The sequence below is a fragment of the Acinetobacter sp. YH18001 genome (assembly GCF_013416975.1).
Taxonomy (GTDB): Bacteria; Pseudomonadota; Gammaproteobacteria; order Pseudomonadales; family Moraxellaceae; genus Acinetobacter; species Acinetobacter pseudolwoffii.
Map to the genome: position 1 here is coordinate 1 of NZ_VPEU01000002.1, position 115343 is coordinate 115343.

The 115343-nt window shown below is 44.0% G+C and carries 125 protein-coding genes, 4 tRNA genes and 4 pseudogenes; 47 read left to right on the forward strand and 86 right to left on the reverse strand.

Annotated features, from left to right (window positions below):
- Positions 1-357: 357 nt before the first annotated feature.
- The 3 genes from FTV48_RS00890 to FTV48_RS00900 are packed head-to-tail and all read right to left on the reverse strand — an operon-like array spanning position 358 to position 3170.
- Positions 358-1434 (reverse strand): DUF6670 family protein, encoded by a 1077-nt coding sequence (locus tag FTV48_RS00890; RefSeq protein WP_005094039.1) that lies wholly within the window; start codon positions 1432-1434, stop codon positions 358-360.
- Positions 1435-1452: 18 nt separating this feature from the next.
- Positions 1453-2274: a CDP-diacylglycerol--serine O-phosphatidyltransferase gene (gene pssA / locus FTV48_RS00895; protein ID WP_005094042.1), complete on the reverse strand. Its 822-nt coding sequence runs from the start codon at positions 2272-2274 to the stop codon at positions 1453-1455.
- 38 nt (positions 2275-2312) lie between these two features.
- Positions 2313-3170: a 23S rRNA (adenine(2030)-N(6))-methyltransferase RlmJ gene (locus FTV48_RS00900; RefSeq protein ID WP_179999133.1), complete on the reverse strand. Its 858-nt coding sequence runs from the start codon at positions 3168-3170 to the stop codon at positions 2313-2315.
- A gap of 118 nt (positions 3171-3288) precedes the next feature.
- Here FTV48_RS00900 and FTV48_RS00905 point away from each other — a divergent pair, with 118 nt between their 5' ends.
- Positions 3289-3891 (forward strand): 2OG-Fe(II) oxygenase, encoded by a 603-nt coding sequence (locus FTV48_RS00905; protein ID WP_100357803.1) that lies wholly within the window; start codon positions 3289-3291, stop codon positions 3889-3891.
- 70 nt (positions 3892-3961) lie between these two features.
- Positions 3962-4489 carry a hypothetical protein gene (locus FTV48_RS00910; RefSeq protein WP_005094048.1) on the forward strand — a complete coding sequence of 176 codons (528 nt, stop codon included), beginning with the start codon at positions 3962-3964 and terminating at the stop codon, positions 4487-4489.
- Between the two features lie 90 nt (positions 4490-4579).
- On the opposite strand, the gene FTV48_RS00915 is transcribed toward FTV48_RS00910, so the two are convergent.
- The 6 genes from FTV48_RS00915 to FTV48_RS00940 all read right to left on the reverse strand — a co-directional run bounded on the left by FTV48_RS00915 (position 4580) and on the right by FTV48_RS00940 (position 9489).
- Positions 4580-4837, reverse strand: a complete 258-nt coding sequence (locus tag FTV48_RS00915) for a DUF2789 family protein (protein WP_005094049.1) — start codon at positions 4835-4837, stop codon at positions 4580-4582.
- A gap of 115 nt (positions 4838-4952) precedes the next feature.
- Positions 4953-5207, reverse strand: a complete 255-nt coding sequence (locus FTV48_RS00920; protein WP_035337452.1) for a DUF2789 family protein — start codon at positions 5205-5207, stop codon at positions 4953-4955.
- Positions 5208-5295: 88 nt separating this feature from the next.
- A complete protein-coding gene (locus FTV48_RS00925) occupies positions 5296-5556 on the reverse strand; it encodes a DUF2789 family protein (RefSeq protein ID WP_005094053.1) in 261 nt (86 codons plus the stop codon).
- Between the two features lie 174 nt (positions 5557-5730).
- Positions 5731-6717, reverse strand: coding sequence for a malate dehydrogenase (locus FTV48_RS00930; protein ID WP_005094055.1), 987 nt, complete (start codon positions 6715-6717; stop codon positions 5731-5733).
- 167 nt (positions 6718-6884) lie between these two features.
- A complete protein-coding gene (locus FTV48_RS00935; RefSeq protein ID WP_005168674.1) occupies positions 6885-7523 on the reverse strand; it encodes a hypothetical protein in 639 nt (212 codons plus the stop codon).
- Between the two features lie 31 nt (positions 7524-7554).
- Entirely contained in the window at positions 7555-9489 is a 1935-nt protein-coding gene (locus FTV48_RS00940) for a lytic transglycosylase domain-containing protein (protein ID WP_179999204.1), read from the reverse strand.
- 334 nt (positions 9490-9823) lie between these two features.
- Between FTV48_RS00940 and miaB the strand changes: the two genes are divergently transcribed.
- Genes miaB through ybeY form a run of 3 tightly spaced genes read left to right on the forward strand, consistent with a single transcriptional unit; the run spans position 9824 to position 12901 of the window.
- Positions 9824-11281, forward strand: coding sequence for a tRNA (N6-isopentenyl adenosine(37)-C2)-methylthiotransferase MiaB (gene miaB, locus FTV48_RS00945; RefSeq protein WP_005094063.1), 1458 nt, complete (start codon positions 9824-9826; stop codon positions 11279-11281).
- 38 nt (positions 11282-11319) lie between these two features.
- Complete coding sequence (locus FTV48_RS00950; RefSeq protein ID WP_005094064.1) at positions 11320-12396, forward strand: PhoH family protein; 1077 nt, start codon at positions 11320-11322, stop codon at positions 12394-12396.
- Positions 12397-12418: 22 nt separating this feature from the next.
- Positions 12419-12901 (forward strand): rRNA maturation RNase YbeY, encoded by a 483-nt coding sequence (gene ybeY / locus FTV48_RS00955; protein WP_005094076.1) that lies wholly within the window; start codon positions 12419-12421, stop codon positions 12899-12901.
- 178 nt (positions 12902-13079) lie between these two features.
- Here ybeY and FTV48_RS00960 read toward each other — a convergent pair whose 3' ends face one another.
- On the reverse strand, positions 13080-13937 hold the full coding sequence (locus tag FTV48_RS00960) for an energy transducer TonB (protein ID WP_005094077.1): 858 nt from the start codon (positions 13935-13937) through the stop codon (positions 13080-13082).
- 261 nt (positions 13938-14198) lie between these two features.
- Here FTV48_RS00960 and FTV48_RS00965 point away from each other — a divergent pair, with 261 nt between their 5' ends.
- The 3 genes from FTV48_RS00965 to FTV48_RS00975 all read left to right on the forward strand — a co-directional run bounded on the left by FTV48_RS00965 (position 14199) and on the right by FTV48_RS00975 (position 16423).
- Entirely contained in the window at positions 14199-14885 is a 687-nt protein-coding gene (locus FTV48_RS00965) for a hypothetical protein (RefSeq protein ID WP_005094079.1), read from the forward strand.
- 190 nt (positions 14886-15075) lie between these two features.
- A complete protein-coding gene (locus FTV48_RS00970; protein WP_370982144.1) occupies positions 15076-15759 on the forward strand; it encodes a DUF3108 domain-containing protein in 684 nt (227 codons plus the stop codon).
- Between the two features lie 88 nt (positions 15760-15847).
- Positions 15848-16423: a xanthine phosphoribosyltransferase gene (locus FTV48_RS00975; protein WP_005094083.1), complete on the forward strand. Its 576-nt coding sequence runs from the start codon at positions 15848-15850 to the stop codon at positions 16421-16423.
- A gap of 310 nt (positions 16424-16733) precedes the next feature.
- Here FTV48_RS00975 and FTV48_RS00980 read toward each other — a convergent pair whose 3' ends face one another.
- From FTV48_RS00980 to FTV48_RS00990, 3 genes are all read right to left on the reverse strand, one after another.
- A complete protein-coding gene (locus FTV48_RS00980) occupies positions 16734-17396 on the reverse strand; it encodes a hypothetical protein (protein ID WP_034608358.1) in 663 nt (220 codons plus the stop codon).
- Between the two features lie 83 nt (positions 17397-17479).
- Complete coding sequence (locus tag FTV48_RS00985) at positions 17480-18685, reverse strand: CsgG/HfaB family protein (protein ID WP_179999135.1); 1206 nt, start codon at positions 18683-18685, stop codon at positions 17480-17482.
- Positions 18679-19056 carry a hypothetical protein gene (locus FTV48_RS00990; RefSeq protein WP_005094089.1) on the reverse strand — a complete coding sequence of 126 codons (378 nt, stop codon included), beginning with the start codon at positions 19054-19056 and terminating at the stop codon, positions 18679-18681. Before FTV48_RS00990 ends, FTV48_RS00985 begins: the two co-directional genes overlap by 7 nt.
- 869 nt (positions 19057-19925) lie before the next feature.
- Between FTV48_RS00990 and FTV48_RS00995 the strand changes: the two genes are divergently transcribed.
- Positions 19926-20366, forward strand: coding sequence for a hypothetical protein (locus tag FTV48_RS00995; protein ID WP_179999137.1), 441 nt, complete (start codon positions 19926-19928; stop codon positions 20364-20366).
- Positions 20367-20419: 53 nt separating this feature from the next.
- Here the strand turns inward: FTV48_RS00995 and wrbA are convergent, their stop codons facing one another.
- Positions 20420-21016 (reverse strand): NAD(P)H:quinone oxidoreductase, encoded by a 597-nt coding sequence (wrbA, locus tag FTV48_RS01000; RefSeq protein WP_074383568.1) that lies wholly within the window; start codon positions 21014-21016, stop codon positions 20420-20422.
- A 114-nt stretch (positions 21017-21130) separates the two neighbouring features.
- Between wrbA and FTV48_RS01005 the strand changes: the two genes are divergently transcribed.
- On the forward strand, positions 21131-22378 hold the full coding sequence (locus tag FTV48_RS01005; protein WP_005168686.1) for a YihY family inner membrane protein: 1248 nt from the start codon (positions 21131-21133) through the stop codon (positions 22376-22378).
- 30 nt (positions 22379-22408) lie between these two features.
- On the opposite strand, the gene yddG is transcribed toward FTV48_RS01005, so the two are convergent.
- The 4 genes and pseudogenes from yddG to FTV48_RS01025 all read right to left on the reverse strand — a co-directional run bounded on the left by yddG (position 22409) and on the right by FTV48_RS01025 (position 25567).
- Complete coding sequence (gene yddG / locus FTV48_RS01010) at positions 22409-23296, reverse strand: aromatic amino acid DMT transporter YddG (protein WP_179999139.1); 888 nt, start codon at positions 23294-23296, stop codon at positions 22409-22411.
- A pseudogene (locus FTV48_RS01015) lies at positions 23293-24230 on the reverse strand (DMT family transporter). Before FTV48_RS01015 ends, yddG begins: the two are co-directional and overlap by 4 nt.
- A gap of 155 nt (positions 24231-24385) precedes the next feature.
- Positions 24386-25027 (reverse strand): fumarylacetoacetate hydrolase family protein, encoded by a 642-nt coding sequence (locus tag FTV48_RS01020; protein ID WP_005094098.1) that lies wholly within the window; start codon positions 25025-25027, stop codon positions 24386-24388.
- A 42-nt stretch (positions 25028-25069) separates the two neighbouring features.
- Positions 25070-25567, reverse strand: coding sequence for a YcxB family protein (locus tag FTV48_RS01025; RefSeq protein ID WP_179999141.1), 498 nt, complete (start codon positions 25565-25567; stop codon positions 25070-25072).
- A gap of 160 nt (positions 25568-25727) precedes the next feature.
- Here FTV48_RS01025 and FTV48_RS01030 point away from each other — a divergent pair, with 160 nt between their 5' ends.
- Complete coding sequence (locus FTV48_RS01030; protein ID WP_159516275.1) at positions 25728-27026, forward strand: SRPBCC family protein; 1299 nt, start codon at positions 25728-25730, stop codon at positions 27024-27026.
- Positions 27027-27131: 105 nt separating this feature from the next.
- On the opposite strand, the gene FTV48_RS01035 is transcribed toward FTV48_RS01030, so the two are convergent.
- The 4 genes from FTV48_RS01035 to FTV48_RS01050 form a co-directional block, all read right to left on the reverse strand.
- Positions 27132-27208, reverse strand: a tRNA-Arg gene (locus tag FTV48_RS01035).
- A 295-nt stretch (positions 27209-27503) separates the two neighbouring features.
- Positions 27504-27580 (reverse strand) — tRNA-Arg (locus FTV48_RS01040).
- A 48-nt stretch (positions 27581-27628) separates the two neighbouring features.
- Positions 27629-27705, reverse strand: a tRNA-Arg gene (locus FTV48_RS01045).
- A 16-nt stretch (positions 27706-27721) separates the two neighbouring features.
- Positions 27722-27811, reverse strand: a tRNA-Ser gene (locus FTV48_RS01050).
- A 263-nt stretch (positions 27812-28074) separates the two neighbouring features.
- On the opposite strand from FTV48_RS01050, the gene rnr reads away from it, so the two are divergent.
- The 6 genes and pseudogenes from rnr (at position 28075) to FTV48_RS01080 (ending at position 34669) form a co-directional block, all read left to right on the forward strand.
- Complete coding sequence (gene rnr / locus FTV48_RS01055) at positions 28075-30522, forward strand: ribonuclease R (RefSeq protein ID WP_074383572.1); 2448 nt, start codon at positions 28075-28077, stop codon at positions 30520-30522.
- 79 nt (positions 30523-30601) lie between these two features.
- The gene (locus FTV48_RS01060; RefSeq protein ID WP_253602676.1) at positions 30602-31072 is read left to right on the forward strand and encodes a hypothetical protein; all 471 of its coding nucleotides are present in this window, start codon (positions 30602-30604) and stop codon (positions 31070-31072) included.
- A 139-nt stretch (positions 31073-31211) separates the two neighbouring features.
- Complete coding sequence (locus FTV48_RS01065) at positions 31212-33266, forward strand: M3 family metallopeptidase (RefSeq protein ID WP_171294114.1); 2055 nt, start codon at positions 31212-31214, stop codon at positions 33264-33266.
- Positions 33267-33306: 40 nt separating this feature from the next.
- Complete coding sequence (locus FTV48_RS01070) at positions 33307-33516, forward strand: YheV family putative zinc ribbon protein (protein WP_171063315.1); 210 nt, start codon at positions 33307-33309, stop codon at positions 33514-33516.
- Positions 33517-33534: 18 nt separating this feature from the next.
- Positions 33535-33969: a hypothetical protein gene (locus FTV48_RS01075; protein WP_159138624.1), complete on the forward strand. Its 435-nt coding sequence runs from the start codon at positions 33535-33537 to the stop codon at positions 33967-33969.
- A gap of 53 nt (positions 33970-34022) precedes the next feature.
- A pseudogene (locus FTV48_RS01080) lies at positions 34023-34669 on the forward strand (DMT family transporter).
- Between the two features lie 59 nt (positions 34670-34728).
- Here FTV48_RS01080 and FTV48_RS01085 read toward each other — a convergent pair.
- The 5 genes from FTV48_RS01085 to FTV48_RS01105 all read right to left on the reverse strand — a co-directional run bounded on the left by FTV48_RS01085 (position 34729) and on the right by FTV48_RS01105 (position 40062).
- Positions 34729-37011 carry a TRAP transporter large permease subunit gene (locus FTV48_RS01085; RefSeq protein WP_179999143.1) on the reverse strand — a complete coding sequence of 761 codons (2283 nt, stop codon included), beginning with the start codon at positions 37009-37011 and terminating at the stop codon, positions 34729-34731.
- 197 nt (positions 37012-37208) lie between these two features.
- Positions 37209-37781: a rhombosortase gene (gene rrtA / locus FTV48_RS01090; RefSeq protein ID WP_005094122.1), complete on the reverse strand. Its 573-nt coding sequence runs from the start codon at positions 37779-37781 to the stop codon at positions 37209-37211.
- Between the two features lie 67 nt (positions 37782-37848).
- Positions 37849-38889: a hypothetical protein gene (locus FTV48_RS01095; protein ID WP_005094123.1), complete on the reverse strand. Its 1041-nt coding sequence runs from the start codon at positions 38887-38889 to the stop codon at positions 37849-37851.
- Between the two features lie 536 nt (positions 38890-39425).
- A complete protein-coding gene (locus tag FTV48_RS01100) occupies positions 39426-39812 on the reverse strand; it encodes a hypothetical protein (RefSeq protein WP_179999145.1) in 387 nt (128 codons plus the stop codon).
- Complete coding sequence (locus tag FTV48_RS01105) at positions 39805-40062, reverse strand: succinate dehydrogenase assembly factor 2 (protein WP_005094125.1); 258 nt, start codon at positions 40060-40062, stop codon at positions 39805-39807. The genes FTV48_RS01100 and FTV48_RS01105 overlap by 8 nt, the downstream gene beginning before the upstream one ends.
- 183 nt (positions 40063-40245) lie before the next feature.
- Here FTV48_RS01105 and FTV48_RS01110 point away from each other — a divergent pair, with 183 nt between their 5' ends.
- On the forward strand, positions 40246-41418 hold the full coding sequence (locus tag FTV48_RS01110; RefSeq protein WP_179999147.1) for an acyl-CoA dehydrogenase family protein: 1173 nt from the start codon (positions 40246-40248) through the stop codon (positions 41416-41418).
- Positions 41419-41478: 60 nt separating this feature from the next.
- Here the strand turns inward: FTV48_RS01110 and FTV48_RS01115 are convergent, their stop codons facing one another.
- From FTV48_RS01115 to FTV48_RS01260, 30 genes are all read right to left on the reverse strand, one after another.
- Positions 41479-42969: an NAD(P)/FAD-dependent oxidoreductase gene (locus FTV48_RS01115; protein WP_179999149.1), complete on the reverse strand. Its 1491-nt coding sequence runs from the start codon at positions 42967-42969 to the stop codon at positions 41479-41481.
- Between the two features lie 215 nt (positions 42970-43184).
- Positions 43185-43550, reverse strand: coding sequence for a 50S ribosomal protein L17 (gene rplQ / locus FTV48_RS01120; protein WP_004281488.1), 366 nt, complete (start codon positions 43548-43550; stop codon positions 43185-43187).
- Positions 43551-43568: 18 nt separating this feature from the next.
- Positions 43569-44576 carry a DNA-directed RNA polymerase subunit alpha gene (locus FTV48_RS01125; protein WP_005094131.1) on the reverse strand — a complete coding sequence of 336 codons (1008 nt, stop codon included), beginning with the start codon at positions 44574-44576 and terminating at the stop codon, positions 43569-43571.
- A 16-nt stretch (positions 44577-44592) separates the two neighbouring features.
- Positions 44593-45219, reverse strand: a complete 627-nt coding sequence (gene rpsD, locus FTV48_RS01130) for a 30S ribosomal protein S4 (protein WP_005094132.1) — start codon at positions 45217-45219, stop codon at positions 44593-44595.
- 12 nt (positions 45220-45231) lie between these two features.
- The gene (rpsK, locus tag FTV48_RS01135; protein ID WP_004281491.1) at positions 45232-45618 is read right to left on the reverse strand and encodes a 30S ribosomal protein S11; all 387 of its coding nucleotides are present in this window, start codon (positions 45616-45618) and stop codon (positions 45232-45234) included.
- 19 nt (positions 45619-45637) lie between these two features.
- Positions 45638-45994 carry a 30S ribosomal protein S13 gene (gene rpsM / locus FTV48_RS01140; protein WP_004281492.1) on the reverse strand — a complete coding sequence of 119 codons (357 nt, stop codon included), beginning with the start codon at positions 45992-45994 and terminating at the stop codon, positions 45638-45640.
- Positions 45995-46099: 105 nt separating this feature from the next.
- Positions 46100-46216 carry a 50S ribosomal protein L36 gene (gene rpmJ, locus FTV48_RS01145; protein WP_000867907.1) on the reverse strand — a complete coding sequence of 39 codons (117 nt, stop codon included), beginning with the start codon at positions 46214-46216 and terminating at the stop codon, positions 46100-46102.
- Positions 46217-46235: 19 nt separating this feature from the next.
- Entirely contained in the window at positions 46236-47555 is a 1320-nt protein-coding gene (gene secY / locus FTV48_RS01150; RefSeq protein WP_171063316.1) for a preprotein translocase subunit SecY, read from the reverse strand.
- Between the two features lie 45 nt (positions 47556-47600).
- Entirely contained in the window at positions 47601-48041 is a 441-nt protein-coding gene (gene rplO, locus FTV48_RS01155; protein WP_005094137.1) for a 50S ribosomal protein L15, read from the reverse strand.
- A 3-nt stretch (positions 48042-48044) separates the two neighbouring features.
- Positions 48045-48221, reverse strand: a complete 177-nt coding sequence (gene rpmD / locus FTV48_RS01160) for a 50S ribosomal protein L30 (protein ID WP_005094139.1) — start codon at positions 48219-48221, stop codon at positions 48045-48047.
- 6 nt (positions 48222-48227) lie between these two features.
- Entirely contained in the window at positions 48228-48725 is a 498-nt protein-coding gene (gene rpsE, locus FTV48_RS01165; RefSeq protein ID WP_004281496.1) for a 30S ribosomal protein S5, read from the reverse strand.
- Positions 48726-48727: 2 nt separating this feature from the next.
- Entirely contained in the window at positions 48728-49078 is a 351-nt protein-coding gene (gene rplR, locus FTV48_RS01170) for a 50S ribosomal protein L18 (protein ID WP_004281497.1), read from the reverse strand.
- Between the two features lie 14 nt (positions 49079-49092).
- Positions 49093-49626: a 50S ribosomal protein L6 gene (gene rplF / locus FTV48_RS01175; RefSeq protein ID WP_005094142.1), complete on the reverse strand. Its 534-nt coding sequence runs from the start codon at positions 49624-49626 to the stop codon at positions 49093-49095.
- 13 nt (positions 49627-49639) lie between these two features.
- The gene (gene rpsH, locus FTV48_RS01180; RefSeq protein WP_005094144.1) at positions 49640-50035 is read right to left on the reverse strand and encodes a 30S ribosomal protein S8; all 396 of its coding nucleotides are present in this window, start codon (positions 50033-50035) and stop codon (positions 49640-49642) included.
- A gap of 12 nt (positions 50036-50047) precedes the next feature.
- Positions 50048-50353 carry a 30S ribosomal protein S14 gene (rpsN, locus tag FTV48_RS01185; RefSeq protein WP_004732275.1) on the reverse strand — a complete coding sequence of 102 codons (306 nt, stop codon included), beginning with the start codon at positions 50351-50353 and terminating at the stop codon, positions 50048-50050.
- Positions 50354-50362: 9 nt separating this feature from the next.
- Positions 50363-50899 (reverse strand): 50S ribosomal protein L5, encoded by a 537-nt coding sequence (gene rplE, locus FTV48_RS01190; protein WP_005094146.1) that lies wholly within the window; start codon positions 50897-50899, stop codon positions 50363-50365.
- 16 nt (positions 50900-50915) lie between these two features.
- A complete protein-coding gene (rplX, locus tag FTV48_RS01195) occupies positions 50916-51233 on the reverse strand; it encodes a 50S ribosomal protein L24 (protein ID WP_004281502.1) in 318 nt (105 codons plus the stop codon).
- A 9-nt stretch (positions 51234-51242) separates the two neighbouring features.
- A complete protein-coding gene (gene rplN, locus FTV48_RS01200) occupies positions 51243-51611 on the reverse strand; it encodes a 50S ribosomal protein L14 (RefSeq protein ID WP_005094147.1) in 369 nt (122 codons plus the stop codon).
- 91 nt (positions 51612-51702) lie between these two features.
- Positions 51703-51960, reverse strand: a complete 258-nt coding sequence (rpsQ, locus tag FTV48_RS01205; RefSeq protein ID WP_004281504.1) for a 30S ribosomal protein S17 — start codon at positions 51958-51960, stop codon at positions 51703-51705.
- Positions 51957-52154: a 50S ribosomal protein L29 gene (rpmC, locus tag FTV48_RS01210; protein ID WP_004281505.1), complete on the reverse strand. Its 198-nt coding sequence runs from the start codon at positions 52152-52154 to the stop codon at positions 51957-51959. The genes rpsQ and rpmC overlap by 4 nt, the downstream gene beginning before the upstream one ends.
- Positions 52154-52567, reverse strand: coding sequence for a 50S ribosomal protein L16 (gene rplP, locus FTV48_RS01215; RefSeq protein ID WP_004281506.1), 414 nt, complete (start codon positions 52565-52567; stop codon positions 52154-52156). Before rplP ends, rpmC begins: the two co-directional genes overlap by 1 nt.
- A 3-nt stretch (positions 52568-52570) precedes the next feature.
- Positions 52571-53323, reverse strand: a complete 753-nt coding sequence (gene rpsC, locus FTV48_RS01220; protein ID WP_004281507.1) for a 30S ribosomal protein S3 — start codon at positions 53321-53323, stop codon at positions 52571-52573.
- A 1-nt stretch (position 53324) separates the two neighbouring features.
- Entirely contained in the window at positions 53325-53654 is a 330-nt protein-coding gene (rplV, locus tag FTV48_RS01225; protein WP_001982638.1) for a 50S ribosomal protein L22, read from the reverse strand.
- An 11-nt stretch (positions 53655-53665) separates the two neighbouring features.
- Positions 53666-53941 (reverse strand): 30S ribosomal protein S19, encoded by a 276-nt coding sequence (gene rpsS, locus FTV48_RS01230; RefSeq protein WP_004281508.1) that lies wholly within the window; start codon positions 53939-53941, stop codon positions 53666-53668.
- Between the two features lie 19 nt (positions 53942-53960).
- Entirely contained in the window at positions 53961-54785 is an 825-nt protein-coding gene (rplB, locus tag FTV48_RS01235) for a 50S ribosomal protein L2 (protein ID WP_005094148.1), read from the reverse strand.
- Between the two features lie 11 nt (positions 54786-54796).
- Positions 54797-55117 (reverse strand): 50S ribosomal protein L23, encoded by a 321-nt coding sequence (gene rplW / locus FTV48_RS01240; protein WP_005094149.1) that lies wholly within the window; start codon positions 55115-55117, stop codon positions 54797-54799.
- A complete protein-coding gene (rplD, locus tag FTV48_RS01245; RefSeq protein WP_005094150.1) occupies positions 55114-55716 on the reverse strand; it encodes a 50S ribosomal protein L4 in 603 nt (200 codons plus the stop codon). Before rplD ends, rplW begins: the two co-directional genes overlap by 4 nt.
- Positions 55717-55727: 11 nt before the next feature.
- Entirely contained in the window at positions 55728-56366 is a 639-nt protein-coding gene (gene rplC / locus FTV48_RS01250; protein ID WP_005094152.1) for a 50S ribosomal protein L3, read from the reverse strand.
- 60 nt (positions 56367-56426) lie between these two features.
- The gene (rpsJ, locus tag FTV48_RS01255) at positions 56427-56738 is read right to left on the reverse strand and encodes a 30S ribosomal protein S10 (protein WP_000070912.1); all 312 of its coding nucleotides are present in this window, start codon (positions 56736-56738) and stop codon (positions 56427-56429) included.
- Between the two features lie 246 nt (positions 56739-56984).
- Complete coding sequence (locus FTV48_RS01260) at positions 56985-57746, reverse strand: type 1 glutamine amidotransferase (protein ID WP_100357820.1); 762 nt, start codon at positions 57744-57746, stop codon at positions 56985-56987.
- Between the two features lie 161 nt (positions 57747-57907).
- Here FTV48_RS01260 and FTV48_RS01265 point away from each other — a divergent pair, with 161 nt between their 5' ends.
- The 6 genes and pseudogenes from FTV48_RS01265 (at position 57908) to FTV48_RS01285 (ending at position 63131) form a co-directional block, all read left to right on the forward strand.
- Entirely contained in the window at positions 57908-59110 is a 1203-nt protein-coding gene (locus FTV48_RS01265; RefSeq protein ID WP_179999151.1) for a PLP-dependent transferase, read from the forward strand.
- Positions 59111-59256: 146 nt separating this feature from the next.
- Positions 59257-59374, forward strand: a pseudogene (locus FTV48_RS15160) (helicase HerA-like domain-containing protein); the annotation flags it as partial.
- A gap of 319 nt (positions 59375-59693) precedes the next feature.
- A complete protein-coding gene (hmpA, locus tag FTV48_RS01270; RefSeq protein WP_074383583.1) occupies positions 59694-60905 on the forward strand; it encodes an NO-inducible flavohemoprotein in 1212 nt (403 codons plus the stop codon).
- Positions 60906-60994: 89 nt separating this feature from the next.
- Complete coding sequence (locus tag FTV48_RS01275; protein ID WP_005094159.1) at positions 60995-61447, forward strand: Rrf2 family transcriptional regulator; 453 nt, start codon at positions 60995-60997, stop codon at positions 61445-61447.
- An 88-nt stretch (positions 61448-61535) separates the two neighbouring features.
- Positions 61536-62480 (forward strand): ribosome biogenesis GTP-binding protein YihA/YsxC, encoded by a 945-nt coding sequence (gene yihA / locus FTV48_RS01280; RefSeq protein WP_005168732.1) that lies wholly within the window; start codon positions 61536-61538, stop codon positions 62478-62480.
- A gap of 231 nt (positions 62481-62711) precedes the next feature.
- Positions 62712-63131 carry a VOC family protein gene (locus tag FTV48_RS01285; RefSeq protein ID WP_005168733.1) on the forward strand — a complete coding sequence of 140 codons (420 nt, stop codon included), beginning with the start codon at positions 62712-62714 and terminating at the stop codon, positions 63129-63131.
- On the opposite strand, the gene FTV48_RS01290 is transcribed toward FTV48_RS01285, so the two are convergent.
- A complete protein-coding gene (locus FTV48_RS01290) occupies positions 63128-64366 on the reverse strand; it encodes a dicarboxylate/amino acid:cation symporter (protein ID WP_034608350.1) in 1239 nt (412 codons plus the stop codon). The two genes, FTV48_RS01285 and FTV48_RS01290, sit on opposite strands and share 4 nt — an antisense overlap.
- 176 nt (positions 64367-64542) lie before the next feature.
- Positions 64543-65415 carry an acyl-CoA thioesterase II gene (locus tag FTV48_RS01295; RefSeq protein WP_005094170.1) on the reverse strand — a complete coding sequence of 291 codons (873 nt, stop codon included), beginning with the start codon at positions 65413-65415 and terminating at the stop codon, positions 64543-64545.
- A gap of 285 nt (positions 65416-65700) precedes the next feature.
- On the opposite strand from FTV48_RS01295, the gene plsB reads away from it, so the two are divergent.
- Positions 65701-68268, forward strand: a complete 2568-nt coding sequence (gene plsB, locus FTV48_RS01300; RefSeq protein WP_179999153.1) for a glycerol-3-phosphate 1-O-acyltransferase PlsB — start codon at positions 65701-65703, stop codon at positions 68266-68268.
- Between the two features lie 139 nt (positions 68269-68407).
- On the opposite strand, the gene FTV48_RS01305 is transcribed toward plsB, so the two are convergent.
- Positions 68408-69223, reverse strand: a complete 816-nt coding sequence (locus FTV48_RS01305) for an NAD-dependent epimerase/dehydratase family protein (RefSeq protein ID WP_179999155.1) — start codon at positions 69221-69223, stop codon at positions 68408-68410.
- Between the two features lie 33 nt (positions 69224-69256).
- On the opposite strand from FTV48_RS01305, the gene recG reads away from it, so the two are divergent.
- Positions 69257-71302: an ATP-dependent DNA helicase RecG gene (recG, locus tag FTV48_RS01310; protein ID WP_179999157.1), complete on the forward strand. Its 2046-nt coding sequence runs from the start codon at positions 69257-69259 to the stop codon at positions 71300-71302.
- Positions 71289-71924, forward strand: coding sequence for a ComF family protein (locus tag FTV48_RS01315; protein ID WP_100357825.1), 636 nt, complete (start codon positions 71289-71291; stop codon positions 71922-71924). Before recG ends, FTV48_RS01315 begins: the two co-directional genes overlap by 14 nt.
- A 3-nt stretch (positions 71925-71927) precedes the next feature.
- On the opposite strand, the gene FTV48_RS01320 is transcribed toward FTV48_RS01315, so the two are convergent.
- Both FTV48_RS01320 and FTV48_RS01325 read right to left on the reverse strand, forming a co-directional pair.
- Positions 71928-72329: an NUDIX domain-containing protein gene (locus FTV48_RS01320; RefSeq protein ID WP_005094183.1), complete on the reverse strand. Its 402-nt coding sequence runs from the start codon at positions 72327-72329 to the stop codon at positions 71928-71930.
- Between the two features lie 31 nt (positions 72330-72360).
- Positions 72361-72951, reverse strand: coding sequence for a TIGR00730 family Rossman fold protein (locus FTV48_RS01325; protein ID WP_005094184.1), 591 nt, complete (start codon positions 72949-72951; stop codon positions 72361-72363).
- A gap of 152 nt (positions 72952-73103) precedes the next feature.
- Between FTV48_RS01325 and FTV48_RS01330 the strand changes: the two genes are divergently transcribed.
- The gene (locus FTV48_RS01330; RefSeq protein WP_005168743.1) at positions 73104-74117 is read left to right on the forward strand and encodes a CorA family divalent cation transporter; all 1014 of its coding nucleotides are present in this window, start codon (positions 73104-73106) and stop codon (positions 74115-74117) included.
- A 325-nt stretch (positions 74118-74442) separates the two neighbouring features.
- Here the strand turns inward: FTV48_RS01330 and FTV48_RS01335 are convergent, their stop codons facing one another.
- The 8 genes from FTV48_RS01335 to dxs all read right to left on the reverse strand — a co-directional run bounded on the left by FTV48_RS01335 (position 74443) and on the right by dxs (position 83372).
- A complete protein-coding gene (locus FTV48_RS01335; RefSeq protein ID WP_005168745.1) occupies positions 74443-74733 on the reverse strand; it encodes an STAS domain-containing protein in 291 nt (96 codons plus the stop codon).
- A 15-nt stretch (positions 74734-74748) separates the two neighbouring features.
- Positions 74749-75381, reverse strand: a complete 633-nt coding sequence (locus FTV48_RS01340) for a phospholipid-binding protein MlaC (RefSeq protein WP_005094187.1) — start codon at positions 75379-75381, stop codon at positions 74749-74751.
- An 18-nt stretch (positions 75382-75399) separates the two neighbouring features.
- Entirely contained in the window at positions 75400-76077 is a 678-nt protein-coding gene (locus tag FTV48_RS01345) for an outer membrane lipid asymmetry maintenance protein MlaD (RefSeq protein WP_005094188.1), read from the reverse strand.
- Positions 76077-76856, reverse strand: a complete 780-nt coding sequence (gene mlaE / locus FTV48_RS01350; RefSeq protein WP_100355139.1) for a lipid asymmetry maintenance ABC transporter permease subunit MlaE — start codon at positions 76854-76856, stop codon at positions 76077-76079. Before mlaE ends, FTV48_RS01345 begins: the two co-directional genes overlap by 1 nt.
- Complete coding sequence (locus tag FTV48_RS01355) at positions 76853-77671, reverse strand: ABC transporter ATP-binding protein (RefSeq protein WP_179999158.1); 819 nt, start codon at positions 77669-77671, stop codon at positions 76853-76855. Before FTV48_RS01355 ends, mlaE begins: the two co-directional genes overlap by 4 nt.
- 405 nt (positions 77672-78076) lie before the next feature.
- Positions 78077-79966, reverse strand: a complete 1890-nt coding sequence (locus tag FTV48_RS01360; RefSeq protein WP_179999160.1) for a DEAD/DEAH box helicase — start codon at positions 79964-79966, stop codon at positions 78077-78079.
- 550 nt (positions 79967-80516) lie between these two features.
- A complete protein-coding gene (locus tag FTV48_RS01365; RefSeq protein ID WP_034608351.1) occupies positions 80517-81347 on the reverse strand; it encodes an inositol monophosphatase family protein in 831 nt (276 codons plus the stop codon).
- A gap of 114 nt (positions 81348-81461) precedes the next feature.
- Positions 81462-83372: a 1-deoxy-D-xylulose-5-phosphate synthase gene (dxs, locus tag FTV48_RS01370; RefSeq protein WP_100355141.1), complete on the reverse strand. Its 1911-nt coding sequence runs from the start codon at positions 83370-83372 to the stop codon at positions 81462-81464.
- Positions 83373-83681: 309 nt separating this feature from the next.
- Between dxs and ribA the strand changes: the two genes are divergently transcribed.
- Positions 83682-84284, forward strand: coding sequence for a GTP cyclohydrolase II (gene ribA, locus FTV48_RS01375; protein ID WP_005094196.1), 603 nt, complete (start codon positions 83682-83684; stop codon positions 84282-84284).
- A gap of 150 nt (positions 84285-84434) precedes the next feature.
- Here ribA and hemN read toward each other — a convergent pair whose 3' ends face one another.
- Complete coding sequence (gene hemN, locus FTV48_RS01380; RefSeq protein WP_179999162.1) at positions 84435-85808, reverse strand: oxygen-independent coproporphyrinogen III oxidase; 1374 nt, start codon at positions 85806-85808, stop codon at positions 84435-84437.
- Positions 85809-86045: 237 nt separating this feature from the next.
- Between hemN and hemF the strand changes: the two genes are divergently transcribed.
- The 5 genes from hemF to FTV48_RS01405 all read left to right on the forward strand — a co-directional run bounded on the left by hemF (position 86046) and on the right by FTV48_RS01405 (position 91005).
- Complete coding sequence (gene hemF, locus FTV48_RS01385) at positions 86046-87002, forward strand: oxygen-dependent coproporphyrinogen oxidase (RefSeq protein ID WP_179999164.1); 957 nt, start codon at positions 86046-86048, stop codon at positions 87000-87002.
- A 134-nt stretch (positions 87003-87136) separates the two neighbouring features.
- Positions 87137-87343, forward strand: coding sequence for a hypothetical protein (locus FTV48_RS01390; protein WP_005094202.1), 207 nt, complete (start codon positions 87137-87139; stop codon positions 87341-87343).
- A gap of 98 nt (positions 87344-87441) precedes the next feature.
- Positions 87442-88230, forward strand: a complete 789-nt coding sequence (aroE, locus tag FTV48_RS01395; RefSeq protein ID WP_179999166.1) for a shikimate dehydrogenase — start codon at positions 87442-87444, stop codon at positions 88228-88230.
- Positions 88231-88626: 396 nt separating this feature from the next.
- Positions 88627-90450: an acyl-CoA dehydrogenase C-terminal domain-containing protein gene (locus tag FTV48_RS01400; protein ID WP_005168756.1), complete on the forward strand. Its 1824-nt coding sequence runs from the start codon at positions 88627-88629 to the stop codon at positions 90448-90450.
- A 345-nt stretch (positions 90451-90795) separates the two neighbouring features.
- Positions 90796-91005 carry a cold-shock protein gene (locus FTV48_RS01405; RefSeq protein WP_004281542.1) on the forward strand — a complete coding sequence of 70 codons (210 nt, stop codon included), beginning with the start codon at positions 90796-90798 and terminating at the stop codon, positions 91003-91005.
- A gap of 221 nt (positions 91006-91226) precedes the next feature.
- Here the strand turns inward: FTV48_RS01405 and hemW are convergent, their stop codons facing one another.
- Positions 91227-92381 carry a radical SAM family heme chaperone HemW gene (gene hemW / locus FTV48_RS01410; RefSeq protein WP_179999168.1) on the reverse strand — a complete coding sequence of 385 codons (1155 nt, stop codon included), beginning with the start codon at positions 92379-92381 and terminating at the stop codon, positions 91227-91229.
- Positions 92382-92507: 126 nt separating this feature from the next.
- Between hemW and FTV48_RS01415 the strand changes: the two genes are divergently transcribed.
- Together FTV48_RS01415 and FTV48_RS01420 are read left to right on the forward strand one after the other, a co-directional pair.
- Complete coding sequence (locus tag FTV48_RS01415; protein WP_005094208.1) at positions 92508-92966, forward strand: DMT family transporter; 459 nt, start codon at positions 92508-92510, stop codon at positions 92964-92966.
- Positions 92967-93006: 40 nt separating this feature from the next.
- Complete coding sequence (locus tag FTV48_RS01420; protein ID WP_005094210.1) at positions 93007-94383, forward strand: MATE family efflux transporter; 1377 nt, start codon at positions 93007-93009, stop codon at positions 94381-94383.
- Here the strand turns inward: FTV48_RS01420 and FTV48_RS15165 are convergent.
- Complete coding sequence (locus tag FTV48_RS15165; protein ID WP_005094217.1) at positions 94372-94512, reverse strand: hypothetical protein; 141 nt, start codon at positions 94510-94512, stop codon at positions 94372-94374. The two genes, FTV48_RS01420 and FTV48_RS15165, sit on opposite strands and share 12 nt — an antisense overlap.
- Positions 94513-94901: 389 nt before the next feature.
- Between FTV48_RS15165 and FTV48_RS01430 the strand changes: the two genes are divergently transcribed.
- Positions 94902-96200 (forward strand): AarF/ABC1/UbiB kinase family protein, encoded by a 1299-nt coding sequence (locus FTV48_RS01430; protein WP_005094220.1) that lies wholly within the window; start codon positions 94902-94904, stop codon positions 96198-96200.
- A 97-nt stretch (positions 96201-96297) separates the two neighbouring features.
- The gene (locus FTV48_RS01435) at positions 96298-96549 is read left to right on the forward strand and encodes a type B 50S ribosomal protein L31 (RefSeq protein ID WP_005094222.1); all 252 of its coding nucleotides are present in this window, start codon (positions 96298-96300) and stop codon (positions 96547-96549) included.
- A gap of 87 nt (positions 96550-96636) precedes the next feature.
- Here FTV48_RS01435 and crcB read toward each other — a convergent pair whose 3' ends face one another.
- The gene (gene crcB, locus FTV48_RS01440; RefSeq protein ID WP_004281556.1) at positions 96637-97017 is read right to left on the reverse strand and encodes a fluoride efflux transporter CrcB; all 381 of its coding nucleotides are present in this window, start codon (positions 97015-97017) and stop codon (positions 96637-96639) included.
- A 175-nt stretch (positions 97018-97192) separates the two neighbouring features.
- On the opposite strand from crcB, the gene FTV48_RS01445 reads away from it, so the two are divergent.
- Positions 97193-97525, forward strand: a complete 333-nt coding sequence (locus tag FTV48_RS01445; protein ID WP_179999170.1) for a HopJ type III effector protein — start codon at positions 97193-97195, stop codon at positions 97523-97525.
- 75 nt (positions 97526-97600) lie between these two features.
- Here FTV48_RS01445 and FTV48_RS01450 read toward each other — a convergent pair whose 3' ends face one another.
- Positions 97601-98164, reverse strand: a complete 564-nt coding sequence (locus FTV48_RS01450; RefSeq protein WP_100355218.1) for a hypothetical protein — start codon at positions 98162-98164, stop codon at positions 97601-97603.
- 191 nt (positions 98165-98355) lie between these two features.
- On the opposite strand from FTV48_RS01450, the gene FTV48_RS01455 reads away from it, so the two are divergent.
- Positions 98356-98985 (forward strand): class I SAM-dependent methyltransferase, encoded by a 630-nt coding sequence (locus FTV48_RS01455; protein ID WP_005168776.1) that lies wholly within the window; start codon positions 98356-98358, stop codon positions 98983-98985.
- Between the two features lie 18 nt (positions 98986-99003).
- Here the strand turns inward: FTV48_RS01455 and FTV48_RS01460 are convergent, their stop codons facing one another.
- Together FTV48_RS01460 and FTV48_RS01465 are read right to left on the reverse strand one after the other, a co-directional pair.
- Entirely contained in the window at positions 99004-99582 is a 579-nt protein-coding gene (locus FTV48_RS01460; RefSeq protein ID WP_005094228.1) for a hypothetical protein, read from the reverse strand.
- Between the two features lie 27 nt (positions 99583-99609).
- On the reverse strand, positions 99610-100077 hold the full coding sequence (locus FTV48_RS01465) for a Holliday junction resolvase-like protein (protein ID WP_179999172.1): 468 nt from the start codon (positions 100075-100077) through the stop codon (positions 99610-99612).
- A gap of 124 nt (positions 100078-100201) precedes the next feature.
- On the opposite strand from FTV48_RS01465, the gene FTV48_RS01470 reads away from it, so the two are divergent.
- The 4 genes from FTV48_RS01470 to FTV48_RS01485 all read left to right on the forward strand — a co-directional run bounded on the left by FTV48_RS01470 (position 100202) and on the right by FTV48_RS01485 (position 103375).
- Positions 100202-100846 carry a ParA family protein gene (locus tag FTV48_RS01470; protein ID WP_005094230.1) on the forward strand — a complete coding sequence of 215 codons (645 nt, stop codon included), beginning with the start codon at positions 100202-100204 and terminating at the stop codon, positions 100844-100846.
- Positions 100847-100974: 128 nt separating this feature from the next.
- The gene (locus FTV48_RS01475) at positions 100975-102105 is read left to right on the forward strand and encodes an AI-2E family transporter (protein WP_370982120.1); all 1131 of its coding nucleotides are present in this window, start codon (positions 100975-100977) and stop codon (positions 102103-102105) included.
- Between the two features lie 122 nt (positions 102106-102227).
- Positions 102228-102770 (forward strand): superoxide dismutase family protein, encoded by a 543-nt coding sequence (gene sodC / locus FTV48_RS01480; protein ID WP_005168781.1) that lies wholly within the window; start codon positions 102228-102230, stop codon positions 102768-102770.
- Between the two features lie 302 nt (positions 102771-103072).
- Complete coding sequence (locus FTV48_RS01485; protein ID WP_179999174.1) at positions 103073-103375, forward strand: DUF3817 domain-containing protein; 303 nt, start codon at positions 103073-103075, stop codon at positions 103373-103375.
- Between the two features lie 74 nt (positions 103376-103449).
- On the opposite strand, the gene FTV48_RS01490 is transcribed toward FTV48_RS01485, so the two are convergent.
- The 5 genes and pseudogenes from FTV48_RS01490 to FTV48_RS01510 form a co-directional block, all read right to left on the reverse strand.
- On the reverse strand, positions 103450-104679 hold the full coding sequence (locus tag FTV48_RS01490) for an MFS transporter (RefSeq protein ID WP_179999176.1): 1230 nt from the start codon (positions 104677-104679) through the stop codon (positions 103450-103452).
- A 172-nt stretch (positions 104680-104851) separates the two neighbouring features.
- Positions 104852-105436, reverse strand: coding sequence for a hypothetical protein (locus FTV48_RS01495; RefSeq protein ID WP_100535197.1), 585 nt, complete (start codon positions 105434-105436; stop codon positions 104852-104854).
- An 82-nt stretch (positions 105437-105518) separates the two neighbouring features.
- On the reverse strand, positions 105519-105896 hold the full coding sequence (locus tag FTV48_RS01500) for a hypothetical protein (protein ID WP_100358170.1): 378 nt from the start codon (positions 105894-105896) through the stop codon (positions 105519-105521).
- A 103-nt stretch (positions 105897-105999) separates the two neighbouring features.
- A pseudogene (locus FTV48_RS01505) lies at positions 106000-106335 on the reverse strand (RNA-guided endonuclease TnpB family protein); the annotation flags it as partial.
- A 171-nt stretch (positions 106336-106506) separates the two neighbouring features.
- Positions 106507-107916, reverse strand: coding sequence for an FAD-binding oxidoreductase (locus FTV48_RS01510; protein WP_179999178.1), 1410 nt, complete (start codon positions 107914-107916; stop codon positions 106507-106509).
- 354 nt (positions 107917-108270) lie between these two features.
- On the opposite strand from FTV48_RS01510, the gene serA reads away from it, so the two are divergent.
- Together serA and FTV48_RS01520 are read left to right on the forward strand one after the other, a co-directional pair.
- Positions 108271-109503, forward strand: coding sequence for a phosphoglycerate dehydrogenase (serA, locus tag FTV48_RS01515; RefSeq protein WP_005094251.1), 1233 nt, complete (start codon positions 108271-108273; stop codon positions 109501-109503).
- Positions 109504-109618: 115 nt separating this feature from the next.
- The gene (locus tag FTV48_RS01520) at positions 109619-110485 is read left to right on the forward strand and encodes an EamA family transporter (RefSeq protein ID WP_005168793.1); all 867 of its coding nucleotides are present in this window, start codon (positions 109619-109621) and stop codon (positions 110483-110485) included.
- A gap of 55 nt (positions 110486-110540) precedes the next feature.
- On the opposite strand, the gene FTV48_RS01525 is transcribed toward FTV48_RS01520, so the two are convergent.
- Complete coding sequence (locus tag FTV48_RS01525; RefSeq protein ID WP_179999180.1) at positions 110541-111689, reverse strand: hypothetical protein; 1149 nt, start codon at positions 111687-111689, stop codon at positions 110541-110543.
- Positions 111690-111999: 310 nt separating this feature from the next.
- Here FTV48_RS01525 and FTV48_RS01530 point away from each other — a divergent pair, with 310 nt between their 5' ends.
- Positions 112000-112878 carry a DMT family transporter gene (locus FTV48_RS01530; protein ID WP_034608362.1) on the forward strand — a complete coding sequence of 293 codons (879 nt, stop codon included), beginning with the start codon at positions 112000-112002 and terminating at the stop codon, positions 112876-112878.
- A 148-nt stretch (positions 112879-113026) separates the two neighbouring features.
- On the opposite strand, the gene FTV48_RS01535 is transcribed toward FTV48_RS01530, so the two are convergent.
- The 3 genes from FTV48_RS01535 to truB form a co-directional block, all read right to left on the reverse strand.
- Positions 113027-113494 (reverse strand): hemerythrin domain-containing protein, encoded by a 468-nt coding sequence (locus FTV48_RS01535; RefSeq protein WP_005168802.1) that lies wholly within the window; start codon positions 113492-113494, stop codon positions 113027-113029.
- Between the two features lie 126 nt (positions 113495-113620).
- Positions 113621-114388 carry a TSUP family transporter gene (locus FTV48_RS01540; RefSeq protein WP_179999182.1) on the reverse strand — a complete coding sequence of 256 codons (768 nt, stop codon included), beginning with the start codon at positions 114386-114388 and terminating at the stop codon, positions 113621-113623.
- A gap of 14 nt (positions 114389-114402) precedes the next feature.
- Positions 114403-115308 (reverse strand): tRNA pseudouridine(55) synthase TruB, encoded by a 906-nt coding sequence (gene truB, locus FTV48_RS01545; RefSeq protein WP_100355151.1) that lies wholly within the window; start codon positions 115306-115308, stop codon positions 114403-114405.
- Positions 115309-115343 lie beyond the last annotated feature (35 nt).

The window sequence follows — 115343 nt, forward strand, 5'->3', positions numbered from 1 at the left end:
TCTACCATCAATCAATGAAAATAATTTCGATCGATCAACCAGTAAAAATCCACACAAGTTGTTCTTCATAAGCTCTTAATGATCTTCTTGCTGATTCGTCACCAGCAAGCTAGGTCGGCTATATTACACTGAATTTCTAAAGTGTCAATCCGTAATTCAAATTAATTTAAACTTAACCAACAAAACCTAAGCTTAACACCTCGTGCTAAGTTACTGTTTTATCAGAAGTTTTAATCTTCATCACTGCCGATGGATGTGCATTCTACAGGATTTCACACCCAACACAACCCCTATTTCTAAATAATTCAGCAAAAAACTAACGACTGTTTATTTATTCTACAAAAAATGCAGGTTTTTCTATTTTTTGAGCATTAAAGGTACAGAATTTGATAAATGAGTTAAAAGTTTGTCGGTTTTATCTTGTTCTTGAAAGCGTAAAGGACGGCAATCAATGTATTCACAGTAGCCACCTTCCCCATTTTCGTTCTCTTCATTTATTTTGACCTGATAACTAAAACTTCCAACATAGCCCGCGGCCAAACCAAATTTGAAATCACCGCGACTTTGCCCTTGTACCCAAATACAGGTGCCATCTTTAGCTTCGTAACACCATTCAAATTCACGTGGCAAATACATATTTTGCCCATTCGGCGTGGTGACGCGCGGATAGACACGATGGACTTTAAAATACACTTTTTGGTCAAACATCTGAGTCTGCATCTTGTTTAAATCACGCAAATACATCCGAGACTGAACAATACTATTCACCCCATCCCGAATTTGCGCCAACAGTAGCTGCCGGTTTTCACTCAGGTTAATAATTTGATAAGTCAGGAAGGCCAAAGGCAGATAAGGGAAATTGAAACTTCGTGCATATTCAAAACTTCCGAGGCTATCAATATTATATGTCTGTTGTTTATATTTTAATGTGCCCTGGCAATAGCAGAGCAAAGACCAGTGCTCGGCAAGTGAAAACCTCACCTGGCTAAAGTGGGAAATAAGCTGAGTGGTATGAATGCTTAAATCGAAACTGAGTTCCGAGTCAAAACGCTGCAAACGAAAATGAGGAAAGGCCCCACTCAGTTGCTCCCGATCTAAAAACTGAAATAAGCCAGCATCAAAGTTACAGTCCTGCTGTACTGAATAACGATGCAGTTGGCCGACCATATGCGAACTGGTGCTGCAAATCACTGTGGCGGTATCCAGTGCGTTGGTTTGAATTGCACTGGGATTGGCCAGCATCGGTGCATTCGGCTGCCCGATAATGCTGAGAAAATTTAGATAGTGCAGCGGTGCCGGAAGTCCAGGAATCATCAAACCTTGATGAATAATCTTATATTTTGAGTTGGGGCCATGATAGGCAGGATAATGCGAAACAGTTGGAGTCTGATTCAGCTGTTTCGAACGATCTAAAAAATCTTGAAGAAACCGCATCTCAGACTCCTTATATTTTTATAATCTACTCGATCTTTTTGCCATAAAGGTGGTCACAAAACCAGACAAGGCATAGAGAATAGAAATTACCAGAATGCCGACAGGAATATTATAAGTCATCGCAGCAAAGACAAATACGGCAATTGGTAATACAAAAAACGGAACGCGTTTACGCTCTACAGTCTTAAATGAATAATATTTGATATTAGAAATCATCAACAAGCCCACCGCAATAATGACAACGGCGTTAATGATCTGAATGGATGCTTCACGAATATCGAAAATTTCAGGAAAATCTAAACCGACCCAGACCAGCGAAACAATCATGAGAGCCGCCAATGGACTGGCCACACCAATAAAATAACGCTTGTCTACCACGCCAATCTGTACGTTAAAGCGGGCCAGACGAAAAGCAGCACAGGCGGTATAGACAAAACAGGCGGCCAGACCAATCCGGCCTAAATCACTCAAACCCCAGCTATACATCAAGATCGCGGGAGCCACACCAAAAGCCAGCATATCGGAAAGCGAATCAAACTGTTCACCAAACGGACTTTGCGCACCAATCGCACGCGCCACACGCCCATCCAAACCATCCAGCAAAGCCGCAATAAAAATTGCATAGATCGCTTGCTGGAAATTGCCATTCATACTGGCAATAATGGAGTAGAAACCTGCTAACAACGCAGCGGTTGTAATCAGGTTAGGCCATAGATAGATGCCTCGACGCTTAACTTTCTGCCCTTCCTGGGTATGTTCCTCTTCTTCCACCTCAAAGGTGATGCCATCAAAAGGCAAGTCTTTTGAAGAGTCGCGTTCCGGTTTGCTTATATTTGTCATTCTTGTCGATCCTAGCTATGACCTGTGCTTTGAAAAAATTATTCGCCGACTAACCAGCGAACTGCAGCGTGACCACCATTTTCACTCATGCGAAGATGTGGGAATAACCATTGTAGTGCTTCATCTGCATCTTCAGAGAATTTCCAAGGCGGATTAATCACCAGCAAACCACAACCATTCAAGCCGACTGGGGTGTCATCCGGCCATACACAAACTTCACACACCAGTTGACGGCGGATGCCGGTCTTGAACATTTTTTTCTCGAAGCGTTCAATCATGGCACGGTCTTTAATTGGATACCAAACAGCAAATACACCTGTCGGCCATTTCTTATAAGCGGCAACCAGCAATTCTACCAATTGTGGAAAATCTTTACGCTCAAGCTCATAAGGTGGATCGATCATCACCAGACCACGTTTTTCTTTCGGCGGAATCACCCCCAAAAGACCTTCATAAGCATCACGCTCATGCAAGCCGGCACGCTTGTCAAAAATATTATGACGAAGTTGCTGAAACACATCACGCTGCATTTCAAAAATGGTCGCTTTATCAATCTCGCGCATGCCTTCCAGGGCAAACCAAGGTGAACCAGGATAAGCACCCTTACCAAAGTTTTCACGCATTTTTTCGACAATTTTCAAATATTGTTGTACGCCTTCAGGTGCGTTACGCTTGATCGAATCATCCAGTTTAACAAGACGATGAATACCGTTTAAGAACTCACCTGATTTTTGCGCTTCAGCAGTCGATAAATCATATTTACCCGCACCACCATGTGTATCTACATAGCGATAAGGTTTGTCTTTTGCATTCAGTCGAGTCAACAACTGAAGCAATAAAACGTGCTTCATGACATCGGCAAAGTTGCCTGCGTGGTAAGAGTGACGGTAATTCATGTTTCATTAATTCCTAATATCAACAGCTATTTTAACATGAAAAATAGTTTCGTTCAGGCACGATTCTTACACTAAAATAGCGAACCTGTTTTGCCACACTATCGAGAATTGAAAAAAAATGGAAGCTGTTATCATCCCAGGGGATTGGAATGTTGATCAAATCTTAGATGATTTAGATCAACATGGCTTTAGTATTGTTGACGATGCTTATTCTAGCGAATATCAACATGCGGTAAGTCAGGAATGCTTAAGCCACTTAAACGAATTTCGTAATGCAGCCATTCAAAATGGCGTCGTCAGCAACATCCGTAGTGATCATATTCTTTGGTTACGACCTGAATTTCAAATTTCCCACCTACACACCCAAACCCTGCAACAGTTTTCTCAAGCTTTAAACCGTGCGTTTTATTTAGGCATTAAAGAAATCGAAGCACATTTTGCCTGCTATCACGCTGGCGAGTTTTATGCGCTGCATCGTGACAATCCTCAAGCTAAAAATGGCCGAATGATTTCCAGTGTGTATTATCTGCATGAACAATGGCAGGCAGATTGGGGGGGTGAATTGCGCCTGCAAGATAAAAATGGCCAGTGGCATATTATTCAGCCACAGCCGAACCGGATTGTACTGTTCCAGAGTGATTTGTTACATGAAGTTTTAATTTCCAAACAGCAACGTCTATCCATTACGGCCTGGTTAAGAAGCGATACAGCCTTAATCTAATGCTCGCTCATGCTTTAAATTTATTTTTTTAACCTCATATAGCCATTATTGAGAAATGAGGATTGCGTTGATGCGATTAACAACCAAGCAGATTATTGAGCGACTGGGTGAAACTGACCAATTGTACTTAAAAGGCAATACGCCAGAATTAACGCTTGAACGTGCTGATCTTCGTTTACAGCTGGTGACTTTAAGTGAGCTGCGTCAGGAACAGCGACATTTCCTGCAAGAAGCGATTGTCTTACTTGAACAAGGCCGGGTGGAATTTGAAGAAATGCCGCTGCGCATGTATATCAATTTATCCTTGCATCTGGCCAAGGCTTATATGATGTTTTTTGAACTGACCAAAGAGCAGCATTTTGCCCTGATTACCCAGCAAATTCTTAAGCCGATGGCCAGTTATGAACATGGCGATATTTATTTCTTTCTGGCTTATGCCAGTGCTAGTAAAAATGAGCCGGCCCTGACACGTCACTGGTTAGGTAAATACACCAAAACGGCTGAATGTGAACTGGAGTTGTTGCAGCAGCATCATGCCTTTAGTGATTATCGTCAGCAGGAATGGTTTATCAAAATATTAAAAAGTAAAATGCATTAAGCTTAACAGCGTCAAAGAAAACGCCTCATTTGAGGCGTTTTCTTTTGAGCATCACTTTCATTTTTTAAGTAATACCAAGATATAACACAGTTAAGCAGGCTGACGTCTGTAGGCATCCATGTGTAATTGCTGGTTCAGCTCATCCACCCAGATTGCCCAATCATCATCCTGTACCAGATGACTAATCAATAATGAACGCTGGGATTTATTCCAGAATGGTGCCTCGTGCAAGGACAAGCCTGCTGGAAGTTGATGAGTCCGGATATACAACTCAATGGCAGCAGCGCTATTGGCCAGACCGAGTTGAGAAAATAACATTTCTAAGGATGGTTGGTTCTTCATGAGCATGTCGCCCTCCTTATATCAGATAAATTGTAATTATTTATAGATCCAACTTATAAGATAAGACAAAAAAAACCTAGTCATTTGACTAGGTTTGTTGTTTCTTTTTGTAGACTATAATTTAAACACCTTGCTTGTCACTTTCGACATGTAACAGCTGGTTCAGTTTATCAATAATCACAATCCATTCATCATCTTGATGCCAGTGCTCGCGTAAGAATGCACTTTGGCCCTCACTCCAGAATTCGGCATCCGGTAAAGCGACTTCAGATGGCAACTGATGGGTATGGGTGAATTCATTAATTGCGGCTTCATCAGCAGGCAAACCCAATTGTTCAAATAATAATTCTAAAGTTGGCTGTTGTTCGAACATGATCCACTTGCTCCTGTTATATGCTCTAAACTAAAAATAAGACCTTTACCATCCCTAAAATAAGAACTGGCATAAATCCTTAAATACTCATTTATAAATCACATGATCCAGAACCTTGGGCTTCGCTATGTAATTGTTCATTCAGGACATCAACTAAAATTGCCCATTCATCATCTTTTTTCCACTGACCAATCAGGAAATCATGCTGGGATTTCGACCAGAACGGCGCCTTGTGCAAAGGCACGTCCATACCAATTTGATGGGTCTTGATAAACTCATCAATCGCCTCGGGACTCGAGTCCAATCCAAGTTGCTGAAAAAACATTTCTAACGTTGGGTGTTGATCAAACATCTTCTTCACCTCGCCTTTTATTGGATTATTTATGTTTTTTAGCTTAGTCCAAGCCTAAGCAAGATTCAGTTGCTGCTGCATCACAGCATGTTATTTTTTGTTCATCAAAAAAATAGAGAGATAAAAAAAGCACCCCGAATGGAGTGCTCTTTCAACTTAATCTAAACGATCAAATTATTTAAGCATGTCAGCAATCGCTGCGCGCTCTTCTTCAAGTTCGTTCAATGTAACATTGATACGCTCACGGCTGAACTCGTCGATTTCTAGACCTTGAACGATTTTGTATTCACCGTTCTCAGTCGTTACAGGGAAACCGAACATAACGCCTTCAGGAATACCGTAAGAACCGTCAGAAGGAATACCCATGGTTACCCATTCGCCATTTGTGCCAAGAGCCCAATCGCGCATATGATCGATTGCAGCGTTTGCAGCAGAAGCAGCAGAAGACAAACCACGCGCTTCAATGATGGCAGCGCCACGCTTACCAACAGTCGGAAGGAATGTGTTTGCATTCCAATCTTGGTCGTTAATCATGTCTTTAACGCTTTCGCCATTAATTGTAGCGAAACGGTAGTCAGCATACATTGTTGGAGAGTGGTTGCCCCAAACTGTAAGATTTTTGATGTCTTTAACCGCTTTACCGGTTTTAGCAGCAATTTGAGATGCAGCACGGTTGTGGTCAAGACGTAACATTGCAGTGAAGTTTTTCGCTGGAAGATCTGAAGCAGATTTCATCGCGATGTAAGCATTCGTGTTCGCAGGGTTACCTACAACAAGAACTTTAACGTCACGGCTCGCAACTTCGTTAAGTGCCTGGCCTTGACCGATAAAGATTTCGCCGTTCACTTTAAGCAGATCAGCACGTTCCATACCTGGACCACGTGGACGTGAACCAACTAATAGCGCGTAGTCAGCATCTTTGAATGCAACTTTAGGATCATCAGTACCGATCATGTCTTCTAGTAGCGGGAATGCACAATCTTGAAGCTCCATCATTACGCCTTTTAGCGCTTGCTGAGCTTTCTCAAAAGGAACTTCGAGCAATTGCAAAATCACTGGTTGATCTTTACCTAGCATTTCGCCGCTTGCGATACGGAATAATAGGCTGTAACCAATTTGACCTGCAGCGCCAGTAACGGCAACACGAACTGCTTGCTTCATCTAATTATCTCCAATTGAGGATATTCAACGCGATTAAATAGTTAGTATTTAATCTAATAATCGTAAACGCGAAAGATTGTACTCCAATCCTTTGCCGGATGCATATAAAAGAGGACGGATTTCATCTAAAGTCTGATAGGAAATATAAATTAAACCGGCAAAAAAGCTCAGTATGTTCCTTTTATTGTGACAGTTTTTGGGCATGTATTAATAATGTTGGCAGGACAGGATTTATAATTGCCATTTTTGTGATAACAGACTTTGATCGAGGTCAACACGCTGCTAGCTTGAGTAAGCTGGCAATTAAATCTCAAAGCATTGGCGGGTAATTGCGGATTAATTCTCACAAATTTCACACGCAGCGCATCGACTGATATGGTGATATTTTCCTGTTCAGTCAGCTCTGCCGGCACTTTAAGCCGGTCTGCATAATTGATAATCGTCCGGAAATATTGGCTGGCATTCATTGGAACACAGCCGCCGATGTTGCGCCACAAAATGGTCCGGGTATTTTCATCCGGCATAATTCTGGCCACCACCTTGGACTGAAGTGGTGAAAGTTTCGCAGAGCTATTGGTTGTACAGTTTTCTGACGTAGCCTGAGGATATAAGCCGGAAATATTCAAGGAATAGCCTTCCAGACATTTTCGTTTCTTTGCATATTCAGGGTACAGGCTACATAAAGCCGGCACCATTTCTACATCCATGACATAGTCTGTCGGCATGGCGAATGCTGCCGGACTGCTGCCCAAAAATACAAGCGCTGCCCATTTCCCCCAAACTCGACGATCCTTCATTATTTTCATGAATAAATCACCATCCCCAATAATTTTAATTTTATTGTGTATTACGTAATGGTATCAGTTGCATACGCTTACCCACGGACTGTGCACCCTGTCCTAACAAGAGACCGTAATGTGTGGCATTGGTCATGACATGTTTCACATAATCTCGGGTTTCAAGTAAAGGAATACTTTCAGTATATTGATCTGCTGCCATGCCCTGAAATTCTGGCTGCCAACGGCGGGCACGGTTTGGTCCGGCATTATAGCCTGCGGTTGCCAAGACTGGGCTGTCGCTGAGCTGACGCTGAATGGTCGATAAATAAAAGGTGCCATAACGGATATTGGTATTCATATCGGTCAAAGCTGCCGGATTATAAGCCTCACCCATTTGACGCGCCACCAGCTTGGCAGTATCTGGCATGATTTGCATCAGGCCACCGGCACCCACATGTGAACGTGCCACGGTATTGAAACGGCTTTCCTGACGCATCAAGCCATAAGCCCAAGCCGGATCGATCCCGGCATTGCGGCTATGACTGACCACGTAATTCTGGTGCGGCATTGGATAACGATAATTGTAGTTATGTTTGTTCACGGTGCGGTCAGCTGCATAAATGGCCCGATCATGCCAACCCATGTCCATGGCACGCTTTGCTGCGGCCAGCAACAGCTCATCATCTTTCTTCAGATAGGCCTGACGCACTGCCCAGTTCCATTCACGGTTAATGTAGTTATTCGGTGCACTGATATTGCGTAGCGTGAACGCACGACGGAAATGAATATCCTGATTCAAACGTTGCATGGCCTGATTCGATGGCTGAATTGGATTGGGTGTGCTCGCAGTCAGCTGTCCCAACTTGTCGCGTGCCAGAAGATTGTGATAATCATCCCCGGCGGCCAATGTACGATAAATACTCTCTGCAGTTTTCTTTGAACTACGATCTGCACGCTGCTCACTGGCACGGGCCAGCCAATATTGCCAGCGATCTTCCTGTTTCTGATTGACGCTCATGGCATCAATCGCACGGATTAGGCTTTCCCACGCACTAAAACGGATGGCCTGACGCGCATAAATCTCAGCTTCTTCCGGACTAAATGGCAGACCATAACTGGCATCAAAGGCATTTAACACTTCCCGGTTAAAGTTGTTCTTCATGACTGTGGTTCCACCGACATACCCCACAGCTCGGTATAAGGCACGTTGTACTTGTACCGGTGTGCCTTCAGCAGTCCGTTTCACAATGGATAACGCCGAGTCCAGATCACTATCTGCCAGACGTCCCAGTGCATAAATCAGATAAGCATGTTCTGCCGCACTGTTTTTCGGTGCAGACCATAAATAATTGGTTGGATTGGCCTGAATCGAATTGAGTTGTGCTAAAGACAGATTCAGACCGATTCCTTGCGCAGTGGCAATAGCCTGACCTGACTGGCCGGCACGCAATTGTACCCAAAGTCGCTGTTGGCGGTCTTCTGCCGTCATTAAAGGGCTAGAAAGCATCATTCGACCAAGTCCAGTACAAGAATCCGGTTGGCTATTGGTGGTTAGCCAGACCTCTTTAAACTCGGCATAAACCAGCTCATCACCGGCTTTGGCACGAACTTGTGCTACGGCACAGGCTTCAGCTGGATCGGCATTGGTTACATAAGGCAATACCGGTTGAGCCGTGGTGAAATCTGCCATTTTGACTTTTTCTTCGACATAGTCCGCTGCCAGCTTTTCAGCCATCGCAGATTGCGGGTAGCGCTGAGCAAAACTGACAATTTGGCTGGCAGGTTGCAAGGCAAGATTCTGGTTTAAAATCCAGTATTCCGGATAATAGCCTAAAGCATCATTCTGCATGGACAGGCGATATTGTTGTAATAATTCAGTATTACCTGCATTGGCCGCACGTAAGGCATCGTTAAATTGCTCTTCAGCTGCATATGTACTTGCTGAACAGATACACGCCACACTTAACGTAATTAATTTATAATATTTATACATATTTTCAGTGTGTTTCAACATCCCTTTGCCTTCTCTCATCGATTCTGTGCCTAGCCTATGTTGCTTATCATAAGAGCTTTGTTGAAATATTATAAGCAACTGTATTGTTCAGTTATGTAACCTTATGATTAAGCAATATTAATCTACAGACAATTTTTACCCATAAATCAATATTTTTCCACGTTTAATTTAAGCTATAAGTTTAAGCGACTTTCCTGCTAAAATATGCGCCTTCCCATATTTCAGTCCGTGAATTGAATTGTTATTCACCTGTTTGATGCGTCAATCAGGCTGTTCGTTCACTCTTTCAACGTATTACCTTGTAGGAGCCTACATGACGGTTCAAACCTTCATTCCGAATGGTGCCCCAGCTGCCTCAGAAAACACTGTTACCCAGCCAGCGCACACCCCTGTCCATGAGATTGCAGTAAAAAAACTGTATATCGAAACGCAAGGGTGTCAGATGAATGAGTACGACAGTCACCGTATGGCAGACCTGTTAGGCGATTCTCATGGCTATGTGCTGACCAACGATCCTAAAGATGCCGATATTCTGCTGATGAATACCTGCTCGATCCGTGAAAAAGCCCAAGAAAAAGTGTTTTCCGAGCTGGGTCGCTGGCGCAAACTGAAAGACAAGAATCCGGATCTGATTATCGGGGTTGGCGGCTGTGTGGCGTCTCAGGAAGGCGACAACATCCAGAAACGTGCCAATTATGTCGACATGATTTTTGGCCCGCAAACCCTGCACCGCTTGCCACAAATGCTGGATCAGCATTTTGACCAGATCGAAAAACCGAAAAAAGAAAAAATCAAACTGGTAGATATCTCCTTCCCGGATATCGAAAAATTCGACTTTCTGCCTGAACCGCGTGTTGAGGGCTATAAAGCCTTTGTTTCGATCATGGAAGGCTGTTCAAAATATTGTTCGTTCTGCGTGGTGCCTTATACCCGTGGTGAAGAAGTGTCTCGCCCACTGGATGATGTATTGGCTGAAATTGCGGGTCTGGCAGAAAAAGGCGTGCGTGAAATTTCCCTGCTGGGTCAAAACGTCAATGGCTATCGTGGTGAAACCTTTGAAGGCAATATCTGTACTTTTGCCGATCTGTTGCGTTTAGTCGCGGATATTCCGGGCATTGGCCGGATTCGTTATACCACTTCGCATCCACTCGAATTTAATGATGACCTGATCCAGTGTTATCGTGACCTGCCACAAATGGTTTCGCATCTGCATTTGCCGGTACAAAGTGGCTCGAATGATGTGCTTCAGGCCATGAAACGTAATCATACCATCGATGTCTATATCGAGAAAATTAAAAAGTTACGCTCAGTTCGTCCCGATATGCATTTATCTTCAGACTTTATCATTGGCTTCCCGGGTGAAACTGATGAGAACTTTGCAGAGACCTATCAATTTATTAAAGATCTGGATTTCGATCATTCTTATAGTTTTATCTATTCAAAACGTCCGGGTACGCCTGCGGCAGAACTGGAAGATACCATTCCGGAAGATGTCAAAAAAGAACGTCTGGCCAAAGTTCAGCAATGGATTAAACGCTCGAGTATTGACAAAACGGATGCCATGCTCGGTAGCATCCAGCGGGTACTGATCGAGAAAGTCTCTGATAAAGATCCGAATATTCTGGTGGGTACGGCGGACAACACCCGTTATGTCAACTTTATTGGTGATCCTGCCTGGGTAGGTCGCTTTGCCGAGATCGAAGTGACCGAAATTAAAACTTTGAATTTAGTTTATGGTGAACTCTTGAATCTTGAGCCTGACGTGGCGTAATGTAGAGCATATAACGTACACTTCATAAGGAATACTCTTTGACTGCAGCGATTCGACGTACAGTAGCTTTTCCTGGGATTTCAATGGACCGTATCCAAGCGATGTTAGGTGCTTATAACGGTCATTTGAAGCAAATTGAACAACGTTTAGATGTCAAAATCTCCCATCGCGGAGAGAGTTTTATTGTGGATGGTGGAATCGATGCCGTTGAAAGAGCCGAAATGCTCTTGCAACGTCTACACGAAGAATCTGAACAGAGCCAGCAGATCAGCGCAGATACCCTGCACCTAATGATTCAGGGCAGTCAGACTGACCGTGAACTCCAGCAAGATCTAGAAGACCAAGAACATACCGGCCTGGACAATGTCTGGTTACAAACCCGTAAAGGCCGGATCAATCCGCGTGGTGCCAACCAGAAACGTTATGTACAGCGTATTCTGCAAAGTGATATTTCTTTTGGTATAGGTCCTGCCGGAACCGGTAAAACCTATCTGGCTGTCGCTGCTGCTGTGGACATGCTGGAACGCAATGAAATCCAGCGCATTCTACTGGTGCGTCCTGCGGTCGAGGCCGGTGAAAAACTGGGTTTCTTGCCAGGGGATTTAAGCCAGAAAATCGATCCTTATTTGCGTCCATTGTATGATGCTTTGTATGAAATGCTCGGCTTTGAAAAAGTGGCCAAGCTGATTGAACGTCAAGTGATTGAGGTGGCGCCACTCGCTTATATGCGTGGCCGTACCTTGAATCATTCTTTCGTCATTCTGGATGAGGCACAGAACACCACCCCAGAACAGATGAAAATGTTCCTGACCCGTTTAGGTTTTGGTTCACGAGCGGTCATTACTGGTGACGTGACGCAGGTGGATTTACCGCGCGGCCAACAGTCTGGTCTTTCACATGCCCTGCGTGTGATTGATAAAATCCCTGAAATTCATATCACCCGTTTTCATTCGCGTGATGTGGTTCGTCATCAACTGGTACAGAAAATTGTTGAAGCCTATGAAGGCTGGGACAGTGATCAGCAGCGTTTAAGTGCAGAAGCACGTGCCGAACGTAAAGCACGTCAGGACGCCTTGATCGCTGAAAATAATGCTGCCGCAGATGCACAGCATTAAGCTTTCAATTTAAGGATTTGTGTTGAAACTTAGTCTTTCCTTACAGCAGGATTTTCAGTCACCTGAACTGGTACTAAAACGTGCCTCTATTAAAAAAGTAGTCGAAACCACTTTAGGTCATATCGGTACGCAAAGTAATTGCGAAATCGGAATTGCCTGTGTCGATCATGATGAAAGTCATAAACTGAATCTGGAATATCGCGGCAAAGACAAATCGACCAATGTCCTGTCTTTTCCGAGCGATCTTCCAGATGAAATGGCGCAATTTCTGGATGCCTTTCCCATTGGCGATCTGGTGATCTGTATTCCTGTGGTACTTGCTGAAGCGCTTGAGCAGCAAAAAGCGCCGTTGACGCATTTCACCCATATGCTGGTGCATGGCACCTTGCATTTAATGGGTTATGATCATGAAACATCAGATGAAGATGCGGAAGAAATGGAAGGCATTGAAATTGAAATTCTGGCCAAGCTGGGTTTTGAAAATCCTTATCTGGAACGAGATTAAGATTTAAAAGAAAATGAAGGAAGCGAGCTGAGGCTCGCTTTTTTAATGCTTTATATTCGCTCTTCCTCTAGGAGATGAGAATCCTCAGAATATATTCTGAGTTCGCAAGGGAGAGGTTCTAATACCTGTTAAAACCCCTCTCTAACTCTCTCCCAAAGGGAGAGAGAACTAGAATGAATTAACGTACTTCAAACTCTGCTTCAGCCGGATCAAAACGCCAGGTTCGGATAATCCGCAATTCAGAAATTTCCTTCATTTTGGCATCAAACGCACCAAATGGCGCCGCTTTACGTACAGAAGATTTCGCAGCCTCATCCAGCATGGCATGTCCTGAACTGTCAATTAATCGGATGGCACGAATCCCTCCATTCTGATTCAGGATCACCATCAGACGAACTTCACCTGCCAGATTCTGCTGCTTGGCAGCTTCCGGATAATACTGATTGCCATAAAACTCTACTTTCTGACGGAACTTTTCCAGATAGGCTGCGGAGACATCCTGCTTGGATTGAATACCATCCACAGTTTTAATTTTTTGCTGACGACTAAAATTTTGCTGACGCTGTAAATATTGCGCTTCCAGACTGGCCACCATGGCTGCTTTGGCCTGAAACTGGCTTTGTAACTGCTCCTGCATTTTTTTACGCTGATTTTCTTCTGCCTGTTTTTGCCAGCTCAAGGTGGTCATCAGCACTTTTTCTTCAAAACTGAGTTCCTGTTTCTGTTGCAGCAGATCCGGACTTTCTTGTTGTTCTTCCCCTGCCTTCTGCTCTAACAAAGGAGATGGCATATCACTCGACATCCGATGCGCTTCTCGAAACTTGCCAGACCCTTGCTGGTCTGTCTGGGCCAGAAAATCAGCGTGTTCAATTTTTTCATCTGTTTGTCGCAAGCTGACTGCAATTTCTTTAGTGCTGGTCTCCCGATCTTGCGGCATACCAAATTCCAGTGTCAATACGATCAAATGCAGAATGCCTGCGGTGAGCACGGCACTGCTAAACACTGGATCTTTCCACCAGGTTCTGACCAGAGGCATTAATATCATTGTTTATCACATTACCCAAACTCAGTCCTGAGTTCAGTTCCCCAAAAAAGTATTTTAAAGATTAAAAACAAACAAATTGGGCATTTCTATTTTAAAAATGCCAAATCCATCAAATCTTCAACGTTACATAACTAAAACTATAAAAATGGTGCTATTTATTTTGCTAAACTTCAAGCTTGAATACTTGTATTTTTCATACAATTCGACAAGATACACTTCGAGTCAAAAATAAAGTTGCTAGGATGCTTCAATATGCAAACGCTAATTTCCAATATTTCCAACCGAATCCGCCAAGTGTATCAGAGGGCGGAAGGATTTATTGAGGATGAGCGTGAATTCCCTTTATCGCAAGTCTTCTTAAATGCAACTTTTCAACGCTTTGTCACCGACAATGTCGATGCACTGAAAGACTTACACGCAGACCTGCATGAAGACTGGCTGCGTCTCTACGCGACACTAGACTATAAAGGCCTGAATATCACTTTGTCGGTAGACTTGAAGCTGGTTCAGATGGAACTGAATAAGACCACCCAGCTGATTGTATTCGAGCAAATCAGTGATACACAGCTTATTGACGCCAAATATCCAAATCTGTTGTATAAGCTTGGGGTGCGTTTTGCCCTGTTCTTCTATCAACGCATCTTGAACAAAGATCCATTGGGCATGATTCTGGAAAAACTTGGCGTTATTAAAGTCATTGATGACTTGCTGTATCTGGACTTGAACCGCTGGTTAGGCAAAAACCGTTCGATTATTGATACTCTAGGAAAAGTTCATGTGAATCATGCAGTGCTTCGCGAAGCTGAACTGGTGGTGATTGGTAATGTGAATCTGGCAGCCCTGTTTAGGAAACTTTCTCAAGACAGAGAGGAAAATTGGGATGAAGACGAAATGGACGATAACCTGGTGACCCCGATCAAACAGAAAGATCCGTCTTGAATACTATTCAATCTCGTTTTTTGAACTTTTGTTGAAAAAAACTACATGAAAGATACATTTTTGCTAGAAATATCCCTTAAATTTCCATATTTTGCCTAAAGAATAAAAGCTACAACAAGTAAGATATTTTGCCCGTTTAACCAATATAGGAAAATGACTAATGGTGAAGACTGTATTTAAGACTTTAGCGATGACCACAGGTCTAAGCGGTGCAATACTGTTGACTGGTATTTCTAGCCAGGCTTTTGCCATGACGCCTTTCCAAGCCAATTATCAATTTAGCTATAATGGCAAGAATATGGGTTCTGCCACCCGTACTCTGAGTAAATCCGGCAATAACTGGACTTACGTCTTTGCTGCAAAAGCCGGTGGTATTGCTTCAGCAACTGAAACCAGCCGTTTCACCTTTAATAACGGCAAGATTGGCTCCAGCAGTTTCAGTCGTAGCAGTAAAATCCTGGTACATAACAACACCATGAGTATTAACTTTAATCCTTCCAGCAAAACCATCAATACCAGAAAAGATGATGAAAAGCGTTCTTTTGCCTGGAGAGCCGATGTTCTGGATGAACTGAATGCGGAATTACAAATTCGTGAAGATCTAAAAAATGGTGGCTTAAAATCGAATTATTATCTTGCTGATGCTAAAGAGGTCGAAGGCCGTAAGTTTGTTCGACAAGGTTCAGAAACGGTCAGTACCAAATATGGTTCTTTTAATACCATCAAGGTGGTGATGAAGCATAGCAAGCCGGGTCGTGAAACCATCTTCTGGCTGGCACCGAAACTTGACTATCTGCCAGTCAAAGTTTCGCATGTAGACAAGAAAACCTCTTATGGTTTGCTATTAACTGACTATAAAGGTGCAAGCAACTAAGATTTTGGCGAATTTCACTTGATTTTTTCCGGGTGCTTTTTACAATACGCTTTTGCTTGAAAAAGCACCTGCTCTTGAGGATTCTCCCGTGCATGCACTAGAACAGAAAATCTTGGCCGAAGGCATCGTTCTCTCTGAAGAAGTTTTGAAAGTGGATTCTTTCTTAAACCACCAGATTGACCCAGTCATGATGCAATTAATTGGTCAAGAATTTGCGCGTCTGTTTAAGGATGCTGGTATCACCAAAATTATTACGATTGAAGCATCAGGTATTGCACCTGCAGTGATGGCAGGTTTAGAACTTGGTGTACCTGTCATCTTTGCACGTAAATACCAGTCTTTGACCCTGAAAGATGATTTATACCGCTCTAAAGTGTTTTCATTTACCAAACAGACTGAAAGCACCATCGCGATTTCAAATAAACACATCAGCTCAACCGACAAGGTTTTAGTGATTGATGACTTCCTGGCGAATGGTCAGGCGGCGCTGGGTCTGGCCGATCTGATTCATCAGGCAAACGCAGAAGTGGTCGGTATTGGTATTGTGATTGAAAAATCATTCCAGCCTGGTCGCGACTTGCTGCTTGAAAAAGGCTACCGTGTGGAGTCACTGGCACGCGTAAAATCTTTGGCAAATGGCACAGTTGAATTTGTTCGCGACTAAGCTCGACAATCAATTTTAAAAGAGCGCTTATGCGCTCTTTTTTATTTTGTCTATCTGATGAAATAAATTAAAAATATTCAAAGCTCGACTCTAGTTCAATCTAATGTGTTATTCATGATTCCTGACTTGATCCTAGATAAATGGCTTACTTTTAAATTCGAAGTGATTAAACCTCTAAAATAGATCGTGTCATAAAATAAATAATTTTTCTATCCGATGAATAAACAACCAGTTATAGCAATTTTATTATAAGATAAAGAGGTCTAACTATCTGCAAATAATTAGACCTCTGTTCACCTTGAACAAGAGTTTATTTAACCGTCACAGTAATACTGCCGCTATTTACAGCACCGATAGCGGTAGTTGTGATGCTATTGTTAATAGCAGTTTGAGTTCCTTCTGCAATCGCATTGACAGAGGCATCAATGGTACCCGCATTATAGGCAATGTTCGCGACACTATAATTGCTTAAAGTTTCATTGATCTGCTCACTATAGTTGGTAGACAGTGATGAACTTACAACTTCCGAGAGATCTGAACTATCCGCAACCTCGGATAACTCTTCTAAGGTTTCAGAATTATTCGTTGCACTGGTGACTTGACTGAAATCATAGTCATATGTTTCATCTGATACGTCTGATATCACCTGATTGAAGCTGCCTTGCTCAATCGTGATACTACCTGTGTTCGCTGCACCAATTGCAGTAGTTTCAATTGTCCCTTCAATTGAACTAATCGCATCTGGTACTTCTCTTACTGCTCCTGCAAGTGCTTCTAAATCAACGCTTGCATCAACATCACCTGTATTCACTGCCAGATTCAGCGCAGAACCATTTTCAACCTGCTGAGAAATAGAATCCAGAGTAGCTTGTAAACCGGTATCTACTTCCACATTGGTTTCTTGAGCATATGCCATCCCCGCACTAGACAGAAAGGCGACGGATAATGCGACTGTTTTGATCGTGTTTTTCATCATTGTTCTTCCTACTGTTATTTTGAAGTACCTCTCGCTAAGTACTTCTTCTGACAATGGGAGCGAGCCCATTTTCAAATCTTTTAATCACGTTGAATATTTGACCAGTAATTCTCCACTACCTCTGGATTGGCATCCCATAAACTGGATGACTTCTCCTCAGCTTGTTCTTTGTTGGCTTGTTCTTGAACATCTTTTTTGTCATTTATTTTGCTTGTCGGAGATGGGCGCTTAGTCTTACTAATATATTTAATCAGTTCCTGTTTGCTCATTTCAGGCTCGGCTTCAGGATTCTGAATCACCTCAGATTCTTTCTGCTTAGGCGGCTTGGTATCTTTGCTGGGTGAATTGGTCGACTTGTTTTTTTCATTGGATGAATCTGCCTGACGTGAGGCCGATTCCTGAACAGGGTTGCTGGAATCGGTACTGATTTGTTGCTGATTTTTCTTATATTTATGCAAGGCAACAGAACTGCGAGTAAGATCTAAGCGACCAAATTCAGGTGGAATTTCCGCACGGCAACTTGCAAACACTGCCGGTGGCACGACCTGACTGAGTAATTCAAAAGTGGCCAGGTTCAACATTTGGCGTAAGGCAAAATTAGTCGCCTCTCGTTCTCCCTTGCCAATTTGAATATTTAACAGTGTACGACCCGCGAACCTGCCTGCACTAAGACCATAATCCTGTGCAGCAATCTGCTTTTGCAAAGAAACATTACCCACCACTTTACTACTGCGGGTATCGGTCAGAGATAAATCCAAACCGACCATAATACGGGTTTGACTGTAATTTGGGCCAACTCCGGCAATTTGCATGTCAAAACCCCCACCCGGAATAAAATCCAGACTGTTAATACTGCCGGTGACATAATAATCGGAGGCCTGAATTTGCCTTGGATCACGAATCCCCCACTTGGCTTCACTTTCGATAATCCGGGGATCACGTCGGTTCATTAAACTGACGCCCGCCTGAAACAAGGCAGACTGCACCATATCTCCCGCACCCTGGGTCACCATTTTGCCACTTCCGCCATTGGTGACTACGTCTTTACCGGTTTGATCCAGAATCGCGCCAACAGAAAAACTCACATCACTACGCAGTTGCCCTTTGAGGCAGGAGAGCGCCATATCAAAAGGGGTAAAAATATCGGTAATGGGTGGTCCTTGCACCAGACTAACTGCTTTCTTGTTTGAGGGAGCTAAACCTGTACAACCTGTTAGAAACGAGCTAAAAAAAACAGGAATACTCAGAGAAAATATATATTTTCGGGTTAAGGAGAAACTCAGCATAGCGACTCTCCTGATTGAGTACTTAAATTAGGACAGCGCTGAGCGTTTTGATTGGTATTTGAATTGACAGGTGCTTCATTGAGTAATTCACTCGAAATATCGATGTTGTTGTCTGAACCTTCGACATTGATATTGTTGGTGGGTGTATTTACGGTACCTATAGAGGTGGTTGAGGTACTGTAAATAGTGGTTCTACCTAATCCAGAATAATAATCGGACTCCTTGAGCTCGATCAGATTGGCTTGAACTAGATTTTCATTGGAGCGGGCACTTGATGATTTCCAACGCTGCGTCCACTCATCAGATGTGGCATAAGCATTGTTTAAAAAACAAAAACATAATAAACCCAGATTGATGACTAATATTCTCATAATCTTAATATCCTCTGATCTAAGATATTTATTTAATTCTTGGGTTGAGTAAGATTAAATTTATCTGAAAAATATTAAATCACATAAAAAAATGAAAAGTAGAATCCAGCATTATTCACATATTTATTTATATTGATTAAAAAACCCATATATTTGTTTTTATTTATAATAATTATTTTTGTTATATTTTGTGATTTGTAAGAAATCATTATATCGAAAATATATGAATATAATAATCATCTAAAAAACTTGATTAAAATAATATATTTTTTATCTTGTCAATAATAAATAAATTATCTAATCACGACCCAAATTATTATTTATTTTAATTTTAAAAATCTGTAAATTTTTATTTTATTAGAACTTCTCATTAATAATAATAAATATCACACTTTATTAAAAATACAATTAATCAATGAGAATGAAAACCACTTATAAAAAAATGCCGATTTTAAGCTGTTTTTTTGATAAAAAATGCCAAATAGCTTTAATGAATCCTTTCTGTTTGCAAGCTTTTGAGAGCAGCCAGCAAACCGTCAGCTGCTTTGAATATAAAGAAATGGCCAATCAGGCCTGTGTATAGATAGAGTACTGAGGAAGAAAAACCTCCAAAATCTTATAGTGTCCTGCATGATCGAAATAATTCAAAAATGACTCACGCAGATAAAAATAAATATATTTACAGCTGAAATACAATGTTTGAGCGTTAATTCAACTAGAATCAGGAAGGTAGGAAATGCTCCTGACCTCAGGATTCAGCATGTATATATGCTGTTGCAGCATATTATGAAGAGCTGCTGATCTAGAGAAAATTGCATCTCCTCCATAAACTTAAAACAAGTGAATACCAATCCTTGATGGAAAAACCTATGCAATGTCCTAAATGTGGTTCCACTGACATCGAACAGCGTGATCACGAACAGAATTTAAAGAAAATTGGTGGCATTCTCATGAGCTCGGCAGGTGCTACTGCGGGTACAGTCGGTGGTGCTGCTTCTGGCGCATCCGTTGGCGCAGCGATTGGTACTGTTGCTGGCCCCTTAGGTGTAATTTTAGGTGGGACAGTGGGTACTTTTGTCGGGGCAATCAGTGTTGGCATTACCGGTGGCGTAATAGGGAATTTCCTCGGCAAAAAAGCCGGGATTTCCGTCGACCGTAATTTATTCTTGGATTATCAATGTTTAAAATGCAAACATAGATTTATTCAAAAAGATCAAAAAGATCAAAAAGATCAAAAAGATCAAAAAGATCAAAAAGATCAAAAAGATCAAAAAGATCAAAAAGATCAAAAAGATCAAAAAGAAGATTAATATCATGAAGGAAATGAAGTGAGTGAGTTCTTCATTTCCTTGTGAGTTAATGCTTAAGACTGATTGAGTTTTAAAGCCACTTCAGCCAGTCGTTTGCCCTGTACTTCGCACAAAACTTTTTCATCTGGGCTTAAACCCTGATCATGCCGTGGGCCACTGACATGACTGGCACCGTACGGCGTACCGCCAGTCTTGGTATTGGACAAGGCAGCTGTAGCATTACTGAGCCCCATAATCATCATACCGTGGTGGAATAATGGTGGCAGCATAGTCAACAAGGTACTTTCCTGTCCGCCATGCATGGAGCCCGATGCGGTAAAGACACAAGCCGGCTTACCATGCAACGCGCCATTCAGCCATAGACTGGTGGTCTGATCCCAAAAGTATTTCATTTCTGAGGCCATATTGCCAAAACGGGTCGGTGAACCTAAGGCCAAGCCAGAACACTGGGCCAAATCCTCTAAACTGCAATAAATATCCCCTTCTGCCGGGATACTCGGCTCGGCTATGGTTACGACGCTAGAAATATTCGGGACAGTCCGAATTTTTACCGCCATTCCTGCCGATTCAACGCCATTGGCTATCAGATGTGCCATTTCTTTCGTTGAGCCATATTTACTGTAATATAAAACAAGAATATAAGGTTGCATGAGGCTTCTTATTCATTACTTAAAAAAATAAAACTATACGATATTCTGTAACTTTTTTGGTTAAGCTAATGGATGAAAATTCATGATGATTAAAAAAATTGAGATTGGATGCACATGATTGTTGAGTATTTAAAAAAGTTACCCTTTTATGAGAAACACTGGTTTCAGTTTATTTTATTCGTACTTCGACGCTTTGAAGCAGACCGTTGTCGTGAGCAAGCCGGTTCTCTGACCTATACTACGCTTTTCGCAGTCGTGCCGATGTTGACGGTTTTCTTGGTCATTATTTCATCGATTAAAGCCTTAGAGCCTGCACGACAACAATTGCAACAGCTGATCTACAGTAACTTTCTACCCAAAACCACGATTGCCTTTGATAAAGCGCTGAATGCCTTTACCGATAAATCCAGTAATTTAACCGTGATTGGTATCCTGTTTTTATTCATTACGACCGTATTGATGCTCACCAGTATCGAAACGGCCTTTAACCGAATTTGGCGAGTGACTCAGACCCGAGGTGGAATTATCGGGTTTATGCGCTACTGGACTATCATTTCGCTGGGACCGATTTTACTGGGTAGTGCCTTCGTCATTTCATCAACCGTGGCTTCCATGAGTGTCCTCAGCAATAACTTTGCCGGGTATGAACTTAATGGTGCTTTTGTCCTCTGGGCCATTTCCTTTTCTCTGACCGTACTCGGATTTTTCATTCTCAACTGGACCATCCCCAATCGCAGTGTGCCACTCAAGTCTGCATTTATTGCCGGCCTGTTTAGTGCAGTGGTGTTTGAGCTGCTTAAAAACCTGTTCGGTTTTGTGATGTCAAACTTTACCAGTTATGAGATTGTCTATGGTGCATTCGCCGCTGTGCCGATCTTTCTACTGTGGATTTATTTATCCTGGAATATTGTCTTACTCGGCGTTGAGATCAGTTATGCCCTGACGGCCTTTGAATCTGGTCAGGATCATAAACGTCACCCAATCATCATGCTGCTGGATCTATTAGAGCTGTTTCATAAAAAGCAAAAAACTGGTGAGAGCATTAGTGAAGCAGAAGCATTAGATGCTTTGGGTCGTGATGAAATTGGTCGCTGGCCAAACTATGTGAGCATGTTTGAAAAACAAAATCTGATCAAACGTACCGATGACAATGAATATGTCTTGGTACGTGATCTGGATCAGGTGAGTTTTTGGGACTTTTATCTGCAACTTCCTTATCCATTGCCACGTAAGCATCACTTCACCGAGGCACATACCGAGGAAATCTGGATGCAGAAATTCTCGCCTAAGCTACAGGAAACCGATCAATATCTGGAAGAAAAGCTGAGTTTTCCACTTTCCGAATTGTTCCGGAATAAATAATCCTAAATCCTCTCGCTTGAGAGGATTTTTTTAAGTTGTTTGCGTAGACTTCCAGCAGACGATCGCACCTGCGGTCACCAAAGCAGTACCAATCCAAAAACTCAGCTCGGGTCGAATATCCAGAATCAGCATCGACATAACTGAAGACAGAATTGGCATAAAATAGGTGGCCAAAATCAGTACCTTGATATTGCCGTACTGCATGCTCTGATTCCAGTTACTATAAGCAATCCCGATCAGACTGCCTACTATGGCGATTTCCAGCCAGAGCTTCAATGAAGGCATCCTGAAAGGCTCATCCAAGCCCAGATGTAAGCCCCATAACGCAATGACGGCGACCACAAAAAAAATCGGTACGCCGTTTTGTCCACGACCATATTTTCTGGTCAGAATGCAATAACATGGCCATAACAAGGCACCGATAAAAGCAAAGCCATAAGCCCAAGGATTTTCAGCTAAAACCTGCATAAGTTTCGATAGATTGGTAATTTCAGGATTGACCACCAACATCAGACCGACTACAGCAAGCAAAAATCCTGGAATGACCCAAAGACGCGCCTGCAATTGCCGGGCAAATATCGAAAAGACAATCATCAAGGGTGGCCAGAGATAATTAATCATCGCAATCAGCATCACCTGTTCACGGTGATCCGACCAGGCAACTGCAACAAGAAATAGAATTTCATAAGCAACGAACAAAGCCCCACACCCCAATAGATAGCGCTTCGACATTTGCCTGATTTTAGGAAATCCAATCAATGCCAGAATCGCCAGACTACTAAAACTGTAAATCAGGGCAATCCCCTGCACCGGACTGGTAGATTCGGTAATCAATTTGACCACAGCCACCAGACTGGCCCAGATCAGAATGGAAGACAGGCCAATCCAGGTGGCCAGTTTCATCGACCAGACGTTCATGTTTGCTCTTGAGGATTGTTCGTTGTATTCGGTTTTTTCAGCCATCCCTGCAAGCTCACCAGAATCACGCCCAGCATGGCCATACAGGTTCCAACAATAAAATTCAGTTCGATCTGTTCATCCAGAATCAGTACCCCAAACAGCATGCCAAATACAGGCGTTAAAAAAGAAAATACGCCCAAACGTGAAGCCAGATAATGTTTCAGCATCCAGAACCAGATCAAATAACTGGCAAAGGAAATCAGCACGGTATGAAAGATCAGACTGGAAATAGACAGGGTCGTCCATTGAATGGTTGCTTGCCCACTAAAAAAGGCCAAGGGTAGCAATAATATGCCGCCCATCAATAATTGATAGAATAAGGTCTGGGTGGCAGGTGCTTCAGCCAGTCGGCTCAGACGTACACTGACAGTGGTGGCTGCCCAGAATATACCTCCGAGTAAGGCCAGAAAATCTCCCCACAAAGCATCGGTTTGTAAAGTAGAGCTTGTCTGTGGTCTGAGTAAAAAACTGACCACAATCCCGCTAAATGCCACGAAGATACCGCCCCATTGCACACGCGACAAACGCTCTGCCGGCAATTTCCAGTGCAGACCCAATGCGACAAAAATCGGCGCAGTATAAAGCAAAACAATGGTATGCGAAGCTGAGGTATAGCGTAGTGCTTCCCCAATCAGATAAAACTCGGTTGCGAACAGTATTCCGACCAGCAATCCTGCAGGCAAATAGCGGGTGCTCAAAAGCTGACGGCGCACGCTCTGCTGAATCAGGGGATACACCATGATCGCAGACAAGGCTGAACGCAAGGCAATTTGCATCAAGACTGAAATATCACTGGCCGCCCATTTCAGCACGACCTGTTGTAGCCCCACAACATACATAATACAAACATGATGGCAGATGCTTTGGCATCTAGCGCCTGACGTTGCTTCACCCCTACTCCTGTGACCGCTTTAAAGTGCCCACTATAATCTTCTCTGCGGTAAAACAATACTTTTCTATTATTTTGCCAGCGCTGTAAATATTTTAAAACTCGATAAAAAAGGACTGCGTTCGCAGTCCTTTCAATCAAAAAATAAACCGTTCAGCTTATTTAACCCAAGTCGTCCAGATATAATCCTGAGACTGGCCTTTCAGGATCATTTTTAACTGATCGCCTGCATGCAATGCCGCCACACCTGCGGGTGTACCCGTCATCACCACATCACCTTCTTCTAAAGTGAATACCTGGCTAATATCTGCCAGTAAAGTCGCGATATCAAAAATCAATAAAGCGGTATCGCCTTTTTGACGCAGTTCTTCATTCACCTCCAAAGTGTAATGCACATCTTGCCAGTCCGCGACCACATCATTCACAGGAATCCAGTCTGACAACAGACACGAACCATCAAAGGCTTTGGCACGTTCCCAAGGCTGGCCTTTTTTCTTGAGTTCATCCTGCAAGTCACGCAGGGTCAAGTCCAGACCTAAAGTCACCGCACCCACCGCTTGCAGTGCTTTTACAGGATCATTTTCTTTGCTTAAAGTCCGGTCAATACGCAAACTGAGTTCACATTCATAGTGGCAGTTGCCCCACTCCGGATTCCATTCAATCCCTGCATCAAGCGAGCCTAAGGCACTCGGTGGCTTAATAAATAAGACCGGACGATCAGGGATCGCATTTCCGAGTTCTTTGGCATGATCGGCATAACTGCGACCAACGCAGACAATTTTGGATGGGCGTGTACTCATGATCAAAACTTTCCTTTATTTGTCTTTATATCGATCTCTGGATTATTTTTTAAATGTATTCTCAAAAATGTTTTGCTCAGTCGCATCTTTAAAGGCACGTTTTGGCACAATGATGACGGTACGGTTTTTCAGTTCTAGCATATAGGTCAGTTTGCCGGCAGCAAAATTCTGCACCTCACTATACGCTACCAGCTTGCTACGCTCATTATTAAAAATCTCCGCATAGTCCTGATACAGATCAAGGCCTTGTTCACTCTTACCAAACTGATATTTGACGAACTGGCGTTTAAACATCATCGGCAGAAACCAGTAACGCATGATGCCTTGCAGGATCAGGAAGAATGCCCCCAAAGCCACGTAATAGCGTCCTACCCCGTCAAAGCCCATCGAAAAGCCCCAAAGGATAATCCCGATACTGACCAGAGGCGTCAGAAAACGTGAAATCTGCTTTTTGCCAAAAGTCGCCAAGGCAAAACCATCCTGAGATTCTTCTAAAGTCAGAAAATAACGGGTCGATAAAGTCGGTGCTGACTCAGTCATAGCATCACATCAAAAAAATAAAATCTTGCCCAATACTATAGCAAAATATGCACAATGCTTATGGCCTGACGCATCAATTACATAACTTTGCTTTGGAAAAACGTGTATTTAGTTTTAAATAAACAGCAATTAAAACAAAAAATATGCAACAGGATGTTGAATGAAAGGATTCAAGCAATGTATTGCAATCGGTATCTGTTCGGGTCTGTCTACTCTATCACTGGCCAAGATCATTCCCTGGGATGCAGAATTACCCAGTAGCCTGAGTGCTTATCCGGGCAATGCCCAACAATTGGCAGAATTAACAGGCGAAAGGATTCTGATTTATGCGCATCCGGTGACTAAAACCCAGCTTCCTACCTTAAACAGTAAGGCCACCAGCAAGGTACAATTTTATAGTGCCGCCGTGGTTTTGCCTATGGCTGAAACACAGGTCGAGAAATTGCTACAGCATTATCCGGATTATGTTGGCCTGTTTCCGACTTTAAAGTCAGCCAAAATTCTAGAACAGCAAGGTTCGATTCAGCAGGTCAAATATCAGGTGCATATCCCCACACCAATTCCGATATTGAACTTCAAAGAAACCGTGGTGATGCAGCATCATCTGGGCAATAACAGCATCAGCACTTTAATTATTGATGCACCCATTCCTTATGGCGCGGGAAAACTGGAATGGTTCGCGCTTGATCCGCACAGAACTCTGGTGACAGTGACCCAGTGGGGCGACCTGAACCAGCCTAAAGGTTTTCTATTCAGTAAAATTCTCAATGCCCTGCCTGAAGCCAAACTTGGCATTCCTCCCGGTACCAACGCATTTCTACTCGAAGCACTGCAACAGCGTTTTAAAACCAGTCATGCCACAACACTCACCGCCCCGACTCCACAACTGAAATTTAATTCACAACAGCTACAGAAGATTGCCCAGCTTAGTCAAAAATCCGGCCAACCAGTCAGTTTTATTTTGCCCAGCTATCAGATTAAAGAAGGAAAAGCGTCAGAAAATTTGAGATTTAGCAGCACCTATCAATACTTTCCGCATTCGGTAGACAAGCTACGACCGTGGTTGGCTGCACAAGCCAGTCAACAGCTTTTCCCGCGCCAGATCAAGAAAGTCGAACTTAACCCGATCAATACCCAAAGTGTAGATGCCAACTATAAAGTTTCAGTGGGCTTAGGCGTGATTCAGATTCCATTTAACTTCAAGATGCGTTTTTACCAGCCCGATCCCTTGCAGAATCAGTTCAATGCCAATGGTGGCGACTTAAAGTTTGTCAAAGGCAGCATGAAGCTATTGCCGCAATCACAAGGTAATCTGTTCCAAATCACCAGCAGCATGAAGATTCATGATCAAGCACCGTTTTTATTAAGGGCCATGCGCAGTCTGCCCTATCACGATGTATTACCTGCGGTGGGTGGCAATACCGTCTATGCACTCAAGGTACAGCAAAAATTAAGATAATCAACGAATCGGTAGTTATTGGTTTTTTATATGAAAAAGCGTTAAATATCACAGACGTAAAAAAACCGCATCAATGTGCGGTTTTTTCAGAATTCTTATCAAGATTGGTGCGCTCAGAGAGATTCGAACTCCCGACCCCTTAGTTCGTAGCCAAGTGCTCTATCCAGCTGAGCTATGAGCGCGACGTCTTGATGGGGTGCATTATACGGCTTTTTTAAGGCTTGTTAAGTGTTTTTTAATAAAAGCACAACTGAATGTATAGTAATTAAACGATACAGCAGTATTTACAGTTTTCTGTGAGAATTTCTGCACATTTAGAGCTAAAAACAATTAATACCATCCGGACTTTGACGCTGCATTCAATGTGGCGACAAGCTCCATTTCATCCTGATGAAAAGTACACAGCAAATACCGAGAAAGATGTTCCCAAATTTCAGGCACAAAAAAACCGCTATGAAAGCGGTTGATTGTTCAAGTTGGTGCGCTCAGAGAGATTCGAACTCCCGACCCCTTAGTTCGTAGCCAAGTGCTCTATCCAGCTGAGCTATGAGCGCGTAACTTGTGTGCCTAGGTTGGCAATACGTTTTTCTGCTTAACTTACTTGGTGCGCTCAGAGAGATTCGAACTCCCGACCCCTTAGTTCGTAGCCAAGTGCTCTATCCAGCTGAGCTATGAGCGCGCGACATAAGTAAGCGTGGCGGTGAGAGAGGGATTCGAACCCTCGATACAGTTACCCGTATGCGTCCTTAGCAGGGACGTGGTTTCAGCCACTCACCCATCTCACCGTAACGTGCGGCCATAATACAAATTTCGGCATGGCACTGCAAGCGCAGCATCGAAAAAAAGTGCATATTTTTGCTCGTTTAAATACTTTTTAAGCAATTCAACGATTTTTCGTACATTTTCCTGCTCAAAAAACCGAATAAATTTCCAGTTATCTAAAATGAACAGAAAATTGAAAACTTAAATGGATTATTGCAATCATTTACGTGCAGTCTGCGCACACATGTTTTATGCTAAACCTATCTCCTAAGATAAATTTAAAGACATGATGAAAAACTGGGTCGATCCTGAAGCAAAAGCTGAAGCCGAACGTTATGACAACCCTATCCCAAGCCGTACGCTAATTTTAGAAACCATAGAAAAAAATAATGCCCAGTCTCATGCCGACCTGGTAGAACATTTCGAAATCGCAGATCAAAAAAGTATTGATGCTCTCAGCCATCGTTTAATTGCGATGGTGCGTGACGGGCAATTGATGAAAGATGGTTATAAATTCCAGATTGCCGTCGAGCAGCCTGAATCCGAAGCGACGGTTTATATCAATTCCCGCGGGATGGGAACTGCCAACATTTCTGGCCAGGACGATCTCTTACTGGCTGAGCGTGAACTACGGCTGGTCTTTAATGGCGACCGTGTCAAAGTACGTCAAACTTCAGTAGACCGTAAAGGTAAAGCCTGGGGTTATGTGACTGAAGTTGTGCAGCACCGCGTTAAGCAGATCATTGGTAAAGTTTCCCTATATGAAGGTGAATACTTTGTTCAACCTGCCAGCCCAAATGCGCATCAGCCCATTACTCTTGAAAAAGAACTGATTGAACATGCGCAAGTCAATCTGGGTGATTCGATTCGCGTGGCGATTGATACTTATCCGACCCGTGAAGAATTTGCGACCGGTCATATTGTCCAGTCCATGGCAGATAAAGCCGATACCGAAATCATCATTCCACAAACCATTTTAGAATATGGTTTGCCCTATGAATTCCCGGAAGAAGTGATTCAGGATGCAGAAAGCTTTAAAGAACCAACAGAGAAAGACCGTGAAGGTCGTGTGGATCTGCGTGATTTAGCTTTGGTCACTATTGATGGTGAAGATGCACGTGACTTTGATGATGCAGTATATGCTGAAAAACGTCCGGGCGGTGGCTATCGCGTGGTCGTAGCGATTGCCGATGTCAGTCATTATGTACGTACAGGCAAACCGCTGGACGATGAAGCTCAGGAACGCGGAACTTCTGTCTACTTCCCGCACTTTGTTTTACCAATGCTGCCTGAAGCCTTGTCGAATGGCTTGTGTTCTTTAAATCCGGCTGTTGATCGTCTCTGTATGGTCTGTGATTTAAAACTGTCACGTGCCGGTCGTGTTACCGGTTTTGAGTTCTATCCATCCGTGATGCACTCTAAAGCACGTTTGACTTATGATCAGGTTGCCCAATATCTGGAAGGCGACAGTCAGGCCATTACCGAAGATCGCGAAGTTCGCAAGTCGATCAACACCCTGTTCCAACTCTATCAGGTTCTGAAAGGCTTACGTGCTGAACGTCATGCCATGGAATTTGAAACCGTTGAAACGTATATGACTTTTGATGAGCTGGGCGGAATTAAAGAGATTTTGCCGCGTAGCCGTAATGATGCGCATAAGCTGATTGAAGAATGTATGTTGCTGGCCAACGTGGCAGCCGCAGAATATGCATTGAAAAATGAAATTCCGATGTTGTACCGCGTACATGAGCCACCTGAGTTCTCGCGTATTCAAAAAGTCCGTGATTTCGTCAAGCTGCTTGGTTTGAAATTCCCGGAGCAACCGACCCAAGCAGATTATCAGGCGGTGATTGAAGCGACCAAAGACCGCATAGATGCACCAAGCATTCATGCGGTGTTATTACGCTCCATGATGCAGGCTTATTACGGCCCTAACAATGCGGGGCACTACGGTCTGGCTTATGAGGCGTACACACATTTCACTTCGCCAATTCGACGTTATCCAGACCTGTTATTGCATCGTGCCATTAAAGCGCATTTAAATAAAAAGCCATCTCCGCTTTCAGGTGGAGCTTTAGATGAAGCAGGAACACATTTCTCTGCCACTGAACGCCGTGCCGATGAAGCCTCTCGCTCGGTGACGACCTGGTTGAAATGTCATTATATGCAGCAGCATCTGGGCGAAGAATTTGTTGGCATCATTAGTGCGACAGCAGAGTTTGGCCTGTTTGTGACGCTAAAAGACCTGTATGTGGATGGTATGGTGCATGTCAGCCAGTTGGGCGATGACTTCTTTGTCTTTGATCAAGTCAGCCAGAATCTGGTCGGCCAGAATCGTGGTCAGGTCTTTGGTCTGGGCGATGAAGTCAAGATCAAGGTGGCTGGCGTCAATCTGGAAGAGCGCAAGATCGACTTTGAACTGGTACAGCAACTCAGTCATGCCGGCCGTGCGATCCGTGCTCGTGCGCCGCGCGTGAGCGAGAAAAAACCGGCAGTACGTCCAGCAGCAACAGAAGAGGTTTTTAGCAAGAATGAGCGCGAGTCTAAATCCAGCCTGAATGCCGATGGAGAACAGCCCATACGACGCAAAAAAGCCAAAGGAAAACCCAGCTCTTACAACAGCAAGTCTGTTAAAAAATCTGCAGCAAAGCCTGAAGCAAAGGCTAAAGATAAAGTAAAGAAAAAGACCAAGATCAAAAAGAAAAAGTCGAATGCAAAAGCCAAGACTGAATAATTTTTGACAGTATAAAAAGAGCGCTACGGCGCTCTTTTTTATTTATAATCAAAATATTAAAATAGGAAAAATTATAAGAATGAATACCATAACTATTTTTACTTTGATCATTTCTTTAATGGCTTTGCTTGTGACTTATGCCGTATTTAAATCTGATCAGCAACCACAAATTATAGTTTTTGCTCTTCCGTATTACGGTAAGCAATCTTTCATTCAACTACAGATAAAGAATATAGGAAAATCCATTGCCTATAATGTACAAATATCGAGTGATCAACCCATTCCTAAACGGGCCTTCGGAATTAAAAAATTAAATGCTTCAAAAGATTATTTTGATAGCGGTATTTTCAAACATGGAGTCAAAGTATTTCCACCCAATCAGAGCTATATATACGATTGGGGACAATACGGCGGCCTCAGAGAGGCTTTAGATAATAATCCTATCACCATGAAAGTCACGTATTGGTATCAGCACCCTTTAAACTTATGGAAAACTCAAATCACTGATATTTCCATCATCGATATAAATGAACTAGAAGCCTTACCCTGATCTGATGGTGGATTTATTGAACAGCTTCAAAATATTAATAAAGAATTGAAAATATTAAATACAAAGCTAGAGAAAAAACTTTAACTACCTTGATTTCCCCCACCAAAGGCCCTACATCTAGACTGAATATAGAAAATTAATTTGGCAGACCGACATGACTTTAGAAAAGGCAACTTTGCCTGTTCCACAATTTGATCAGATTACCCTGGCCGATCTCAAAGAAAAAATTGAAACAACCATTCAAGCCGGACAAAAGTTTTTAAATGAACTGACTGACACGCCAGACTCGGTTCAGGCCCAACTTGAGATTCTGGAACAGGTCGATACCCTCGAAAATAATATGAGTGAATCCTGGGGCGTGTTATCGCATCTGAATGCCGTGATGAACAATGCCGAAACCCGTGACGTCTATCAAGCCTTATTACCGGGTCTGAGCGAATACTATACACAACTAGGTCAACATACGGCGCTGTATCAAACTTATCAGCATGTTCATGATGCATCAATTTTTAATGAATTACCTGCAGCCCAGCAAAGTGCCATCAAACTGGCCTTACGTGACTTCAAACTGTCTGGTGTGGCCTTAGAAGGCGAAGCGAAGAAACGTTATGCGGAAATTTCTGCACGTCTCTCACAACTGTCTTCGGACTTCTCCAACCATGTGCTGGATGCAACTCAGGCTTATTTCAGACCATTAGCTGAAGATGAGTTAGCGGGTCTCTCTGAAAGTAATATTGAGCTGTTAAAACAATATGGCCAGCAACGCGAGCTGGATCAGCCGGTCGCTACGCTAGATTTCCCGTCTTATCTGGCAATCATGACCCATGCGGAACATCGTGAACTGCGTGAAGAGCTGTATAAAGCCTATACCACGCGCGCTTCAGATCAGTCCGAGCAGACTGAATTTGACAATACCGCCTTAATTGAAGAAATCCTCAGCTTACGTCAGGAAATGGCCAAGCTGCTCGGCTTCAACAATTATGCAGAATTGTCTCTGGCCAGCAAAATGGCGCCAAGTGTAGAGGCAGTAGATGAATTCTTGCGTGATCTGGCAGAGCATGCCCGTGCGCCGGCAACCAAGGAAATTGCAGAACTAAAAGCCATTGCCGCTGAAGATGGTATTGATGAACTGAAACCTTGGGACAGCAGCTATTATTCAGAGAAGCTGAAAATGCAGCAGTTTAACCTGTCACAGGAGGCGCTGAAACCTTATTTCCCTGCACCAAAAATCCTGCAGGGCCTGTTCAGTATTGTCAATCGCCTGTATGACATTCAGGTGATTGAACGTGAAGCGCCGGTTTGGCATCCAGAGGCGCGTTATTTCGAACTGGAAGATCAAGGTCAGGTGATTGGCGGTTTCTATTTTGACCTGTATGCACGCCAAGGCAAACGTGGTGGTGCCTGGATGAGCGGTTTCCGTTCGCGCATGCAGACCCGTGATGGCCTGCAAAAACCGATCTGCTATATGGTGGGTAACTTTACTCCACCTGTTGGCAACCGACCTGCACTGCTCACGCATGATGAAGTGATTACCCTGTTCCATGAATTTGGTCACGGCCTGCATCATATGCTGACTGAAGTGGACAATATCGCAGTGGCAGGTACGCATGGCGTGGCTTGGGATGCCGTGGAGCTGCCAAGCCAGTTTATGGAATTCTGGGCTTGGGATCAGGACAGTCTGAATCTGCTCAGTGAACATATTGAAACCAAGGAATCTTTGCCGGCCGACCTGCTCAAAGCCCTGCTCGATGCACGTTTCTTCCAATCCGGCATGCAAACCCTGCGTCAGCTTGAATTTGCCTTGTTTGACTTGAGTATTCATCGTGCCAATCCGGCTTCAAATGCGGAACAGGTTCAGGCCACACTGAATGAAATTCGTGAAAAATATGCAGTTCTGCCCACCACTGACTATAATCGTTTCCAGCACAGCTTTAGTCATATCTTTGCCGGTGGTTATGCAGCGGGATATTATTCCTATAAATGGGCCGAAGTTTTGGCCAGTGATGCCTTCGACCGTTTCGAAAATGAAGGGATTTTTAATACCACCACTGGAAAACAGTTTCGGGAAAATATCCTCGCAGTTGGCGGAAAAGATCAAGCACTTGACGCATTTATCAATTTCCGCGGACGCGAGCCAAAAATAGATGCATTGCTACGTCATCAAGGTTGGACGAACCGCTCTAAAAACGCTTAAACTAGCTTTTTAAGTTGATCACAAGGTGAGTATGATGACCATTAAACGTCGTTTCATTGCAGGCGCAAAATGTCCAAAATGTCAGGCGTTAGATCGTGTCGTCATGCTGACCTCTGGTGAAGATGAGTGGATTGAATGTATCGAGTGTGGTTATGAAGAAAATCGTCCCACACATGTTGACCAACCAGAAACACCAGCTGTTCCAGATGAAATTGGCGTGATTCAGTTTAAACCTCGTTCAGCAAAATAAAAAATCAAGGTTCAAGCTATGTCAGTAGAACAAAGAAATAACCCCAAACTTTTAATGGGGATTATGGGGGCTTTAGTTACTGTCGTTGTATTGGTGCTGCTCTATCAATGGTTGAATGCACCCTCGAAGGAGACACAACGCATGCAACAGGAGGAAATCGCAGCTGTTCCGGCAACCACATCTACAGCGACAACTGAAGAAGATACAGATGCAAGCAATGCGACTGAGGCACTCGAGACCAAAGCATTAATCAGCGGCAGCCTGTTAAAAGCGCCAGTGCCGGAAAATGCTACTTTGGCCAATGAAGAGATGGCCAAATTAGCCGATATTCAAGTTCAGCTCAATGAGCAAAAAGCCACGCTAGATGCGCAGCACAGCGATGCTGACCAGCTCATTCAATTGAAAGAGGAACAGATCAAGCTACTCGAAGCACAACTGGCTCAAGGCCAATAATCTTGATGCATTTTGGCTAGAAGATCTGCAGATCTTCTAGCCAAATTGGCTCCCTGTCTACCACAGCCACCTCACCACTATTCAAAGCCATTATTTTACTGACCTGCTCTGCTTTTTTATTTTCAGTGATGGGCGTATGTATCCGTTATGCCTCACAAACGGTTGATCATGCTACTGTGGTTTTCTTCCGTAATGTGGTCGGGCTGTTTATTTTCCTGCCTTTCATTTTTAACCAAGGTCGCGGATTTTTTAACACTGAAAAACTGTGGATGCGCACCTGGCGTGCGGTGGTCGGTCTGATTACCATGTATGGCTTTTGTTACAGTTCGAGCGCTGACCAAAACCGAATCTCCAGAAAAAATCGTATTTTATTTCTGTTTGATTGGCAGCCTGATTTCAGTGATTCCGATGTTTTGGGTGTGGCGGCCCTATACTCTGACAGAACTTCAGCTATCTGATTACTGCCGGCATTCTAACCAATTTCAGTCAGTTATTGATGTCAAATGCTTACAAACTGGCGTCGGCAGGACAAATTGGCCCGGTGAATTATGTGGCGATTTTCTTTGCCGGCATATGGGGTTTTCTGTTCTGGCAGGAGGTTCCTGATCTATATAGCCTGATCGGATTAGGGTTGATTTTCTGCGCGATTCTGCTGTGTAGCCCAATCCTGCAAAAGCGCCTGAATTCATCTAAAATCTGAGCCAAGAATTCAGATTAAATTAAAAAAGTACCCGTAGGTGCTTTTTTAGTGTCTATCTTTTATGGATACCAACCGAACAGCTTAAAGACATAAGGCACATAGGCGATGATCAGCATTGCAGGCAGCAGCACAATCACCGGTAAAATCCAGCGTTCATAACGGTAGTAAAAAGACAGATGGCGTACTTCTGCATCCGCTTCAGCCACTTCGGCATTGCCAATGGATTGTCTGGCCAACAGATGGTTCAGTGCCACCGGTGGCGTCACATAGCCCAGTTCAAAGCCAATCAGGGTGATCATCCAGAAATGCACCGGATGAATGCCGTATTGATAAGCCACTGGAGCAACAGTCGCCGAGATCAGAATCACCGCACCAAACGGATCCATAATCATTCCGACAAAAATCATCAAGCCGACAATCAGGGAAATGACCAGAATAGTACTGCTGATATCGGTTGGAAACGCTTCCATAATTTCCATACGTTCCAGCAAGCCACCGACACTCACAGAAAGTGCCATCAGGATCACCAGCGCACCAATATGCCCCACGGTTTCACTGGTGGAGATATGCATTGACTTCCAGAAACCCACCTTGCGCAGGATTTCTGTAGCATTTGAACGCTTTACACCATGATCAACAGCCAATTCTTTATCTCGCTGCCCCGCATGCTCTGCTTCACGATATTCTACATTGGCCACGCTAGCAGCTGTCGCCAGTTCAGGGGTATTTCTCGAATGTAAGGTCGCATTCAAAGTCTCATCCCAATGACCGACCGGTGGCAACGGTGCCGGTTCATGACGTAATTTATCATATAAGACAATCATCAGCAGAATGACCGGCATCATCACAGGGGCGGTAAATTCATTCAGGTCTGTCGACAAAGCATATTTGTAGAATAGCCAGATCAGAATAAAAATCACGATATAAGGAATAATCGCAAGGAAGGCACGACCTGATTGAGGAGCTGCGATGGTTGGTGCGGCAATCCGGAATTTATTTTCTGCAAAGAATAAAGAAATTACCAGGAATAAAGTCGAGCTGAGCAGGAAGACATAAATCCCATAGTGATAGAGCAAATCAGTAGTTACTTCTTTATTCAGTGATGCTACCACGACGATCAGCAAGCATGGACGTAAGACCACACCCAGTGAACCGGACATTGCAGTGGCGGCCAGTGCAAACTGACGGCGTCCACCTGCATTCCAGACTTCCTTATAAATGATCGCACCTGCGGCAATCACGAAAATCCCTGATGCACCGGTATAGGCAGTCGGTAAGGCAGCGGCCAGCAGAATTAACCAGGTCAAGGTTTCAGGGGCCAGATTCCATGGACGCAGAATATTCAGGAACATATCCACGACCCGGGTCTGTTTCAGCAACATACCGGCCCAGATAAACAAGGCCAGATTCAGGAAAATACTGGAAAACTCGACCAGTTGCCCCAGATAAATCCCCTGTCCCATTGGATAATCCATAAAGAAAGTGAAATTTATTCCTGTAATAATGGCCATATAGGCATACAGTGGCACACTCAAAAAGGCCAGACCAAAACTACCGCCCTCACGCGTTGGTTTTGGTTGTTTAACCACCTGATATAAACTGATCAAGGTTAAGCTGCTAAACAGAATCATCCACAGCCAGTAGATGTATTTCATCTCGCCCATCGGTACGCCCGAGTTCAGCACAGACTGGTATTGACTGTAGGATGAGAATGCCAGAAAAGCATTACCCAGCAGCATGGCGACCGAATAGACTTTAAAATCGATACGTGTACTTGGACTACGCAGACCAATATGATGGGTTTTTAGGGTAGCACTGATCGCAGCGAATACCACCATGATGACCAAGAGCAAGGCCCGGTTCTCAGTGCCAAACTTGAATATTCCAAAGAAAGACGTTTCAAAGGCCCGATAAGCCCGAATACTCGGTTGTGCTTCGACATGTTGAATGGCTTTATCGTAGAACAGATAAGATTCTTCACAAACCTGCTGTGCCTGTAATACCGCAGCCCGGACATCCGCTTGCGAGCGCACGCCGAAGAAATCAGCATATTCATCGGCTGCATCGGCTTTCATCTGCTGCTGAACACGCTGATCGACATTGATATTGCGTTCACATTGTGGACGTGTCGGTTCAGCACGTAAAAATGAATATTGCATCCCGGTTGCCGGATCGCCATAGAGACGCTCCCCCATGCGCAGCAACTGGCCGTGAATCATTTCTCCAGTACCAATAATCAGTGTAAGCAAAAGCAAGACCAGCACCACGAAGGTCGAGATCCACTCTGTCCAGATATAACGCAACAGACCTAATCCTGATCTGTTTTGATCATCATTTTGCATGTATATTCCTATTTTTATTTTAGCGGCCTGTGTTTGTTCTAGGACGCTGATCTTCCCTTCTGTCCCCGAAAATTCCTTTTCAAAGGTCAGGATTTTTATTCTATGTTTTGACTCTGCATCAAAATCAGCACAATAAAAATGACAATTTATATTTTCTTTTTGTTTTTTCTGCCAAGTGCTTTATTCATTGCTTCACTTTAGCTATCCCGAAAATAGTTGCTGACAATATAGGCCAGCGCCAACATCACTCCCCAAATTACCCCGAGCAAATGTGCTTCGACCAAGACCGGACTGCCAATCAGCTGTGCAGTCCCGACATTGCCAATGGTATTTTCCCAGACCAGTTTGCCAAAGATCAAAAATAACACCAGTGCAGCAAAACTGCGTTCCCGCTTATACAGCAAATGTACACAGGCAACGGCAACATAGGCACCATGCAGCACACCCGACAAGCCAGCGTAGGCTTCAATATTGGGTAAGAAAAAATAAAAACTTAAACTGATCAAAGGTGGCAAGATCAGTAAAATGGCAGAAAAGTGCCATAGAATAGCGCGTGGAAAAATAAAAGGCAGACAGATAAAAGCGAGAATATTCAGGAAATAATGGGTCCACCCCACATGTACCCAATGTGCCGTCCACAGTCGCCAAAACTCACTGAGCAAACTCTCTTGCCAGTAGATGAAACTATCCTTGAAAATTTGCAGACATGCACAGAGAGAGACAAAAGCCGCTAGAAAAATAATTTTTCGTCGAACATGTTGATCTAGCATCAGCTTATGCTTCTCCCTAACCATCTAGTTTAATTTCATCCTTAAAATTCTATGCAGGCTATCTGGGTTACAGGTCTGCACTGAACAGGTCATCGAGTTCCGAAGAGCTGTCTGATTCATCCCAGAAACGTTGCATGCCATCATCGGCGCTGCGCACACCAGTATTTTCTGTCCAGTAACGATCTGAAATTCCACCGACCATAATCGCTGCCATACTGTCGATCAGCTTGAACTGTGGATTTACCGGCTTTTCCTCGGTACGGGCCTGCGCAAAGGTTTTTAAAGCATCGCGGATTTTGGCATCGTCACCACTGGCCTGTGCTGCTACAGCATATAAAGCATGCGATAAACGTACACCTTTTTGCTCACCAATTTGTGTAGATTGTTTTAATGTTTGGTAAGGATCAGGTTTACCATCGCTTGCACCTGGTAATAAAGTCCAGATCACAGCACGCGTAGCATTCGGTGCTCCCCAGAATTTGGCATTATCCAGACAGGTCATACCACGTTCGACCACAGCAGCGATATCTTTGGGTACATGCACTGCGCCGCCGGAATTAATATCATTGGTCATGGCTTGTAAACCGCTGAGCATGCCCAGCAGATAAACCGTTTGCTCCATATCGCTGTTCATGCGCGGGCATTCTTCACCCAAGGCTTTTTGATATTTTTTTTCATAACGGCTCTGGAACAATTGATAACCGGTATATTGACGCTGTGCCGCTAGAGCCGCCCAGCGCTTCTGCTCAATTCGCGCATCTTGGGCTTCCGCTACCTGGTTGGATTTTGAAGCACGCAAATAGCGTAACTCAGCTTCCAGCGCCTTTTGCTCGGCACAAATGCCGGCAGCCGAATACATCAATACGGCTACTCGCGTCGGATCCGCTCCCATTTCTTTGGTTGCCATGATGGCCGGAGTTAGAGAATTGCCTGAATTACAGACCATCTCGGCATCATCCATGGCTAAAATTGGCGGGACAATATGGTTTTCGGTAAAACCCAGTGCGACATTGGCACCGGTTTTAATGACATGGGAACACCCCGTTAATACTGTTGTTGTTATTGCAATGGTCGCCATACCTTGGCATATTTTACGGACGCCTGACATTTTCCTGTCCTCTATAATTGTGATTATGTCCATCTTTCTGTTAAAGATATCAGAAGCATTTTGTGAATAAAAGAGTATTTACTCTAATCCGGACCAGACACTGTGCCATCAAACTGGCCGACTGCAATTGACTTGATCTGTTGAATTCCCAAATTTTGGGCAAAAAAAAGTAGCATTGCGACGGTTCAGCACATGCTACTTATTAACTGTACAAACAGAGAGCCGGTAATAACTCTGCTTGATTAAGATGAAAATTTATCCTTCAGCACCATCGCGAATTGTCCAACCACCAAAGCTGAAACAATCACTACGATCAAAAACATCCACACTGGAGATTCTATTGAATTCTCCCGTATTTGCTGTTGGTGCGTTCAATGTACAGGCTAAAAATAAAACATAGGCGGGAAATTGTCATACAATTTATCTTACTGATAAGTCATTATTATTTTCTGTCTGACAATGAAAGCGTATTAATGATCTAAGTATCTGTTTTATTGAAACTTCAATCAAGTGATTAAAATAGCGTTGTCTGACAACTAGATAAGTTTGGTCAGAACTTTCAGGGATTTCCATTGTTTTAGCGGCAATTGGTCACACCAGATCAATAAAGGCTGAGCCTTGGCGTGCTGAAAATACACCACAATATAAGCTTGATGATCAATCACATGACTAACACATACCCGACAGGTGGGCCGAGATTTGGCCGTCAATGACCATTCACGTCCATCCAGATATTCAAACTGTTCAATCTGGGGCGTCTTGCGATAAAACAGCTGATAAATCACCAGTCCCATCGCAGCAGACAGCAGCCAAATTGTAATTGGCAGTAGCTGATACAGCAGATACATCAACAGTGCAAAAATAAAAAGCTGAAAAGCCAGTGCACAATAACTGCGTTTCAGCTTGAAACAGCGATTATCCATGAACGTAAAATTTAAGCTTCTTGATCAAATCTTTTAATTCAGGACGCGGCGGCTCAGAGACTTCCATAAACCAGTCCAGCAGATCTGGATCTTCCTGATCGACCAACTCAGCAAACATCTGCTTTTCAAATGGATCAGCAGTTAAGTAGTAGTTTTTTACGTAGGGATCAAAATACACATCCAGCTCTTTTAGGCCACGACGCGCGCGATAAATCACTTTGCGCTCTTCTAAGGTGATGTCATCAGTCATCGAATTTCCCCAATTCGTTATAAACCGGAATAGTTTACCTGAAGCCATCGCTGAATTTCGAGGGATTTCATACAAATGACCAAAAGCATCAGCATATTTAAGTTATTTGAACATTCCGCTCATTGTTGCTGATCTATGCTTGACCTACTTTAAAGCAAACAGATCAGAATAAGGAATAACAAGATGCAATCTGCAGCCATTCGCCCGCTTGCCCCGATGCTGCCCCGCCAGCTTTTTACTGCCGAACATGAAGCATTTCGTCAAACCGTACGCAAGTTTTATGAAAAGGAAGTTATTCCGCATAGCGAGCGCTATGAAAAGCAACAGCATGTGGATCGAGAGCTCTGGACTAAAGCGGGTGAACTGGGACTACTCTGCGCCACCATGCCAGAGCAATATGGCGGCTCTGGGGTAGACCGGCTGTATAGCATGATTCTGATTGAAGAACAGGCTTATGCTGGTGATTCAGCCACCGGTTTTTCCCTGCATTCGGATATCGTCGCCAATTATCTGCTGAACTTTGGTAATGAAGCCCAAATGCAGCAATGGCTACCGAAAATGGCATCTGGAGAAGTAGTTACCGCCATTGCCATGACCGAACCGGGAACCGGCTCAGACTTACAGGCAGTACGTACCTCTGCGGTACTGGATGGCGATGACTATGTGATTAATGGATCCAAGATCTTTATTACCAATGGCTATCTCTGTGATATGGCGATTGTGGTCTGCAAGACCGGTCATAGTGACAAAGGCTCGGCCAATCTCTCATTGATTATGGTCGAAGCCGACCGGGCCGGATTTAGCAAAGCTAAACCGCTGAATAAAATCGGCATGAAAGGCCAGGATACTTGCGAGCTGTTCTTTGACGATGTACGCGTACCACAAGAAAACTTGCTCGGTCTGGAAGGCATGGGCTTTATGATGTTGATGAAAGAACTGGCCTGGGAACGCCTGATTGTGGCAATTATGTGTCAGGCTGGCGCTGAAGCTGCTTTCGCACATACAGTGAAATACACCAAGGAACGTCAGGCCTTTGGCAAGAGTATTAGCCATTTTCAGAATACCCGCTTTAAACTGGCAGAAATGCGTACCGAAATCGAGTTTTGTCGCGCTTATCTGGATCGCTGCATGGAGCTGCAACTCAAGCAAGAACTAGGCATCGATGCCGCTGCTGCGGCCAAATACAAGATTTCAGAAATGTGTAGCAAGGTGGTAGATGAATGCCTGCAATTGCATGGTGGTTATGGCTATATGCTGGAGTATCCAATTGCCCGGGCCTATATCGACAACCGCGCCAACCGGATTTATGCTGGTACCAACGAAATCATGAAAGAACTGATTGCACGTTCACTTTAAACTGGACGCATAAAAAAGGAGTCACTCAGGACTCCTTTTTCTTTAGTTCGATATCCGACTTTAAGAGACCAGACGCGGTTTATGTTTGAGAGCCTTGCTGTTTTTTTTAAATTTCAGCACCCTATCTTCAAACGAAGCTTGTTTGAGTTCCTTACGATCTGCCAGATAATTGTTGCTGACTTTCCACGGTGCATGTTTACCTTGTTTTGGCATCACATCTGCGGCACGGGCAATATAGCCCGAACTGAGACTACCCATCACAGTATCCTCTAGCAATTCAGTCTGATCACCCTGAGCGATGACTTCAGCATAGCCCTGCTGATCCATATAGTTCAGCAAACGGCAAATGTACTCAGCGGCAATATCCACTTTTAAAGTCCAAGAGGCATTGATATAACCAATAATTAGCGCCATATTCGGCACATCACTAACCATGATGCCTCTATACAGCATATGTTGTGAGGTATCGACAGGTTGACCATCAATCGTCGCCTGAATTCCACCAAGAATCTGGATATTTAAGCCTGTGGCTGAAACGATAATATCTGCCTCCAGATGTTGACCCGATTTCAGCTGAATGCCGGTTTCAGTCAAGCTTTCGATCTGATCGGTTACAACTGATGCCTGCCCTTCACGTAAAATTTTAAACAGATCACCATCCGGCACCACGCATAGGCGCTGATCCCACGGCTCATAATTCGGGGTAAAGTGTTTCATATCCACTTTACCTTTGAGCTGAAACTGCACGGATTTAAGTAACAGCGTTTTTAACAGTTTTGGCTGTTTTTGTGCCAGGGCATAAATTCCGCGCTGCATCCCAATATTCCGGGCACGGGTAATTTTATAGGCCATATCTTCTGGTAGATACTGCCGCATCTTTGCATAAATCATATCAATAGAGGGCACTGAAGCGATATAGGTCGGAGAACGCTGTAACATGGTCACATGCCCGGCGCCGCCTTTGACCATCGCTGGAACTAAAGTAATCGCGGTGGCACCACTACCAATGATCACCACTTTTTTGCCCTGATAATCTAAATTTTCCGGCCAATGCTGCGGATGAATGAATTGACCTTTAAAAGCCTCCTGATTTGGAAACTCGGGCTGAAAACCTTGGTCATAGTTGTAATAACCGGTACAACTCAGTACGAAATTCGCAATCCAGATCTGCTTCTTGCCGTGTTCATCCTCAATCTCTACTGACCATTTGCAGGCCATAGAATCATAGTTGGCGGTTAACACACGGTGTTGATAATGAATTTTCGATTCCAGATTAAATTCATCTACTACTTCGGCCAGATAACCCTTAATCGAAGCGCCATCGGCAAGTACACTGGCTTTTTTCCAAGGTTTAAAATTAAAACCAAAGGTCGACATATCCGAATCAGAACGAATTCCCGGATATTTAAATAAATCCCAGGTTCCGCCAATGCTGGCACGTCGCTCAATAATTTCAAATGAGCGCTGCGGACAATGTTTAGAAAGATGCGCTGCCAGACCAATTCCCGAGATCCCCGCACCCACAATTAAAATATCGATTTGCTTTTCCATATTGTTCTTTTACCTAAGCGATACTATCTGTTTTTATTAAATCACAAAATTGACAATACACAATGTCAAGTTTGATAAAAAGCCATTATTTTTTTATCTTTTCAGGCCAGATTAGTTCTGCATGATGCAAATACCTGAAAATAAATTTCAGACATTAAAAAAGGCCGGTTTATTCAACCGACCTTTTCGAACAACTTGCGTTATTCTTCACGAAATTAGTTAACTTCGCGATCTACTAGCTCAACGTAAGCCATCGGTGCAGCATCACCTGCACGGAAGCCCGCTTTAAGAACACGTAGATAACCGCCGTTACGCTCTTTGTAACGAGGGCCAAGAACGGTAAATAATTTACCAACAGTTGCTGCTGAACGAGTACGAGCAAACGCCAAACGACGGTTTGCTACTGTATCGTTTTTAGCTAAAGTGATTAAAGGCTCAGCTACACGACGTAACTCTTTCGCTTTAGGCACAGTTGTTTTGATCAACTCGTGCTCGAACAAAGAGTTAGCCATGTTTTGGAACATCGCTTTACGATGGCTGCTTGTACGGCCTAATTTCACACCACTATTACGATGACGCATGGTGATAGTCCTACTTAATTAACGGCTACGATAGGCGAAACGATCGTCCATACGGAGACTAGCCGGTGGCCAGTTCTCTAAACGCATGCCGAGTTGTAAGCCTTTAGAAGCCAGAACATCTTTGATCTCAGTAAGCGATTTTTTACCCAAGTTAGGAGTTTTAAGCAACTCAACTTCAGTACGCTGTACAAGATCACCAATGTAGTAAATGTTTTCTGCTTTCAAACAGTTAGCAGAACGAACAGTTAGCTCTAGATCATCTACTGGGCGAAGCAAGATTGGGTCAACTTCTTCACGCGGCTCTTGAGCCACAGGTGCTTGATCTTTCTGAAGGTCAACAAAGATTGCAATTTGTTGTTGCAAGATTGTTGCCGCTTTGCGGATTGCTTCTTCAGGATCTACAGTACCATTGGTTTCAAGATCAATGACCAATTTGTCAAGGTCAGTACGTTGTTCTACACGAGCGTTTTCCACTGTATAAGACACACGTTTGATTGGGCTATAAGAAGCATCTAACTGCAAGCGACCCACTGGGCGAGTTTCGCCTTCTGGGAAGCGTGAATCAGAAGTCTCGTAGCCACGACCTTGAGCAACTTTCAGACGCATTTTCAATGAGCCTGAGGCACTTAAAGTACCGATCAAATGTTCAGGGTTAACCACTTCAACATTATGAGGTAAACGAAGGTCAGCCGCAGTTACGTCGCCTGCACCTTGTTTCTCTAATGTTAAGTATGCTTCATTTTGATCGAACAGCTTAATCGACAATCCTTTTAGGTTCAGCAAGAGCTCGACGATGTCCTGCTGCAAGCCTTCCAAAGTACTGTACTCGTGCTCGACCCCTTCAATCTCAACTTCTACCACAGCTGCGCCAGGTAGAGAAGAAAGAAGGATGCGACGTAAAGCATTACCCAGAGTATGACCAAAGCCACGCTCTAAAGGTTCTAGAATAACTTTTGCCGAGGTCCCGCTTGCCGCTTCGACCTTGATCGCTTGCGGAGTTAGAAACTCATTTGCAGTACGCGTCATATTGCTTCCTCAAGGATTATTTAGAATACAATTCTACAATCAAGCTTTCGTTGATTTCAGCAGGTAAATCAGAACGATCCGGTGCAGCTTTGAACGTACCTTCTAATTTAGAATGGTCGATTTCCATCCAAGAAGGCATGCCACGTTGAGTTGCTAATTCAATTGCGTTTTTGATACGTAATTGTTGTTTAGCGCCTTCGTGAACTGCGATCACATCACCCGCTTTAACTTGGATAGACGCAATGTTAACACGACGGCCATTCAAAGTGATGCTGCGGTGAGATACTAACTGACGAGCTTCTGCGCGAGTAGAACCGAAACCCATACGATAAACAACGTTATCAAGACGGCTTTCAAGTAGCTTCAACAAGTTTTCACCAGTTGCGCCTTTAACACGAGCAGCTTCTTTGTAGTAGTTACTAAATTGACGCTCTAAAACACCGTACATACGACGTACTTTTTGTTTTTCACGTAATTGTAGTGAGTACTCAGACTGTTTACCGCCACGAGCTCCACCATGTTGGCCAGGAGCTTTAGCGTGTTTTTTAGTTTTTACATCAAACGGTTTAACGCCTGATTTAAGTTGCAGGTCTGTCCCTTCGCGGCGAGAGAGTTTGCATTTTGGACCAATATAACGAGCCATGAATGTTTCTCCTTACACGCGACGTTTTTTAGGTGGACGGCAACCGTTGTGCGGGATTGGCGTCACATCGGTAATGCTGTTAATTTTATAACCCACTGCACCTAAAGCACGAACCGCAGATTCACGACCAGGACCAGGACCTTTTACAAGGACGTCCAAGTTTTTCAAACCGTAGTCTAAAGCAGCTTTACCAGCAACTTCAGCAGCTACCTGAGCAGCGAACGGAGTTGATTTACGTGATCCACGGAAGCCTTGTCCACCTGAAGTGGCCCAAGCCAGTGCATTACCTTGACGATCGGTAATAGTCACAATGGTGTTATTAAAAGAAGCGTGAATGTGTGCGACACCTTCAGAGACGGTACGAGTGACCTTCTTGCGTGCGCGAGTATCTTTAGCCATCTTTTAGCTTCCAGAAATCTTATTTCTTAATAGGTTTGCGCGGACCTTTACGGGTACGAGCGTTAGTTTTGGTGCGTTGACCGCGGACAGGCAAGCTGCGACGATGACGAAGACCGCGGTAGCAGCCTAAATCCATTAAACGTTTAATGTTCATGGAAATTTCGCGACGTAAATCACCTTCGGTCGGAACCTTAGCAACTTCTGCACGAATCGCATCAAGCTGAGCGTCATCTAATTCACGGATCTTAGTAGTTGGAGCAATACCAGCAGCAGCTAAGATAGCTTTTGAAGTATGGCGACCAATACCAAAGATATACGTTAGAGAGATAACAGCGTGCTTGTTATCCGGAATGTTTACACCGGCAATACGAGCCATTCAATTTTCTCCAAAAAGGCAGTAGATAATCAACCGCCCCACAAAAATCTTGAGGGGCGGATAATAACCTAATTCGCCTACAGAAATCAACAGGTCTTAATCAGATTAACCTTGACGCTGCTTATGACGAGGTTCTGCGCTACAAATTACGCGGATAACCCCATTACGACGGATAACTTTACAGCTACCACAAATTTTCTTAACAGAAGCTTGTACTTTCATGATGAAACCTCAAGTGCGCTTATCCCTTAGGATGAGCTGTCGTTTTTCTCATTAACGTTTGATTATCATACTGGTGCGAGGTGAGGTGTGACTGCAGCTGAGCCATAAAGTCCATCACTACTACCACAACAATCAGCAAAGAAGTACCACCCAAATAGAATGGAATACCAAATGAACTTTGCAACACCATCGGCATCAAACAAATGACGGTGATGTAAATCGCGCCAATAAATGTCAAACGACTGAGAATATGATCTAAGTAACGAGCAGTTTGCTCACCTGGACGTATACCAGGCACATAAGCTCCGCTGCGTTTCAAGTTCTCTGACACTTCTTTAGGACTAAATACCAGTGCTGTATAGAAGTAACAGAAAAAGATAATTAACGCACCAAAGAGCACCAAATACAACGGCTGACCAGGCGACAATACCAATGCTACATCTTGCAGGCTACGCTGAATAAATCCGGCATTCGGATCTGCACTACCCACCCATTGGCCTAAGCTCGCAGGGAACAACAGCAATGAGCTGGCAAAAATTGCCGGAATCACACCCGCCATATTAATTTTCAATGGCAAATGTGTCTGCTGTGCAGTAAATACACGACGACCTTGTTGTTTTTGAGCATAGTTGACCGGAATACGACGCTGCGCTTTCTCGATAAACACGATGGCTGCCAAAACACCCAGAGACAACAGACCAAAAATTACCAAGCCAATCAGGCTGGTCTGGCCATTATCTACAGATGACAAAGATTGCATAATTAAATTAGGCAATCCGGCAACAATACCCGCGAAGATGATCATGGAAATACCATTCCCCACCCCACGTTCGGTAATCTGCTCACCCAACCACATCAAGAACATGGTTCCCGCAACCAATGAGGTTACTGCAGGAATATAAAAAGCCAAACCAGTATTCAGGGTAATCCCCTGACTGATCAAGCCTGCACACATCCCGATCGCTTGTACAAGCGCCAGAAATAATGTGCCTTGTCGTGTGTATTGATTTATTTTACGTTTGCCTTGCTCGCCTTCTTTTTTCAAAGCTTCCAGCGAAGGAACCACTGTCGACATCAGCTGCACGATAATCGATGCAGAAATGTAGGGCATGATCCCAAGAGCAAGAATAGACATTCGTTCTAATGCACCACCGGAAAACATGTTAAACAAACCAAGGATAGTACCTTGGTTTGCATTAAACAGGTTTTCTAGGGCCGCATTATTGATGCCCGGTACTGGAATATGCGCTCCTAGCCGAAACACCAACAACGCACCAATGAGAAACATCATTCGACGAATAATTTCACGGTATTTCACATGAAATGGTTGGCCTTTCATCATGTTGACATGACCTGAAGAACTAGGAGTCATAGACACTGGGGATTACTCCTCGACTTTGCCGCCAGCAGCTTCAACAGCAGCTTTAGCGCCTTTAGTCAATGCAACACCTTGAACAGTGAATGCACGAGTAATTTCACCAGAAAGTACGATACGAGCACGGATCATGTCTTTACGTACAACGTTCGCCGCTTTTAAAGTTTCTAGAGACACGATGTCGCCTTCAACTTTAGCAAGCTCAGATAAACGTACTTCAGCAGTTTTCAAAGCCAATTGGCTAGTGAAGCCGAATTTAGGCAAACGACGATAAAGTGCTGTTTGACCGCCTTCGAAACCTGGACGAGTACCACCGCTCTTACGTGAGTTTTGACCCTTGACACCACGGCCACCGGTCTTACCAACGCCAGAACCGATACCACGGCCTACACGAAGGTTGTCACGTTTAGCACCTTCTGCAGGTGCAATTGTATTTAAACGCAGAGTCATGGCTTATTCCTCTACACTAACCATATAGTAGACTTGGTTGATCATACCACGGTTAGAAGGCGTATCTTGCACTTCTACAGTATGACCAATACGACGCAGACCTAAACCTTGCAGGCTCAGCTTATGATTTTTCAAGCGGTGCGATGCAGATTTAGTCTGGGTAACTTTAATCGTTTTCATGATTGATTACCCTTGAATTTGTTCTACTGAAAGACCACGTTTCGCAGCAACCTTCTCAGGAGTAGTCATATCACGCAAACCGTTGAAAGTTGCGTTAACTACGTTAGCAGCGTTAGTAGAACCACGACATTTAGTCAAAACGTTACGTACACCTACAGCTTCTAAAACTGCACGCATAGCGCCACCAGCAATTACGCCTGTACCTTCAGAGGCAGGCTGCATGAATACGCGACTAGCGCCATGACGTGCATGAATTGGGTGCTGTAACGTACCATCAACAAGGTCAACAGTAATCATGTTGCGACGAGCAGCTTCAAGTGCTTTAGAGATAGCAGCTGGAACTTCACGTGCTTTACCACGACCAAAACCTACGCGACCATTACCATCACCCACAACAGTTAATGCTGTGAAAGAGAAGATACGACCACCCTTAACAACTTTGGCTACACGATCAACGGCAACCAGCTTTTCAACAAGACCTTCGTTTTGTTCAACTTTAGCCATGATTAGAACTCCAAGCCGTTTTCACGAGCAGCATCAGCCAAGGCTTTGATACGACCATGATATTTAAAACCAGAACGGTCAAATGCAACTTTAGTAACACCAGCTGCTTTAGCGCGTTCTGCGATTAAAGCACCTACTTTTTGAGCTGCTTCAACGTTACCAGTTGTACCTGCACGTAGAGTAGCGTCTAAAGTAGAAGCTTGCGCTAATACTTTGCCACCATCTGCAGAGATAACTTGAGCATAGATGTGACGCGGAGTGCGGTTTACACACAAACGAGTCGCACCCAATGCACGGATGTGCAAGCGTGTGCTTTTCGCACGACGCAAACGGGATTGTTTCTTTTCGTTCATAAGAACCTCGCGCCTTATTTCTTCTTAGCTTCTTTACGAAGTACAACTTCGTCAGAATAACGAACACCTTTGCCTTTATACGGCTCTGGTGGACGGTAACCACGGATATCTGCAGCAACCTGACCTAAAGCTGCTTTGTCAGCAGATTTAAGTACGATTTCAGTTGCAGTTGGAGTTTCAGCAGTTACACCTGCAGGAAGTGCATAATCGATCGGGTGAGAGAAACCAAGGTTAAGATGAACAACATCACCTTTAACCGCAGCTTTATAACCAACACCGATAAGCTGTAACTTACGTTCGAAACCTTCGCTAACACCTTTTACAAGGTTGTTAAGCACAGCGCGAGCAGTACCAGCTTGCATCCAAGCGTCTTTCGACTCTTGTACTGGAGCAATAGCCAGAGTACCGTCTTCCTGTTTAAGCTCGACCAGCGCATGCAGGTTGAAAGACAATGTACCTTTAGTGCCTTTCACTTCGACCTGCCGGCCGTTCTGAGTAACTGTTACACCATTCGGTACAGTTACTGGGGCTTTAGCCACACGAGACATGAGGAATCACCTATTAAGAAACAAAAGCAATAACTTCACCACCAACGCCTGCAGCACGTGCAGCGCGATCAGTCATGATGCCTTTGCTTGTAGAAACAATTGCAATACCTAAACCTTGCTTAACGCTTGGAAGTGCATCTTTACCGCGATACTGACGTAGACCTGGACGGCTTACGCGTTTCACAGTGTCAATCACTGGCTTGCCTTCAAAATATTTTAACGTAATTGTTAAAGTTGGTTTGCCTTCAGCTTCCGCAACTTCTACGTTAGAAATGTAACCTTCTTGTTGAAGTAAGTTAGCAATTGCAACTTTCAACTTAGAATTAGGCATAGAAACAGTTTGTTTCTTCGCCATTTGTGCGTTACGAACACGTGTTAGCATGTCGGCAACGGTATCTTGCATACTCATTTATAGTGCTCCTTACCAGCTTGCCTTAACAACGCCAGGTACATCACCTTGCATTACTGTTTCACGTAATTTGTTACGGCTTAAGCCGAACTTACGGAAATAGCCATGCGGACGACCAGTTAAACCACAACGGTTACGTAGACGTACTGGAGATGCATTACGTGGTAATGCTTGCAATTTCATCATCGCTTCGAAACGTTCTTCGTCTGATGCATTTACGTTTGCAATAACAGCTTTTAATTCAGCACGTTTTGCAGCGTATTTAGCAACAGTAGCTTCGCGTTTCAATTCGCGATTAATCATACCTTTCTTAGCCATATCGACCTCTTATTTGAACGGGAAGCCGAATGCACGCATAAGCGCACGGCCTTCGTCATCGGTGCGAGCAGTCGTAGTAATGGTAATGTCCATACCACGAATACGATCAATCTTGTCAAAATCGATTTCAGGGAACATGATCTGTTCCTTAAGACCCATTGAGTAGTTACCACGACCGTCGAATGATTTCGCAGAGAAACCACGGAAGTCACGGATACGAGGGATCGCAATCGAGATCAAACGGTCTAAGAATTCGTACATACGTTCGCCGCGTAAAGTAACTTTACAACCGATCGGCCAACCATCACGGATTTTAAAACCAGCGATTGATTTACGAGCTAACGTAAGTACTGGTTTTTGACCAGCGATAGCTTGCATATCTGAAAGAGCACCATCAAGGAGTTTTTTGTCAGCAGCAGCTGCGCCAACACCCATGTTGATCGTGATTTTAGTGATGCGAGGAATTTCCATCACATTTTTAACGCCTAAAGTCTCTAATAACTGAGCTTTAAGTTCGTCATTGTAACGTGTTTTAAGTCTGGCCATGGCCTATATCAACCTATTACTTCGCTACCGCCACTGATTCACCATTTGATTTGAATACGCGAGTTTTCACGCCATCAATCACTTGGTAACCAACACGGTCAGCCTTTTGGGTTGTAGCATTAAAAACTGCCACGTTTGAAATATGAAGCGAAGCTTCCTGAGTTACAACGCTACCTTCAGCGCCTGTAGCACGGTTCGGCTTTTGGTGCTTCTTCACCAAGTTAAGGCCTTCAACCTTAACACGGTCATTAGAAACAGACAGAACAGTACCCTGTTTGCCTTTTTCTTTACCTGCGATCACAATTACTTGATCGCCTTTTTTAATCTTAGCCATGATCGCCTCTTATAGAACTTCAGGAGCCAATGAAATAATTTTCATGAACTGTTCAGTACGAAGTTCACGAGTCACTGGTCCGAAAATACGAGTTGCAATCGGCGCTTTGTTGGTGTTCAAAATAACAGCAGCGTTATCGTCGAAACGAATCACTGAACCGTCTGCACGACGGATACCGAATTTTGTACGAACCACAACTGCATTCATCACGTCACCTTTTTTAACACGTGCGCGTGGAATTGCTTCTTTTACAGTAACTTTAATAATGTCGCCAACAGAAGCATAACGACGATGCGAGCCACCAAGTACTTTAATACATTGTACGCGGCGTGCACCACTGTTGTCTGCTACGTCGAGCATAGTTTCGGTCTGAATCATTGCCCTACTCCAAAACCGAGCAACACCGGTCGAAATTTCGAAAGGCTCAAAGAGTACTCGAAATTGACCGATGATGCAACAAGAACGTTAATTACTCAGCAGCTGCTTCAACAACTTCAACTAGAGTCCAAGACTTAGTTTTAGAAATTGGGCGGCTTTCTTTAATGGTTACAACATCACCAGCTTTCGCTGTGTTGTTCTCATCATGAGCATGTAATTTTGTTGAACGGCGGATTAATTTGCCATACAACGGGTGTTGAACTTGGCGTTCAATAAGAACAACGATAGATTTATCCATCTTGTCGCTTACAACTTTGCCAGTTAACGTGCGGACTGTTTTATCACTCATTGTCCGTTCCCCTGTTTTTCGGTAAGGAGGGTCTTAATACGAGCAATCGTCTGACGAGTAAGTGCAACTTCATGCGATTTACCCAATTGACCAGTTGCTTTCGCCATACGAAGACGGAATTGGTTAAGCTGTTGCTCATCAAGCAAAGCTGTCAACTCTTCTACCGACTTTTCACGTAGATCTTTAGTTTTCATTACATTACCGTCCGAGTCACGATAGCGGTTTTAAACGGAAGCTTAGCTGCTGCAAGCGTAAACGCTTCACGAGCCAATTCTTCGTTAACACCATCAATTTCGTACAAGACTTTACCTGGTTTGATTTGGCAAACCCAATATTCCACAGAACCTTTACCTTTACCCATACGCACTTCAAGCGGCTTAGAAGTAATCGGTTTGTCCGGGAATACACGGATAAAGATCTTACCACCACGCTTAATACGACGGCTAATTGTACGACGCGCTGCTTCAATTTGACGCGCAGTCATTTGACCACGTTCAACTGATTTAAGTGCAATAGTACCGAAAGATACTGTGCTACCGCGGTGTGCTAGACCAGTGTTACGGCCTTTCTGCACTTTACGGAATTTAGTACGCTTAGGTTGCAACATGGATTATTCTCCTTTTTCAGCAGAACGATCATTGCGACGACCACGACGCTCTTGACCTTCACCACGACCACGACCGCGTTTAGCTGGACGTTCTTCTGCTGGAGCTGGGTTCATGACTTGTTTCATGCCGCCCAAAATCTCACCACGGAAGATCCAAACTTTAACACCAATCGTACCGTAAGTAGTCTCAGCACGCATAGTCGCATAGTCGATATCTGCACGAAGCGTATGTAGAGGTACACGACCTTCACGATACCACTCAGTACGAGCAATCTCAGCACCACCTAAACGGCCTGAAACTTCTACTTTGATACCTTTAGCACCAGCACGCATTGTGTTTTGTACCGCACGCTTCATAGCACGACGGAACATTACACGTTTTTCCAATTGAGAAGCGATTGCTTCAGCAACTAGACGCGCGTCTAAGTCTGGACGATCAATTTCATTGATACTTACTTGCGCAGGAACACCCATGATAGATGTTAATTCGCGTTGTAGTTTCTCAATATCTTCGCCTTTTTTACCGATTACGATACCAGGACGCGCAGTGCTAATAGTTACTTTAGCAGCGCCTGTAGGACGTTCGATAAGAATGTTGCTGATCATCGCGTTTTTAAGTTTTTTGATTAAAAACTCACGAACTTGAAGATCTTTAAGCAAGTATTCAGCGTATTGTTTCGGATTCGCATACCAGTTAGCGTTATGACGTTTCACAACACCTAGGCGGATACCGATTGGATGAACCTTCTGACCCATATCAAACCCCTACCTTAACGGTGATGTGACAAGTACGCTTAGTAATACGATCTGCACGGCCTTTAGCACGTGGCATAATACGTTTCAGGCTCATGCCTTCATCAACGTAGATCGTAGAAACTTTAAGGTCGTCTACATCTAAACTGTTATTGTGTTCAGCGTTTGCAATCGCAGATTCCAACGCTTTCTTAACTAGAACTGCAGCTTTTTTGTTGCTGAAGTTAAGGATGTTAAGCGCGTGCGCAACAGATTTGCCGCGGATAAGATCTGCAACCAAACGAGCTTTTTGTGCCGAGATAGCGGCACCGCGTAATTTAGCAGTTACTTCCATCATAGCACCCATTAACGTTTAGATTTCTTGTCAACACCGTGACCGCGATAGGTACGAGTTGGTGCAAATTCACCAAGCTTGTGACCAACCATGTGTTCAGAAACGATCACAGGAACGTGGTTACGGCCATTGTGTACAGAAATTGTTAAACCAACAAAATCCGGTAGGATCATCGAACGACGCGACCAAGTTTTGATCGGCTTACGGTTATTAGCCGCGATAGCCGCTTCAACCTTAGCGAACAAGTGCGCATCGACGAATGGGCCTTTTTTCAGAGAACGAGGCATTGTCAGATTCCTTTACTTGTTACTTAACGCGACGGTCGCGAATGATCATCTTAGTCGTACGCTTATTGGTACGTGTCTTGTACCCTTTAGCTTTTTGACCCCATGGGCTTACAGGTTGAATACCTTTGTTACGCCCTTCACCACCACCGTGCGGATGGTCAACCGGGTTCATTGCCATACCACGAACGGTAGGACGAACACCACGCCAGCGCGATGCACCAGCTTTACCAAGCGAACGAAGGTTGCTTTCCGAGTTAGATACTTCACCTAACACAGCGCGACATTCAACGTGAATTTTACGCATCTCGCCTGAACGTAGACGAACGATAGCGTAAGAACCGTCACGACCCAACAGCTGAACTGAAGTACCAGCTGAACGAGCAATCTGCGCGCCTTTACCGATTTTAAGTTCGATGTTGTGAAGAGTAGAACCGATTGGCATGTTGCGAAGCGGCAAGCAGTTACCTGGACGAATTGGAGCATCGTTACCAGACTGTACTTTATCGCCAGCGCGAAGGCCTTTAGGAGCGATGATATAACGACGTTCACCATCAGCATACAATACAAGTGCAATGTGTGCAGTACGGTTAGGATCGTATTCGATACGCTCTACAGTTGCAGGAATACCATCTTTGTTACGCTTAAAGTCAACTAGACGGTAGTGCTGCTTATGACCGCCACCAACGTGACGAGTCGTGATGTGACCGTTGTTGTTACGGCCGCCAGTACGTTTTTTAGCTTCAACCAACGGAGAGTACGGTGCGCCTTTGTGAAGGTGATCATGAACCACTTTCTCTACAAAGCGACGTCCTGGAGACGTTGGCTTACATTTTTGAATAGGCATAATTCTCGTCCTTATTCCGCTGTGCTTTCAGCGGTATCGCCCAAGTCAGCCATTTCAACATCTTGGCCAGCTTTCAGGGTGACGTATGCTTTTTTAACATCAGAACGACGTCCTAATGTTTTACCAAAGCGTTTAGACTTACCTTTAGTGATAGTCGTGTTAACTTTAACAACTTCTACACCAAAGAGTTGTTCCACTGCTTTTTTGATTTCAAGCTTGTTTGCATTGATAGCAACTTTAAACACTTGAACACCAGCAGTTTCACCTAAAACTTGTGCTTTTTCTGAGAATACAGGTCCTTGCAGGACTTGATAGATACGTTCGTTGTTCATCCGAGTTCTACCTCAATTTTCTTAGCAGCAGCTACAGACATAACAACTTTGTCGAACGCAATCAAGCTAACAGGATCGATTGCAGCAGCATCAACCACATCTACGTGTGGAATATTGCGTGCAGCAAGATACAAGTTCTCATCAACAGCATCGGTAACGATCAATGCACGAGTTGCATTCAAGTCGTTAAGCTTTGCAAGCAATTCTTTAGTTTTTGGAGCTGCAACAGCAAACTCATCAACTAAAATTAGGCGATCTTGACGAACAAGTTCAGCCATGATGCATTGCATAGCACCGCGGTACATTTTACGGTTTACTTTTTGAGACCAGTCTTGTGGACGAGCAGCAAAAGTTTTACCACCGCCAACCCAGATTGGGCTACGAATAGAACCAGCACGAGCACGGCCAGTACCTTTTTGACGGAATGGCTTGCGGCCACCGCCAGAAACGTCTGCACGTGATTTCTGAGCTTTTGAACCTTGACGGCCACCAGCTAAATAAGCTGTAACCACTTGGTGAACAAGAGCTTCATTAAATTCACGACCGAACGCAACTTCTGATAATTCAACAGCAGAGCCGGAAACAGTATTTAAATTCACGTTATTTCCCCTCAGGCCTTGATCGTAGGACGAACGATTACGTCGCCACCAGTAGCACCAGGAACCGCGCCTTTAACAACAAGAACTGAACGTTCTGTGTCGATAGCAACGATCTCAAGACCCTGTGTAGTTACGCGTTCAGCACCTAAATGGCCAGCCATTTTTTTGCCTTTGAATACGCGACCAGGAGTCTGGTTTTGACCAGTAGAACCTAAAACACGGTGAGAAAGCGAGTTACCGTGAGTTGCATCTTGCGTACGGAAATTCCAACGCTTAACACCACCTTGGAAACCTTTACCTTTAGATTGACCAGTTACGTCAACAACTTGACCAACCTGGAACAATTCAACGGTAAGCGTACCACCAACTTCACGACCTTCAAGATCAGCTTCTGTAGCGCGGAATTCTTGAACTAGACGACCAGCTGCAACACCTGCTTTCGCAAAGTGGCCTTTCTGAGCGTTAGTTACGCGAGATTCGCGACGTTCACCAGTAGTGATTTGAATCGCTTGATAACCATCAGTTTCAAGCGTTTTGATTTGAGTGATGCGGTTAGGATCAACCTCAATCACTGTAACAGGCACAGAAACACCAGCATCTGTAAAGATACGTGTCATACCGCACTTGCGACCGACTAAACCAATAGCCATGTGCATAAACCTCTAAAAAAGCGGCCTAATTAACTTAGAGTGTTAATTAACCCGAAAGCCTTAACCCAATGCGATCTGAACATCAACACCAGCTGCAAGATCTAACTTCATCAATGCATCTACAGTTTTGTCTGTAGGTTGAACGATGTCGATCAAACGCTTGTAAGTACGGATTTCGTACTGGTCACGCGCGTCTTTGTTTACGTGTGGTGATGTTAAAACGTTAAAACGTTCAATGCGTGTTGGCATTGGAATTGGACCACACACTTGTGCTCCAGTACGTTTTGCGGTTTCTACGATTTCTTGAGCAGATTGATCAATCAGGCGATGATCAAAAGACTTAAGACGGATACGAATTCTCTGGTTAGACATACCAGTAAACTCCAAGCCAAATATATAAAGAATCACTCCTGACGCATCTCACCCCACTTTAATACGGGTAAGTGTCAAGAGCAGTGAAATATCACTAAGGTCGTGATCGATGCCACGACTGTAACGATAGTTAACTACTTTATTCGCAGTTAACCCCCTTCCTATCGAAGGGTCGCTTATTATAGCCATTGTTTAATGCATAAGCAAATCCCTTTTATGGTTTTATCCAAGTTTTCAATTTACCCCCTAAAACAAGAGTTTATTTTCTGAATGCGGGGCAGTTTTCGCCAAGACATATTCTATAGCTCGATTTAATATCTGATTTCCTTCAACAAACTTATTTTTATGGGTCTTTTTTAATTCAGAGAGATCCTGAACATATTTTCCTGAAAATTGTGCAAGCTGCTCCTCATCTTCCAAAAATAAAGACAGGATTTCTGGAGTACTCTCTGGATGAAACTGAAAACCGAGCACATTTTTACCCAACTGGTACATCTGATTACGACAGGCTTGGTTTTCTGCCAGATGCACTGCCCCTTTGGGTATTTCAAAGCTTTCACTATGCCATTGCAGAATATTGAACTGTTCGGGTAAGCTAAAACATTCTTGCGGTAGATTGGCTACCTTGTGTACCGTGGCCCAGCCCAATTCCTGCTCAGGATTACGACTGACGCCCGCCCCCAATGCATTGGCAATCAATTGTCCACCCAGGCATAAACCGATTGCCGGTTTGCCATGTGACAGATAACGACGCAACCAGCGTTTCTCTATCTTTAACCAGGGGAAATTCGCCTCATCATTGACACTCATGGTTCCGCCCATGATGATCAGTAAATCGACGTCCTCAACCCTTGGCAAAGCCTCAATCTCTAAAGGACGATCCAACGGTAAAGCAAAAAACTCAGTCGCACTAATGTACGCCTGATACTGCTTTAAAAACTCATGACAACTACCATAGCCTTCACCAGCAATATGCTGAAAATAATGCACTTTTAAATGCGACTTCATGCTCCTCAACCTATTTTTTAGCTAGATAGTTTTAGGTTTTGCAAAAATGAAGCCAACTTTTTTCAAGGACCAATTTTTTTAACAATTCACAACCGAACTGGCAGTGAGTCACAGATTCTCTTAAGCTAAGGTAATATTTGATTACATTTAAGGGCATTCACGTGAAAAAAAACGCTCAAACCACCCTGATTCATGCACCACGAAAAGCCCCTCAATCCATTTCTACGGTTCAACCTCCCCTGTTTCGTGCATCGACCATTATTTTTGAGAATACTGATGCGCTATTTAATCGCCACTGGACCGATGCTTATGACTATAGCTACGGCACCCACGGCACACCCACGACATTCACCTTAGGCGATAACATCGCGCAAATTGAAGGGGGTGAATACTGCCTACTTGCGCCGAGCGGTTTATCCGCCATTAACCTGGTGAATTCTTGTTTCTTGAGCCAAGGTGATGAAGTCTGGGTTGCCGATAACATCTATGGCCCAAACATGGAACATCTGCGCAATCTGGAAACGCGTTATGGCATTGCGGTCAAAGTGTATAACCCGCTTGAGGTCGAAACCTTTACACCAAGTGAAAAAGCAAAACTGCTTTGGCTGGAAGCGGCCGGTTCAGTCACACTGGAGTTTCCAGATCTGGTCGGTTTAATCAAAAAAGCCCAGGCACATCATATTTTGACGGCGCTGGATAATACCTGGGGCGCAGGTCTGGCTTTTAATGCTTTTGATTTTGGCGAAGAGCATTTAAGTGTCGATATCACGGTTCATGCCCTGACCAAATATCCAAGCGGTGGTGGCGACATCTTGATGGGCTCAGTTGTTACACGAGATAAAACCCTGCATCACAAACTGTTCCGTACCCATGCCATTCAGGGCATTAGTGTTTCTGGTGATGATGTGGCGCAGGTACAACGCAGTCTGGCTTCGATGCAACTGCGTTATCAGCATCAGTCCGAAAGCGCACTGACTTTAATGAAGTGGCTCAAACAGCAAACTGAGCTTGTTCAAGTTTTACATCCAGCCAATCCAGATTGCGCTGGACATCAATACTGGAAAGATATTTGTAAGACAGGTCAAAGTGCCGGCCTGGTTAGCGTGATTTTTGATCATTCTTATAAGCTGCAAGATATTCGCAATTTCTGTGACAGCTTAAACCTGTTTAAGCTCGGCTTTAGCTGGGGTGGTCCTGTTAGCCTGGTCATGCTCTATAACTTAAAAGACATGCGTGTACTGAAACATTCACATTTAAAAGATGGCTTTTTGGTTCGTTTTTGTATCGGACTGGAACATCCGCAAGATTTGATTCAAGATATCCAGTACGCCCTAGAACACATGAAAAAGCCTAAAAATGAATAATAAACAATAGGAAAAGTTATGTGAGCACCCCTTGGTATTGCTAAAAAACCACAAATACCATGCAAGACATTGTTTTATGTTCACAGCTTGCCAGTCGGCATGGTCTGCTTGTCGGTTTAACTGAAACTAAAAAAACAGTCACTCTTATTTATGAACAGAGTGTCGATCGGAATAGTGCTTTTGAAATGCTGCAAAACCCAAGTGGCCGAACCTCAAAAAAATGCCAAACAAGCAGAATTTGCAAAACAGCAAGCCAAGGAACAGTGACCTCTAACCGGTGAGCAACAAAAGGAATTAGAACACGCGACTTAGGCAACCTAAAAAGTTCATAAAAGATACTGATCGATTTATCAAACTGCGCACGCAGGCTCGGAGATGATACCGGAGAGAATTGTCCGCGAGTTTCATGACTGCTTTTTCAGTGAAAATAGCACGATTTATTCCTATCAAGATTTTTAAAATTATGGGATATTCAGATATCCCATAATTTTTTTATGGTTTTATTAAAAAATGTATTTACAAGGCATGCTATAAGATGTATTTTAAATACATCTTATAAATAAACAGCCATGAGAGATCAAACATGACTCCGCAGCAAATTGACCTTGTAAAAGCAACAGTGCCTGTACTCCGCGAAAATGGTGTGGCACTCACGGGCTATTTTTATAACCGCATGTTAGGCAACAACCCTGCCCTTAAAGAAACGTTTAATATGGGTCACCAACGCAGTGGTGCACAGGCGCAAGCCCTTGCCGGCGCTGTATTGGCCTATGCCGAAAATATTGAAGACCCATCTGTACTTTTACCTGTGGTTGAGCTGATCGCGCATAAACACGTGAGCTTAAACATTCAAGCACCAGACTATAATATTGTGGGTGAAAACCTGCTGCATTCTATTAGTGAAGTATTAAGCATCCCGATGGAAGATCCTTTAATTGATGCTTGGGCTACAGCTTATGGTCAATTGGCTGACTTGTTCATCAGCACTGAAAAAACGATCTATGAGCAGCATCAGCAAACCAAAGGTAGCTGGTTAGGCTGGCGCAATTTCAAAATTGCCCAAAAAGTAGTGGAAAGTGACGAGATTACTTCAATCTATCTACAACCGGTCGATGGTGGCGATTTACCGAAATATGAAGCCGGTCAATATATTTCAGTTCGTGTATTCGTAGAAGAACTTGGCTTAAAACAGCCGCGTCAATATACGCTTTCAACCAGCCCTCAAGCAGACTATTTGCGTATTTCAGTTAAACGTGAACCGGGCAATGGCACAGATCAAGTTGCAGGTTGGGTGTCTAACACTCTACATGGTTTGCCGGAAGGTTCAGAAATTGAAGTATCTGCACCAACAGGTAACTTCTACCTGATCGATCCAGCTAAACGTAATGTGTTTATCAGTGGTGGTGTTGGCCTGACGCCAATGATCGCGATGCTGAACCAGCTGGTGACTCTGGATATGCCACAACCTGTGACCTTTATCCATGCTTGCCGTAGCAAACAGGTTCATGCGATGCACCAGCATATTCATGACCTGAAAGCAAAATATCCGCGCTTAAGCACCCTTACTGCTTATGAATTTCCACATCAAGCTGACAAACTGGGTGAGGATTATGATGTAGCAGGTCGTCTGGATCTGAGTTCAGTTGATGCAGCGCTGTTACCAGTCAATGCCGATTACTACCTTTGCGGCCCAATGCCATTTATGGCAGAACAGCAAAAAGCACTCGTTGCCCGCGGTATTCCTGCTGAAAATATTCATAGTGAAGCATTTGGTACAGGTGGGGTTCACCACTAAGCCCTCGCTTCAAGCTGAATAGGTGGGGCTAGTCTGGTTATGCTAGACTAGCCTTTATCTATTTAATTCTTAAAGATATTAGTGCGATCATGCAATTAAACAAATTTACCGACTATGCTTTGCGTATTTTAATGTACATCTCCCAGCCGCGAGATACGCCGTATACGATTGCGGAAATTGCGCGAGATTTGTATGTGTCACAAAATCATTTAATGAAGATTGTGCATTTCATGTCGAAACAAGACTGGATTATTGCCACACGCGGTAAAGGCGGCGGCATCCGCTTAAATCCTACTACACTAAATCTAAAACTCGGTGAGATCGTGCTTAGCTTGCAGGGTGAAAATCATGTGATTGTCGAATGTAATACCCCACCCTGCGTACTGCGTAGCAATTGTGGTTTAAAAGGTATTCTCGACCATGCGCTGGAACAGTTTTACCAAAGCCTGAACCAATATACGCTGGCCGATGTGCTCACCCCATCTAACCAATCTCATTTTAGTACTGTTTCTCCAATCGGTTTAATTAACCTGATGGATTAAGTTGCAATAGCATTGCAAAGCAAAGTTCGCTTGCCTGTGCGACTTCCTTTATAATGTTTCTTTGTAGATCATTTATTGAAGTTGAGTTATGCACCACAGCAGAGGAAAATCCAAAAACAGTAAGACAGCCCATGCACCCAAGCAAAAGATCAGCTACGAGAAAAAAGTTGATTCTGCTATTACTGAATATTCTGTGCGCTCACTCAACTGGCTACGCAAAGCCGAATTTTTAATGAGTGCACCAAAACTCAGTCTTTGTGTAGAAGATACAGGCTATGAAATTGCTTTTGCCGGTCGCTCCAATGCCGGTAAATCCAGTGCGATTAATGCCCTGACCAACCAGAAACAGTTGGCACGTGCATCAAAAAGACCCGGCCGCACCCAGATGATTAACTTTTTTAGCTTGGGTAATCCAGATCAGCGTCTGGTCGATTTACCAGGCTATGGCTATGCTGCCGTACCAGAGGCGATGAAAATTGTTTGGCAAAAAGAACTGGAAAATTATCTGATTCATCGCAAAAGCTTACAGGGCTTGGTGCTGTTGATGGATATTCGTCATCCGCTACAACACTTTGATGTGATGATGCTGGAATGGGCTTATTCACGTCATTTGTTTGTGCATGTTCTTTTAACCAAATCAGATAAGCTGAATCGTGGCCCTGCCTCTAAAGCGCTTCAGGAAGTCAAAGCTGCATTGAAAAAAATGAAACTGGACTTCTCGATTCAATTGTTCTCCTCCATGAACAAAGAGGGACTTGAAGAACTGGCCAGCGTCATGGGCGGCCGTCTGAATTTCACTTTAGATCAATCAACTCAATTTGATTTGGACAGTATTCCGGAAGTATCGGCTCATGATCTAAATCAATTCGATGAACCAGTTGAACTCGACTCTGGGTCTGATGCAACTGCTATTGGTGAGGTTTCACCGCATGACTTAAATGAAGCTGAAGAACCGCTTGAATTACTTGAGCAGGATCAGTCAGAACTTAAAGCAGCAGATGAGCTGAACCAGAATAAACGCTCAGCTGAATAATCAAATGACAAAATATTTGATTGATTGATTTAAATTAAAAACCTCCGTTATGTCGCATAACGGAGGTTTTTTTCTAGGCTGATTTTCGCTATGCCAAGCTGGCCAAGTGATAGCAGCGCCGGATTGATCAGATTTACCTGTTTTTACATGAAGACTGCATTGTTTACTTAGTGATTAAATCCTGATTCATATTAGAATAAATCTTGATCAGCCTTAGATCAGGCACCCATTATGAAACCATCTATCTCTGTGATTACGCTGGCTGTTCAGGACATAGAACAGTCATTGCAATTTTATTGTGAGGGTTTAGGCTTTAAAAGCGACGGAATTATGGGGCAGGAATTTGAATATGGTGCGGTGGCGTTTATTCAACTGCAATCCGGTCTTAAGCTTGCCTTATGGCCGCAGCGCAGCCTTCAGCAAGATACCGGTCTTGAATTGAGTCCGATCTGCCCAACCCAAATGGCGCTGGGACATAATGTCTATAGTCCATTAGAGGTTGACCAGATCATGGTACTGGCTGAACGTGCGGGCGCTAAAATTATCAAAGCTGCACACACCACCTTTTATGGCGGATATGCTGGTTATTTTCAGGATCCCAATGGTCATCTCTGGGAAATTGTCTGGAATCCGGACTTAGATAAAGATTAAACCGGCGCTTCAGGTTCACGGGTATGCCGGTCTACCACCACACTGATCATCATATCGCCCTGCACATTTACCACGGTACGTACCGTATCCAGTAAACGGTCGATCGGCAATAAAATCGCAATCGCCTCGGCAGGCAATCCCACAGATTGCAACACCATAATCATGGTGACCATGCCAGCGCTTGGAATCCCAGGTGCGCCTAAGGATGCAATCATTGCCGTGGCACAGACCACCAGCTGTTGCCCTAAACTCAGATCCAGCCCCATTAAATTGGCAATAAACAAGGCGGCGGCTGCCTCATAAAGAGCTGTGCCATCCATATTCAGCTGTGTTCCCAGTGGAATCACAAAACCTGCCGTATGCGGACGTACGCCCAGATTTTCCTGCGCACATTTCATTGACAGTGGCATGGTGGCCGAACTGGAACTGGTGGCAAATGCGGTAATTAAAGCAGCGCGTGTGCCTTTAAAGAACGTGATCGGATCCATCTTGCCAAAAATCCACAGCAATAAAGGCAATACCACGATGCCATGAAAAATGGTGGTTCCAGTGACCACGGCCGCAAATTCAGCCAGACGACTGAGTACCGAAATATCCTCAGTCGCGATCAGCTTGGCCAATAAAGCAAAAATACCGAAAGGTGCCAGTTTCATCACCCAGCCAATCATCAACATCATGATTTCAAAAAACTGGTGACTCAACTTGCGCACGGTACGGAATTTATCTCCGCCTGCGACCAGTGCCACACCGACAAACAAGGCAAAGACCACCACCGCCAGGACATTGCCATCTGAAAATGCCTTAAACGGATTGATCAGGGTATTTTGGATAAAATTGGTAAAGAAAGAAGATGGCGTTAAGGTGTCCGGAGTCTGATGCTGCGCCATGGCATCCTGGAACATCAGTACATCGACACCCTTGCCGACATCAAACAGATGTGCACAGGCCAGACCTAAAATGAGTGCCAAAGTCGTTGTGGTCACACAGCACATCAGGGTGATTTTCCAGGTGCGATTCAGTTGTCCGCCTGCCTGTAGATTAGATACCCCGACCACAATCGACGTAAAAATTAGCGGAACCAACAGCATTTTTAATAAGCCGATAAAAACACTGCTGACGATGCCGATGCCGTATAAACTGACATCAAAAAATGAGGTCTGCGGAAATATTGTGAGTAAAAATCCAAACAGCACCCCCAATACGGCGGCAATTAAAATTTGCGTATTTAAGCTCATCTTTTCATGCATTTTAATATAAATCTTAAGCGGCACTATGCCATGCCGATTCTACAGAATCGAGTAATATTTTATAAACGCGTGCCTAGAACAAGATCTCAAATAATGATTGTTCTGCGGATTAAAAACAAAAAAACCGAATCTGGGATTCGGCTTTTTGAGCAAAAATATAAAAATTATTGGGTTTCGATTTCACGTAAGCGGATCAGCCCTTCCTGCGTGGTACTACAGACCAGTTCGCCATTCTGCCACATCCGTCCAAAATTCAGACCACGCGAACTGGCACTCTGGGTGGCATCCATGTCATATAGCATCCATTCATCGGCACGAAATGGCTTATGGAAGTACATGGCATGGTCAATACTGGCACATTGCAGGCTTGGCGAAATATAGCTCAGACCATGTGGACGCAGTGCCGTGGTCATCAAGGTAAAGTCTGAATAGAAAGCGGCAATGGCCTGATGCAAAGAAATCTGATCCACTTCTGCAGCAATTCGGTCATGCGTGCGGATATAGTGCGCATAAGACGGCGCTTCCGGTTGCGGCTGAAACGGATTTTGCGGATTGATCGGGCGAATCTCGACATGACGATCACGGGTGAAAGACGCACGGACATTTTCCGGAATAAACTCAATCATTTGTTTGATCAGTTCTGCTTCATTTTTCAGGCTTTCTGCTGGCGGATATTCCGGCTCTGAAATCTGGTAATTGAGACCTTCTTCCTGATGCGCAAAAGACACCATACACATAAAAATAGTGCGACCATGCTGAATCGCACGTACTTGACGGCTGACAAAGCTCTTGCCGTCACGGATACGATCCACTTCATAAATAATCGGTGCATTGACATCTCCACCAAACAGAAAATAGGCATGTAACGAGTGTGCCGGACGGTCTGTGGTATAAGACGCAGCGCGGAGTGCCTGCCCTAAAACCTGCCCACCAAACACGCGCTTGCCCACCAGATTACGGCTGATTCCCCGAAAAATGTTTTCTTCTAACTTTTCCAAGCTGAGCAGCTCGACCAGTTCCTGTGTTAAGGCATTCATAAGCAACCTACGTAATATTGGAGATATCCCAAAAATGGAAAAACAGATCTAAATAATTAATCTGGAATATTCTGCCACAAAATCAGACCGAAACTCTAAAGATTGCATGACTGTTCTGTCATACTGATGTCATAAGTGACTAGGAAAAGCATCTGCTTTCACGCTAAAATTAGAGCACTTCTGTTGAAGTTGTTAAAAAAAGATATATGGTTTCGCTTTGGAAACCCGCAAAAATAAACCCCCTCAGAAGTCCTGTGGTTTTGGTCAGTAAAATTAGGAGCAGCTATGTCCAAGAATGGCTTTGGTCAAATGTATCGCAAGCTTTCAAGTAAGCTACTTGATCTTGTGGTTACCCCTCATGTTCTTGGGGAAGTACCAAGTGAAGTGACAGCACCTGAACCTGATCAGACTGCAACAGAATCGCGAAAGCTGGTCTGCTACGTTTTACAGAACCATTCGCGTAGTAATGCGCTGGTCGTCGATGCAGAAACCCGCCGTTTAAAGTTGCCAGCTGCGCTCGATCCAATGCAACTGGGCAATAGTAAGGAAAAAGCTTCGCTGCTGTTTTTACAGCATCATGATGAAAATAACCTGCTCAGCTCACCGCCGCATGCGTTTCCGCCGCGCCTGTTACGCCTGATTGAAATCCTGGAACAACATCCTGAACTAGATGTGGAATTGGTACCAGTCACGGTGCTTTGGGGACGTGAACCTGAAAAAGAAGATTCCTGGTTCAAACTGCTATTTACCGATACCTGGTCTACGCCAAGCCGGGTCAAGCAACTGGTCAATATCGGTCTGCATGGCCGTCAGTCTTATTTAGAGTTTCACGAACCCCAGTCTTTACGTGCCATGATTGAGCATGCCAAAGAAACGCATCCAAATTCAGCGCCAGCGACTTATATTGTTAGCACTTTAAATGATTATCTGGATGGGCAGCGCGAAGTGATTCTCGGGCCGGATCTGTCCGATCGCCGTAACGTCATGCACGGCCTCATCAAATCGCCAGATGTACAGGCTGCGATTCGCAATGACAGTATTCGCAGTAAAATCTCGATGCTGGAGTCTGAACGTCGTGCCATTGGTTATCTGAACGAAATTGTTTCCGATTATTCTCATTCGACTGTACGCTTTGCCGATAAAGCCCTGACCCGCTTATGGACGCAGCTCTATGACGGCGTGGAAGTGCATAATTTCAGTACCGTGCGTGAACTGGCCAAAGATTATGAGATTGTCTATACCCCATGTCACCGCAGTCACATCGACTATTTATTATTGTCTTATGTGATCTATCGTCGTGGCTTGATGGTGCCGTATATCGCTGCGGGCGATAACCTGAATATGCCTTTTGTGGGTCAGATTTTACGTGGTGGCGGTGCGTTCTTTATCCGCCGTACTTTCCGTGGCAATGCGCTCTATACCACAGTCTTTAAAGAATATTTATATAGCGTTCTGTCACGCAATACCCCACTGGAATACTTTATCGAAGGTGGTCGTTCACGTACTGGTCGTTTGCTACCACCTAAAACTGGGATGCTGGCGATGACCGTACATGGTCATTTACGCGGCAAGGCCAAACCAATTGTCTTTGTACCGACCTATATTGGTTATGAACGCCTGATGGAAGGCGGCACTTATGTCGGTGAGATGAGCGGCAAGCCGAAAGAAGCCGAATCTATTTTTGGTATTGTCAAAACCCTGCGCAAAATTGAACGCATTTTCGGTAAAGTGCATCTGAATTTTGGTGAGCCGGTATTTCTGGATGACATCCTGAAACAGCATGGCGCAGAAAATATTAAAATTGAAAAGAACGATGATCCAATTCCACAAGCAGTTTCTGATGCAGTAAACAGCTCTGCGCAAGCGATTCTGGAAAATATCAACCGTGCAGTGGTGATCAATCCGGTATCGCTATTATCATTGATCCTGTTGGCCACGCCAAAACATACGCTGGATGAAGAAATCTGTATCAAGCAGCTTGATACTTATCGTACCCTGCTGGCGGCATTACCTTATGATGAACGGATGGAAGTTACACCGCTTTCAGGCAAAGAAATTATTGCCTATGCAATGAAGCTGAAACTGATCAAGCGGGTAAAACATGTGCTGGGCGATATCATTGCCATTGAAGATAATCAGGCAGTTTTGCTGACTTATTTCCGTAACAATATCGTGCATTCCTTTGTGCTTCCGTCATTGATTGCAGCACTGGCTGAACACAATGGAACGATTCGCCGTGATGATGTCGTCAACATCAGCAGCACCCTGTACCCATTCCTAAAAGCAGAGCTGTTTTTAAAATGGCGTGAAGATGAGATTCAGGATCAAGTCAATGCGCATATTGATAACTTGATTTCTGCCAAACTGATCACGCAAGATGGTGAAAATCTGCTTGCTCCGGCACCCAATACTGAAGTCCATCATCAGCTCGAAGTTCTGGCTGCACCAGTGACTCAAAGTCTGGAACGTTATTACATGACTTTGGCACTGATTACCCAGCGTGGTTCAGGCAATATTTCGACCCGTCAGGTTGAAGAATTGAGCTATCTAGTTGGTCAGCGTTTATCAGTTCTATACGAATTCAATTCGCCTGAATTCTTCGACAAAGCCCTGTTTCAGAGCTTTATTAAAGTCTTAACCCAAAAAGGTTATCTGTGTACCAATGACGACAATGCCATTGTTTTTGATGAGCAGCTGACCAACGTAGCGCAATATGCAGATCTGGTACTGGATGAAGTGAAATTACAGATGCTGCATCACATCACCGCCTTTACCGATGAAGAACTCAAAGAAGCACTTGATGCAGTTGCGGCTGAACAAGCCAAGAAACGTGCCAAGCGCAAAAAGAAGTAAAGCTTTTATTCTCTCTCCTTTCAGGAGATGGGAAGCACTGCTTCATAAGGGGGATGAGGGGGAATTTAAAATCCTTCCCCTTCTCCCCAGCTCTCTCCTACAAGGAACGGGAATTTAATCCTCCCTTTTTAAAGGGAGGTTAGGAGGGATTACTTTTCCTCATTAGTTCCAAATAATCCTCAAAACAATCTGTACGCTTTAATTCAAATCCTGTTTTTTGCATCCGAGTGGCATAGAGCTTTTTACCGGTGACCTGCTCGCTCTCGAGCTTAAGTACAGGCAGCCCCATCTGCTGCTGAAACCATTGCAAGACTTCATGTAAAAGCTGTGGCTGGTTATTGCTCACAATATAAGAAGACTCAGGATGTTCCACGTGAATCATCTGTGACAAGAAATGTGATAAATCTTCGATATGAATCCGGTTTGACCAGTGCAGATTTGGATAGCTGGTCATAGATACTGCCATTTTTTGTAAGCGCTCTACCGATGTTCCATAAATTCCACTTGGGCGAATAATTGTACATTGCTCAGGATAAGCCGCTAAATAGGCCTGCTCCATCCGATACAGGATTTTTCCTTGCACATCGTTGGGCTGTAGAGGCGTTTCATCATTGATATTTTCTCCAGCATTTTGCCCATAGACCCGTGTCGATGACACCACCACAATCCGCTGCACTGGATGCTGTTTCAAGGCAGTCACAATCGGCTGAACTGAATCCAGATAGGTGTACTGATAGCCTTCAACCGTACTTTGTTTTGGACTAAGCAATACATAGACCCAATCAATCGGTGTGACTGTCGTTAAATTCGGTTTATGCACATCTTGAATCAGATGAGTTGCAAAGGAATCTGTTTTGGGACTTGAGCTAATTGTGCTAATTTGATGACCTTGCTCAAATAGTTGTTTAGCAACACGCCGGGATGTTTTACCATAACCGATAAATAGAATATGCATTGAGCACCGAATCACGAATCTGGTTGAGGGGACATGGCTGCAGTCCATCAGTTACAAGGCGTTGGCAATGCCGCCGCTGCATTACTTGAAAAATTAAATATCTTCAATACTGATGATTTGCTTTTTCATCTACCACGTGACTATGAAGACCGTAGCACGATCATTCCCATGAATCAATTGAGCGTGGGGCGTAGCTATTTGCTCGAAGGTATCGTCAAAGGCGTGGATTTCCCGCCGGGTAAACGCAAGTCCATGGCTGTATTACTGGATGATGACTGCGGTAAAGTCACTTTGCGTTTTTATCATATTTATAAAGGCATCACCGATCGCTGCAAGCTCGGTCACCGTTTAAGAATTTTTGGTGAAGTCCGGGTCGGTGCGCGCGGTCTGGAAATGTATCATCCCGAGCTGCAAGTCATTACTGAAGATACCCCGCTACCGCAAACCCAACTTACCGCGATTTATCCTGCCACTGAAGGTCTGACCCAGCCAAAAATACGCGATTATATTCAGCAGGCTTTGGCTCAGTATAGCGATCATCTGCCTGAACTGCTGCCAGCAAAATTTAGCAATGGTTATGCGTTAAAACAGGCACTGGAATATATCCATCATCCGCCAGTCAATGCCAATATGCTGCAACTGGCACAAGGTTCGCATCCCGCACAGCAACGCCTGATCTTTGAAGAACTGGTGGCGCATCAGATCAGTTTATTGACCCGGCGTGCCTTTATTCAGCAGGTTGAAGCCCCTTCATTTGCACCGAGTAAAACCTATGCCAAACAGCTTCTGGCCAGTCTGGCTTTTGAAATGACCGGTGCGCAAAAACGTGTATCCAAAGAAATCGCACAAGATTTAAAAGCCAATAAACCGATGTTACGTCTGGTACAAGGCGATGTCGGTGCCGGCAAAACATTGGTGGCCGGTGTCGCAGCCTGTCATGCCCTGGAAGAAAGCTGGCAAGTGGCGTTGATGGCCCCTACCGAAATTCTGGCCGAGCAGCATTATCTCAACTTTAAACGCTGGTTTGAGCCACTAGGTCTTAATATCGCTTGGCTGTCCGGCAAGCAAAAAGGCAAAGCCCGCGCCGCAGCGGAACAGCTGATTCGGAACGGGAGCGCCCATCTGGTGATTGGCACCCACGCCCTGTTTCAGGAGAATGTCGAGTTTGCCAAACTCGGTCTGGTGATTATTGATGAGCAACACCGCTTTGGAGTCGATCAACGTCTTGCACTCAGAAATAAAGGTCTGGATGGCATGTCCCCGCATCAGCTGGTGATGACCGCAACCCCGATTCCCCGCACCTTGGCCATGTCGGCTTATGGTGATCTGGATACCTCGGTGATTGACGAGCTGCCACCGGGTCGTACCCCGATTCAAACGGTGACCATTCCACTGGATCGGCGTGAACAAGTTCTGCAACGTATTGCGACGAATTGCGCTGAAGGCAAACAGGCCTATTGGGTCTGTACCTTGGTGGAGCAATCCGAAACTTTAGATGCCCAGGCCGCGGAAGCCACTTTTGCCGAAATTCGGGAACGCTTTCCTGCGCTGAATATCGGTCTGGTACATGGCAAAATGAAAGCCGATGAAAAACAGGCGGTGATGCAGCAATTTAAGAATAATGAATTACAGCTACTCATTGCCACCACCGTAATTGAGGTCGGGGTCGATGTACCCAACGCTTCCATTATGGTGATTGAAAATGCCGAACGTTTAGGCCTGTCACAGCTACATCAGCTACGTGGTCGGGTTGGCCGTGGTGCCAAAGCCAGTTTCTGCGCCCTGCTATACAAGCATCCACTATCGCAAAACGGTCAGGAACGCTTAAGAATCATGCGTGAAACCAATGATGGTTTTATGATTGCCGAGAAAGATCTGGAATTGCGTGGGCCGGGTGAATTACTGGGGACTAAACAAACCGGCGATATGAATTTCCGCGTGGCCAAACTTGAACGCGATGATCACCTGCTCAATCAGGCACATTATGTGGCGCAGCAAATTTTAAAAGATTATCCAGATCAGGCTGAGGCGTTATTACAACGCTGGCTACCGGAAGCACCGCGTTATGCCTATGTTTAAATTACTGGCACAGGGAATCTCCAAGCTGAATACGCTTCAGCCCTGCCAGTTGTGTCAGACTGATTATCAGAGCATTTATTCAGTCTGTCAGGATTGCTGGCAGCAGTTGCCGTGGATACATCAAACCATTCAGCGTCAGGAAATGCAGTTTCAGATTGCCTGCGATTATGCCTACCCAATGGATCGGTTGATTCAGCTGTTTAAATATGAACAGAAGCTGCATCTGCAAAATTTACTGGCCGGTACGCTGTTGAGTTTAGAGCTACCCAAAGTCAGTGCAATAGTCCCGATGCCGATCTCGACTGAACGCCTGGCCGAACGCGGTTATAATCAATCTCTGGTGCTGGCCAAGCATGTGGCGAAAAAATTGAATGTTCCCATCTGGCAACCTGTTAGCCGGCTGAAACAGCATTCACAAAAAGGCTTAAGCCGTCTGGAAAGAATCGAAGATATCCAGTCGCAATTTCAGATCAGTACACCGTCTAATATTCGTTACCGACGCGTGCTGATTATTGATGATGTGGTGACAACCGGCAGTTCGATTCGGGCACTGAGCCAAACACTTGAACAATTGGGTTGTCAAAAAATTTATGCAGCCTGTCTGGCAGGCGCGCAAATCTAAAATTTAAGCTTGGGCGAGCAAATGTGACTTCACCCACGGAATCACAATTTCAGTCGTTAAGGGCGCCAGCAAGACCTCTTTTTCATCCAGATCAACCCATTTCATTTCAGCGATTTCTGCTTCAATTTTAGGTGCTTGATCGAGCCTTACCCAATAGACATAACTCACCAGTTGATGATCAGGTTCATTGGCAGTCTGGGTTTCAAAACGGCCAATGAATTGCTGAATCTGGGCTTGTGTGCCAATTTCTTCCTGAATTTCACGCAACATGGTGGCTTCCGGGGTTTCATTTGGCTCCAGCTTGCCACCGACCTGCATAAAGCAGGATGTTCCTTGCTTGCGAACCACCAGCAGTTGCTGCGCTTCATTTAAAATAATGGCTGCAGCCACCGTAATCACTTTCATTTATTTTCTACAATTGCGTATTCTAGATAACTTATTTTACAAGGTCGGTCTGATCAACCATACCCCATTTGGCTTCAGGCGGCTGATAACTTTCGAATTGGCGCAAAATATCGTCCAGATCATCACTGATAATCAAAGCCTCAGTGAAACGTGATTTAGTAAAACCCTTCTCCGTGGTCATACGGATGAATTTAATCAGGTCATCATAAAAACCATCGGTATTGAGAAAAGCACAAGGCTTCTGATGAATCCCCAATTGTGCCCAAGTCCATTGTTCAGAAATCTCTTCCAGTGTTCCTGCACCACCGGGAATGGCAATAAATCCCTGAGCCAGTTCCGACATCCGGGTTTTACGCTCATGCATATTATCCACCACATACAGCTCGGTAATATGTGGATGTGCCAGCTCACGATTGACCAGCTGCCTTGGAATTACGCCTATCACCTTACCGCCCGCCGCCAATGCGCTATCAGCCACAATACCCATTAAGCCAGAACGACCTCCTCCATAAACCAGCGTTTGCTGTCGTGCCGCCAGAGTCTGACCGACTTTTTCGGCAACCTGCGTATAAAGAGGATCCGAGCCAAGCGCTGAACCACAAAAAATTGCGATAGAATTCATCATTTCATCCTCTAATTGACGCCATATTGTACGAAATCGCGGCAAGCACGCTTTTTACCAAAATAACTGCTTAATATCAGTGTTTTTATTCAATTCCTTGTCTAAAATACACCCATTCCAATTCACATACTGCGCCCGGGAGAAAAGACAGCATGCTTGAAGCCTTTTACGCCACAGAGCGCGGTAGCTTAGAAGATATCACGATTAATGGTGATTTCGACCTGCATCCAGATTTAGTCTGGCTTGATCTGATTGCGCCTTCACAGGAAGAGCAGCAATGGATTCTAGATGCCTACGAGCAAAACTTACCGACCTTAAAATCGCTGGAAGATATTTCCTCGAGTGCCCGATTTTACCGTGATGATGACGGTATTTTGCATATCAGCACCTATTTTTTAACCAAGAATAAAAACTATCAAGTCGAAAACGAACACGAAGATGAATCCAGCATGCTGGCAACAGTACAAACTGTTGCATTCATTCTGCACAAGGATCGTCTGTTTACTTTGCGTGGTGAAAAACTGGTGGCTTTTCGCGCCTTTCGTGCCCGCGCGCGCCGCAATGATTATGAAATCGATTATAAAGATCCGACCTGGATTTTATTGGGCTTACTCGAAGCCAAGCTGGATGAGCTGGCCGATATTCTGGAAGATGTGCATAAAGATTTAGAGAAATATTCAACTGAAGTGTTGAATAACCGCCATCGTGAACAGATTCTGGATCTGGATGACATGATTACCCGCTTGGCGCAACTTGAAGATATGTTGGGTAAAGCGCAACTGTGTTTAATCGATTTACGCCGCGTCCTGACCTTCCTGTCGCGTCCACGCGCCTTGGGCAGTCATATTTATGATGCGGATATTCGAGAACTGAGTGAAGATGTGCGCTCGCTGGTCGAGCATGATGCTTTCTTGTTCCAGAAAGTACGTTTCCTGCTCGATACCACGTCCGGATTCATTAACACTGAGCAGAACGATACCATTCGTCGATTCTCGATTCTGCCGAGTATGCTTGCGCCACCAATGCTGATTGCCAGTATTTACGGTATGAACACCGAAGTGCTGCCCTTTGCACAAGGCACCATGAGTTTCATCATGGTCAGTATTATTTTAATTGGCTTCCTGATTGGCCCATTGATTTACTTTAGATGGAAGAAGTGGATCTAGAATCCCTCCTAACCTCCCTTTTGAAAAGGGAGAGATGTTTCCTGTCAGGGAGAGGTTTTTTTATTAGATATCCCTTTCTAAGTCTCACTTGCTCTTTAATTAAAGTGAAGCGCAAGAAATGCCTGTATTTAATTCATATTTATTTAATCCCTCTTCAACTTCTCTTTAAAAAGTGAAGAAAATGGTTAGGGAGGATTTTTACACCCCTCTCTCTAACTCTCTCCCTGAGGCAGAGAGGACGTGCAATCCATATTTAGATCTATTTGATTTGAATGATTTCTTAAAATTTGATCACAATAAAAAAGCACCTTTCGGTGCTTTTCTTTTACTGAACGATGTTTAAATCATCCTGCAAATGGCTGGCCTGAATGATATTCATCATTTTAGCAGGAACAGCTTTAAACTGTAGCCCTTGAGCCTGAGGAGTCTGGCGCAGCCAGCGCACCAACACTGCCAAAGCCAAAGTACTGCCACTTTCAAGCTCAGCCAGATTAACCACAAGTGGAAACTTGCTTTGTGACTGGATCACACGCAGACCATTTAAGTAATAGTCCTGTGCATTGTCATAGTCAATCTTGCCTGAAACCTGTAGTTCCTGATCATTGAATGTAATCACGGCTCACCTGTTTGATTATTTCTTGTCGATTGCAGCTTCTGCATCCGGTTTAAAGTTGGCAATGGCTTTATCAATATTACCGCCATTACGTTTTACCGTCGCAGCAAACTGGTTACGGAACTGCAAACCTAGGTCAATACCCGATACGTTGATGTTGCGGATTTTCCATTGTGAACCCTTGTCCACTAGCTGGAATGCTACTGGAATTTTCTCGCCTTTGTTATTAAAGTCGATGGTCACAACAGGGTTTTTGCTGTTGCTGGCCTTGTAAGGACGCACGCTATAAGTCTGATTACTGAACTTGGCAAAGGCAGAACCATAGTTTTCAATTAAGGTTTCACGGAAATTCTTTTCAAACTGCGCACGCTGTGCCGCCGTACTATATTGGTTCGTGGCATACGTGCCCATCACAATACGTGTGAAAGACTGAGAATCAATATACGGATCCAGATTCTGGCGCACAATGCTTTTGACCAAAGCTGGATTTGATTGCAGTTTTGCATTGTCAGCTTTGAGGCGCTCAATTAAACCATCTGCTACTTTTTTAATAAAAGCAGGTGGTGCTTCAGACGGTGCAGCAAACACTGTACCAGCAACCATTGTTGAAAGAATGCTTACTGCAAGCGTTTGTTTTACTAAAGTCTTCACTGAATTCTCCTCAATCTATTATTCAACAAATGCAGGTTCTGCATCTGTTGTTTCTGAAACTGTCGTCTGTTCCGATGTAGTTTCTTGACTATCTGACGATTTGCCGGCACCACCGGTAATAAATTTCGTCACCAAATCTTCAATTTCCATGGTGCCTTGGGTATTGGCAATCTGATCGCCGCGTTGCAAATAGCTCAGGCCACCACCTGGAATAATTTTCAGGTACTTTTCACCCAATAAGCCATTGGTCGCTACCATAATATAAGCATCTTCATCAATATTGGTGATGGATTTCATGTTAGCTAACAGTTGTTTTTCCATGTCTTTTTGTTGCGCAGGTGTCGCTGCTTCATAGTCCGAGCTGTAGCGTAACTCGTCCAGAGCTTCCTCCTGAACTTGCTTTAATTGTTCAGCATTAAACGAGGTCAATGAGCCATCTAAAGTCATATGTACGGTTGCCAGACGCGTTACAGGATCCAGGGTAATCTCATCGACCTGTCCCACTTTCACCCCGCTTAAAGCGACTTTGGCACGTGGCTTGATGCCATTCACATTTTCAAAAGTTGCCGTCATTTTATAGCTGTCGGAAATATTGCTGCCGACCAGACCACTGACACGCATCGCTAAAAAGAATAAGGCAATACCAAATAAAATAACAAAAACACCAACGGCCAGCTCACTAGTACGTGATTTCATTAAACACCTCCGAACATGACCGCAGTCAACACAAAATCAAAGCCTAAAACGCACAGTGAAGAATAGACGACTGTACGCGTTGTAGAAGTTGCAATACCTTCCGATGTTGGTACACAGGCATAGCCTTGATATACCGCAATCCAGGTACACATTAATGCGAATACAAAACTTTTAATAATAGTGCCATTCAAGACATCTTTATAGAATTGCACGCTGCTTTCCATGCCGCTCCAATAAGCGCCTTCATCAGCCCCCAAAAAGTCTACACCGACCATTTTGCCGCCCATAATTCCGACTGCGGCAAAGATCACCGAAAGCATGGGCAAGCTGAAAATCCCCGCCCAGAGACGTGGCGAAATCACCCGTTTTAAGGGATCCACCCCGATCATTTCCATACTGGACAATTGTTCAGTGGCTTTCATCAGACCAATTTCTGCGGTCAAAGCCGAACCGGCACGTCCTGCAAACAGCAAAGCCGCGACCACAGGTGCTAATTCACGCAGCAAGGTCAACGCCACCGCTGTACCAAGCATGGATTCACTGCCAAAGGTCGACAGAATACTGAACATCTGCAAGCCAAGCACGGCACCAATAAACAGACCAGAAACCACAATAATCAGCAGGGACAATACCCCGACCCGATACATCTGATAAATAAATAGTCTTAGCCCAAGCCAGGTCGGCATGGAAAATAAGATCTGCAACAGCATCAGGGTTGCGACCCCAATCCCCTGTACACGTTCAATAACGCGTCTACCTAATGCGGCAATTGCATTCATGAACGTACCTCATCACTTAAATAAGCCCGATGACTAAACTGATAATCGACTGGACCTTCCACCGAACCCGTCAGGAATTGCTGCACAAAAGTTGAAGGATGCACTTTTAGCTCTGCCGGTGTCCCCTCGCCCTGGATCTTGCCTTCTGCCACGATATAAATGTAATCAGCAATGGATAAGGTTTCTGTCACATCATGCGAGACAATAATCGTGGTCAGATCCAGTGCTTCACGCAATGAACGGATCAGGCGAGTCAATACCCCCATCACAATCGGATCTTGTCCGGCAAAGGGTTCATCGTACATGATCAGTTCAGGGTCCAGCGCAATCGCCCGGGCCAAAGCCACACGTCGGTTCATACCACCAGACAGTTCCGATGGCATCATTTGCTCTGCACCGCGCAAGCCGACGGATTCCAGTTTCAATGCCACGATTTCCTTAATTAGATGTTCTGGCAGTTTGGTATGGGCCCGAATTGGAAACGCGACATTTTCATACACGCTCATATCGGTAAACAAAGCACCGCTCTGAAATAGCATACCCATCCGTGCACGTGCTGAAAAAAGTTCGGAACGTGACATCGAGGCAATATCTTTGCCATCCAATAAGACCTGACCATGCTCAGGCGTCAGCTGCCCACCGATCAATCTTAATAAGGTAGTTTTACCAGTTCCGGATGGCCCCATAATGGCGGTAATCTGCCCACGACGAATATTTAAACTCACGTCGTCATAAATCACGCGCTCGCCTCGTTTGAAGCTCAAATGCTTGACTTCAATCAAAGACTGAGTATCTCGCGCTGTTTGATTTTTCATAGCTGAGTTTATTCCTACATTTTTTCAGCATGCATACTATAAAGGAACGAAGTTCAAAATGTTAGCAGTTGAAAAAGGTGGGTGAATATCATAAAAAGATGACAATAATTGATTATTTCGTGTTTTTTATAATAAAAATATGTACTTAGGCTTAAAATGACTAGATTAATTAATTAAAAACACTGTATAAATAATAGATAATATTACATAAAATCAAAGTCAATGCGATATATGGCATATGCACCTCTATCAATTGAGATCGAGCGGCTAAACTTTTCATATTAATAATTATCATAACCCTGACAAAATATGAATTAGTAGACATTTTACGTTAAAAAGCAAAAAACTCAATGCATAAAAAAACCGGTATTTCTACCGGTTTTTTATCTTCATCTAGCGACTCTATTAGTCGTTAAATTTACGACGTGGACGATCTTCACCACCGAACGAACGTTCACCACGTGGTTTGTCATCAAAGTTGCGACGTACTGGACGATCACCGAAATCACGTTTTGGACGGTCATCACCGAATGAACGCGCTGGACGATCACCGAAACCACCTTCACGACGTGGAGCAGGACGATCACCAAAATCACGTTTTGGACGATCACCATAACCGCCTTCACGAGCTGGCTTGTAATCTACACGGTTGCCACGGTTGTCATCATTAGAGCGAGGACGGTCACCAAAACCACCTTCACGACGTGGAGCTGGACGATCACCGAAGTCACGCTTTGGACGGTCATCAAACGAACGTTGTGGACGATCACCGAAACCGCCTTCACGACGTGGAGCTGGACGATCACCAAAATCACGCTTTGGACGGTCATCAAACGAACGTTGTGGACGATCACCGAAACCGCCTTCACGACGTGGAGCTGGACGATCACCGAAGTCACGACGTGGACGATCTTCGCCACCGAACGCTGGACGTTCGCCACGAGGTTTGTCATCGAAGCTACGACGTGGACGATCATCACCGCCTTCACGACGTTTGAAGTTGCTTTCGCCTTCAAAACGGCTACGACCACCGCCATCACGACCACGACCACCGCCGAAACCGCCACGACCACGACCACCGCCATCACGACCACGACCGCCGCCATCACGACTACCGCGTGCAGGAGGTGGAGATGGCTCAAGACCTTCAATTTCAGATACGTTCAGACGCGCATCAAGGAAGTCTTCCAAAGCACGGATTTTACCGCGTTCACGGTAAGTCGCTAAAGTAATTGCTTTACCAGTACGACCCGCACGACCTGTACGACCAATACGGTGTACATAGTCTTCGTTCTTCATTGGAAGACCGAAGTTGATGACGTGTGAAATTGTTGGTACGTCAAGACCACGCGCTGCAACGTCAGTTGCAACCAGAATCTTCGCACGACCTTCACGGATGCTGCGTAAACGACGGTTACGAACAGTTTGTGGCATAGCACCGTGAAGCGCTACAACTGATAGACCTGCTTCAGCAAGTTCTTCAGCCAACATATCTGTGTCTTCTTGAGTTGACGCAAATACAACTGCTTGATCAACGTCTTCTTCGCTCAACCAGTGAGTAAGAAGTTTTTTCTTGTGCTCGAAACCGTCAGTCCAATGCAAAGTCTGAGTAATATCAGTATTTGTAGAGTGACCAGTTTCAATCGAAATACGCAGTGGATCATTCATCATGCGTTCTGCAAGTGTAATGATACGTGGTGCAAACGTCGCAGAGAACATTAGAGTTTGTTTACGGTTTGCAGCCAACTCACCAATTGCTTCTAAGTCTTCAGAGAAACCGAGGTCAAGCATACGGTCAGCTTCATCGACGATTAACGCATCAACTTTATCAAGTTTGATTTGACGGCGATTCACCAAGTCAAGTAGACGACCTGGAGTTGCAACAACAACTTGCGCGCCTTTTAACTGTTGAATTTGCTTACCGAAAGGCATACCGCCCATGATTGCAGCAATACGAACACCTTTCATGTGACGTACAAATGCAATTGCGTCTTGACATACCTGTTGTGCCAATTCACGAGTCGGTGAAATCACCAGAATATTCGGTTGAGTAACCGCTTTCATACGGTCTTTAAATGGTACTAATGTATCTTGGCTTGCCAACGCATTTAAGGTAGGAAGCAAGAAAGCAGCAGTTTTACCAGAACCTGTTTGGCTTGACACAAGAAGGTCTTTACCTTCAAGTGCAGCTGGAATCGCTTGTTCTTGTACAGGAGTTGGAGTAGTAAAGCCTAAAGCATCGAGAGCCTGGGTTAGAGATTCGTCGAGGGAAAAATCAGCAAAAGTTTTGCTCATAGAGAGTATTCACCCTGAAGTGGGTGCTCCATTTAATAAATAACAATTATGGACATCGGCAAAAAGCGGCACAGCAAATAATGCTGAAATATTAGGATTCAGCAGCGATCCGAGTAACGACGATGTGGATATAACGCACGCATGATTACGGCCGCAAACCTGAAGGAATCGCTTAAGCGATTGGGGCGCGAAGGATATGTCCTCTCTATGGACAGCACGCGCATACAATGATTAGAAGATAGTGTTCAGGTAAAGAACAGAAATTAAGTGCGTGGCGAAATTATAGCAGAATAATCAACAATGTCATTAAGTTTTAAAACTAATTTGCTCTGTTTATAATTTATATATTAATTTCATACACTTAAATATGAATAAAAAAATGTAACAACCGGTATAAAAAGGCAGTTTTCGCCAATTCACTTGATATTTCCAATATTCATATCATGTGAGAAATATACTCTACCTCCCTTCTTAACTATTTTACTGCTCTAAAAAAGGCATCCCGAAGGATGCCTTTTCTGAAAATTAGATATATTTCATCTAAACCCGATTATTTTGCTGCTTCACCCCAAGCAGGAACAACTGCTTGCATTAAAGGTTTAAGCATTTTCATTGAACAAGCCAAAACTTGACCATTTTCCATAGAGTCGCTACCACCACGTGCATCAACTACAGTACCGCCTGCTTCTTTCACGATCAATTCGCCCGCTGCGATATCCCAAGGTTTTAAACCAAGTTCGAAGTAAGCATCAAAACGGCCTGCAGCAACATAGGCTAAATCCAATGCCGCAGAACCTGAACGACGATATTGCGCGCCAGCTTCAGTCACGTTTAACAAACTTTGAAAATGGTTCTTGGCATAAGATACAACTTCGCCATTACGTTTAGCACGGTAAGCGTGACCAACAGCCATAAAGGTATTTTCCAGACTGTCTTTGACATTCACACGAATACGACGCTGGTTCATCATGGCACCACGACCACGACTGGCAGAGAATAGCTCATCTTTCACCGGGTCATAAATCACCCCGTGTTGAGTAATGCCTTTGTGCTGAACTGCGATAGAGATACAGAAATGCGGGAAACCGTTAATGAAGTTTAAAGTACCATCCAGTGGATCGATCACCCAACACCAATCGGCGTCGTGACCATTACCTTCCTGATAGCCAAACTCTTCACCAAGGAAACTGTGATTTTTATAGCTTTTACGTAGGGTATCGATGGTCAACTGCTCCAAATAACGATCTACACGCGTTACTGGACCATCAATTCCTTTTTCTTCGACTTGTAGATCGAGTTTATGACGATTCTGATGCGCTTTTAAAAGCTCTTGACCAACTAACTGAGCCGCACGCGCAGCCATCACCACCATAGGTTCCATTGAACACCCACTACAAATTTAAAGAAACTGATAAAGAATAATGCATAAAAGCCCCGATATCTTAGCAAATATCAGGGCTTTTTTGGAGAAAATGTGTCTAAAATTTTTAAGAACTTATGACAAAACGCTTTGCCCCAAGGCTGACCAGGCTTGATTCATTGATTTTTCAATACCTTGCGCATCCAATCCGGCCTGCTGCAACATTTGTGCATGCGTGGCCTGAGCCATAAACGTGTCGTCTAAACCAAGATTCAGCAGCGGTTTCACAATCTGTGCTTCTGCCAGATATTCATTCACAGCACTACCCGCACCGCCCATCACGGCATGTTCTTCTACTGTCACAAACAGACTGGTGCTTGATGCCAGATCATCCAGCATTTGCGTATCAAGAGGTTTGATAAAACGCATGTTCACAACACGCACACCAATCTCATGTTTCACTGCAAAGGCTTCAGCGGCGTCGACTGCGGCCTGTACCCGGCTGCCAAAAGCCAGCACAGAAATATATTCGTCACACTGCGCATTAAAGCTGGCGACAATTTCCGCCTGACCGATTGGAATTTCAAGCATCTTTTGCTGGATATCCACCCCTAAGCCATTACCACGTGGATAACGCACAGCTGCCGGCCCAGGATATAAATAAGCGGTATGCAGCATTTGACGACATTCATTTTCGTCTTTTGGTGCCATGATCACGATATTCGGGATCGTCCGCATATAGGCATAGTCATAGGCACCGGCATGGGTCGGGCCATCTTCACCAACCAGACCAGCACGATCAATACCGAAGGTCACATCCAGATTTTGTAAGGCCACATCGTGTACCAGCTGGTCATAACCACGTTGCAGGAAGGTCGAATAAATTGCCACGACCGGCTTTAAGCCTTCACAGGCCATGCCCGCAGCCAGCGTCACGGCATGCTGCTCTGCAATCGCGACATCGAAAAAACGTTCCGGATATTCTTTGGCAAACTGCACCATACCTGAGCCTTCGCACATGGCCGGTGTAATCGCGAGCAAGCGCGAGTCCTGTGCTGCTTCATCGCAGAGCCACTGTCCAAATACATCCGAATATTTCGGTGCAGTCTTGGCAGCGGTAATGGCATTAAGCTTGCTAATCGCGTGATATTTGATTTGATCCGATTCGGCCGGCGCAAAGCCCTTGCCCTTTTTAGTATAGATATGAATCAGACGTGGGCCTGTACGCTTTTTCAGCGCTTTAAATACATGCACCAGTTGTTTGACATCATGACCGTCATAAGGGCCGAAATAGTCAAAGCCGATGGCTTTAAACAGGTTATCTGCGGCATCAGTCGCGGCACAGTGCAAGCGTGAGTTATACAGCCACTCCGGATGCGGCTGTACGTAAGCTTCACCTTCCTCGGTAATATTAACGAATTCACCGCGCTCCCAAATGGCAGCCAGATGTTTGGCAAAACCACCGGTACTGCAAGAAATCGACATGTCATTGTCGTTCAGCACCACCATCAGATCGGCATTGTGCGCAACGGCATCGTTCAAGGCTTCAAAGGCCATACCCGCCGTCATGGCGCCATCGCCAATAATCGATACCACTTCACATGGCTTGTTCTGGTAGCGACGTGCCAAGGCCATGCCCAGACCAGCAGAAATCGCCGTCGAAGAATGCCCTACCCCAAAGGTATCAAATTCAGATTCTTCACGTGCCGGAAAGGCTGCCAGACCATCTTTGGCCCGGATAGTAGTGAGCTGTTCACGACGACCGGTCAGTGCCTTATGCGGATAGGCCTGATGCCCCACATCCCAGATCAGACGGTCATGTGGAGTATTGAAGCAATAGTGCAGAGCCACCGTAAGTTCAATAACACCGAGGTTGGCACCAAAATGTCCACCACTTTGCCCGGCAGCATACAAAATGAATTGACGTAACTCATCTGCCACTTGTACTAGCTGGCTTTGCTCGAGTAAACGTAGTTGCTCAGGATGATTGATCGTATCCAGCAACGGTGTTACAGGGCGTTGAGTAGGGATTTCTGTATACAGCATATTATGGCAAAGCCTTCTAAAGCCTGGCAAATCTAAAGCTAGGTCAATGGGGAGTACCCGATCATATAGCTGAATTGTAGCAGCTTCAATTCAGCTACGCTTCTAGCGATGCAATATTAAACAATGATCTCATCGGGGTGAAAAAATCGCAGGCTACGATTATCCTGAATAATCTTACTATTTATCAACTATTATCGTCTGCTTTCTACAAAAAAGAAAATCTAATACAGAATTTCGACTTTGCAATTCTACCAATGTTCAATCATTACGCTATACTTTAGCCACTTTCAGGATTTAACGGGTTCAGCTGTGCCAATCGAATTTGTCGCAACGTCAAGATTACCTACCGCTCACGGTGAATTTAAAATTACTGTATTTCAAGACCCTAAGACTGGCGAAGAACATGTCGCTCTTTCCAAAGGACTTGAAGAAGTTTCTGACGAGCCAGTCGTGGTTCGTGTACATTCTGAATGTTTAACCGGTGATGCCTTTGCTTCACTGAAATGTGACTGTGGCCCGCAATTGCAGGCGACTTTAAAGCTGATCAATGAGTTAGGTCGCGGGGCGATTCTGTATTTGCGTCAGGAAGGACGCGGTATTGGCCTGACCAACAAGATTCGTGCCTATGCCCTGCAAGATCAGGGACATGATACGGTCGATGCCAATTTAATGCTGAACCTGCCGGCTGATGCACGTCAATATGACATGTGCAGCATTATGCTGGATCATTTGCAGGTCAAAGCGGTACGTCTGGTGACCAACAATCCTTTAAAAATTGAAGCTTTAAAAGCCCAAGGGATTAATGTGGTCGATCGGGTGCCCCTCACCGTCGGCTTAAATCCGTTTAATGAGCAATATCTCAAAACCAAACATGAACGTATGGCGCATCTTTATCAGAAGGATGATTTTTAAATCCTCCCCTTAATAAATCCCTCCAAACCTCCCTTTCTTGCGCTTCGACTTAAAGCAATGCTTAAGTCTTGCTCAGGGAGGCTTTTCCTTCTTTCAAAAAAAGGAGAAAACTCCCTCCTTTCTTAAAGGAGGGTTGGGATGGATTAAGTGTTAAATCGTCATCGAAAAAATCCGGTTCTCCGGCATGCGTCGCTTTAAACGTAAATCAAAAGCCATACAAATATTACGTACAAATGGTTTCCCTTTCTCCAAAATCGTGACTGATGAGTCTGTCATTTGAATCAAACCATCCTGTGCCATTTCTTTAAGCTGTTCCACCACCTGATCGATTTCAGGGAAAAATAGCTCGGGTTTTTCCCATGAGGTACTAAAGCTGCACATCAAATTCAGAATATGCTGACGAATAATCAAATCTTCCTGATTTAAGACATGTCCTTTAAATACCGGAATTTCATTGCGAGCTAAACAGGCATAATATTCTTCAATAGTTTTCACATTCTGGGCAAAGCTGTACCAGCTATCACTGATCGAAGAAATTCCTAAACCGATCATCACTTGAGTTTTAGAGGCGGTGTATCCCATAAAATTGCGGTGTAATGTTCCAGCTTGAAAGGACTGGTACATGCCATCTGTATCTAAAGCAAAATGATCCATGCCAATTTCATGATAACCATGCGCCAGCAGTTTCTTTTTAGCCGCTTCATAACATTCACGTTTGATCGCATCTTTGGGTACATCGGCATCTTTAAAACCGCGCTGGCCATTGCCTTTAATCCAGGGCACATGTGCATAGCTATATAAAGCCAAACGATCCGGCAGAAGTGAATTGGTTTGCTCAATGGTATTTAAGACATCGCCCAGATGCTGAAAAGGCAGGCCAAACACCAAGTCATGCGAAATCGACTCATAGCCAATTTCACGCGCCCATTCGGTTACCTGTTTGACATGTTCATAGGGCTGAATCCGGTGAATGGCTTTTTGCACGGTTTCATTATAATCCTGCACCCCATAACTGACCCGGCGAAAGCCCAGATCATACAAGCCTTGTAAATGCTCACGCGTGGTATTGTTCGGATGCCCTTCAAAACTGAATTCATGCACAGGCGCTATGTCTGCTTTGGCCAAAATACCTTGAATCAGTTGAGTCAAATGCTCAACAGAAAAGAAAGTCGGTGTTCCCCCGCCTAAATGAATTTCTTTAATGACCGGCTTATCTTTCAGCAACTCACAATACAAATCCCATTCTTTCAGCACTGCCTGAATATAGGGCTGTTCCATTTCATGTTTTTTCGTGACTCGCTTATGACACCCGCAAAAAGTGCACAGGCTTTCGCAAAATGGCAGATGGATATACAGGCTGATGCCTTCACTTTGATTGGATTCAGTAAAGGATTTTTTCAGCGTTTGCTTCCATTGTTCCAGTGAGAAATTCTGCTCTTCCCAATATGGAACGGTCGGGTAACTGGTATAGCGGGGACCGGGAACATTATATTTTTGAATCAGGGAATTGACCTGTACCGACATGACACCCACCTATTACCATCGAGAAATGCCCAAACCCATGAGCGCTTGCAAGTTATTGTGCTGAGCTTGAAAAAAGAATTCAACCTAGCCATTTGGTCGGATTTAATGCCCCATTCTGTCCATCAATACTCAAATTTAAAGCCTGGTTCAATCCACTACATTGCTAAATAGACCTTAATCTTTGAGTGATTTTATGCTTTGATGTAGCTAGTTTTTTTATTTTCCTACGAGGCTCTGATGCAGCATCCTACATCTGCGGATATTCAACGCGTTCGTGAATTTCTCCTCGACTTGCAAGCACGGATTTGTGCAGCACTGGAACAACAGGAGCGTGCTGGCGGCGGTACAGCCGAATTTATCATTGATGACTGGGAACGTCCGGAAGGTGGTGGTGGCCGTTCGCGTGTCTTGCAAAATGGTACCGTGATTGAGAAAGGCGGGGTGATGTTCTCCCATATCAATATTTCCAAACTGCCCGCTTCAGCCACTGAACGCCATCCCAATATTGCCGGTGCCAAGGCGCAAGCGATGGGTGTATCGCTGGTCATCCATCCGAAAAACCCGAATGTACCAACCTCACACGCCAACGTGCGTTTATTTGTTGCAGAAAAAGAAGGGCAAGATCCAATCTGGTGGTTTGGTGGCGGTTTCGACCTGACGCCGTTCTATCCAAATGATGAAGATGTCCTTTCGTGGCATCAGACGGCGCATGATCTGTGTGCGCCATTTGGTGAAGAGATTTATCCTGAACATAAACAATGGTGTGATGATTATTTCTATTTAAAACATCGTGATGAACAGCGTGGTGTCGGCGGGTTATTCTTTGATGATCTGAATCAGTGGGATTTTGATACCTGTTTCCAGTATATACAGGCCGTAGGCAATGGTTACCTAGAGGCGATTCTGCCAATTTTCCAGCGTAATCAGAATAAACCTTATACCGAAGCACAACGCGAGTTCCAGTTATATCGTCGTGGCCGTTATGTCGAATACAATCTGGTTTATGACCGCGGTACGCTATTTGGTTTGCAGACTGGCGGACGGATTGAATCAATCTTGGTGAGCTTGCCTCCGCTGACCGGCTGGTCCTATCGTCCTGAATGGGATGAAGGCTCGCCGGAAAAGCGTTTGACCAATTACTATCTGAAACCCCATGACTGGCTCACAGAATTAAAATCAACTGCAATGAAATGATACAAACAGCCCTCAAATAGAGGGCTGTTTTAATCCATTATTCCTCTATACTGCTGCAGAGTAATCCCTGATTTGGTCGCGGCATCCTATCGCTACATCGATCACAATCTATTAGATGTCTAGTGAGAATAACAATGCATCATCTTCAATTAAATCTTCCTGTTTTTGCCTTTTGGCTTTTTCTGGCTCTCGCCATCAGTGCGATGAGTACCGCCGTTTTGAGTCATAATCTGCTTCTGGATGGCGCGGCTATTCTGGTGAGTATCCTGACTGTGGTCGGAGCTGTGCTTAGTATGGCGCTGGTATTTGCAGAACATATTATGGACATCTGCAGTTCCTAAACCGCATTTCCTGACCCCTTATTTAAAACAGCGCAGGCTTTAGTCCCTGCGCTTTTTCACGTATATTGATGACCATTTCAGCACATGGACATTGTGAAATGAGCAAACAATTTGCCGTGATTGGTAATCCGATTGAACAGTCACGCTCTCCAGAATTGCATCACGCTTTTGCAGCAAAAACCGGAATTGATCTAAATTACAGCAAACGTCTGGCTCCTCTGGATGGCTTTGAGGCCAATATTCAGGAGTTTTTTGCCCATGGCGGAATCGGGATGAATGTCACCGTGCCATTTAAAGAGCAGGCTTTTGCCCAATGTCAGGTACTCAGTGAGCGAGCCAAAATTGCCAAGGCGGTGAATACCCTGTGGATGAAAAATGGTATTTTGCATGGCGATAATACTGATGGTCAAGGTCTGGTCGATGCGATTCGTGCACTCAACTGGCCGCTGGAAAATACCAACATCCTGATTATCGGTGCAGGCGGCGCAACCCGTGGCGTGATCTATCCTCTCGCCCAGGCAGGCGCAAAAAAAATTGTGATTGCCAATCGCACCTTGGCACGCGCTGAACAACTGGTTGCGGATCTGCAGAATGCTGTAGCGCAGCTCGAATTACAGGCTATTTCACTAGAACATCTTGCCGGTGAGTTTGATCTGGTGATCAATGCCACTTCAGCCAGCCTCAGCGGTGATGCTTTGCTGCTTCCAGAAGCCTTACAGTTTAACTATGCCTATGAAATGGCCTATGGCAAACCTTCCTCCTTCCTTGATCAGGCCAAAGCACGTGCTGTGCCAACATCTGAAGGCTTTGGCATGCTGGTCGGTCAGGCACTGGAATCTTTTTCTATCTGGAATGGCATCAAACCAGATTTAAAAGATTTTCTATAAATATCCAGTTATTTTGACCAGAGAATTCGGGTTGTAACAACAACCCGAATTGATCTTAACTCCATTATTAAAGACTAAAAATTCAGCTACTGGATTTAATGACATTTTTAACTTGAATTTTTTATTGATAACAATTGAGTACAATTCATACAAAAGTAGCACTAGACAATCTGGTGTTCAATTCATTAAAGTCCAATCAGATAAGAAGTTTTCAACCTTTCTGTACGCTGACAGCCAGAAGATGAAATCATCCGATTTTATTGGTTGGCTCTAAGACTCGATTCGCTTTTCTGACATTTTTATTTGCTTGCCTTATCAATGTTTTTTTATCTCAAATATGAATAATCAAAGAATCGATACAGATAATCCAAAACTATTTTAATCAGGATTAAACGCATGCCAGCATATAAAGCCCCTTTACACGACATTCGCTTCCTCATGAATGAAGTGCTCGATTACCCTGCGCACTACCAGAATTTGTCGAATGGTGAATATGCCGATACCGACACGGTAGACATGATCTTGGAAGGTGCAGCAGATTTCTGTGAAAATGTACTTTCACCTCTGAATGAAAGCGGTGATGCTGAAGGCTGTCATTTTGAAAATGGCGAAGTGAAAACGCCTAAGGGCTTTAAAGACGCTTATGATCAGTTCGTCCAAGGTGGCTGGCAAGGTCTGTCTTATCCTGAAGAGTTTGGTGGTCAAAACCTGCCAATGTCTTTAAACCTGATCAAATCGGAAATGATGGGAACTGCAAACTGGTCATTCCAGATGTATCCGGGTTTAAGCGTGGGCTGTATCAATACCATTATCCAGTACGGCACCGATGAGCAGAAGAATACCTATCTGCCGCATCTGGTTGCGGGTACTTGGGCTGGCACCATGTGTCTGACTGAGCCGCAATGTGGTACTGACTTGGGTCAGGTTAAAACCAAAGCCGAGCCGCAAGAAGATGGCACGTATGCCATTTCAGGAACCAAAATCTTTATTTCCGCAGGCGAGCACGATCTCACTGAAAATATCGTACATATCGTGCTGGCGCGCCTTCCGGATGCACCGCAAGGTACTAAAGGCATTTCACTGTTTATCGTACCGAAATTTATTGCTGCTGCCGATGGTGGCATCGGTGAGCGCAATCCAGTCAATTGCGGTTCGATTGAACATAAAATGGGGATTCGCGCCTCAGCAACAGCCGTGCTGAATTTCGACAAGGCCACGGGTTACTTGATTGGTGAACCGAATAAAGGCTTGCATGCCATGTTCACCTTCATGAACACTGCGCGTATTGGCACTGCGATTCAAGGCATCTGTCATGCGGAGTTATCCTTCCAAGGTGCTCTGCCGTATGCCAAAGAACGTATGTCGATGCGTGCCCTGTCTGGCAAAAAAGATCCGGAAAAAGTGGCGGATGCCATCATTCATCATGCCGATGTACGCCGTATGCTGTTGACGCAAAAAGCCATTGCCGAAGGTGGCCGTGCCATGATTTATCATGCTGCGCAAATTGCCGACAACATGAATGATGCTTTATTGCGTGGCGATACCGCTGCCTTTGAACAGCATGATGATCACTTAGGTTTCTATACCCCGATTCTAAAAGGCTTCCTGACTGAAATGGGCTATGAAGCATCGAATCACGGTATGCAAGTCTTTGGTGGTCATGGCTATATCAAAGAATGGGGCATGGAACAGATCGTGCGTGACTCACGTATTTCTACCCTTTACGAAGGAACGACAGGTGTACAGGCACTCGATCTGATCGGTCGTAAAGTACTGTTAACCTCGAAAGGCAAAGTGATTCGTGATTATACCGCTGAAATCCTGAAATTTTGTGGTCAGCATGCGCGTAATAAATATATGCGCCGCTTTGCTTGGGATCTCACCAAGCTATGTGCCCAGTGGAATGCATTAACTGTTCGAATCATGCTGGCAGCCCGTAAAGACCGCGACATCGTCTCTTCTGCTTCAGTCGATTTCCTGATGTTCTCGGGCTATGTGATGATGGCATACTTCTGGGCGCAGCAAGCCGCAGTTGCCTCAGCCAAACTGGCTTCTGGCGATGGCGCAGAAGTACCTGAGTTCTATAAAGCAAAAATCAAAACCGCTGATTTCTATTTCGAACGTATTCTGCCTCGTACCCAAGGTCATGCTGAAGCGATGGTGAATCCATCCAAAACTATGACCGCACTGGCACCAGAGCACTTTAGTTTTGATTACTAAGCTGTAAATTGAATTACAAAGAGCGCTTCGGCGCTCTTTTTATTGAGAGCTACCCTTTTAAACCCTAAAAACACTGGCCTGAATACAAAATATACAGGTTTAATTTTATATTTTTCAATAGCCTAATAAATTAGATAAATAAAACGCTTGTATATCTCAAAATAAGCGGTATGATAATCCCAACTAGAAAAATTCTTGTTTTGGTTAGTTTCTTTTAAGTATCGCAGTTTTAGTCATAAACCTTCGTATTACAGATCAAAAAGCTCCATCCTTTTTATTTTTCAAAGTTACAGTTAGTCATCTGAAATTTTGGCTATAAATTCATACGATTCAATAGGTTACATTATGTCTAATACAGTTAACGGTACAGTAAAATGGTTCAACGAAACTAAAGGTTTCGGTTTCATTCAACAAGAATCAGGTCCAGACGTTTTTGCTCATTTCAGCGAAATCACTGGTTCAGGTTTCAAAACTTTAGTTGAAGGCCAAAAGGTTTCTTTCAGCGTAGCTCAAGGTCAAAAAGGCCCTACAGCTGTAAATATCGTTGCTCTATAATTTAGAAGCAAGATATTGAAAAAAAGCACTTTTAGAGTGCTTTTTTTGTGCTTGTAATTTCTCTTATTCAGCTCTAGCTTTTAAAGCTTATTTGTTTGATCTAAAAACCGGTGTGCTCTATGCCAAGCTAAAAATTCCTGATCTGGTAAAATCTGCACAATAAAAAACCCTCATATAGATTTATGAAGGTCTTTGAAAAATGTTCAGAAAATAAAAATCAGTTAAAGAAATTCTTCCAGTACCGAATTTAAGAAGATATGCCCCTGCTCGGTACATGCAAGCCGGTTTTGGTCATCGATCATTAATTTTCTTTTACGTAAAGAGCTTAATAAATCTTGTAAAGTATCCAAACTTTGACCAGTACGCTCGATATAAAATTTAGCCTCTACGCCCTGATTTAAGCGTAGCGCATTCATCATAAACTCAAATAGCATCTCTTCAGCTTCAATACGCTTAAACTGCAAATGTTCAGCAGGTACTTTGGCTAAGTAATCCTTAGGTAAGCGGGTTTTCTGGAAACGATATACGCCATCAGGTTGAGTCACTTTGCCATGTGCACCCGCACCAATCGCCAGATAATCGCCGAATTGCCAATAATTCAGGTTATGCGCTGAAGGTAATTCTTTACGCCAGGCAGAAACTTCATAATTGATAAAGCCTTGAGCTTTGAGGTAAATTTCGCCCTGCTCCTGAATATCTTCAAGTACATCATCTACCGGTAGAATAGGTTGGGTACGGAAAAATACCGTATTCGGTTCAATCGTCAGCTGATACCAGGAAATATGTGTCGCGCCATTTTCTACCGCAAGTTTTAAATCATGTAAGGCCTGATCTAAAGTCTGCTCAGGCAAGCCATGCATTAAATCGACATTAATTCGTTGAAAGCCTGCTTCACGCGCCAATCCAATCGCAGAAATCGCATCTTCATTGCTGTGAATCCGACCCAAACGTTTAAGATGGTCAGTATTAAAACTCTGCACCCCAATCGACAAACGGTTAATGCCAGCCTGCAAATAACCTGCAAATGGGTCATGCTCTACCGTACCAGGATTAGCTTCCAGCGTAATTTCACAGCCTTCTGCAAAGGGAATAATGGCTTGCAACTGATCAAATAGCCATTGATAACCTTGAGCAGAAATCAGCGACGGCGTACCGCCACCAATAAATACAGTATGAATCTGACGGCCTTGGGCAAAATCGACCTGCGTTTTAAAATCCTCAACCAAGGCATGTAAATATTCCTGTTCTAGTTCCAGTGATAATTCACCATCAGGAACAGCATGCGAATTAAAGTCACAATACGGACATTTGCGCACGCACCATGGCATATGAATATATAAAGACAATGGGATAACAGCAGGATTCAATTCAGCCAAAGAACTACTCAAAAACGACTACAAGATATAGCTGAATTTTAACATGACTCGGCAGCAACACTGCTAAAATTAAAATGATCACCGGGTTATATCTAAAAACTCAAATAGAATTAGATAGTTAAAATTATGAAAATATCTTCTCAACTGATTATTTTACTTCCTTTAGTCTTTGCAATTGGTGTTTTGCTGACGCTTCAAACCGCAATTAACACGCAACTGAAAGAATATTTATATTCTCCTATGCAAGCTGCATTTTTTTCCTTTTTGATTGGTACAATAGTGCTCGCTGTGATTGTACTTTTTCAGTCCAATCCCAAACCCGGTGTACAGGAATTAATGAATGTTCCCTGGTATTTATGGCTTGGGGGCATTGTGGGTGTCTACGCGATTAGCATGAGCATTTATGCAGCACCCAAACTTGGCTTTCTGGTGCTTAGCGGCCTGATTATTTTTGGTCAGATGGCCATGTCGATGCTGGTCGATCATCTGGGTTTATTGGGCAACGAAAAAATGCCGATTAACTGGCAACGTCTTTTAGGCGGCGGAGTAATTTTTATTGGTGTGCTTCTCACTTTACAACGCTAAACCCCTCTATTTAAGCACATGATCACGATGAGTAATTTTTGTGTCGAATGTTACACCGGTTACGACCTTTGGTTTTGAATTAAAAAAACTGTTTCATCTGATGTTACCTATTCTGGTGACCCAATTTTCCCAGGCAGGTTTGGGCCTGATTGATACCATTATGGCAGGTCATCTGTCTGCGACCGATCTTGCAGCAATTGCAGTCGGGGTGGGTCTGTGGATTCCGGTGATGCTGCTGTTTAGCGGCATCATGATTGCCACGACACCCTTGGTGGCTGAAGCGAATGGCGCACGTACCCCTGAAAAAATTGCCACCATTGCCCGTCAGTCACTTTGGGTGGCTCTGATTCTGGGGATTATTGCTGGCCTGATTTTGCAGCTGTTGCCAGCGACTTTACCAATCTTAGGTGTACCGGAAAGCTTGCAGCCTAAAGCCGGTTTATTCCTGCATGCAATTGGTTTTGGTATGCCGGCAGTGACTATGTATGCCGCTTTACGTGGCTATTCAGAAGCGATTGGTCATCCACGTCCGGTGACCGTCATCAGCCTATTGGCACTGGTGTTGCTGGTTCCACTGAACTATGTATTTATGTATGGAATTGGCCCTGTTCCAGCCTTGGGTAGTGCCGGCTGTGGTTTTGCTACGGCAATTTTACAGTGGTTAATGGTCATTACTCTGGCACTGTATATTTTTAAGAATAAAGCCTATCAACGCACCCAGCCGTTTACTCATTGGGAAAAAATCAACCCGGAATGGATGAAACGCATCTTGCAGCTTGGTCTGCCGATCGGACTGGCGATTTTCTTTGAGGTCAGTATTTTTAGTACTGCGGCGATCGTGCTCAGCCCTTTGGGAGAAACCATTGTTGCTGCGCATCAGATTGCCATTTCAGTGACCTCACAGCTGTTTATGATTCCAATGTCACTGGCGATTGCCCTGACCATTCGGGTCGGCACCTATTATGGCGAACAGAACTGGCAGGCAATGCGTAAAGTGCAATATCTCGGCCTGATCACGGCCACTATTCTGGCAATCCTGACCATGATTTTGCTTTGGGTGTTCCGTAATGAAATCGTGGCGCTCTACACCTCGGATATGATCGTGACCCAAATCGCGGTCTATCTGATTCTGTTTGCGATTGCTTATCAACTGATGGATGGCTGGCAGATCAGTGCAGCAGGTTGTCTGCGTGGGATGCAGGACACCAAAGGCCCTATGTGGATCACCATGCTGGCTTACTGGGTGATTGCCTTCCCGGTCGGGGTGTATCTGTCCCGCTTTACCGACATGGGCGCAGCCGGTGTCTGGGTTGGCCTGATTGTGGGTCTGAGTGTGGCCTGTGTACTTTTATTAGCTCGTTTATATGGCAACAATAAACGTTTAAGTCTCGACCACTCAATGCGTTCAGCCGATTAATTCAAGCTGGAAAATGCGCTGCGATTCAGGATCCAGCGCATTTTTTAATGCTTTGGAAATCTCTGATTCGTCTATCACATCTTTGATCAGCAGCGGCTCTACAACCACCTCCGTGCCATTAAAGCGCATGGTGGGTGAATCATCTAACTTAGGTCCTGTATTTAAGGTTTAAGTGATACGCACACAAAAATACACATCATCTTGAGCAGTAAAATATCGATAGACTTTCATTGAATTTTCTTCATTACTGCGAGTTGTTTTATTTATACTTTTGGGACTAAAACAACCTTTAGTATGATTATGCAGCCTGACCTAAAACAATGATGTATTCAGGAATCTTGTTTGGGTTTAAGTACAGGAGATGAAGAAAAATCTTCTGATAAATCAAAGATCATGCACCAAAGATGGAGAAGTTAAAGAAAATCACAACACAACCTCTACAATTAAATCTAGGCAATTGAATCTTTGTCACCTATGATCAAATACATCAAATAATTGTTGGTTTCAAGGAATCTCGCATGGCAAAAACGGCTAGCACACCCGGTCGTCGCTTTATGAAACTTGCCGGAATGACCGCAAGTATTGCAGGTAAAACCCTATCCAATTCAATTAAAAATTTAACTGCCGACGAAGAGCAGAAAAATACTGCGCGCAGCAAATTATTTCAGGATATTGGTATACAAATCGCGGATACCTTGGGAGAAATGAAAGGTGCGGTCATGAAAGTTGGTCAGATCGCCTCGCAATATAAAGATATTTTTCCACCCGAAGTTGCCAAAGCCATTGCCAAATTGCAACGTCAGGCACCGCCCATGCCATTTAAGGACATTCAGGCGCAAATTGAAAAGGAACTCGGTAAACCTTTACAGCAATTATTTCAACAGTTTGATGAACAGCCTTTTGCCGCAGCATCGATTGGTCAGGTACATAAAGCCACTTTACCCAATGGCCAGCAAGTGGTGGTCAAGGTACAGTATCCGGGGGTCGATGAAGCCTGTGAAAGTGACCTGAAACAGGTACGTCTGGCGCTCCGTATGATGGGCGTTTTAAAGATTGACCGTAAACTTCAGGATCAGTTATTTAAAGAAATTCAGCATAGTCTGGACAATGAGCTCAACTATGAAATTGAAGCTCAGAACCTGGAAGTTGCCCGTGCTTTCCATGAGTCACTGGATCATAAAATTGTGATTCCACAGGTTTTTCATGAATATTCTTCACGGCATATTCTAACCTTGAGTCAGGAAATGGGAGAAAGTATTGAAACCGCCAGCACCTGGCCACAGGAAACCCGCAATGCCTTAGGGCGCCGTCTGCTGCGTGCGATTGGTCAGGAAATTTTTTATCTGAAACGCTTTCACTGTGACCCGCATCCGGGCAACTTTGCCTTTCGTGAAGATGGCTCTGTGATTGTTTATGATTATGGTGGCGTTAAGACTCTTTCGACTGAAGTGATTGGGCATTTCCGGGAACTTATTCATGCCGCACGCGAGAAGAATATTCCCGTGATTGAGCAACAGTTAGATGCGCTGCATTCCTTGACTGAAACCGGAAAATTCCCGACTGAATTGTATGAACAATGGCTGGAAGTTCTGATGCGTCCACTGGTCACCCATTATGATTTTGCTGAAAACTCGGCCCATCATGATGGCATGGAGTTGCTCAAACCTTCTCTAAAATATTGGGATGTGTTTAAGCCATCTCCAGATACGCTCATGGTGAACCGGACGATTTCAGGACAATACTGGAACCTGATTCATTTAAAAGTTCATGATGATCTGAGTGATGTATTTGAAGAACTGGTGCCGAGTCGAGGTTAATTTTGACCCCAAAGGCTTACACGCTGTAACTCTAGATGACTTGAAATATCAAATGTTATATTATAACATTTCATTAAGAATCATGAGGGAATTATATATGCGTCCAGATATTCATCCAGCGTATCGTGAAGTGTTATTTCATGACACCAATGCCGATACTTATTTTGTGATTGGCAGCACAATGAACTCTAGCCAGACTAAAGAATATGAGGGGAAAACATATCCTTATGTCACGCTTGATATTTCAAGTGCTTCTCATCCCTTCTATACTGGCGAGCAGCGTCAAACCAGCAATGAAGGTCGCGTGGCAAGCTTTAATAAACGTTTTGGCCGCTTTAAACGTGGTTAAAACTAAAAACCGTCGATTATCTTGATCTTCAAATCGTGGTTTATGTCAGGAAATAACCTCCAGTTTCCTGACTTTTTTATGTCTGTTTCAGCTTTGAGCCAAAGCCAGTGAAGTCAAGTAAAAACCCAGCGCCAGAACGATAATTCCAACAATTACACTCGACAGCGCATACAATAGAGCTAAACCTACGGCGCCATGTTTCAAAAGCTGAAAGCTTTCCAGACCAAAACTGGAAAATGTGGTAAATCCGCCCAGTATCCCCACCATTAAAAACAGACGTGCTTCCTGTTGCAGCATTGGATATTTTTGGCTACAGGCAAAAAAGATCCCTGCACATAAGCAGCCCAGAATATTGACCCACCAAGTCGGCCAAGGAAATTGCATCTGTGGTTTTAGCAACCAGAGCCCTGCTGCATACCGTAAACTGGCACCCACTGCCCCGCCGATTGCCACCCAAAGCCAGCCCATATACGTTCCTATTCTATTTATTGATCCAGTTGATTTGATCCGGAATTTCAAATTAATTATGAATCATTTTCATGATTATCTTGAACTGCAAACCCATTAAATACCATGGAACTTCGCAAGAAAATTGCTATATTCATCGCATCGAAATTTTTATTGATTGCAAAGGGAAAACAGCATGGCACAAGATTTATTGGCACAATTGGCCGCAGGTGAGGCAAAATTTGCAGATGTGATTGCCTATATCGAAGCGCATTATACCCATACCCCGACTGCATTTAAAAATGGCCAGCAGAGCAATGCGACCACTGAAAACCAAGGCAGCGCCAAAGTTTTTGCCTTTGCACGACTCAATGGGCTGGATCAGGCCCAAACCTTAAGCCTGTTTGCCGAGCACTATGCTGCTGTACTGGCGACGCCAGAGGCGACTGATCATCAGAATATCCGCCAGTTTATGCTCAATGGCTGGGATGGAATTGCCTTTGAAGGTCAGGCTTTAACTGCGAAGTAAGTCCTAAGCAGATAAAAAAACCGCTCAAAGGAGCGGTTTTTTTATGCGACTCAGAAATGTACAGAATGTCTATTTTTAGCTTTTACCGACTTTTTCAATCCACTTAATAGAACTGACGCGGAAAACTTCACAAGCACCATCACCCGTATCGGTCGGAGTTAGAGACGATTTCCAGACTAGATCTTTGTCACGAACTTCAACCAACTCCCCTTGCATACGCACCAGATCGCCACGCTTTACTTTTTTAATTGCCTTGGCAATTTCAGGATTGGCAGGAATGATATGCATATTGGACACCATCTGCTTGGCTTGTTCTACCGGCACTGGCACCCGATCCATTTTCCAGTTCAGATAACGGTCATATTGATTGACACTAATATGTCGGGCAATTTCAGGTTCAGCAAACAGACCCCAACTCACCGCATAATCAATCGGAGAGAATTTGGCCTGCGGATCAGCGCTATAGACTTTGGAACCCAAAATACGGAAATCACCTTTAAAAGGCTGCAAGACGGAAATCGACTGTCCTTTGACCACAGGTGGCAAACCTTTGGCAATATTGTGATCGACCGAGCTATAGCTGGAAATAGGCAGCAACAAACCGGCCAACAAAGCATAATGTTTAAAGTGTTTGAACATCATTTTTAATCTAATCCTAATCGAGTTGATCAAACGTTTTAAGGATATCTTCCTTGATCTTACGTATTTTTTAATGAATAAACAGTTGAACTTGGTAACAAACTGGGTGTATTTAGTCAGCTTGGGCATTCCCGAATATTGTATTTTTCAGTTAAGCTAAAATACATTCAGATTAAATTAAAACAACCCAAATGCCGTATCAACTTTATCAACAACACATCTTTCCGCACCTTTTAAATCAGGTGATGCAAACGCCGTCCTTGATGGATTTACGCCGTGAATTGCTTTTGAACATTTCTGGTGAAGTACTGGAAATTGGTTTTGGTACAGGGCTGAATCTGCCTTTCTATCAAGAAGTAGATCTGGTCTATGCCGTAGAACCCAATCCGGCTATTTTCAAGCTGGCCGAAGCGCGCATCCAGCAGGCTGCTTTTCAGGTCGAACATATTCAGGCCAGTGCAGAAGCATTGCCTTTTGCAGAACATAGTCTAGAACATGTGGTCTCGACCTGGACGCTGTGTAGTATTGCTGACCTCGGCCAAAGTTTGCGTGAAATTTATCGTGTGCTACAACCGGGCGGTCACTTGCATGTGGTCGAACATGTGCTGAATCGACAAAATTTAAATATCCAGCGCCTGCAGCATTTACTCACCCCGATTCAGAAGAAAGTCGCAGATGGCTGTCATTTAAACCGGGATATTGAAACTGCCTTACTGGAAACTGGTTTTGAAATTGAAGAATTGAATTATATCAATGCCACAGGGATTCCGAAGATTGGCCAGCGTATGCTGCTGGCTCGACTGCGTAAACCGCAAGGCTAATTTATTTTCGTTTTGCCGTTAATGTTGCTGCAACTGAGTCACACGCAGCAACTGACAATGGGCATGATATTCCGAGCCTGTACCCACCTGAAATTCCTGTCCCGTGCTTCCTGAATGTACTGTGACCAGATCACCGCTGAGTGTAATCTTCTGCCCTGATTTTAGCCTGCGAATCTGATTGGCAATTTTCTCGTTGGCAGCGATCAGACTAAAATGCTGGACATGCGTGCTGAGAAATTCAGCTTCAGCCTGGCTGATTTGTTTCTCGATTTGATAACAGCGTTTTGCTTGATCAAATACTAATGTTGCCTGCATGGCTGGCAGTGACTGGCTGAGCAACAGCACATCGATATTACTGACATAGGCCAGATCATTAAAATGTCCAACCATAGGGCTGGCCTGATGCAAGACACGACGATTCGGTTTAACGAAACGTTTATCATGCACAGTAAATGTAGCTGAAATGGGTTGAATCGGCTCTACCGAAAAGTTTTTCAAGACACCTCGTTCTTCCAGATGTGGGATCGCACGAAAAAACTCATTCCAGACCCACAGTCCCAGCATAAACAGCAGCGCAGTGATCAGTAATTTCTGCATAATTTCTTATTCTTTCCTTGGTTGTGCTCAATCATCGAAATCAATCCGGATGGTTTCAAAACGCACCCGCCCTTCCTGAACTGCACGGGCAATGGCTTGCTGGCCTTTGGTCAGACGCGCTCCGCCACTTTTGATATCAATCAATACCACTTCAATATCCTCTGCTTTGCCTTCGCCGTCTCTGAAATCGGTATAGCCATCAAAGACCACATAATCGACAGGATCGCCCAGAAACTTGGCATCACTGGGCAGATATTGAAATTCCGGCATGATCGGTGCGAGCTGTTCCGCCATTTTGCCTTTCAGGACTGCACGGCTGGTATTGACACTGCGTTTTTGCGCGGCGATCAATGCCTGCTGATGTTCTAGTTCCAGCTCGGCAATATACTGCTCATATTCAGCCTTGATGCGTCCATTGCGTGTCTGACTTAAAATAATGGTGGTCAGCACCACCCCGATACATGTGCCAATCAGCATGGCCATCCATATGGACATTCAATCTTCCTAATTTACTTTATTTTTTCAGCACAATATTCGACTGAAGTTGAAAACATCAGCCATTGGTACGCTTGAAAAGAATGATATGCTAGGCAGGAACAGAATAAAATCACCTTGAGTCATGAAAACAATTTTAGTTGCGAATCAGAAAGGCGGTTGTGGCAAAACCATGACAGCTATTAGTTTAGCGTCAGCACTCGCACAAAAAGGTTATAAGGTGGCGCTGGCCGATGCCGATAACCAGAAATCTGCATTGCAATGGCTCAAGCAACGTCCGGAACAGGCCATGCCGATTCAAAGTCTGGACTGGCGCAATCACAAATCCATTGGTGATGCACCGAAGCAGATTGAGTATCTGATCATTGATGCACCGGGAGCGTTGACTGAAGATCATGCCGAGCAGCTGATCAGTGAAGCGCATGCGATTATTATTCCGATTCAGCCTTCATTTTTTGATATTGATTCGACCCGTCGTTTTCTCAAACATTTGCAGGACATTAAGCGGATTCGTAAAGGCAAGGTTGAAATTTTACTGTTGGCCAACCGTACCAAACCGAATGCAGCCAGTAATCAGGACATACAGCAGTTTTTTGACAAGATCGACCAGCAGCCGGTGGCCTGGATTTCAGAACGTGCACCTTATAGCCGTCTGGCTATGGAAGGTCTGTCAGTCTTTGATAAACCTCAAAAAATCTATCGGGAATTACAGGATCAATGGCAACCGGTGCTGAATGCCATTATCGATGATCCCAGTCAGTGGTTTTAAGCCAGTCCGCTGAATCCTAACACTGCTTTGGGAAAATAATCACGCTACTTACCAAGCCGTCATTTTCGATCGCTTTTTTTTCAGTTAATATGCCTGAACACGACCTAAAAAATGAGCCATTAAATTCAGTGCAACAGTACGCGCCTACATTACAAAAAGTCTTATTATTTGGATTGTTCTTTATCCTGATTTTTTTGAGTTTTCATATACTCAAATATTTCATCATCCCTGTAGTTTGGGCAGCGATTATCGCCTATATGACTTGGCCCTTGTATCAGTCGGTGTTACGCATGTGCGGCAATCGGCCAACGCTGAGTGCAACCGTGATGATTCTGGCCGTGATTCTGGTGTTTGGTCTGCCATTTATCTTCGCCATTTTTATGTTGCAGCATGAAGGTCGTAATCTGTATTTTGAATTGCAGCGACAGGTCTTTTCCGGTCATCTGGATGTACCGGATTTTATTCGTGGCCTTCCGATTGTCGGCAAGGAAATTAGCCGAACTTTAAATGAAATCAATACCGATCCAAACAGTATCGCGCTATCGATCTCGAGCTGGATTCAAGGTCATCTGAATTACGGCAAAGTGGTATTGAATGAAGTCAGTAAAAATATCTTTAAATTGTGTTTTGCGATACTTTCGCTGTTCTTTTTCTACCGTGATGGTCAGACCATTTTAAATCAGGTGCGTAAAGCTTTTGAGATGGTGGTCGGGCCACGTGTGCATCATTATTTTTCTACCATTTCTGCCACTACACGTGCGGTGGTCTATGGCGTTGGTTTGACTGCAATTGCCCAGTCTTTATTGGCAGGTCTGAGTTATTTTGTCGCGGGTGTACCGAATCCGATGGTCTTGACCATTGTGACCTTTATTTTCGCCCTGATTCCTTTCGGCCCACCGGTGGCTTATAGTGCAGTATCACTGTGGCTCTTTTCACAGGGACAGACGATTGAGGCGATTGGGGTGATGGCTTGGGGTGTCTGTATTGTCAGCACGGCCGACAACGTAATTCGTCCACTGGTGATTTCTGGCGCAACACAAATTCCATTCCTGTTGATTATGTTTGGTGTTTTGGGCGGTATTGCCAGTTTTGGTCTGGTCGGCGTTTTCATTGGTCCAGTGATTCTTGCAGTCTTGCTGGCAATTTGGCGTGAATGGTTACATGAAAGTAATTTGAATGAACCCTTAATGATGCCTAAAGCCACCATGGCACATGACATCGATCCGCAGACCGAAGACACACCGCCCAAAGCACCTTAAAGCACAAATTGAGTCGACTTAAACAAAACAAAACATTTAAGTACTGATTCTATATAGAGCTTCTGATCTTGCTCTGTTTCAATAGATTTACAAAACAGAATAAAGATCAGGATGCCAATACCATGTCTTCATTGTTTAAAATTACGACACTTTGTGCGCTCAGTGCTGCACTTTTCACAGGTTGCGCCTCGACTTCTCCATCGAATGAACTGGTCAGAGCCGTGACTGTAAATGCAGTAACCGCTGAGGGGATAGGTCAAGAGATTGGCACCGTATTACTCAGTGACAGTCCAGCCGGTCTGGTGATACGTACCAACCTGAAACAGCTCCCTGCCGGTGAGCGAGGTTTCCATATTCACGAAAATGGTTCATGTGCACCCGCCATGAAAGATGGCAAGATGGGGGCAGCACTGGCTGCCGGTAGTCATTACAATCCGAACCAGTCACCCAATCATGGTACGCCGGTGACCGGTCACCTCGGTGATTTGCCTGCATTAAAAGTCAATACTGACGGTACTGCCCGTGTCACCCTGCTTGCACCACGTTTGAAACTGGCAGATCTTCAGGGTCGTGCCATTATGGTTCATGCCGGCGGCGACAACTATTCTGACAACCCCTTACCATTAGGTGGTGGTGGCGACCGCATTGCATGTGGTGTGATCTAAACAGATTAGTGTAGATATAAAAAGAAAAAGACGGGCTATCTGCTCGTCTTTTTTCATGAAATTTTCTTTAGAGTTGGTATCTAAATAACTTTTTTACTCTTGAAATAGATCAGTTTATTGCCGGAAAACTTAAAGTTTTTTTGCAGTTATGCCATCAATAACAATATCGTGAAACTCAATAACCAACCGCTTTACTCGGTTATAACTCATTATAAATATTGAATATATTTTTATTTTTAAGATTTAATCTTCAATTTATATTGGGTACACTCAGGGTTAATTTAATTAAATCAGTATGTCTTATGAACATCAAAACTTTACGTCTGGTCGGTTTGTTTGAAGGGATTTCATTTCTGCTACTTTTATTTATCGCGATGCCCGTGAAATACATGATGGATAATCCGATTTTAGTGAAATATGTTGGTATGGGGCATGGCGTACTATTTGTACTGTTTTTAGTGGTGTTATTTGCGGTCTGTGAAAAGCAAAAATGGTCGCTCAGCATGTTTTTGATGGGCCTGATCGCTTCAATTTTGCCATTTGGGCCATTTTTGTTTGATCTGAAATTAAAGAAACTAGAACAGCCCATCGCTGAGCTTCAATAGATATTAAAATCCTCTCTCCCAGAGGGAGAGAGTTAGAGAGAGGGTATAGCCTTCCTTTATAAAAGGAAGGAGCTTTAAAACTCCCCTCTCACCTTCCGCTCAGAAATAATCTGCTTTAAGCTCAGACGCGGCAAAGTAAACCACAATGCAATCAAAATGAAAGAGGCGATGCAATAGGCCCAAATGTCATAGGCTTCATAAGCCATTCGAACTGCTTCAATCACCACAAAAAAGCTCAGCATCAGGATAATCGAAACCGTAGCAGCCACCGTACCTTTGGACACTTCAGAAGACATCAGTGCAAAACGGTACAGCACCGAGAAACTTACGCCTTCACCAAGGCTGATACAGGTGGTGCCGATAATCAGGCAATGCACAAAATAATCTGGAATAAACAGACCGAGTATTAATAAGCCTGTACCAAACAGCATCAATGGCACACCCAAGAGTACAGTTTTCCCTAGCGGCATTTTGTCGATGATTTTTAGCAAAACCAGATTACCGATAATCAAGCCGCCCAAGACCGGAAACTGTGCCAGACCATATTGCACGCTGCTGAATCCAAACTGCTCGACCAGAATCACGGGTGACAAGGCAATCCATAACATCAACGGCAGGCTGACCAAAGGTAGTGCCGCGGTCATAATCACAAAGCGTTTATTTTTTAAAACCTGTTTAAAGTCATCCAGAATATAGCTAAACGGCTGCTTCGGAACACTGACTTTCAGGTTTGGCATTTTGGCTTTCAGGCCGAACCAGCTTAAAAATGACAGAAATGCAATGCCGATAAAGCCCCAATGCCAGGAGATATGATCAATCATAAAGGCACCCAGCACCGGCCCGAGCAATGGCGCCAGTAAAGAAACATTGGCCATGAGTGCCATGACTTTAATGGCATCGCGCTCTTCGAAGCTTTCCTGAATGGCGGCATAACCTACGGCGGTAATAAAGGATAAGCCAAAACCCTGTAAAAAGCGCAGGAATAAAAAGCTTTCGATATTGGGTGTCAATAAAATGGCCAAACAGCTAATTGTGAAAAATGCCACGCCGCCCAAGAGTACGGTTTTACGTCCAAGACGATCGGACAATGGCCCCAAAATCGCTGCAACAAATGCCCCACCCAACAGGAAAAAGGACATGGAGGATGGCGCCCATGAACTGCTTATCCCAAAATCACGGGTAATCGATAGCATGGCTGGTTGGATCAGGTCATTACAGATATAGACGGAAAATTCAAACAGAACCAGTGCCAGCGGGAACATGAGTGTGGCACGGGTCAGTTTTTGGGTTTGGATGTTTTGCATGGGAGTTTTTATTGTCACCCTGCTCGTTTAAGCAGGCTAAACTTTGTCTAAAATAGAAAGAGGAAATTTTAGCAGAGTCCTGTTTTTAAGTCCGTTCTCTTTTTTAATGACCTACTCAAAACAAATCAATGGAGGATACATTATTCATCTATATTCTAATAATTTATAAAAATCAAATAGACTCTACTGAGTTCCACTCTTGAAACCATTTTTCTTTTCTAGGATTTTCAAAATGAAGAATTTGTTCTACTAAGTCTATAATTAGTTGATCAATATCTTTTGCTATCGAAGATCCTAACGTTATTTTTGAAATACTTCCACTTTTTAATTGGTCACTACAGTCTAATCTAGAGTAATGATAGTTAGCCCTATCCATGATAAATTTATCAATATAATTAACATATCCTTCTGTTGAAAAATGGTCTTGAGGAAAAAATTTTACTAAGCTCAGCCAACAGAATCTTAAAAACCAGATTAAGTCTTCATTACCTTTCATCATATTAAGAGCAATTTCGCTATCCCAATTGATATGACAGTTTAAATACACTTCTCTTTTCAAGTCAGGTAAAGAAAAAATAAAATTTTGATCTGCCTCTAATTCACTATCTTTCTCACGATACAATAATTTTTCTCGTAGGATTTTTTCTGATTTTCTTTTATCGTAATTGGTATAAAACCTATTTAGATAGAATAATAAGAGTGAAGCTAAAAATCCTCCAATCACGCCAATTGTAGCGGCTAATATATTTGAGTCCATCAACTCCCCCCTCTTCCCAAAAGCAAAAAGCGCATCACTAAGATACGCTTTTAACCAAATTCTGACTAAAGATCAAACACTATTATGGGCAGGCTGCTTTCTGGAAGTTTCTGGTATTTGAACCACGTGCACACTGATATAACTTTTCAGCATTGTGCATTTTCCAGCTTTTCTGTTCTTTTTTGAAATGATAAATGGTCTGAACTGATTTGACCGAATCATCCAACAAACCTGTTTCAGTCACTTTCACCTGCCCAACGGTGGGTGACTCCACATTATTAAAAAACTGACGAATCTCGACTGTTGCCAGTTCATTACGTAAATCAGGCCTCATTTTAAGTACCTGATCCAAAGGTGTATCCGAAGAAGACTGCACTTTTGCAATCACCTGCTGGGTAGTGGTACAACCCGACATCATCATACCCAGACCTAAAGCTGTAACCGCCAATAACCGTAACATATTGTTTAACCCAGATTATCCTTATTATACAAATTCATCATGCCGCGCTTTTCAGCTTAACGCTATTTAGACTATGTAACCCCATTTACACAGCATTGACATCTTTGATGGCTACTTTCTTGAAAGGAATCCAACCAAGTGATCTTCTCGCTGACTTCTTATTGCTCACACGCCATTTCAGCTTTGCTTTCTTGAACTGTTTTCTTCGAGTGATTAACTCTTCTGTAACAGCCTGAATGGTTTGGCTATGTAGATTGCATTCTTTCGATGCGCCTTTGGTGTACTTGGCAACATCATAAGCTGATAGAAATTCACCTTTTCTTTTTAGATGTTTAAACCCTAAATCATTGACATAATTCCAGACAAAATTCACCTCAGATGCCAATTGGTCTAGCACCTTGCAATGTTTGTCTTTTATGCGTAATTTGAGTGTTTTCATGTGGTTATATTAACAATTTTTTCTCTATACCCTATGTGGGGCAATTCTTAAAACGACATCTTATGTCGTGTCGCTTATATCTCTGCTCTGAAGGACAGAGTTTTACGCTTCATTTGATAAAAAAAGCGCAACTTGCGATGCGCTTTTGTAAACTTTTAAAATCCGATCAGATTAAAGATCAAATAATTTACCCGGGTTCATAATGCCATTTGGATCGAACACTTGTTTCAGGGCTTTCATATATTCAATTTCTTCCGCAGAACGTGAATATTCAAGGTATGGCTTCTTGGTCATCCCTACGCCATGTTCGGCTGAAATTGAACCATCATATTTTTTCACGGTGTCAAAGACATACTTGTTTACTACCTGACATTTAGCGAAGAATTCATCCTTGCTTAAATCCGCTGGTTTCAAGATGTTCAAATGCAAGTTACCGTCACCGATATGACCGAACCAGCAAATTTCAAAGTCTGGATAGTTCTCTGCAACAATTGCATCAATTTCTTTAATAAATGCAGGAACGTGCGTGATCAATACTGAAATATCATTTTTGTATGGAATAAACGGTGCGATTGACTCAGAGATGTCTTCGCGTAAACGCCATAAGCTTTCGACTTGGTCCAGACTTTGGCTCAGAACGCCGTCCAGTACCCAACCTTGTTCCATACAATGCTCAAAAATTTCCATCGCCTTGTCCATAATCGGCTCAAACGGCGCTTCAAACTCAAGCAAAACATAGAATGGACATTCAGTTTCAAATGGACGTTGTACATGACCATTGGCCAATACTTTTTGCATTGCCAGTTCACCAAAGAACTCAAATGCTGTTAAATCAATTTTCGCCTGGAAAGCATGCAATAACGGCATGATTGCATCAAAATCAGGTACACCCAGTACCATCACTTGCAGGTCTTGCGGTTGACGTTCAAGCTTGATTTCTGCTTCAGTCACCAGACCCAGCGTACCCTCACCACCAATGAACAAGTGTTGCAGCGCATAACCGGTGGCATTCTTGATCATGCCTTTGTTCAGACGCAATACATCACCTTTACCGGTCACCACCGTCAGGCCAAGTATCCAGTTACGGGTCATGCCGTATTTAATGACTTTAATACCACCGGCATTGGTGCCGATGTTCCCGCCAATCTGGCTTGAGCCCGCAGAAGCAAAGTCAACAGGATAATACATACCCTGATCGGAAGCATAGTTTTGCAACTGTTCAGTCACCACGCCTGCCTGCACGCGAACCATCCGGTCTGCCGGGAAGAATTCCAGAATCTGGTTCATCTTGTCCATGCTCACCACAATCTCGCCATTGGCTGCAACTGCACCTGCAGACAGACCCGTACGACCGCCTGATGGGGTGACTGCAACATTAAACTGGTTTGCCAATTTTACGATGTCTTGAACCTGTTCAGTCGTCGAAGGAAAAACGATGACCGATGGGTTTGGATCAAAGTGTTTCGTATGATCACGACCCCAATTCTGGAGGCTGTCCGTATCGGTTTTAATACGGTTTTCACCCAAAATTGCCGTCAATTGGGTCAATAACTCAGGGGTTAAAGCGACTGGAGCATTCATCGTTTGCAGACCTAGCATGATTTAAACAAGAGAGACTTCGCTGGTTTATTTGCATATTTTTTAGGCATAAAAGCCTGTATACAAATCAGGCGAAACATGATGATTAAAGCACCAAAAATGGGAGCTTAAACAGCATGGCGCAATATTATAAGCTATTTTTTGGGGTTTCCCGCGAAAAATGACAATTTTGATAATATACCTTTGAAAATACAGATTTAATTCAACCAGAATTATAAGCATTGATCATATATCTGCTCAAAATACCTGAGGTGACTGTCATCAAGGAAATGTATAACCGCCCTTTTCCTGTGCTATTATACCGCGACTAAATTTGGCCTTTGTAGCGGAGCCGTAATGAGCCAACATCTATCTCTACCTAAAGATAAAATCCGTTTTCTATTGTTAGAAGGCGTTCACCAGAACGCAATCGATACATTGAATGCAGCTGGATACACCAACATCGACTATCGTAAAACAGCGCTCGAAGGCGAAGCGTTGAAAGAAGCGATTAAAGATGCTCACTTCGTCGGTATTCGTTCCCGTACTCAACTGACTGAAGAAGTATTTGAAGCTGCGAACAAACTGATTGCAGTAGGTTGTTTCTGTATCGGGACCAACCAGGTGAACCTTGATGCTGCGATGCGTCGCGGTATTCCGGTATTTAACGCCCCTTACTCAAATACCCGTTCGGTTGCTGAACTGGTATTGGCAGAAACTATTCTTCTTCTGCGCCGTGTACCTGAAAAATCAACAGATACACATGCAGGTGGCTGGAACAAATCGGCTGTCGGTTCATTCGAAACACGTGGTAAAACTTTAGGTATCGTAGGTTACGGTTCAATCGGTTCACAACTTTCTGTACTGGCTGAAAGCCTAGGCATGAAAGTAACCTACTATGATGCAGTCACAAAACTACCTTTAGGTAATGCACGTCAAGTCGGCTCTATGGGCGAATTACTTGCCAATGCAGATGTGGTTACTCTACATGTTCCGGATCTGCCATCTACCCGTAATTTCTTTGGCAAAGAACAGTTTGCGCAAATGAAAGAAGGTGCAATCTTCCTGAACGCAGCACGTGGTACATGTGTTGTGATTGAAGATCTGGCAGATGCGATCAAGTCTGGTCACATTGCTGGTGCTGCAGTAGACGTATTCCCGAAAGAGCCGAAAGCCAATGGTGAAGAATTCGTTTCTCCACTGCGTAACCTTCCAAACGTGATCCTGACTCCGCACGTGGGTGGTTCGACCATGGAGGCACAAGCCAACATCGGTCTGGAAGTTGCTGAGAAATTCGTTGCTTATTCAGATAAAGGTATGACTTTATCTGCAGTGAACTTCCCAGAAATCGCACTGCCATTGACTGAAGGTAAACACCGTTTACTGCACATTCATAAAAACATGCCGGGCGTTCTTTCTAAGATCAACAACCTGTTTGCTGAACACGGTATTAACATCTCTGGCCAGTCTTTAATGACCAAAGGTGATGTCGGCTACCTGGTGATGGATGTAGACGCGACTGCATCTAAAGAAGCACTCGATACCCTACATGAAGTTGAAGGAACAATCCGCGTACGCGTACTGTTCTAATTTAACGATATGCAAAAACCACAGCTTTCGGGCTGTGGTTTTTTGTTTTTTAAGGTTTTTATTTTTCAGCCTTTACTGTTCTTCCGCTCTTCGAGAAATCGAAACCTATTAAGTTATGCTGAATTTTAAAATTGCACCTATTGTACAAGCGCCACTGATTCTCCTGATCGCGATGATCAGTATGCAAAGCAGTGGCTCCTTTGCCAAATATCTGTTCGGTCAGTTTCCCATTCTGACCGTTTCAGCCATGCGTCTGCTTTTGGGTGCTGTAATTTTGGCATTGATTTTTAAAATTTGGCAAATTCATTTCAGACAGATCAAGTGGCCGGCCATTCTCAGTTATGGTCTGGCCCTGGCAGGTATGAACCTGCTGTTTTATCTGTCTATTGATCGCTTGCCGCTGGGCATTGCGGTTGCTTTTGAATTCATTGGCCCTTTAAGTGTGGCGCTGTTTTATGCGCGGCAAAAATTTGATTTTGTCTGGGTCGGATTGGCGATTTTAGGCCTGATTCTGCTGTTTCCCTTTGATCAGGCTGCACAGCCACTTGATCCGGTCGGGATTCTATTTGCCCTAAGTGCGGGTGCCTGTTGGGCGCTATACATCGTCGCTGGGCAAAAGCCTTCCGGGGTTTCCGGCAACCATACCGTGTGCTTGGGCATGTTGGTCGGGATGCTGGTACTGATGCCAATTGCACTTTTTGCTGGCATTCCTGCGCATACCTTTGAACCCATCAGCCTGTTATATTTCATGGCTCTGGCTGTGCTGGCCAGCGCCCTGCCTTTTACCCTGGAAATGATTGCCCTGCGAAATTTAACCGCCTTGAGTTTTGGTACTTTGATGAGTCTGGAACCTGCAATCGCAGCACTCTCTGGTTTTATCTTCTTGGGTGAAACTTTATTGTGGACACAATGGCTGGCACTGACCACGATTATTAGTGCTTCAATTGGCTGTACGGTGACCAGTCAAAGACGAAAACATTGAATAAAAATAAAGGCGCTTAAGCGCCTTTATTTAAAATACCTTTATTAGAATCATTTTAACGTGGTGTTGCGTCTTTAATCGCCGTATTTAATACAGTGGCTGCTGTCACATTATAGCCATCACATGCAAAAGCAAGCTGATCATAAGTGTATTCTGTCCATTTGATCATTAAAGAGCTTGCATCTTCTGCCTTTAATCTGTCCAAGGCAACCTGTCTTGATTGGGCAATATAATCGTCATGATCAATATGTTCCCCATGTTCCGAGAAGGCACTATCATAAATTCCTCCCTGATATTCGATCGCACCAAAATATTTGTAATATTGCATAGCAGCATCTTTATATTCTGCCTTTTTATATTTCAAGCCAGCCATGGTGCCATCTCGAATAGTTTTTGCCAGCTCCTGGACAGACGTTTGTGCCTGCCAATCAGCCAGCGTGCGATAGTCAGTTTTTGTTTCCGGATCAAATTCAATATATTCTTCTTCCGGATGTTCAGCCTGAAGACGGAAACATTTAGATCCATTCGGGAATGTGCGCGCCTTCTGCAAATCAATAAAATTGGCTGCAAACTCATTATAATATTTACGGTCAGCGGCTGTCGTATTATCACTATTAAATAACACTCTGGTTGCAGCATCCTCATACATTTTCACCACAGCAATATTGGTACGTTCAGTTAATGCTTTTCCTGACAGGTCGTACCACTCTATATGCCGATGATTACTGATGTTGTTCTCCGGTAGGGTCACAGGACGACTCTTAAATTGAGTGGTCGTATTTTCCAGTACTTTTTCCAGCTTATAGCCGAATGCTGTACGGGTCCGATCTGCAGGGAACACCCCTTTAGCGGTGACATAAGTCGGGAACACCATGTTCTCCTCAATATTATATTCAGTATCCACGACACTGTTATCATCCGCATATAATATGCCGTCAGTAATTTTATTTTTATGACTGGCCAATAGAAGTTTTTTCGACTCCATGTCTGCTGCATCAGCATTCGGCAAGTTGAACTGATAGTTGTAGAATTCCGACACTGTGTCTGATGCTCCATCACCCGGGGTTCCAGGATTGTTCGGATTACCTGGATTGGTCGGAGCCGGTTGGCTAGGGACTGGTGTATTATTATCCGAATTATCAGAGCTACCACATGCTGCAAGCATACAGCCCAAAATGGCGCAAGAAAGTATTCGTAATTTCATTATTATCTACCTTATTATTTTCATTGTTATTTTAATGCTGCCCCGAATTGGGATCTAAGATATTTTAATAAATATAAAAATAAGATCAAATTAAAAATTGATTAATTTGTAACCACACCTGAGGTAAGTTTAATTTTGAATTTAAAACTTCACATATTTGATTGAGCTAAAATGTAAATTGATTATCTCCAAACTTAAGTTGCATTCACAAAATATTGCTCTGGCCTACTCAGCAAAAATCAACCAGTTTGCTATAATTTCATTTCTTTCTATTTCTCATTTTCACCCGCTCTGGGTAGAAGCTGCTTTCATGCCAAACGCCCAACTTCTTGCCGTATTCTTCATGGTCTTGTCCATGACTTCGTACCAGATCAGTGCATCTTTTGCCAAACAGCTGTTTAGTGTACTGGATCCGATTACTGTCACCATTTTAAGACTCTGTTTTGCTGCAATCATTGTCTGCGTCATGTTCCGCTCTTGGAAAATAATTTCACGTTTGCCTTTTTTAAAATGGCGGGATTTACTCTGCTATAGCGCGGCTTTAGGGGTCATGAATATTTTATTCTATCTGTCACTTGGTCGTTTACCGCAGGGCATTGCGGTAGGTCTGGAGTTTATTGGCCCTTTGGGCCTGGCTCTACTCTCGATTAAACACCGTAGTGATTATATCTGGGTATTGATGGCCATTTTGGGCATCGCGCTGATGGTGCCATGGGGACAGGCCAACAGCAGTAATTTTGACCTGTTGGGCGCAGCTTGTGCCTTGGGGGCAGGTTTCTGCTGGGCGCTGTATATTTTCTTTGGCCAACGTGTAGTTCAGCAGAATATCGGCATGCATGCACTGACCATTGCCATCAGTATTTCAGCATTGTGTCTGCTGCCGATCGGGCTCTACAACAACGCGCCCGCATTGATTGATACACAACATTGGGGCAAGGCCATTGTGATTGCAATTCTGGCCACCGCGATTCCTTATGCCCTCGATTTAAAAGCCTTACAGCATTTAAACAAAATGAGTTATGGCACCCTGTCCAGCCTCTCTCCGGCTTTAGCAGCTTTGACCGGTTTTCTGTTATTGGGTGAGAAAATCACGGTACTGCAAGCGGTCGCTCTGGTGTGTATTATGCTGGCCTCTGTCGGTGTGACAGTACGTGCCGCGCGTCAAGGAGCTGCAGAGCGGAGTGCATAAAGCCTGATTGGGATCTGGGCAACTGACTCAATATTTTCATTCATTCTTGTGCTTTCTTCATTTGGAAGAAATACCTCAAAGAAATGAATCCGGATAAAAAGATGGCTGTAGCGCCATCTTTTTTATTTATTTGATTTGAAGTTAAAATTTAGCTTTGTACCAGCATATCTTTTTTCATGTCTTTATAACGTTGATATTCATTTTTGTACTGTACTGCTAAAGCGGTCTTTTGCTCTTCACCGAGAATTTTACCTGCCTGCTGGAAGAAACCATGTTCCTCTTCTTTTAAGTGGTGATGCACTTTTTCGGAAAGCTTTTTGGCAATTGCAATCCAGCCCGGATTACTCAACTCTGTTGCAGTCAGCTCTTCAATCATCTCGTCCATTTCATGATGTTCGGCCAAGGCATGCCGAGTAATATTCAAGCCCGAATCAGTCATCATCAGGGGGATATAGAAATAACGGTCTTCAGCCGCTTCATGGGCAAATAATTCATTCTTGAGTTGTTTGAACAGCTCACGACGTTCTGCTGTATCCCCTGAAGTTTGTAGTAATTTTTCTGCAAGATCACGCTGAATTTCATGACTTTCTCTTAATGCTTCAAAAATGGTGGTCATCTAATTTTTCTCCTGTTTTCGCCCTGCCTTTTTACATCATAGAAAGAAAATGGCATGGGTTCAGGAGGTTTTATAAGTACAAATTGTATAAAAAACTTTAATATTGAGAATGGTTTACATCTATTCTTATATAAAAAACATCTGATAGGCCATCCGGCAAATCAGTAAACTGACCAGAATCAGGAATAAAATCCGGATAAAGCCACTGCCATATTTAAAGGCTAATTTGACACCCAGCAAGGAACCACAGATATTGGCCACCGCCATCATCGCCCCGACCATAAATAGCACATTGCCGCTGGGAATAAAGAAAGTTAACGCTGCCAGATTGGTGGTGAAATTGGCAATTTTAGATAAAGCTGAAGCATGTAAAAAATCGACACTTAAATAACGAATGAAAAAGAAAATAAAGAAACTGCCCGTGCCCGGCCCGAAAATTCCGTCATAAAATCCGATGGCCAGACTGCCCAAAACTGCCAATACCAACATTTTTTTGGTGAGCTTTTGCTGAACATGCACCTGACCAAACTGCTTTTTCATCACGGTATAAATCGCGATGACAATCAGCATGATCAATACAAAAGGTTTGAGGATTTCGACCGGAATCAAGGTGACACTGGCCGCGCCAATAAACGAGCTGATGAAACTGCAAGCTGCAATCACGCCCAAGAGCAACCACGGCAGTTTTACCTGACGCAAATAGGAAAATGCCGCAGAGCCAGTACCGAAAATCGAGGCCAGTTTGTTGGTACCAAATACGGTAGCCGGCTGTAAATGCGGCAGACTGCCCATAATTGCCGGAATCTGGATCAGACCACCACCGCCTACAGCAGCATCAATTGCCCCTGCAAAAAATGCAAAGACAATCAGGCTGATGATGATCTCAATATCCATATTTCAGACCTTGCTTAGAGGTTTAAGACGCGTTTTGGCACCAGGCGTTTTTTATCACTAATTTCTGCCAAGCCTAAACATTTTTCACCATCAAAAACCAGTACCTGTTCAGCTGCATCGTGCTCGATATTACTTTCCATGCCACGGCTAAAATATTCTGCACGCCCTTCTGGCACTTGGACTTGCGGGAAATGTTGCACCGGTGCATAAGCCGGCAACAACAACCTATCACGCTCGTCTTCATTCAAGCTTTCCAGATATTCAATGGTATAACTCGGGATCAAATCAAAATGACCGGTTTTAATGCGGTGTAAATAGGTCAGATGGCCGTAAGTACCCAAGGCTTTGGCAATATCTTCACCAAGTACCCGGATATAAGTCCCTTTAGAGCAGGTAATATCCAGCGTGATGCTATTTTCAGTAAAGGATAAAAGCTCAATGGCCAGAATGCTAATCGGGCGCGCTTCACGTTCAATCTCGATGCCCTTACGTGCCAGTTCGTATAAAGGACGGCCTTCTTTTTTCAGCGCCGAATACATCGGTGGCACTTGCTGGATATCACCGATAAACTGTGTCAAGGTTTCTTGAATCAACGCTTCCGAAAGTTCAGGAACCGCTTTTTCTAATAAGACTTCGCCTTCGACATCGCCGGTGGTGGTGCTATGTCCAAGAAAGACCGTCGTTTGATAACGCTTGACTGAATCTAATAAATAATGCGAAAACTTGGTCGCCTCACCTAAACATATCGGTAATAAACCCGAGGCCAGAGGATCCAGTGCCCCGGTATGGCCTGCTTTTTGCGCACGATACAACCAGCGAACTTTTTGCAATGCAGCATTAGAACTAATGCCCAAGGGTTTATTCAAAAGGAAGACACCACTAAGATGACGACGCTGAATTTTAGAAGATGATGCTTTCATGGCAAAAAATCAGACATTTTATAAATTGGCGCCAT

Coding starts and splice junctions, on each gene's coding strand:
- FTV48_RS00890 (WP_005094039.1), bottom strand. CDS start 1,434: ATGCGGTTTCTTCAAGATTTTTTAGATCGTTCGAAACAGCTGAATCAG.
- pssA (WP_005094042.1), bottom strand. CDS start 2,274: ATGACAAATATAAGCAAACCGGAACGCGACTCTTCAAAAGACTTGCCT.
- FTV48_RS00900 (WP_179999133.1), bottom strand. CDS start 3,170: ATGAATTACCGTCACTCTTACCACGCAGGCAACTTTGCCGATGTCATG.
- FTV48_RS00905 (WP_100357803.1), top strand. CDS start 3,289: ATGGAAGCTGTTATCATCCCAGGGGATTGGAATGTTGATCAAATCTTA.
- FTV48_RS00910 (WP_005094048.1), top strand. CDS start 3,962: ATGCGATTAACAACCAAGCAGATTATTGAGCGACTGGGTGAAACTGAC.
- FTV48_RS00915 (WP_005094049.1), bottom strand. CDS start 4,837: ATGCTCATGAAGAACCAACCATCCTTAGAAATGTTATTTTCTCAACTC.
- FTV48_RS00925 (WP_005094053.1), bottom strand. CDS start 5,556: ATGTTTGATCAACACCCAACGTTAGAAATGTTTTTTCAGCAACTTGGA.
- FTV48_RS00930 (WP_005094055.1), bottom strand. CDS start 6,717: ATGAAGCAAGCAGTTCGTGTTGCCGTTACTGGCGCTGCAGGTCAAATT.
- FTV48_RS00935 (WP_005168674.1), bottom strand. CDS start 7,523: ATGAAAATAATGAAGGATCGTCGAGTTTGGGGGAAATGGGCAGCGCTT.
- FTV48_RS00940 (WP_179999204.1), bottom strand. CDS start 9,489: ATGTATAAATATTATAAATTAATTACGTTAAGTGTGGCGTGTATCTGT.
- miaB (WP_005094063.1), top strand. CDS start 9,824: ATGACGGTTCAAACCTTCATTCCGAATGGTGCCCCAGCTGCCTCAGAA.
- FTV48_RS00960 (WP_005094077.1), bottom strand. CDS start 13,937: ATGCCTCTGGTCAGAACCTGGTGGAAAGATCCAGTGTTTAGCAGTGCC.
- FTV48_RS00965 (WP_005094079.1), top strand. CDS start 14,199: ATGCAAACGCTAATTTCCAATATTTCCAACCGAATCCGCCAAGTGTAT.
- FTV48_RS00970 (WP_370982144.1), top strand. CDS start 15,076: ATGACCACAGGTCTAAGCGGTGCAATACTGTTGACTGGTATTTCTAGC.
- FTV48_RS00980 (WP_034608358.1), bottom strand. CDS start 17,396: ATGAAAAACACGATCAAAACAGTCGCATTATCCGTCGCCTTTCTGTCT.
- FTV48_RS00985 (WP_179999135.1), bottom strand. CDS start 18,685: ATGCTGAGTTTCTCCTTAACCCGAAAATATATATTTTCTCTGAGTATT.
- FTV48_RS00990 (WP_005094089.1), bottom strand. CDS start 19,056: ATGAGAATATTAGTCATCAATCTGGGTTTATTATGTTTTTGTTTTTTA.
- FTV48_RS00995 (WP_179999137.1), top strand. CDS start 19,926: ATGCAATGTCCTAAATGTGGTTCCACTGACATCGAACAGCGTGATCAC.
- wrbA (WP_074383568.1), bottom strand. CDS start 21,016: ATGCAACCTTATATTCTTGTTTTATATTACAGTAAATATGGCTCAACG.
- FTV48_RS01005 (WP_005168686.1), top strand. CDS start 21,131: ATGATTGTTGAGTATTTAAAAAAGTTACCCTTTTATGAGAAACACTGG.
- yddG (WP_179999139.1), bottom strand. CDS start 23,296: ATGAACGTCTGGTCGATGAAACTGGCCACCTGGATTGGCCTGTCTTCC.
- FTV48_RS01020 (WP_005094098.1), bottom strand. CDS start 25,027: ATGAGTACACGCCCATCCAAAATTGTCTGCGTTGGTCGCAGTTATGCC.
- FTV48_RS01025 (WP_179999141.1), bottom strand. CDS start 25,567: ATGACTGAGTCAGCACCGACTTTATCGACCCGTTATTTTCTGACTTTA.
- FTV48_RS01030 (WP_159516275.1), top strand. CDS start 25,728: ATGAAAGGATTCAAGCAATGTATTGCAATCGGTATCTGTTCGGGTCTG.
- rnr (WP_074383572.1), top strand. CDS start 28,075: ATGATGAAAAACTGGGTCGATCCTGAAGCAAAAGCTGAAGCCGAACGT.
- FTV48_RS01060 (WP_253602676.1), top strand. CDS start 30,602: ATGAATACCATAACTATTTTTACTTTGATCATTTCTTTAATGGCTTTG.
- FTV48_RS01075 (WP_159138624.1), top strand. CDS start 33,535: ATGTCAGTAGAACAAAGAAATAACCCCAAACTTTTAATGGGGATTATG.
- FTV48_RS01085 (WP_179999143.1), bottom strand. CDS start 37,011: ATGCAAAATGATGATCAAAACAGATCAGGATTAGGTCTGTTGCGTTAT.
- rrtA (WP_005094122.1), bottom strand. CDS start 37,781: ATGCTAGATCAACATGTTCGACGAAAAATTATTTTTCTAGCGGCTTTT.
- FTV48_RS01095 (WP_005094123.1), bottom strand. CDS start 38,889: ATGTCAGGCGTCCGTAAAATATGCCAAGGTATGGCGACCATTGCAATA.
- FTV48_RS01100 (WP_179999145.1), bottom strand. CDS start 39,812: ATGGATAATCGCTGTTTCAAGCTGAAACGCAGTTATTGTGCACTGGCT.
- FTV48_RS01105 (WP_005094125.1), bottom strand. CDS start 40,062: ATGACTGATGACATCACCTTAGAAGAGCGCAAAGTGATTTATCGCGCG.
- FTV48_RS01110 (WP_179999147.1), top strand. CDS start 40,246: ATGCAATCTGCAGCCATTCGCCCGCTTGCCCCGATGCTGCCCCGCCAG.
- FTV48_RS01115 (WP_179999149.1), bottom strand. CDS start 42,969: ATGGAAAAGCAAATCGATATTTTAATTGTGGGTGCGGGGATCTCGGGA.
- rplQ (WP_004281488.1), bottom strand. CDS start 43,550: ATGCGTCATCGTAATAGTGGTGTGAAATTAGGCCGTACAAGCAGCCAT.
- FTV48_RS01125 (WP_005094131.1), bottom strand. CDS start 44,576: ATGACGCGTACTGCAAATGAGTTTCTAACTCCGCAAGCGATCAAGGTC.
- rpsD (WP_005094132.1), bottom strand. CDS start 45,219: ATGGCTCGTTATATTGGTCCAAAATGCAAACTCTCTCGCCGCGAAGGG.
- rpsK (WP_004281491.1), bottom strand. CDS start 45,618: ATGGCTAAAGATACTCGCGCACGCAAGAAGGTCACTCGTACCGTCTCT.
- rpsM (WP_004281492.1), bottom strand. CDS start 45,994: ATGGCTCGTATTGCCGGTGTAAACATTCCGGATAACAAGCACGCTGTT.
- rpmJ (WP_000867907.1), bottom strand. CDS start 46,216: ATGAAAGTACAAGCTTCTGTTAAGAAAATTTGTGGTAGCTGTAAAGTT.
- secY (WP_171063316.1), bottom strand. CDS start 47,555: ATGAAAGGCCAACCATTTCATGTGAAATACCGTGAAATTATTCGTCGA.
- rplO (WP_005094137.1), bottom strand. CDS start 48,041: ATGACTCTGCGTTTAAATACAATTGCACCTGCAGAAGGTGCTAAACGT.
- rpmD (WP_005094139.1), bottom strand. CDS start 48,221: ATGAAAACGATTAAAGTTACCCAGACTAAATCTGCATCGCACCGCTTG.
- rpsE (WP_004281496.1), bottom strand. CDS start 48,725: ATGGCTAAAGTTGAACAAAACGAAGGTCTTGTTGAAAAGCTGGTTGCC.
- rplR (WP_004281497.1), bottom strand. CDS start 49,078: ATGAACGAAAAGAAACAATCCCGTTTGCGTCGTGCGAAAAGCACACGC.
- rplF (WP_005094142.1), bottom strand. CDS start 49,626: ATGTCTCGTGTGGCTAAAGCCCCAGTAACTGTACCGAATGGTGTAACA.
- rpsH (WP_005094144.1), bottom strand. CDS start 50,035: ATGAGTATGCAAGATACCGTTGCCGACATGCTAACACGTGTTCGTAAC.
- rpsN (WP_004732275.1), bottom strand. CDS start 50,353: ATGGCTAAGAAAGGTATGATTAATCGCGAATTGAAACGCGAAGCTACT.
- rplE (WP_005094146.1), bottom strand. CDS start 50,899: ATGGCCAGACTTAAAACACGTTACAATGACGAACTTAAAGCTCAGTTA.
- rplX (WP_004281502.1), bottom strand. CDS start 51,233: ATGGCTAAGATTAAAAAAGGCGATCAAGTAATTGTGATCGCAGGTAAA.
- rplN (WP_005094147.1), bottom strand. CDS start 51,611: ATGATTCAGACCGAAACTATGCTCGACGTAGCAGACAACAGTGGTGCA.
- rpsQ (WP_004281504.1), bottom strand. CDS start 51,960: ATGAGTGATAAAACAGTCCGCACGTTAACTGGCAAAGTTGTAAGCGAC.
- rpmC (WP_004281505.1), bottom strand. CDS start 52,154: ATGAAAACTAAAGATCTACGTGAAAAGTCGGTAGAAGAGTTGACAGCT.
- rplP (WP_004281506.1), bottom strand. CDS start 52,567: ATGTTGCAACCTAAGCGTACTAAATTCCGTAAAGTGCAGAAAGGCCGT.
- rpsC (WP_004281507.1), bottom strand. CDS start 53,323: ATGGGTCAGAAGGTTCATCCAATCGGTATCCGCCTAGGTGTTGTGAAA.
- rplV (WP_001982638.1), bottom strand. CDS start 53,654: ATGGAAGTAACTGCTAAATTACGCGGTGCCGCTATCTCGGCACAAAAA.
- rpsS (WP_004281508.1), bottom strand. CDS start 53,941: ATGCCTCGTTCTCTGAAAAAAGGCCCATTCGTCGATGCGCACTTGTTC.
- rplB (WP_005094148.1), bottom strand. CDS start 54,785: ATGCCTATTCAAAAATGTAAGCCAACGTCTCCAGGACGTCGCTTTGTA.
- rplW (WP_005094149.1), bottom strand. CDS start 55,117: ATGAACAACGAACGTATCTATCAAGTCCTGCAAGGACCTGTATTCTCA.
- rplC (WP_005094152.1), bottom strand. CDS start 56,366: ATGGCTATTGGTTTAGTCGGTCGCAAGTGCGGTATGACACGTATCTTT.
- rpsJ (WP_000070912.1), bottom strand. CDS start 56,738: ATGTCTAACCAGAGAATTCGTATCCGTCTTAAGTCTTTTGATCATCGC.
- FTV48_RS01260 (WP_100357820.1), bottom strand. CDS start 57,746: ATGAAGTCGCATTTAAAAGTGCATTATTTTCAGCATATTGCTGGTGAA.
- hmpA (WP_074383583.1), top strand. CDS start 59,694: ATGACTCCGCAGCAAATTGACCTTGTAAAAGCAACAGTGCCTGTACTC.
- FTV48_RS01275 (WP_005094159.1), top strand. CDS start 60,995: ATGCAATTAAACAAATTTACCGACTATGCTTTGCGTATTTTAATGTAC.
- yihA (WP_005168732.1), top strand. CDS start 61,536: ATGCACCACAGCAGAGGAAAATCCAAAAACAGTAAGACAGCCCATGCA.
- FTV48_RS01285 (WP_005168733.1), top strand. CDS start 62,712: ATGAAACCATCTATCTCTGTGATTACGCTGGCTGTTCAGGACATAGAA.
- FTV48_RS01290 (WP_034608350.1), bottom strand. CDS start 64,366: ATGAGCTTAAATACGCAAATTTTAATTGCCGCCGTATTGGGGGTGCTG.
- FTV48_RS01295 (WP_005094170.1), bottom strand. CDS start 65,415: ATGAATGCCTTAACACAGGAACTGGTCGAGCTGCTCAGCTTGGAAAAG.
- plsB (WP_179999153.1), top strand. CDS start 65,701: ATGTCCAAGAATGGCTTTGGTCAAATGTATCGCAAGCTTTCAAGTAAG.
- FTV48_RS01305 (WP_179999155.1), bottom strand. CDS start 69,223: ATGCATATTCTATTTATCGGTTATGGTAAAACATCCCGGCGTGTTGCT.
- recG (WP_179999157.1), top strand. CDS start 69,257: ATGGCTGCAGTCCATCAGTTACAAGGCGTTGGCAATGCCGCCGCTGCA.
- FTV48_RS01315 (WP_100357825.1), top strand. CDS start 71,289: ATGCCTATGTTTAAATTACTGGCACAGGGAATCTCCAAGCTGAATACG.
- FTV48_RS01320 (WP_005094183.1), bottom strand. CDS start 72,329: ATGAAAGTGATTACGGTGGCTGCAGCCATTATTTTAAATGAAGCGCAG.
- FTV48_RS01325 (WP_005094184.1), bottom strand. CDS start 72,951: ATGAATTCTATCGCAATTTTTTGTGGTTCAGCGCTTGGCTCGGATCCT.
- FTV48_RS01330 (WP_005168743.1), top strand. CDS start 73,104: ATGCTTGAAGCCTTTTACGCCACAGAGCGCGGTAGCTTAGAAGATATC.
- FTV48_RS01345 (WP_005094188.1), bottom strand. CDS start 76,077: ATGAAATCACGTACTAGTGAGCTGGCCGTTGGTGTTTTTGTTATTTTA.
- mlaE (WP_100355139.1), bottom strand. CDS start 76,856: ATGAATGCAATTGCCGCATTAGGTAGACGCGTTATTGAACGTGTACAG.
- FTV48_RS01355 (WP_179999158.1), bottom strand. CDS start 77,671: ATGAAAAATCAAACAGCGCGAGATACTCAGTCTTTGATTGAAGTCAAG.
- FTV48_RS01360 (WP_179999160.1), bottom strand. CDS start 79,966: ATGAGCAAAACTTTTGCTGATTTTTCCCTCGACGAATCTCTAACCCAG.
- FTV48_RS01365 (WP_034608351.1), bottom strand. CDS start 81,347: ATGGAACCTATGGTGGTGATGGCTGCGCGTGCGGCTCAGTTAGTTGGT.
- dxs (WP_100355141.1), bottom strand. CDS start 83,372: ATGCTGTATACAGAAATCCCTACTCAACGCCCTGTAACACCGTTGCTG.
- hemN (WP_179999162.1), bottom strand. CDS start 85,808: ATGTCGGTACAGGTCAATTCCCTGATTCAAAAATATAATGTTCCCGGT.
- hemF (WP_179999164.1), top strand. CDS start 86,046: ATGCAGCATCCTACATCTGCGGATATTCAACGCGTTCGTGAATTTCTC.
- FTV48_RS01390 (WP_005094202.1), top strand. CDS start 87,137: ATGCATCATCTTCAATTAAATCTTCCTGTTTTTGCCTTTTGGCTTTTT.
- aroE (WP_179999166.1), top strand. CDS start 87,442: ATGAGCAAACAATTTGCCGTGATTGGTAATCCGATTGAACAGTCACGC.
- FTV48_RS01400 (WP_005168756.1), top strand. CDS start 88,627: ATGCCAGCATATAAAGCCCCTTTACACGACATTCGCTTCCTCATGAAT.
- FTV48_RS01405 (WP_004281542.1), top strand. CDS start 90,796: ATGTCTAATACAGTTAACGGTACAGTAAAATGGTTCAACGAAACTAAA.
- FTV48_RS01415 (WP_005094208.1), top strand. CDS start 92,508: ATGAAAATATCTTCTCAACTGATTATTTTACTTCCTTTAGTCTTTGCA.
- FTV48_RS15165 (WP_005094217.1), bottom strand. CDS start 94,512: ATGCGCTTTAATGGCACGGAGGTGGTTGTAGAGCCGCTGCTGATCAAA.
- FTV48_RS01430 (WP_005094220.1), top strand. CDS start 94,902: ATGGCAAAAACGGCTAGCACACCCGGTCGTCGCTTTATGAAACTTGCC.
- FTV48_RS01435 (WP_005094222.1), top strand. CDS start 96,298: ATGCGTCCAGATATTCATCCAGCGTATCGTGAAGTGTTATTTCATGAC.
- crcB (WP_004281556.1), bottom strand. CDS start 97,017: ATGGGCTGGCTTTGGGTGGCAATCGGCGGGGCAGTGGGTGCCAGTTTA.
- FTV48_RS01445 (WP_179999170.1), top strand. CDS start 97,193: ATGGCACAAGATTTATTGGCACAATTGGCCGCAGGTGAGGCAAAATTT.
- FTV48_RS01450 (WP_100355218.1), bottom strand. CDS start 98,164: ATGTTCAAACACTTTAAACATTATGCTTTGTTGGCCGGTTTGTTGCTG.
- FTV48_RS01455 (WP_005168776.1), top strand. CDS start 98,356: ATGCCGTATCAACTTTATCAACAACACATCTTTCCGCACCTTTTAAAT.
- FTV48_RS01460 (WP_005094228.1), bottom strand. CDS start 99,582: ATGCAGAAATTACTGATCACTGCGCTGCTGTTTATGCTGGGACTGTGG.
- FTV48_RS01465 (WP_179999172.1), bottom strand. CDS start 100,077: ATGTCCATATGGATGGCCATGCTGATTGGCACATGTATCGGGGTGGTG.
- FTV48_RS01470 (WP_005094230.1), top strand. CDS start 100,202: ATGAAAACAATTTTAGTTGCGAATCAGAAAGGCGGTTGTGGCAAAACC.
- sodC (WP_005168781.1), top strand. CDS start 102,228: ATGTCTTCATTGTTTAAAATTACGACACTTTGTGCGCTCAGTGCTGCA.
- FTV48_RS01485 (WP_179999174.1), top strand. CDS start 103,073: ATGAACATCAAAACTTTACGTCTGGTCGGTTTGTTTGAAGGGATTTCA.
- FTV48_RS01490 (WP_179999176.1), bottom strand. CDS start 104,679: ATGCAAAACATCCAAACCCAAAAACTGACCCGTGCCACACTCATGTTC.
- FTV48_RS01495 (WP_100535197.1), bottom strand. CDS start 105,436: ATGGACTCAAATATATTAGCCGCTACAATTGGCGTGATTGGAGGATTT.
- FTV48_RS01500 (WP_100358170.1), bottom strand. CDS start 105,896: ATGTTACGGTTATTGGCGGTTACAGCTTTAGGTCTGGGTATGATGATG.
- FTV48_RS01510 (WP_179999178.1), bottom strand. CDS start 107,916: ATGAATGCTCCAGTCGCTTTAACCCCTGAGTTATTGACCCAATTGACG.
- serA (WP_005094251.1), top strand. CDS start 108,271: ATGAGCCAACATCTATCTCTACCTAAAGATAAAATCCGTTTTCTATTG.
- FTV48_RS01520 (WP_005168793.1), top strand. CDS start 109,619: ATGCTGAATTTTAAAATTGCACCTATTGTACAAGCGCCACTGATTCTC.
- FTV48_RS01525 (WP_179999180.1), bottom strand. CDS start 111,689: ATGAAATTACGAATACTTTCTTGCGCCATTTTGGGCTGTATGCTTGCA.
- FTV48_RS01530 (WP_034608362.1), top strand. CDS start 112,000: ATGCCAAACGCCCAACTTCTTGCCGTATTCTTCATGGTCTTGTCCATG.
- FTV48_RS01535 (WP_005168802.1), bottom strand. CDS start 113,494: ATGACCACCATTTTTGAAGCATTAAGAGAAAGTCATGAAATTCAGCGT.
- FTV48_RS01540 (WP_179999182.1), bottom strand. CDS start 114,388: ATGGATATTGAGATCATCATCAGCCTGATTGTCTTTGCATTTTTTGCA.
- truB (WP_100355151.1), bottom strand. CDS start 115,308: ATGAAAGCATCATCTTCTAAAATTCAGCGTCGTCATCTTAGTGGTGTC.